A 113,161-nucleotide genomic window follows, 5' to 3' on the forward strand; every position below is an offset into this window, starting at 1 on the left:
CTACAAGGTCGTCTACGTACCCTTCGGCGACACCGGCTTCCCGGCGGCGAGCGCGAAGCCGGTCGATGTGCTCGGCGGGTTCCTGAACAAGGACGGCGACGCGCAGGGTCGCCCGGTCGGCGTCATCACCGACAAGACCGGCGGACTGCTAGTCGCAGACGACGTGGGCAACGCGATCTGGCGGGTCAGCGCTGGGGGCTGATCTTCGGAGGGCGGACCAAAACTCCGCCCTCTAATATTGTCGGGATTCAGCTCGTACGATTACCAACTTCTCGTCATGCCCGCGCAGGCGGGGATCCATAAACTCAAGGGTTGTCGATTAACTCGCGAACTTTGCCAGTATGGCTTCCCGCCTGCGCGGGAATGACGATCCCGGGGACCGGACAGCGGTTTACTGCCAATGCCTAACGCACCCGTTCAGCCCGCCAAAATCCCCCTAGCCTCGTCCAAGTCATCCTCGTCGACCATGACCCGAACCGGGATCAGCAACCAACTCCCTTCCATGATCGACATCCCGCCATCAAATGCGATCGCGGGGATGTCCTCGCTCTCCAGCCGCCCGACGATGATGTGAGCCTCGTTGCGCCCGTACCGCCCGAGTTCGACCAGGCTCATGCGCCGACGCGGTCCGGCAGGACGGTGCCGAGCCGCACCGGCAACCCGTCGATGCTCGCGACTGGCCCCGCCAATTCCTCGTTCCGTTCGGCGTCGGACTGCCTGGCGTGATATTTCGACAAGGTCTGGCGTTCACGGTCGAGCGTCATAAACGGCACGCCCCATCCGCAACTCGTCTGCACCTCGTCGACCGCGATCACGAAGATCTGCCGCGTGCCCGGCAACGGTGCAAACTGCGCGTAGAGGTCAGCCCAGCCATCGTCCTGCGGGAGCACCGCCCGGCCCTTGCCGTAAATGCGGAAGATCAGCGCTGGCTGGTCGAACGCGCAGAACATAATCGTGATGCGCCCGTCCGCGCCCAGATGCGCGTTCGTCTCGTTCCCCGACCCACCGACGTCGAGATACGCGACCGTCTTCGGATCGAGTACGCGAAAGCTGTCCATGCCCTTGGGACTGAGATTGATCCGCGCGTTTGCGGCAGCGGTAGCAACGAAGAATACCGGTTGCCGCATCACGAACGCGCGATGATCGTCGGTTAGCGCGGGGAAGAAGTCCATCGGTCGGCTCCGAATTGACGCGCTCAATGGACGCGCATACTCTGTGCGCATGAGACATGATCCTATCGCCACCGGCAAGCGCAAATCGGTGAACTTGTCGCTCGATACCGGTATCGTCGCAGCGGCACGCGAGGCCGGGATTAACCTTTCGCAGGTCAGCGAAATCGCGATCCGCGCGGCAGCAAAACGCGTCCAGGAAGAAAAATGGCGGGAGGAGCATCGCGACTGGATCACGGCAAACAATGCCTGGATCGAAGAGAATGGTCTGCCGCTCGATCGATATCGACTGGCCTGATGGCGCGATTCGACGTCTACCCCGCGCTCGAAGGGGGGTATTGGCTCGACTGCCAGTCCAATTTGCTGTCGGACCTCAACAGTCGTTTCATCGTACCGCTCAGGCTGTACGCCGATATGCCAGGGGGTGATCGACGGCTAAACCCGGTGTTCGCAATCCACGGCACCGAATACGTCATGCAAACGCATCTAGCAGCCGCGATCTCCGCAAAACTGCTGTCCGAACCAACCACGTCACTCATCGAGCATGAATACCACATCGGCAGCGCGATCGACATGCTGACGGGCAGCTACTGAAGCTAGGCCGCCGTCCCGCCGACCGTCAGCCCGTCCACAAGCAACGTCGGCTGGCCCACACCTGCCGGCACCGACTGCCCGCCCTTGCCGCAAATCCCGATACCCTCGTCGAGCGCGAAATCGTTGCCGATGCCGCGGACCTTGGTCAGCGAACTTGGGCCGTCGCCGATCAGCGTCGCGCCCTTGATCGGGGCGCCGAGCTTGCCGTCTTCGATCAGATACGCCTCGGTGCAGCTAAACACGAACTTGCCCGACACGATGTCGACCTGCCCGCCGCCAAACGCCTTGGCGAAGATGCCCTTCTTAACGCGCGACAAAAGCTCGGCGGGGTCGTCGTTGCCCGCCTTCATGAAGGTGTTCGTCATCCGCGGCATCGGTGCGTGCGCGTAGCTTTCGCGACGGCCGTTGCCGGTTGCCTCGACGCCCATCAGCCGTGCGTTGAGGCGGTCCTGCATATAGCCCTTGAGGATACCGTCCTCGATCAACACGGTTTCGCGCGTCGGCGTGCCCTCGTCGTCGATGGTCAGCGACCCGCGGCGATCCTGGAGCGAGCCGTCGTCGACCACCGTCACGCCCTCGGCCGCAACGCGCTCGCCGATGCGACCCGAGAAGGCCGAGGTGCCCTTGCGGTTGAAATCGCCCTCGAGCCCGTGGCCGATCGCCTCGTGCAGCAGGATACCGGGCCAGCCATTGCCGAGCAGCACGGTCATCTCGCCCGCGGGCGCAGCTATCGAGTCGAGGTTCACCAGCGCCTGCGATAATGCCTCGTCGATCGCGCGGTTGTACGTCGCGGGTTCGAACAGGTCGTTGTAGAGATAACGTCCTCCGATCCCGTAGCTGCCCGTCTCGCGACGCCCGTTCTGTTCGGCGACGATCGAAACGTTGAGTCGGACCAACGGCCGGACATCGGTCGCAACGAAGCCATCCGCGCGGACGATCTCGACCACCGACCATGTCCCGGAAAGGCTGACCGACACCTGCGCCACGCGAGGATCACGCGCCCGCGCTGCAGCGTCGATTGTTTGGCACAAATTCACCTTGTCGGCGAACGGCACGAGATCGAGCGGATCGGCGGCGGTGTAGCGGCGCTGGTTGGTGCCCTGCGGCGGGCCGGCCTTTGCGGCGACACCTGGTTCGATCAGCGCCATCGTCTCGGCGGCACGACGGATCGCGGCGGGGGTCATCTCGTTCGAATGCGCGAACGCGGTCATTTCGCCCGACACCGCGCGCAGGCCGAACCCCGAGCTGGTGTCGTAGGATGCGGTCTTCAGCCGACCGTCGTCGAACCCGAACGCCTCGGCCTTGCGATACTGGAGATACAGCTCGCCGTCATCGGCCTTGCCGAGCGCCTTGGCGGTCAGCGCCTGCGCCTGTTCGGGGTCCAGGGTATCGCGGTAGAGGAACGAACGGGGGTCTGCTGCTATCGTCATCCGATAGATATAAGAGGCTTAGCGCCCTGCGCCATCCCCGTGATCGCGCAAAGTCGACTGGTCCGCGCCATCGGCGGCGCCGCCGACAAGGATGAAGCGGCGGTCGCAATAGCCGCAATCGACGTATCCGGTCTCGTCGATCTGCAACCAGACGCGCGGATGGCCAAGCGCTGCGCCGCCGGGGATGTCGGTGGCGCCATCGCAGGCGACGCGGGCGTGGGTGACGCGGGTGGTTTCGAGCGGCGGATGCATGAGGGGGCGATAGCAAGCGCGCGCGACCCGGGCAATTGGTTCTTCGGCGGGGGCAAGAAGGAAGAATGGGTTCACGCGGAGGCGCGGAGACTCGGAGGTGTGGCATCCAGCCTGTTGGTCGGGAGACCTCATGATCTGTTCCGCAGGTAGGTGATCGAGCGGTTGCTACGCGACAAGCGCAGCACCTCCGCGTCTCCGCGCCTCCGCGTGAACAAATCTTCTTTGCAACGCCCGAAGGGGATGACCAGCCCCGCCGGCCCCGCTATGCCGCAGCCATGACCGAAGCCGCGATCGCCATCAAAAACCTCAGCAAGACCTACGCGCCCGTCGGCACCGCGCCGCCCAAGCGCGCGCTCGACGACGTGACGTTCGACGTCCCCCGCGGTCAGATCTTCGGGCTGCTGGGCCCCAACGGTGCGGGCAAGTCCACGCTGATCAACATCCTCGCCGGGCTGGTCAACAAGACCGACGGCAGCGCGGCGATCTGGGGGGTTCGACATCGACGAACATCCGCGCAACGCCAAGGCGTCGATCGGCATCGTCAACCAGGAGATCCTGTTCGACCCCTTCTTCTCGCCCTTCGAGACGCTGGAGATCCAGGCCGGACTCTACGGCGTCCCCAAGGCGAAGCGCCGCACGATGGAACTGCTCCGCGCGGTGCATCTGGAGGACAAGGCGCACGCCTACGCCCGCACGCTGTCGGGCGGCATGAAGCGTCGCCTGATGGTGGCGAAAGCGATGGTCCACTCGCCCCCTGTCCTTGTCCTCGACGAGCCGACCGCGGGCGTCGACATCGAACTCCGGCAACAACTCTGGACCTATGTCCGCAGCCTCAACCAGGCCGGCGTAACGGTGGTCCTTACCACGCATTACCTCGAGGAAGCCGAGGAACTCTGCGACCGGATCGCGATCATCAACAACGGTCGCCTGATCGCGAATGAACCCACGCGCGAACTGGTCGGCAAGGCGCAGGAGAAGATCGTCGCCGTCACCGTCGATCGCGACGTGACCGACATCCCCGCCAACGCCTGCTTCCAGAAGATCACGCTCAAGGGCAATCGCACCCTCGAAATCACCTACAAGAAGGACCGCGTGAACGCCGGCGAAGTCCTCGCCGCGATCCAAGGCAGCGGCTTCGGCATCGTCGACGTCTCGACCAAGGAGCCCGATCTCGAGGACGTCTTCCTCAGCCTGACTCGCGCCGCCAACGCATGACGAGCGACATCCTGATCGTCGGCTCGGGTGCCGCAGGTCTAACCGCGGCACTCAACCTTGCCGACCGCTTCAAGATCACGGTGTTAGCGAAGGGGCGCGCTCAACGAAGGCTCGACCGCCTGGGCGCAGGGCGGGATCGCCGCCGTGCTCGAACCCGGCGACACGTTCGAGAACCATGTCGAGGACACGATGGTCGCCGGCGCCGGCCTCAACGACCGCGCAATTGTCGAGATGGTCGTAGAGGGTGCCCCCGCCGCGATCGAACGCCTCACGCATCTCGGCGTGCCGTTCGAGACCGAGGGCAACGCGCTGCACCTGACGCGCGAGGGCGGCCACAGCCATCGCCGCATCGTCCACGTCGCCGACGCGACCGGCTGGGCGGTGCAGGAAGCGCTCCAGAAAGCCGCCGAAGCACATCCGAACATCACGCTGGTGCCCGATCAGATCGCGATCGACCTCGCCACAGGCCGTCACGAGGAACGCTATTCGGGCTCTGGCAACGTCTGGGGCGTCTACGCGGTCGATCGCAATACCGAGCGCGTCGCACTTTACACCGCGCGAGCGACGATCCTCGCAACTGGCGGCGCGGGCCGCACCTACCTGTTCTCGACCGCCCCCCGCGGCGCGACCGGCGACGGCATCGCGATGGCGTGGCGCGCGGGCGCGCGCGTCTCCAACATGGAGATGATGCAGTTCCACCCGACCTGCCTCTACAATCTGGAGGTCAAGAATTTCCTGATCACGGAAGCGGTCCGCGGCGAAGGCGGGCGGTTGATCAACCCGTCGACCGGCAAGCGCTTCATGACCTATTACGACCCCGCGCGGATGGAACTCGCCCCCCGCGATATCGTCGCGCGCGCGATCGATGCCGAGATCAAGCGTTATGGGCTCGACTACGTCCATCTCGACATCAGCCACATGCCCGCCGAGTTCATCCGCCATCACTTCCCCAACATCCACGAGAAGCTGCTCGGTCTCGGCATTGACATGACGACGCAGCCGATCCCGGTCGTCCCCGCGCAACATTACACGTGCGGCGGCATCGTAATCGATGAACACGGCAAGACCGATCTGCCCGGCCTGTATGCGGCAGGCGAGTGCACCGAGTCCGGCCTGCACGGCGCCAACCGCCTCGCGTCCAACTCACTGCTCGAATGCTTCGTGTTCGGCGAAGCGGCGGCGGACAGCATCGCAGCCGCGTGGGACTCACTGCCCCCCGCCCCCGCCAATCCGCCCCTGGGACGAAAGCCGCGTCACCGATTCCGACGAAGAGGTCGTGATCAAGCAGACCTGGACCGAGATCCGCCGCTTCATGTGGAATTACGTGGGCATCGTCCGCACCACCAAGCGACTCGAACGCGCCAAGCACCGCATCGAACTGCTCAACGACGAGGTCGCGGAATATTACCAGCATTTCCGCGTCACGCCTGATCTGATCGAGCTGCGCAACCTGCTTCAGACCGCCGAACTGATCGTGCGATCCGCGCTGCATCGGCACGAGAGCCGCGGGCTGCATTTCACGCTCGATTACCCCGAGACGCTGCGGGAGGCGGTCGATACGGTTCTCGTTCCATAGCATGATGGCGGCTCGGCGCATCGTCGGCGCGCTTCGTCGCAGCGACGTGCCGCCGCAGTTTCACGTGGCCGATCAACGGATAAGGATCGATGCTTCAGTTCAGGGCGTTCAATCCATCATGACATCGGCGAGTGCATTCCAGCGCCTTCTGGCGACCACGCTTTTGGCGCAGCGCTCGCCGGATGCGGATCGGCATCGCGGCCCACCCCGCCGGCGGTCACGCCCGTGCATCAGGAAGAGGGGTTCGTCTCGATCCCGGTGCCGCCGCCGCTGCCACGTACGCCGCGCCCCGCGCCCGCCGGTCTCGTCAACGCGATCTCCGAATTGCAGAGCGGCTTCCAGGGCAAGGCTGGCATCGCGGTGCGTGCGGTCGACGATGGCTGGACGGTCGAGGCCGGCGGGCGTCAGTTACTGCCGCAGCAATCGGTCAGCAAGCTTTGGGTCGCGATGACCGTGATGGACCTGCGCGACCAGGGCAAGCTGCGTCTCGACGAACCGATCGTCGTGCGGCCGCAGGATCTGACGCTGTTCCACCAGCCGATCGCGATGCTGGTGAAAGGCGACGGCTATCACACCACGATCAACGACCTGCTCACGCGCGCACTGACGCACAGCGACAATACCGCGAACGACCGGTTGCTTACGCGTGTCGGTGGACCGTCCGCGGTGCGGTCGATGATCGCGCGCAAACAACTCGGCGCGATCCGCTTCGGGCCGGGCGAGCGGCTGTTGCAGAGCGGCACGGCGGGGCTGGTCTGGCAGCCGTCCTACGCGGTCAATGGCGGTTTCATGACGGCACGCAACCGGCTGTCGCCCGCGGTGCGCGAGGCTGCACTGAACGCGTATGTGCGCAATCCGCCCGATGGCGCCGCGCCGATCGCGATCGCCGATGCGATTGCCCGGCTGGCTAAGGGCGACCTGTTGTCGGAGACCTCGACCAAGATCCTGCTCGACACGATGGGTCGCTCGGTCACCGGCCGCGCTCGCCTGCGCGCGGCGCTGCCCGGCGGCTGGGAGATCGCGCACAAGACCGGCACCGGCCAGGACCTCGGCCGCCGCAACGCCGGCTTCAACGACGTCGGCCTCCTCACCGCCCCCGATGGACGTCGGTATGGAATCGCAGTGATGATCGGCGACACTATCCGGCCGATGCCCGAACGCCAGAAACTGATCCAGGCGGCCGCGGCGGCGGTAGCGAACTACGCCGAGACAACGCGGCCGAGAGGCTGAGCTTCTGCTCCCCTCCCTGAAAGGGAGGGGTCGGGGGTGGGTCGGCCGGTTCGAGCCATCAACGTCTGGAAATGCGGAAGCCGACCCAGCCCATGCCCCTCCCTTCTAGGGAGGGGGAGCAGCAGGCGCTCTTAGTCGAACCCGTTCGTCAGGAACCGCTCCGCCACCGCGCAGTGCATCGCGATCCCGTGCGCCATCACGCGTTCGTCGATCGTCATCTTCGTGTTGTGCAGCGGCGGGTTTGTACGCGGATCGCTACCCTCGGGCGCGGCACCGATAAACGCCATCGCGCCGGGCAGCTTCTGGAGCACGTACGAGAAGTCCTCCGCGCCCATCATCGGCGGCATCACCTGATACGCGCCCTCGCCACCGATCGCGGTCGCACACGCCTTCATCAAATCGGTTGCGCGCTCGTCGTTGACCGTGACCGGATAGCCCTCCTCGATCGTCGGCGTACCAACCGCGCCGTGCGCGGCGGCGATACCCTCGACCATGCGGATGAACGCCGCACGCACCTGCTCGCGGGTGCGCTCCGACAGCGTCCGCATCGTGCCGAGCATCTCGACGGTCGACGGGATGACGTTGTGCGCGCTGCCGGCGTTGAGCTTTGTGATCGACAGCACCGCGGGGTCGGTGACCGCCACCTGACGAGCGAGATAAGTCTGGAGTGCGGTGACGATCTCGCAGGCGATCGGCAGCGGATCGAGGCAGTCGTGTGGCATCGCGGCGTGGCCGCCGCGGCCGGTGATCGTCGCACGCAGCGTGTCTGTCGACGCCATCAACGTGCCGGCGCGGCTGACGACATGGCCCATCGGCATGTTCGGCGAGATGTGCAGCGCGAAGCCCGCCTCGGGGAGCGGCGAGTCGAGCAAGCCGTCGGCGATCATGTGGCGCGCGCCGTGATGCCCCCTCCTCACCGGGCTGGAACATGAACACGACCGTACCGGGCAGTTCGTCGCGGCGCGCGCACAGCGCCTTCGCCGCGCCGACCAGCATCGCGGTATGCGAGATCGTGCCCGCAGGCATGCATCGCGCCGTCGATCTTGGAGGCGAACGGCAGGCCGGTTTCCTCCTGCATCGGCAACGCGTCCATGTCGCCGCGGAGCAGTACCGTCCGCCCGTTGCCGCCAGCGGCGCCACCACGGCCGCCGCGGAGGATCGCGACGAAGCCGGTGGTCGAGGTGCCTTCACGAAACTCGAGCGGGAGGCCGGCGAGCGCAGCCTTCACCTTATCCGAGGTACGCGGGCAGTGGAGGCCGACTTCGGGATCGGCGTGGATCGCCCGCCGGAGTGTGATCGCGTCGTCGAGACTGTCTTCACCTACGGCGGTCCAGTCGGTCGGGGCCCAGTCGGTGGTGGATTCGAAATCGAGGGACATCGGGAACTCCTGTTTAGCATTTGGGCCCCACCCCGGCGAAGGCCGGGGCCCAGTTGGGGAACAGCAGTAACGGCGGACGGCGCCCCGTTACATCGACCTTGCCAACTGGGCCCCGGCCTTCGCCGGGGTGGCGTTTGTGTGGGGCAGCCAGCCCCCGATCGCTGAGGCAGTCTATCCCCGGAAGAGGCCGCCTAAAACCCCGCGCAGTACCGTACCGACCAAGCCGCCGCTCGACGACGACCGGCGCGACTTCGTCCCGAACACCTGCTTGCCGATCTCGTTGGCCACCTGCCGACCGATCGACGAGCTCGCGGCCCCTCGTCGCCGAAGACGCCATCTTCGTCCAAGGCGAATTCGCCGCCTCGCGATCAGCTTCGCGCTGTTGGCGATCCGCTTCGCGCTGCTCGGCAACCCGAGCGCGCTCGGCCTCTTTCGCCGCCTTGGCATCGAGCTTCGCCTGCGTGGCCGCAGCCTTCTCCGCCTCGGTCGTCGCCTTCGCCTCGGCAGCAGCCGCTCTCGCCTCCTGGGTCTTCGCGGCCAGCAATTCCTCCGCCGACTCCCGATCGACCAGCGTGTCGTACTTCGCCCCGATCGCATCGGTCTCGATCATCACCTTCCGCTCGGCCGGCGTGATCGGCCCCACGCGCGAGGCGGCCGGCTTGATCAGCGTCCGCTCGACCGGGGTCGGTGCGCCATCCGCCTGGAGCAGCGACACCAGCGCCTCACCGACCTTCAGCTCGGTAATGATCGTCGCGACGTCGACGCCGGGGTTCGCCCGGAACGTCTCCGCCGCCGAGCGCACCGCAGCCTGATCGCGCGGGGTAAACGCGCGCAACGCGTGCTGGACACGGTTGCCGAGCTGTCCTGCGACGGTATCGGGAATGTCGATCGGGTTCTGCGTGATGAAGTACACGCCCACCCCCTTCGAGCGGATCAGCCGGACGACCTGTTCGATCTTCTCCAGCAGCGCCTTCGGGGCCTCGTCGAACAGCAGATGCGCCTCGTCGAAGAAGAAGCACAGCACCGGCTTGTCGGGATCGCCGATCTCGGGGAGATGCTCGAACAGCTCGCTCATCAGCCACAGCAGGAACGTCGCGTACAGCTTCGGCGAGGCCATCAGCTTGTCGGCGGCGAGGATGTTGACGATCCCCCGCCCCTTGTCGTCCACCCCGATGAAGTCGTTCATCTCAAGCGCGGGCTCGCCGAAGAAATTTTCCGCACCCTGCGTCCGCAACTGGAGCAGCGAGCGCTGGATCGCGCCGATCGACTGTTTCGAGACGTTGCCGTACGTCACCGTCAGCTCGTCCGCGCGGCCAGCGCATTCGCTCAGCATCGCCTGCAGATCGTCGAGGTCGATCAGCAGCAGCCCCCTCCTTGTCGGCGACATGGAAGGCGATCGTCAGCACGCCCTCCTGCACCTCGTTCAAGTCCATCAGCCGCGACAGCAGCAGCGGCCCCATCTCGCTGATCGTCGTGCGGATCGGATGGCCCTGCTCGCCAAACAGATCCCAGAACTGCACCGGGTTGTCGGCATAGGCCCAGCCATCGTCGCCGATCGCCTTCGCGCGCTCGGCAAAGGTGGCGTGCGTCTTCGCGGTCGGCGATCCGGCCATCGCTAGCCCCGACAGGTCGCCCTTCACGTCGGCGACGAAGCACGGCACGCCGTTCGCGGAGAAGCCCTCGATGATCCCCTGCAGCGTCACGGTCTTGCCGGTACCGGTCGCGCCCGCGATCAGGCCGTGACGGTTCGCGCGCTTCAGCTCTAGCGTCTGCGGTTTGCCGTCCACGCTCGCGCCGATGAAGATGTCGTCGCTCATGCTTGTCGTCCTCTGTATCCGGCGCCGACCCCTAACCCCGCCGGCCGCAAAGAAAAAGGACCGCCGCTCGGGGAGCGACGGTCCTTTCGTGTCGATCGTGTCGGTCGTAGATTACTTGATCTTGACCGGCAGGAACGTTGCGGGGCTACGGCCGCGCTTGACCTGCAACAGGACCTGCGGGCGACCGGCTGCCTTGGCGACGTTAACCGCGTTCTGGACGTCGACCGCGGTGCGAACGGGCGTGCCGTTGACCGAGATGATGACGTCGCCGCGCTTGAGCTTGCCATACGCATCGCTGGTCTGCGCGACCACGGCGATGACGACGCCCTGCGTGCTGGCCTCGACGCCGACCGCCTGCGCGATCGCCGGGGTCAGCGGCTGCACACCGATGCCGAGCGCAGCGCCCGCGGTCGGTGCAGCGGGAGTAGCCAGAATCGTCGCCGTCATCGCCGTCGTCGCTGCCGAAGCCCTGGGCATCACCGCCGACCACCGCCGCCAGCTTGTCCGCACTTGGACGCGGCACGACGACCACATTGGCGACTACCGGCTTGCCGTTGCGCAGGATGTCGAGGCGAGCCGTCGCACCCGGCTTCACGTTCGAGACGAGGTAGGACAGCGACTGGTCGACCGTCACGGCCTGACCGTTCACCTTGGTCACGACGTCGCCCGCGCGCACGCCGGCCTTCGCCGCCGGGCCGCCGGCCGTCACGTCGTTGATCAGCTCACCCTGGTTCTTGGCGATGCCGAGTGCCGCGGCGGTATCCTCGTTGATCGTACCGCCCGGCTGCAGCTGGACGCCGATATAGCCGCGCTCGATCGTGCCGCCCTTCATGAAGGTCGCGATGATCGGCTTGGCGACGGCCGCAGGGATTGCGAAGCCGATGCCGATATTGCCGCCCGACTGGCTGAAGATCTGCGAATTTACGCCGATCACGTTGCCGTTGAGATCGAACATCGGGCCACCCGAGTTGCCCTGGTTGATCGACGCGTCGGTCTGGATGAAGCGGTCGTACGCGCCGCCCTGACCCGTGACGCGGTTGATCGCCGAGACGATACCCGCCGTGACGGTGCCGCCGAGACCGAATGGTTCGCCGATCGCGACGACCCAGTCGCCGACGCGCGCGCCGTTCGAATCGCCGAACTTCACGAACGGCAGGTTGGCCGCATCGATCTTCAGCAGCGCGAGATCGGACTCCTGATCCTTGCCGATGACCTTGGCGACGTATTCCTTCTTGTCGCTGAGCGTCACGGTGATCGAATCGACCGTCGCGCCCTGCGCCCCCGGCGAGATCACGTGGTTATTCGTGACGACATAGCCGTCGGGCGAGATCAGGAAGCCCGAACCGAGCGAGGCGCCTTCACGCTTCACCGGCGCGCCACCCTGGCCGCCGCCGCCGCCCATGCCGCCGAACAGGTCGCCGAACGGCGTGCCCGCGAACGGATTGGCCTGCTGCTTCTGGACGATTGTCTGCTTGGTCGAGATGTTGACGACCGCGGGCTGGAGGCGCGCAACCATGTCGGCGAAGCTCATCGGCGCGCCAGGTTTCGGCGAGACCGCCTGGATCGCACCGGGTTCGTTCTGCGCGACCTGCGCGCCGCTCGGCTGAAGCGCGAGCGTCGCGGTCGCACCGCCGAGAAGAAGAGCACTGGTAATGGCGTAGGCGTAACGCACTAGATGTTGTCCTCTCGTTTCATCAATCGAAACAGGTACCCCGTAGGGACGCCGTCCTGAATGATGCTTGAATATCGTCTTGAATATGGCTCGGCGTTCAAAGGTTCCGCAGGCTCAACGCCCGCGGCCCTCGAATTCCCTCAGGTAACTGTTGTTCGGCGACAGAATGATCGAGGTCGATCCTTCCGGTGCCGGGCCACCGTCGGCACCGAACGTGTGCCGGTACGACTGCATCGCACGGTAGAAGTCGTAGAAATCAGCGTCCTTGCCAAAGCTCTCGGCATAGATCTTCGCGGAGTCCGCATCGGCCTGCGCACGAACAATCTGCGCCTGCTTCTGACCCTCGGCACGGATCGTGATCGCCTCCTGCTGGCGCGCGCTCGACATACGCTTAAGCGCGCTTTCGAGTGGCAGGCCGACGGGGAGGTTCGCCTGCTTGATACGGACATCGACGATCTCGACGCCGTATTGGCTGGCGACGCGCTGGAGCCCCTTCTGGATGTTGTCCATCAGCTCCGAACGCTCCGGGCTCAGCAACTCGACGAAGCGCCGCTTGCCAAGTTCGTTGCGCAGCGCCGAGCCGAGGATCGGGCGAAGCTGATCGGGAATGCGGTCCTCGCTGCCGACCGCATTGCGCATCTTGCGCGGATCGACGATCCGGTAGCGCGCATAGGCATCGACTTCGAGCCGCAACTGGTCGGTCGACAGCACCAGCGTGTTGTCCAGCTCCAGATCCTGCACGCGCTTGTCGATCCAGACGATCCGGTCGACGAACGGAATGCGCGCGATCAAGCCCGCACCGGTCTGGCCGAACGGCGTATTCGGCTGCCATGCGTTGACCGTGCGGATCGGCTGGCCGAAGCGCAGGATCACCGCCTGCTTGGTCTCGGGGACGATCGCGAACGTCGATGCGGCAAGGATCACGAGCAATAGCGCGATGATCCCGGCGACAATCGGGTTGCGGAAACTCACGGCGTTCACTGGGCAGCTCCAGGCTGGGGGGCAGCCGCTGCCGCGGCCGGCGCTGGTGTCGACTGAACAGCCTCGGGGTTCGGCAGGCGCTTGGCATTCGACAGCGGCAGATACGGCACCACCCCTCCCGGCGTCTCGACGATCGTCTTGTCGCTCTTGGCGAGTACTGCCTCCATCGTCTCGTAATACATGCGGCGACGCGTCACTTCCGGCGCAAGCTTATACTGCTCGTACACCTTGTCGAACGACGCAGCCTCGCCCTGCGCGCGCGCCACGACCTGCTGCGCGTAGGAGCGCGACTGGTTAAGGTTGGCGATCGCCTCCTGCTGCGCGGCGGTAACGGCGTTGAAGTCCTCGACGATCCGCGCAGGTGCAGCGGCTTGCTTGATCGCGACGCCCTGAATACGCACGCCCGACTTATAGTCGTTGAGGATCTGCTGCGTGAGTTCAGCGACGCGCTGCTCGATTACGGTACGACCCGTGCCGATCGCCTGGTCTAGCGTCGTCGTCGCAACCACCGCGCGCATCGCGCTCTCGGCAGCGGCACGGACGGTGTCGTTCGGCTCGGCAAGCTGGAACACGTAATCGCGGGGGGTCCGAGATATCCCAGCGGACCGAATACGCCAGATCGATGATGTTCTGGTCACCCGTCAGCGTCAGGTTCTCGCCGTCACCGACGGGGAAGTTGTCGGTGCGGATCTTCTGCACGTCGACCACCGTCACGTCGGCGATCGGCGCGGGCATCGTCAGGCGAACGCCCGGATCGAGCGTGCCGGCGTATTTACCGAAATAGGTGACGACGCCGCGTTGCTGGGGACCGATCTGGTGGACCGATGTGAACAGGATCCAGACGACCGCGATGATCGCGACGCCGATCGCCCAGAGTGCGCGGGCGTTGGCGCCCGAGGGCAGGCCGCCGAAGCCACCCGTGCCGCCACCGCCGCCGCCCGAGCCGCGCGCTTTACGCAGGAACTCGTCGAGCGCGGTCGGCTTGGCGGCAGGCTTGCGGCCACCTGGAGGTTGCGCCCAGGGATTGCGCGGGCCGCTGTTACCGTCGTCGCCCGAGCCGCCCCAGGGGCCTTTCGGTGTTTCGGTGGCGAGGATATCGGGGCGCCGGAACCAGCGCGAGAAGATCGTCATACCAACCTTTATAGGTGTGCGCTGGCGGAAAAACAGTGCCAAGCGGCCTTAGCGGTCCTATCTGGCGCGGATGATCGACATCGAAGGCGTAAAGGCGGCGGTTGCTGCGGTAGCGGGCAAGCGGGCGACCGTCCGGATGGAAGGGACGCGAGCGGGCATCATCATCGATGCGACCGGGCTCGACCCGCAGGCACGCGATGCGCTGGAGGCAACCGTACGGATGGCCGCGACGCAACCCGGTGTGTCTGAGGTGCGGATCGCGGTGACCGCGGAACGCTCGACCCGCCGGCTGATCGCGGTCGCCAGCGGCAAGGGTGGCGTCGGCAAATCCACGCTCGCTGCCAATCTCGCCATCGCGATGTCGCGTGCGGGGCGCCGCGTCGGGCTGGTCGACGCCGATATCTACGGCCCGTCGCAGCCACGCCTGATGAACGTCGAGGGCACGCGACCGACCGCGAAGGACAAGGTGCTCGACCCCGTCCCCACCCCGTACGGCGTACCGCTATTGTCGATGGGCCAGCTCGTCGAACCGGGCAAGGCGATCGCGTGGCGCGGGCCGATGGCGGCGGGCGCGCTCGGCCAGCTGGTCGAGGCGGACTGGGGTGTGACCGATACGCTGGTGCTCGATCTCCCCCGGCACCGGCGACGTCCAGCTGACGATGGTTCAGAAATACCGTCCCGCAGGCGCAGTGATCGTCTCGACCCCGCAGGATCTCGCGCTGATCGACGCCCGCCGCGCGATCGACCTGTTCGAAAAGGCCGGCATCCCGATCATCGGCCTCGTCGAGAACATGGCCGGCTATATCTGCCCGCATTGCGGCGAGGCGTCGGACCCGTTCGGCAATGGTGGGGCAGAGGCGGCGGCGCGCGAACTCGGCATCCCGTTCCTCGGCCGCGTCCCGCTGACGATCTCGATCCGCACCGCGTCCGATGCCGGCACGCCGCCCGCCTCGAACCCGGACGATATGATTTTCATGCCGATCGCGGCTCAGGTCGTCGCATGGCTGGGAAAACTGTGAAACCCGCAGGCCTGATCCACGTTGTGTGATTACCGGTCGTACCCGACGCGTAGAGTCGCGGTACGAGCGGACCAGGTTTCTTCTTGCAGGAGGCATCGATGCCGTTGACCGCCGATGCCGATATCAAGACGCTGCTCGAAAACGCGCGCACGATCGCCATGATCGGCGCCTCCGACCGCCCCGATCGCCCCTCCTACGGCGTGATGGCCAAGCTCCAGGCGCACGGCTATCGCGTGATCCCAGTCAACCCGCAGATCACCGGCGAGCACGTCCACGGCGAGTTCGTCTTCCGAGACCTGTCGCAACTCGGCGACCCGATCGACATCGTCGACATCTTCCGCAACTCGGCTGCTGCTGGCGAAGCGGTCGATCAGGCAATCGCAGCAGGTGCGAAGGCCGTCTGGATGCAGCTAGGCGTGGTCAACGAAGAGGCCGCGGCACGCGCCGAAGCCGCCGGCCTCCAAGTCGTGATGGACCGCTGCCCGGCGATCGACATTCCCCGGCTCGGGGTAGCCAAGATCGAGCAATGACGCTTGCCCTCCCCGACGATCGCGGCCAGTCTGCGTGTCTGTCCGGGAGGCGCCGATGCTCGCGATGCTGCTGTCGATACTGATCGAAGACCCGCTAATGGCAACCGCCAGGGCCCGCATGGCCGCCGAGCAACCCTGCATCCAGAGCGCCGACGAGACAGACATCACGGTCTGTGGACTGCGAACCGCCGACCGGTTCCGCGTTCCATTAGTGGTACATGACGCCGGCGACCCCAAGCACGAGAGCGTCCGCAACGAACGTACTCGCCTGCTCAACCGCACCTCGCCGCTCGCCGATCTCAGCCCGTTCCAGGTTGGCGGTGGGATGGCAGGCGTCACCATGACGGTCGGCAGCGAAGGCGGCATGTCGTTCCGCAAGCCCGCGCCATAAGGATCTGAGCATGTTCGCAATCATCCTGTCCGCGCTGCTCCAGGCGTCCGCCACTACCGCTGCGCCTGCGGCACCGCCGGTGCCGGAGCGCTTTTCGATCCTCGTCGACCCGTGCGCGACGCAGACGAAGGACGGAAACGAGGTCGTCGTCTGCGGCAAATCCGCGACGACCACCCCACGCCTGCCGATGCGCGACGATCGCGGCCCGTCCGACCACGCGGTTGCCTCCAACCCCAACCTCAGCGCCGTCCGCGCTCTGGAATTGTCGGATACACCGTGTGCGGCGCGACAGGGCGGATGCCAGGTTGGCTTCGGCCCGCCAATCGCCCCGATCGCGAAGGCCGCGGTAGGGTTGATCAAAAGCGCCCTCGCGAAGAAACCCGACAAACGCGGCCGCGTGCCGATCGATCTCGATGGACCCGTCGGCTCAGTGAACTAGGCGAATGAGTCGGTGGAGTAAGGTAGCTCGGCGCCTCACTTCAGCACGATCGCCCTCCCCTTGTTTCCCTGCGAGGGCGAGGACCCAGTCTGGCTTCCCGCCTTCGCGGGAGAACAAGGGGGAGGTAGCTTTGCTGTCCATCACCCCGGCGAAGGCCGGGGCCCAATTGGGGGACGTCGCTAACGAAGCACGCGTATCGGTACTGAGACCTCTCCAATTGGGCCCCGGCCTCCGCCGGGGTGGTGGTGTTCGAGGACTGGCGGACCCTCAATCCAGAATATGCATCCACATTGGCTGGCCCACGAGACTCTGCGACCCCCGTAGCTTCTCCAGCGCCTGCGCGATCGAGCGTTCCGGGCTCTCGTGCGTCACGATCGCGACGAGAACGCTGCCATCCGCAATCGCCCCGCGCTGGATCAAGCTCTCGATCGAGACACCCGCGTCCCGCATCGCCGCGGCGATCTCGGCCAGCACCCCGACCCGGTCCGCAACGGTGAAGCGCAGATACGCACGCCCCCGCCGCTCGCCGCTGTCCGCCTTGGGCGCTGCCGTAAGCGACACCACCGGCATCGCGAACGGCGGGCCGAACTCGCCGCGCGCGATGTCGATCAGGTCGGCGACCACCGCGCTCGCGGTCGGACCATCGCCCGCACCCGCACCCTGGAACAACAGGCGACCGACGAAGTTGCCCTCCGCCACGACCGCGTTCAGCGACCCGGTGACGTGCGCCAGCGGGTGATCGATCGGCACCAGATGCGGATGGACGCGCTGGAACAGTCCGTCCGCGCCCGCTTCCGCCAACCCGAGCAGCCGCACGCGATATCCCAAAGCCGCCGCCTCGGCGATGTCCGCACCCAACAGATGCCGGATACCGCTGATCGCAACGTCGTCGAACGCCGGCTGCGTCCCGAACGCGACCGCCGCCAGGATCGACAGCTTGTGCGCCGCATCGACGCCGTCGATGTCGAAGCTCGGATCGGATTCCGCAAACCCCAAGGCCTGCGCTTCTGCCAGCACCTCGGCAAAGTCGCGGCCTTCCGATTCCATCTTCGACAGGATGAAATTGCACGTACCGTTGAGGATCCCATAAACGCGGGCGATCTCGTTCGCCGCAGCACCTTCCCGCAACCCCTTGATGACCGGAATGCCGCCCGCGACCGCCGCCTCGAATTTCAGCGCGACGCCTGCCCCTTCGGCCGCCTGCGCGAGTTCGAGCCCGTGATGCGCGATCATCGCCTTGTTCGCGGTAACGAAACTCCGCCCCGCCCCCAGTGTGCTCCGCGCGAGCGTCAGCGCCGGTCCGTCGGATCCCCCGATCAGCTCGACCACGACATCCGCCCCCGGCTGTTTCGCCAGCGCGGTCGTATCGTCGACCCACGCAAACCGCGACAGATCGACGCCGCGATCCTTGCCCCGATCACGCGCGGAAACCGCAACGATCTCGATCTCGCGCCCGGCCCGCCGCGCAATCAACTCGCGGTTCGCATCCAGCAATCGGATAACACCGCTGCCAACGGTCCCCAGACCCGCAAGGGCCACGCGCAATGGTTCGCTCATTTTCGTCCTCCACTCGCGCGTCCGGTTACGTTTCGCGGACGTTTTGCGCAATCCTGATGACGCACGCGCCCGGCGCCCCTATCTGGACCTCATGTCCGGCCGCTTCGATCACCTCCCCAACCGTCGCACGATCATCGATCGCCGCGCCGTCGCCGAAACCATCGCCGCGTTGGAGGGCGTCGACCCGACCGCGCTCCGCCGCGACGCGACGACGCTGCTAAAGGCAGCGCTGGAGAAAGGCCGGGTAGAAGTCGAACGCCGTCTCGTCGAACACCCATCGCGCGGGTTGGAAGCATCGAGTGCGCAAGCATATTTGATCGACGCGCTGCTCCGCATCCTGTTCGATTTCACGACACAGCGGCTCTACCCCCTGCCCAACCCGACGATCGGCGAGCGCCTGACGGTGATCGCGGTCGGTGGGTATGGCCGCGCGGAAATGGCGCCGCATTCGGACGTCGATATCGGCTTCCTGACCCCCGGCAAGCAGACGCCCTGGGCCGAGCGAGTGATCAGAATCGATGCTCTACGCGCTGTGGGATCTCGGGCTGAAGCTCGGCCAATCCAGCCGCTCGCTCGACGAAATGGTCCGCCAGGCCAAGAGCGACGTCACCGTCCGCACCGCGCTGCTCGAGGCGCGCTACGTCTGCGGCGACACCGATCTGTACGAACAGGCCTCACACCGCTTCAAGACCGAGGTCCAGGCCGACACCGCACGCACCTTCATCGCGGACAAGCTCGCCGAACGCGATGCACGCCATCGCAAGATGGGCGATACGCGCTACGTCGTCGAACCCAACGTCAAGGAGGGCAAGGGCGGTCTGCGCGACCTCCACGCGCTCTTCTGGATCGGCAAATACATCTACGACGTCCAGCGCGCCGCCGAACTGGTCGAGGTCGGGCTGTTCACCAAGGCCGAATATCGCCTATTTCATCGCGCAGACAATTTCTTTCAGGCGGTGCGCTGCCACCTGCACAGCATCACCGGCCGCGCCGAAGATAGGCTGACGTTCGACCTGCAACGCGAGATCGCCGACCGGATGCGGTTCTCCGACCGACCCGGCAAATCGAAGGTCGAGCGCTTCATGCAATTCTATTTCCTGCAGGCCAAGACCGTCGGCACACTCAGCGGCGTCTTCCTCGCGCATCTCGACGAGAAGTTCGCGGCGCGGGGCCGGCGTTTCGGGTTGCCGACGATCCGACGCTCTCCACGCAAGCTCAACGGCTTCGTGCTCGATCGCGGGCGGCTCGCATTGCCCAGCGACGACTTTTTCCGGGCCGATCCCGAACGCCTGATCGAGATCTTCCAGCTCGCCGACAAGCACGGCGTAGAGATCCACCCGCTTGCCATGCGCGCCGCCGCGCGGGATGCCAAGCTGGTCGACGACGTCCGCAACAGCCCGACGGCGAACGCGCTGTTCCTCGACGTGCTGACCTCACCCCGCGATCCCGAACTGGTGCTGCGCTGGATGAACGAGGCTGGAGTGTTCGGCCGCTTCGTGCCCGATTTCGCGCGCGTCGTCGCGCAGATGCAGTTCGACATGTACCATCACTACACCGTCGACGAGCATACCATCCGCGCCATCGGTCTCCTCGCGCGGATCGAGAACGGCACGCTGAAGGAGGACCACCCACTCGCCAGTGCGATCTTCGAACAGATCGTGTCGCGGCGCGCGCTGTACGTTGCGGTCTTGCTTCACGACATCGCCAAGGGTCGCGGCGGCGACCATTCGATCCTCGGGGCGGAGGTGGCGCAGCGCCTGTGCCCGCGCTTCGGCCTGACGCCTGCCGAGACCGAAACCGTCGCCTGGCTGGTGCGCTGGCACCTTCTGATGTCCGCCACCGCGTTCAAGCGCGACCTCAGCGACTTCAAGACGATCCTCGATTTCTGCGACGTGGTGCAGAGCCCGGAGCGCCTCCGCCTACTGCTTACGCTGACGATCGTCGACATCCGCGCCGTCGGGCCGGGCGTGTGGAACGGCTGGAAACGCCAGTTGCTCGGGGACCTTTACGAATCGGCCGAGGAAGTCCTGCGGTTGGGTCATAAGCAAAAGGGTCGCGCCGAGCGGATTGCGGCTAAGCAGCAGCATCTGCGGGACGCGCTAGGATGGAGCGAGGAGACGTTCGCGACGCTCGTTCACCGGCTCCCCGAAGCCTATTGGATTGCCGAACCTGAAGACGTGCTGGCGCACAACGCCCGCTTCCTGGCGACCACGGGCGACGCGCAGCTCGCGATCGACGCACATGTCTATCCCGGGCGCGGGGCGACCTTGGTGACGATCTACGCTGCCGATCATCCCGGGTTGTTCTACCGCATCGCAGGCGCGATCCACGTCGCCGGCGGCAACATCATCGACGCGCGCATCCATACCACGCGCGACGGGATGGCCGTGGACAACTTCCTCGTGCAGGATCCGTTCGGGCGGCCGTTCGACGAGTCCGGGCAGCTTTCACGCCTCAAGACCGCAATCGAGGACGCGCTCGCCAACCGCGGCAAGCTTGCCGACCGCCTCGTCGCGAAGCCGCTGCCGCGCACGCGTGCGGAGGCATTCGATATCGTACCGAATGCGCTGGTCGACAACAAGGCGTCGAACCGGTTCACCGTGGTCGAGGTCAACGCGCGAGATCGGCCGGCGCTGCTCAACCAACTCGCCAATGCGCTGTTCCAGTCGAAGGTGACGATCCACTCCGCGCACGTCGCGACCTATGGCGAGCGGGCCGTGGATACCTTCTACGTCACCGACCTGACCGGCGATCGGATCACCCAGCCCGCGCGGTTGAGGACGCTGGAGCGGCGTCTACTGGCGGCGGCGGCAGGCGAAGAGATCGATCTAGCGGCTTAGCGCTACTGTGTTCTCCCGCGAAAGCGGGAGCCCAGGGTAACAGAGCGTAGCGCTTGGAAACCTGGACTCCTGCGTTCGCAGGAGAACAGCGCGTGTTCAGCAGGATTGCCCGAGCACAGACCCGCGCACGGAAAAGCCGGCCCGCAGCGAACTGCGGGCCGGCTTTCCATTCAATCACCCGATCAGAAGCGCGAGCGCAGGGTCAGGCCGTAAGTGCGTGGCTCGGCGAGGAATGCCGAGTAGAGCGCGTTGCCGGTGCCGCCATAGGCTGCGACGTTGGCCGAAGACCCGGCACCCTGGAACGGCGTGTTGAACGCGACCTGGATGTAGTTCTTGTTGAACACATTCTGTGCCCAGAACTCGAGTGCCCAAGCCTGGTCCTTGCCGCGCAGGCCAACGCGGGCATTCACCACGGCGAAGCCGTCCTGCTTCTTCTCCGGCGCCAGATCGGAACCGGTATTATAGTCCGACGACAGGCGGCTATCGACATAGATCAGACCCGACATGCCGTTCGAGCCGAGATCTGGCGTCCAAGCGAACGACGTCGTGACGACGTTCTTGGGAGCGTTCGACAACTGGCTGCCCGGCAGCAGGAAGAGTGCGCGGTCGAGCGGCTCGCCGGTGGTCGAGCTGCCGATCAGGTTCTTGCGGAAATGGGTATCCGCATAGGTATAGCCGGCCGTGAACGTGACCTGCTTGATCGGCGACATCGTCGCTTCCAGCTCGACGCCCTGCGAGATCACGCCCGGCTTCTTCGAACGGTTGGTCGGGCACCCTCCGGTCTGCGCACCGGTGACCGGATTGAACCCGTTGTCGCTATCGAGGCCCCCCAGGCTGTCCTTACACGCTTCGATGTTCTGCACGACGAAGATCGAGCCGTTGAAGGTGTTGAGCTGGAAGTCGGTGAACTCCTCGCGGAACGCGGCGACGTTGAACGTGAAGCCGCGCGTGTTGAATTTCGCCCCGAGCTCGTAATTGTTCACCTTCTCGGCGTTGAAGCGCAGGCCCGGTGCATCGGCATTGGTCCGCGGCGTCAGCACGCCGTTTACCCCGCCGAGATCCGAACGGTCGAGGTTGTAGCCGCCCGCCTTGTAGCCCTTGGCGAACGACGCGTAGGTCAGCAGCTTGGTGAACGGCTTCCACGACAGGACCGCCGTGCCGGTGAACTCGCCGTCGCCGAAGCTGTCGTTGAGGCTGAGCGCGTTCAACGCCGGGCTGGAGTTGCCGGTGCAGGTCAACGTCACGATGCCCTGCGCGAACGCCGTGGCGCCACTCTGCGACTGCGTGAGGGGGAGCGAGAGCCGCCTGCTGGATTGGGCAGACCGTGTTGTTGTTGTTGAACTTCGCGTTGAACTTCTTCGTTTCGTGCGTGTAGCGAAGACCGCCGGTCAGCGACAACGTGTCGGTCAGATGCAGGATGTTGTGTGTGAAGAACGCGTAGTTCTCGCTCTTCTGGCGGTAGATCGAGCCGGAGTCGCCGACGTTGTTGACCCCGCCACCGAGACCGACCCCACCGGTGAGGCGGTCGAGCGCCGACGTGATCAGGCCGCCAGCCGGGCCAAAGGCGCCGGCGATTGTCGCGCGTCCGGCCGCGCTCATGCAGCCTGGGTTGTTCTGGTTCTGCAGCACGGCGTTCGGGCTGACTGTGGCGACGAGGCGGCAGGCCGCGAACTGCCCGTATTGCGCGCCGAAGACGACGTTATCGACCAGCTTGAGCTTCTCGTTCGAGTAGAAGCCACCGACCAGCCAGTCGAGCTTGTCGTTGAACAGCGAACCCTGGAGGCGCGCTTCCTGCGTGAAAGTCTTGAACTGGCGGTAGGCATTGCCGTCCGCCGCGCGATGCGTGAGATCGATGTTGGTATAGTCGACATCGCCCGCGTTGCCCGACTTGTACTGGCGATACGCAGTGATCGACGTCAACGTCGCGCCACCAAGATCCCAGTCGGCCTGCAGCGAGCCGCCGTAATCCTTGGTCGTATTCCGGAAGGTCTGGCCGGGCGTGATCGCGACGTCGCGGCTGAACGGATCTGGCGTGTTGCCGGCCAGCGGGAACACTGCGCCCTGGCGACGCAGGATGTCGACGATGCGGTTCGTCGTGTTGTTCGTGACTGCGCCATCGGCGTTGACCGTGGCGAAGAACGGCGCGACGCCGGCTGCGTTCGGCGTGGGATCGGTCGTCTCGACCTGGTTGTAATAGACCGCGCCGCAGCAGCTTTCCTTGCGGTGCGAATAGTCGCCGATCAGGCGGAAGCTCAAGGTATCGGTCGGCTTGAACAGCAACTGGCCGCGGACGAAATAGCGATCGCGGTCGTTGACGCGGCTCTCGCTGCCGTTGGCTGCCGTGACGTTCTTGTAGAAGCCGTTGCGATTCACGTAGACGCCGTCGACCCGGAAGGCGAGCTTGTCGGCGATCAACGGGCCGGTGATGCCGCCTGCAAGCCGCTTCTGGTCGTAATTGCCGTAAGTCGCCTCGGCGTTGCCATGCCAGTCGAACTCCGGCGACCGTGTGATGATATTGATGAGACCTGCAGAAGCGTTGCGCCCGAACAATGTGCCCTGCGGTCCGCGAAGAACTTCAACCCGGTCGATCTCGCCTAGTTCGTTGAGGCCGACGCCAGTACGGCTGCGATAGACACCGTCGATGAACACCGCGACCGAGCTTTCGAGGCCGGGATTGTCGCCGACCGTACCGATTCCGCGAATACGCGCGGACGCGTTCGATTCGTTACCGGTCGAAGAGATCAGCAACGACGGCGCAAGCTGGTTGAGCGAGCGGATGTCGCTGCCGCCCGAATTCTGCAGTGCTTCCTGACCGACTGCCGAAACCGCGATTGGCACGTTCGACAGACGCTCGGAACGGCGCGTCGCAGTGATGACGATGTCGCTGGCGTTACCCTGAATCCCGGCGTTGGCACTTGCCGCCCGCGTGGTGTCGGCGTCCGTTGCAGCGTTGGTCTGGCCCGCAACCGATGCGTTGGCGGTACCCTGCGAGGGCGACGCCTGCGCTTCAACGGTGGACGTCGCCTGTTGCGCGAATGCCGGCGTGACGATGGCCGCAGTCGCGACGGCGGACAACAGATATGCGGTCATACGCATCGGCATTCTCTCCCTGACGTGTTCGAATGTTTTCGAACTTATGGTTTGGCCGTTAGGTAGAGATATTCCACCCTTCACGTCTAGCGATTTCCGCATACGGAAGTCTATTTTTGAACATTGTGTCTCCAAACCGCCACATAGTACAAACAGCAAACCCTAGTTTCAAATTGCAACTTGGTTGCCATGGGGCCGCGCGACCCGGGAGTGCTGGGTTCGGCTGGAAGACAGAAAATCGCGCTGCATTCTGAGCACCAGCCGTGGATACGAACCATCCGTCGGCTACTTGGAAAGGGAATTTGAGCAATTCCGGCCTATCGAACGAGGCTTCTCAGGTTGCGCGTCTGGCATACCGCCTCACCGGTAGGAGGGAGGCCCGCACGCCCCGTTAGAACCAATGCATACGGCCGCCGGAATCTCACATCAGCCGGAACTCCGGGGCTAGATGCAAGCAACCAGACGTCCAGTACCGACAAACAAAAAGGCTGGCCAGTCCTTCAGGACTGGCCAGCCTCAAATCTCGTGGTAGCGACCGAAGCCGCTACGCCACTTACTTCGGTGCGAGCACCATCAGCATCTGGCGGCCTTCCATGCGGGGATACGCCTCGATCTTGGCGATCTCCGCGACGTCGTCCTGAACGCGCTTCAACAGGTTCATGCCGAGCTGGCCGTGGCTGAGTTCGCGACCGCGAAAGCGCAGCGTGATCTTGACCTTGTCGCCTTCACCGATGAAGTCGTTCACCTTCTTCATCTTCGTGTCGTAGTCATGATCGTCGATGTTTGGGCGCATCTTGATCTCCTTGATCTCCTGCGTCTTCTGCGACTTGCGTGCGAGGTTCGCCTTCTTCTGCGCCTCGTACTTGAACTTGCCGACATCGAGGAACTTGGCGACGGGCGGATCCGCGTTAGGCGACACTTCGACCAGGTCGAGCCCATGCTCGGCTGCCTGCTCGATCGCTTCGCGCGTGTACATCACGCCCAGATTCTCGCCCTCGTGATCGATCACGCGGACCTTCTGGCTCTGGATGAATTCGTTGAATCGCGGGCCGTTCATTGCGGGCGTCTGCATCGGCCGGCGCATCGTGGGAGGACGTATGGGGTTTGCTCCTGAAGTTTCTGACAATATTTGGGCCGGCTTATAGCGCAGAAACCCGCGCTCGGAAAGCCGGCCCCGTTGGATCACATATCGGGTGCGCGAGCCTCGTCCGCAAGACGCGCGATCGCTTCGTCGAGCGTCAGGATGGTCTGCGCCTGGCTGCCGAGCGTGCGGAGTGCGACCTTGCCCTCCTCGGCCTCGCGCTTGCCGACGACCAGCAGGTTCGGCACCTTCGCCAGGCTGTGCTCGCGCACCTTGTAGTTGATCTTCTCGTTGCGCAGGTCCGTTTCGACGCGGATGCCCGCCGCCTTCAGCTTCGCCGCAACCTCAAGTGCATAGTCGTCCGCATCCGACACGATCGTCGCCACGACCGCCTGTACCGGCGCCAGCCAGAGCGGGAATCGGCCAGCATGATGCTCGATCAGGATGCCGATGAAGCGCTCGAACGTACCGAGGATCGCGCGGTGGAGCATGACCGGGCGGTGCCGCTCGCCGTCCGCGCCAACATACGACGCGTCGAGTCGCTCGGGCAGCACGCGGTCCGACTGGATCGTGCCGACCTGCCACGTCCGGCCGATCGCGTCGGTCAGGTGGAATTCGAGCTTCGGCGCATAGAACGCGCCCTCACCCGGCAGTTCCTCGAAGTTCGCCTTGATCGTGTCGCTCAGGCCCGACTGCATCACCGCCTCGCGCAGTTCCGCCTCGGCCTTATCCCACATCGAATCTTCGCCGAACCGCTTCTCGGGGCGCAGTGCGAGCTTCACCGCATAGTCTTCGAAGCCCAGGTCCTTGTAGACGCTGTTGAGCAGCTCGCAGAACTTGCGCACTTCCTCGACCAGCTGGTCTTCGCGGACGAAGATATGCGCGTCGTCCTGCGTGAACTGGCGGACGCGCATGATCCCGTGCAGCGCGCCGTGCGGCTCGTTGCGGTGGCAGCAGCCGAACTCGGCCATCCGGATCGGCAGGTCGCGGTAGGATTTGATCCCCTGCTTGAAGATCAGCACGTGAGCCGGGCAGTTCATCGGCTTGAGCGCCATCAGCTCGCCCTCGCCGGACAGGACTGCGCCCCTCATCCTCGCCGTTCGGGATCTCGTCGGGGACGACGAACATGTTCTCGCGGTACTTGCCCCAGTGGCCCGACTGCTCCCACTGCTTGGCGTCCATCAGCTGCGGGGTCTTGACCTCGGCATAGTCGGCAGCGTCGAGGCGACGGCGCATATACGCCTCCAGCTGGCGCCAGAGCACGAAGCCGTTGGGGTGCCAGAACACCGACCCCTGCGCCTCGGACTGGAGGTGGAACAGGTCCATCTCCGCGCCGATCTTGCGGTGATCGCGCTTGGCGGCTTCTTCGAGGCGGAAGAGATGCTGGTCGAGCTGCTTCTTGTTGAGCCAGCCGGTGCCGTAGATGCGTGACAGCATCGCGTTCTTCTGGTCGCCGCGCCAATACGCGCCCGACACGCGCGTCAGCTTGAACGCGGCCGGGTCGAGCTTCCCGGTCGACGCCATGTGGGGCCCGCGGCACATGTCGAGCCACTCGCCCTGGCGATAGATCGTCAGTTCCTCGCCCTCGGGGAGCTCGGCGGCCCATTCGGCCTTGAAGCTCTCGCCCTGCTGCGTCCAGCGATCGATCAACTGCTGGCGCGTCCAGACCTCGCGCAGGAACGGCTCATTCCGGGCGATGATCGCGCGCATCTCGGCTTCGATCGCAGGCAGGTCTTCCTCGGTGAAGGGGCGGTCCTTCGGCGCGAAGTCGTAATAGAAGCCGTCGTCGGTCGCGGGACCGAAAGTGATCTGCGTACCGGGGGAAGAGGTGCTGGACCGCTTCGGCCATAACGTGCGCGAGATCGTGACGGACGAGCTCCAGCGCATCCGCCTCATCGCGTGCGGTCACCAGCGCGAGTGCGGTGTCGCCCTCGAACGGCCGGTTGAGATCGCGCACCTGCCCGTCGATGCGCGCGGCGAGCGCCGCCTTGGCGAGGCCCGGCCCAATCGCAGCGGCGACATCCGCGGGGGTAGTCCCGGGCGCAACCTCGCGGACGGAACCGTCGGGCAGCGTGATTCGGAACATGGCGGACATGGAGGACTTTCTGGTGTTGGAAGAGGCGCGGCTTATGCAGTCGCACACCCTATATAGGCAAGCCGGCGTCGAACGTCACGCTACCCCGAACGGGACGACATGGTTTGCCTGCGTGTGGCCGACCTCGGCGCGGCCAAGATACGGCACGCCCATGTCGCGGCTCCACCGCACCATCATGTAATCGAGCGTCTCGCCCCAGGGCGGATCGTTCTCCTGCACCGCGGTCACGGCGCCGAGGCGCAGTCCGGCGATGCCCTTCAACTGCGTGGCGTTGGCGACTTTGAAGAGCATGCGGTCGATCGCGTACATCGGCTCCGACACCTCTTCGACGATTAGGACGTGGTCGGTCAGGTCGGGCAGCCACGGTGTGCCGATCAGCGAGGTCAGGATGCTGAGGTTGAATGCCGCTGACGGCCTCCCGTCGAGTCCCGGCTCAAGCCCTGCCCGATCGCCGCGTACCATCCAGCCTAGCGACCGCGCGACCGTCGCCTCGCCATCATGCCGGTTGACGTCGCTGACCATCGGGCCGTGCACCGGCCGCCCGATCCGCCGGGCGTAGAGCGCGCCGAGCAGGAATCCGACGTCGGAATAGCCGAGATACGTCTTGTGGCGCGCCGCGCGGCCGAGCTCGGGCATGACCATCGCCAGGATCCGGTTCGAGCCATAGCCACCGCGTAGGAACCAGATCGCATCGAACGCCGGATCGTTGGCATATTCGAGGAATGCGGCCGCCCTGCGGAAATCGGAACCGGCGAAGTGGCCGTCGGTCTCCAGGCACTGCGGGTGGAAGACGAGTTCGACCTCCGGGAACGCAGTGGCCGCGTAGGCGGTGATCTTAGCGATCGCCGCGGGATTGGTCCGGCTCGACGCGGCGAGGACACCGATGCGCATTGTTCGTGTTCCCGACCTTGCCCCGTTACCAAACCGCCCATATCGCGGGCCGATGGATATCAGCAAACCCTGTTTCTTCGTCGGCATCGGCGGCAGCGGCATGATGCCGCTCGCGATGATCCTCGCCGGCCGCGGCGCGACCGTTGCCGGCTCGGACCGAAACCTCGACCAGGGCCGCGTGCCTGCGAAGTTCGACGACCTCGCCGCCAAGGGCGTCGCGCTGTTCCCGCAGGATGGCAGCGGGATCGTATCGGCCGACCAGCTCGTCATCGCTTCCGCGGCGATCGAGTCGACCGTGCCGGACTTGATCGCCGCGGATGCGCTCGGCTGTACCCGCTCGACCCGTGCGGCGATGCTGGCGTCGCTGTTCAACGACAGCGGCCTGCCGATCGGGGTAGCGGGGACAAGCGGCAAGTCGACTGTAACTGGGATGATCGGCTGGATTCTGCATGCCGTGGGTCGCGATCCGACCGTCATGAACGGGGCGGTGATGAAGAACTTCGCCACCCCGGACGCCCCGTTCGCCAGCGCGCTGGTCGGCGAAGGCGAGGCGTTCGTCAGCGAGGTGGACGAGAGCGACGGATCGATCGCAGGCTATGCGCCGAAGATCGCGGTGCTGAACAATGTCAGTCTCGACCACAAGTCGTTGGAGGAACTGCGCGTGCTGTTCGGGGACTTCATCGCGAAGGCCGAGACGGCGGTGGTGAACGCGAACGATCCCGATGCGGCGGCACTGGCCTCGCGGCTGCCGCGCGGTCAGATCACCACCTTTGCGATCGATGCGTCGGCCGACCTGCGTGCCGAGAACCTCAAGCCGGAGCCGTTCGCGATCCGCTTCGACATCGTCTCACGCGGCGTGCGGACGCCGGTGAAGCTGGCCGTGCCTGGGCAGCATAACGTGTCGAATGCACTCGCGGCGATCGGGGCGGCGATGGCTGCGGACGTATCGTTGGCCGATGCGGTGAACGCGATTGCCGGGTTCACGGGCTTGCGTCGTCGCTTCGACCTCGTGGGAGAGGCTGGCGGGGTCGCGGTGATCGACGATTTCGGGCACAACCCGGACAAGATCGCCGCCACGCTCGATACGCTCCATGCGTTTCCGGGGCGGCTACTCCTGTTCTTCCAGCCGCATGGCTATGGGCCGTTGAAGGTCATGGGGCGCGAGCTGGTCGCTACGTTCGTCGAGCGGATGGCGGAGGACGACGTGCTAGTTCTGCCCGACCCCGCCTATTACGGCGGGACGGTCACGCGGGATGTCACCAGTGCGGACATCGTCGCGCACATCGTCGAGGGTGGTCGGGACGCACGGCACGTCGCCGACCGTGCCGAGGCCGCAGCGGCGCTGGTCGCGGAGGCGCGGCCGGGCGACCGGATCGTGGTGATGGGCGCGCGCGACGACACGCTGAGCGTGCTGGCGGCGGGAATGGTCGACGCCTTGGCCGCTACCTGATACAATACAAGACAGGAGACTGCCCATGTTCCGCCGCCTGTTCCTTGACCACCCCGCCACCGTCGGCGAGAGCTATGTCGAGCATTTCGGCGTCGCCGGGCGCTTCGGCATGACGATGATCAAGGGCGGCCTCGGCGCGCTGGTCCACGCCTTCGTACCGGCGCTGTGCAAGACCCGCGGGAGCGACACGGTCGCCGAACTCCACCGCCAGATGGTGCTAAAGCGCGGCGCGGTCGCCGCCGATCAGACGCAGATGAAGACGGTCGAATTCATCATCTGACGATGCTTCGGAAGCCCGCCGGTTTCCAAAGGTTAGGATAAAGTCACACCCAGGACGCGTTCGCGGCCGGGTTGAGGCCGCGTGCCCCTGCGCCAGCTGGGCGCTCCCCTACCAACAATTAGGCAAGCTCGTGTAAAGCGACATTGACTTGCTTATCATGGCATGACAAGTTTCCTTTACTGATTCGAAAGGACACTTGACCATGCATAAGAGTCCCGCTCTCCGCCGTTACAATTACACTGTGTTGGGCCTCAGCCTCGCTTACATGGGCGCGCTGTTTGGCATCGTTGCTCTGTTCAGGACCCGTCCGCCCCACGGGGCCCTCGCGTATGCCGCCGCCATCCTACCGGCGCTGCCACTGGTCGGAATTTTTCTGGCCTGGGGTCGCTATCTCACTGACGAGCCGGACGAATATATCCGAATGCTCACGATCCGACAGACGCTGATAGCGACTGGCTTCATGCTTTCGGCGACGACGATCTGGGGATTTCTAGAAAGCTTCGGCTTGGCTGTGCACATCCCCGCCTATGCGGCCGGTATCCTGTGGTTTGCCGGACTAATGCTGGGTGGTTGTGTCAATATCTTCGCGGTGAAGACCGGTCGCTCATGAAGAACCGCCTCAAGGTGTTGCGCGCCGAGCGGGACTGGAGCCAGGGCGACCTCGCCGACCGTCTCGACGTGTCGCGGCAGAGCGTCAACGCGATCGAGACGGGGCGCTATGATCCGTCGCTGCCGCTCGCGTTTAAGATCGCCGAACTGTTCGACCTCAGCATTGAAGACATTTTCACGAGCCCGTCGAAGGAGTCAGCGACATGATTTCACATCTCAAAACCCGTCTCGCCGCTACCGCCGTGACGCTGATGATCGTCCTGAATCCCGCCGCGAGCCACGCGCAGGCTGCGACCGCCGCCGCACCGAAGGTCGACGCCGTCGAGACGCAGATGCCGCACATCTCCGTGCAGACCATCGGCAAGGGCACGCCGGTGATCCTCGTTCCAGGGCTGTCGTCGCCGCGCGCGGTATGGGCGGGCGTCGTTCCTACCCTAGCAAAGTCGCACCGGGTGTATGTCGTGCAGGCCAACGGCTTCGGCGGCGACGATCCGCGCGCGAACCTGTCGCCTGGCATCCTCGATGGGATCGTCGCCGACCTGCACACGCTGATCGCCCAGTCGAAGCTCGGCAAGCCGGCCATCGTCGGGCATTCGATGGGTGGACTGGTCGCGCTGATGCTGGCCAAGGCGCATCCCGAGGACGTCGGCAAGCTGATGATCGTCGATTCGCTGCCGTATATCGGCGAGATATTCGCGCCTGGTGCGACGGTTGCGGCGCTCGAACCACAGGCCAAGGCGATGCGCGCCGGCATGGCGGCGGCGTACGGCAAGCCGGCGAACCCGGCGGCGAACGAGGCGCTTGCTGCGCGCATGGCACTGAAGCCCGCGTCGCGCGCGGCGGTTGCCGATTGGGCGGCCAACGCGGATGTGCGCGTCTCGGCGCAGGCGATGTACGAGGACCTGACGACCGACCTGCGTCCCGACATGGCGTCGATCGCAGCGCCGATTACGCTCGTCTATCCGTGGAACGCGGCGGGGCCGACCAAGCCCGTCGCCGATGCGCTCTATCGGAAGGCCTACGCGACGGCACCGCACGTGACCTTCGTCGATATCGGCGACGCGGCGCATTTCGTGATGCTGGATCAGCCTGCCGCGTTCCAGGCTGCACTCGACGCCTTTCTCCGTGACTGAGGGGCGGCTAAGGTGTCGGCATGACCGATACCGCCACCCCGCCTGCACCGACGCCGCCCGCCAAGGAGCGCCCCCTCGCCTCGCCTATCATCACACGCCCGCGGCCGAGGGCGTGACGGGACCGACGATCGTGTTCCTGTCGGGCTATGCGTCCGACATGATGGGGACCAAGGCCGTGACGCTGGAGGCGTGGGCGAAGTCCGAGGGGCGCGCGTTCCTGCGGTTCGACTATGGTGGCTGCGGGCAAAGCGAAGGCGCGTTCGAGGACCAGACCCTGGTCGACTGGCGCGACGACGTGCTGGCGATGATCGATGCGCTGGTGGAGGATTCGGCGATCCTCGTTGGATCGTCGATGGGCGGCTGGCTGATGCTGCTGGCGGCGAAGATGCGGCCCGATCTGGTCAAAGGTCTGGTCGGGATCGCGCCGGCACCCGACTTCACCGACTGGGGCTTCACCACCGACGAGAAGATGGCGCTGCTCAGCAACGGCCGGATCGAGCGCAAGAACCCCTATGGCCCCGAGCCGACCGTCTATACCCGCGCGTTCTGGTCGTCGGGCGAGGCCAACCGGCTGATGTTCGGCGAGATCGCGTTCGACGGTCCGGTACGGCTGGTCCAGGGGCAGCGCGATCCGGACGTGCCGTGGCACCGTACCGCGCGCCTTGCCGAGCTGTTGCGTTCAGCCGACGTGCAGACGTGGCTGGTCAAGGACGGCGACCACCGCCTGTCGCGTGACAGCGACATCTCCCTCATCATCCGGGCGGTCGAGGATGTGATCGCCGCCTTATGATCCTGATAGTGTTGCTTGCCGCTGCGCAGGCCGCCGCCCCCAGTCCAGCCGCCGCCCCTGCTGCCGGACCCGTCGATGTGCAAGGTGGTCGGTTCGCTCGCTGCGCCGCCCTTACGCAAAGCGACCCCGCCGCCGCACGCGCCGAAGCGGGTCGCTGGCGAATCAGCGGGGGACGGTATTTCGCGCGGCAATGCGCCGGGCTCGCCTTCGCCGCCGAAAAGAATTGGCCGTCGGCAGCAGCCGAATTCGAGGAAGCGGCGCGGGAGGCTCAGATCGCGAAGGACACGCGAGCAGCCAATTATTGGGCACAGGCTGGCAATGCATGGCTCGCCTCGGGGCAGCCCGCCAAGGCGCGTGTCGCGCTCGATTCCGCGCTTACCGCGGGATCGCTGACGGGACTGCCGCTGGGTGAAGCGCAACTGGATCATGCACGCGCGCTGGTCGCGGCGGGCGAGCTTGATGCGGCGCGGAGCGATCTCGATCTGGCGCTAACCACCGCCGGCGCCGACCCGCTTGCGTGGCTGTTGTCGGCGACGCTAGCCCGTCGGATGAGCAACATTCCGCGCGCCAAAGCAGATATCGCACAGGCGTTGAAGCGCTCGGCCGACGATGCGTCGGTTCAGCTGGAAGCGGGGAACATCGCGGCGTCGGCTGGCGACGAAGCGGCTGCACGGGAGGCATGGGGAACGGCTGCAAAATTGGCGCCGACGACCGATGTCGGACGCAACGCGGTTATGGCGCTCAAGCAGTTCGACGCTGCGAAATAATCTGGAATGCTAGGCCAGTCGTTCGCGACCGGCCCGGCATTCTGATCAGCGGCGGACCATCGTGCTGCGTGCGATCTTGCTCACCAGACCGGGCAACCCTGGATAGCTCGCCTTGTGATACGGCGAGACGGCATCGAGTTCGGCCGTGATGCGACGATGCGCCTCGCCCAGCGCATGATAGGGCAGTCCGGGCAACAGGTGGTGTAGCGCGTGGTAGCGCAGACCCACGGGTGCCCAGAGCGCGGGCAGCAACGCCGGCGGCGGGACGTTGACGGTATCAAGATACTGCGCGGTGACGGTCATCGGCTCGCCGTCATTCTCCCACAGATGCGCAACCAGCGTACGGACCTGGTTGAGGACCGCGAATGCAGAGGCGACCGCGAAGATCGTCACGAACGCGCGCAAAGGCAAGACACCGGTCACGGTGATCGCGATCAGCGTGATTGCCCACAGGCTCGCGGCCATCTCGAGCCGATCCCAATAAGCTTTTGCCTCGCCTTCGGGGGTCCGACGGCGGAACTGCGGATTGATCGCAAGGGCCGAATAGCGCTCGACGATCATCGTCCGCAGCTTCGGCGACAGCAGCGAGATCGGCGACAGGATCGCGAACCGGATCAGCAGCGCGATCGGTGCGAGCGCCGATACGACGATGAACAGCGGCAGCGTCCACGGCTTCATGAGCGCGAGCGGCAAATATTCGGGATCTTCGACCGTGCCGTAGCGGGTCTTGGCGTGATGGAGGTTGTGGACGCCCTCGTACATGAAGGACGGGGTCATCAGCGGCACGCCGACGAGCACGTTCCAGCCTAGCCGGAAGTTCGGGACGGAGGCATGCTTCATGTGGCTGACTTCGTGGATAAAGCTCAGCCCGCGATAGAGGCCCAGCATCGCCATTATGCCGGCGACGATCACCACCGGCGTCGACGTCAAGGTGGCCGCCACTGCCAGCGCGCCATAGCCGACAACCATCGATGCGATGAGGTCGGCCCAGTAGATCGCCGGGCGCGGCTTCACCAGATCGCGCGTCAGGTCTGCGGCTGCACGCAGCATCGCCTTGTCGTCGGCAACGCGCTCCATCCCTCCGACACGGGGCGAAACTGCGGGAATGGAAGCTGGAGCGGCCGTGCCGCGAGCGAGGCTGAGCGATGTGTCCATGGGCATATCCATTGCCCGAAGATAGTGGCGGTACCGTGGCATTTACAGGCCGCGCGGATGCCGCCGTGCCGGAGGAAACCCGATCACTCTGACAGGGTCTTGCGATGACGCAGGTGTCACTCGCCTTTATTCGCTTCGCTGGGTAGACACGCGCAACTGCGTATTCGGGAACACGACATGGCCAAGCTCATCATTCGACCGGTCGAGACCAAGAAGGACCGCAAGATCTTCATCGATCTGCCGTTCCGTCTCTATGCCGACGATCCCAATTGGGTGCCGCCTTTAAAATCGGAAGCGCTGGGACTGATCACGCCCGAGAAGAACGGCTGGTTCAGCCATGCCAAGGCGCAACTGTTCCTGGCCGAGGAAGACGGCCGCGTGGTCGGGCGCATCTCGGCGCATATCGATACGCTCGCGCTGACGATGCCCGCCGAGCAGGGGGTTCGGGCCCGGCGTCGGCCAATGGGGCTTGATGGAAGCGGAGCGGCAGGACGTGTTCCAGGCGCTGCTGGAGCGCGCCGAGACGTGGCTGCGCGAGCAGGGCATGACGCGGGCGCTCGGGCCGATCAGCATGTCGATCTGGGAGGAACCGGGCCTGCTGATCGACGGATACGACCATCCGCCGACGATCATGATGGGGCACGCCAAGCGCGAATATCGCGGCTGGATCGAATGGGCGCAGTACCGCCCGATCAAGCAGCTGATGACCTATGAGGTCGACGTCACGAAGCAGTTCCCGCCGATCGTCCAGCGGATCATCAAATCGGGTGAGAAGAACCCGCGGATCAGCGTCCGCAACGTCGACAAGACCAAGTTCGAGGAGGAGGCGGCGATCATCCTGTCGATCCTCAACGACGCGTGGCGCGACAATTGGGGCTTCGTGCCGCTGACCCCGCCGGAGATCAAGGATGTCGGCGTGAAGCTCAAGCCGATCGTCTTCAACGACCTGATCCGTATCGCCGAGCTGGACGGCAGGCCGGTCGCGTTCATGATCACGCTGCCGGACCTCAACGAGGCGATCAAGCCGCTCAACGGGAGCCTGTTGCCGTTCGGTTGGGCGAAGCTGTTGTGGTGGCTGCGCAAACCCAAGGTGCGGACGGTGCGCGTGCCGCTGATGGGGGTGGTGAAGGAACTGCAGGCGTCGCGGATGGCGAGCCAGCTGGCTTTCATGATGATCGAATATATCCGCCGCGCCTCGGTCGATAAATACGGTGCGCAGCGCGCGGAGATCGGCTGGATCCTGGATGACAACCAGGGGATGCGGTCGATCGCCGAGACGATCGAGAGCCGGGTGAACAAGGTGTACCAGGTGTACGAGCGGGTGCTTTAGGTAAGAGCGGGAAGCGTTCTCGGCCTGAGATAGCGTGTTCTCCCGCGAAGGCGGGGGCCCAGTCTGGGCTCCCGCCTTCGCGGGGGAACAAGGAGGCGAGGACGGCTCGGCATTGTCGCGCCGCCCCTACTCCCGCTCCCCCTTACCGAACGGCATTTTCAGCGTCACTGCGGCCCCCCTGCCCGCTTGCGCCGGGTAGCTGCGTTCGGATCGCGTGGACATTCCCCTTGCCGCCACCCGGCAGCCGGAACGACAGCGGGTCACCCCGCGGCGGCTGGACCGGCGCCGCTAGCGTCGCCAGCCTTTGGTCGGTCGAACGCGCACAGACGACGATCTCGCCATCGGGGTCGGTCTGGACCGGACACGGCATCGTCGGCCTAGCAGGCCGCTTGCGCAATTCAGGTGGAAGCGGCGGCCCGGCAACCGCTTGAAGCAGGAGCAGGCCGGCCAGCATCTAGAAGCGCCGGGATATGCCAGCATATAGCCGCGCATCCGGCGTATTGGCGTTCAACCCCGCCGCACCGAATAGGTCGAACTGCAGATTGTCGTTCGCCATCCATGCGAGCGACAGCGCCGCGACGGCCTGCGTCTCATGCTCCTGCGGATCGTCGTCGCGGAGCGCCTGCATCTCGCCGGTCAACGTGAACGCCTTGTCGAGCTTCACGGCCAGGCCGGCGGTCGAACTATAGGCGAGATGCCGGCCATTGCCGTCCTGATCGACCGCCGCATCGATTTCCGGCGTCAGGTCGAGCGAGACCGTGTCGGATATCTCGTAGGTCACGGGGACGAGGAACCCTGCGCCCCAATCACCGGCGCCGATCGACGAACGGCCAACCGGCAAAGTCACGAACGGCAGCACCGATACCGACAAGCCGGCGCCGTCGGGATTGTGGAGGTTCGCCTTCATCCCGAGCGACACGTCGCCGACACCGTTCACCGTATCGACGCGGGTCGAATCGCGCATCCGGTCGTGCCCGAATGGCGTCCAACCGATCCGCGCCTCCATCGAGTCGCTGACGCCGACGCGAACTAGCGTGTCGCCGAACAGGATGTTGTCCTCTCGCGAGCCCGGTTGGTCGTCGCGCGTCCAGTCGGCGATCGACGTCTCGACCGAGATCTTGCCGGGCGCCATCGTGCAGGCGGGCGTATCGATGCCAGGACGATCAGGGCAATATTCGCGGTCCTGCGCCATCGCCGCGCCGGACAGGCTCGCCAGGGCGATACCGATCAGTAGCCGTTTCATCGCAGGCGGACCCAGGTCGGCGCGTGGTCGCTGGCCTTTTCCCGCCCGCGATAGGCCTTGTCGACGCCGGCATCGATCATTCGGTCGGCGGCCTGCGGGCTGAGCAGGAGGTGGTCGATGCGGAACCCGGCGTCACGCTGCCATGCGCCCGCTTGGTAATCCCAGAACGTCCATACGCCACCCTTGGGGAATTGCGTGCGGAGCGCGTCGGTCCAGCCCTGTGCGACGAGCGCGCGGTAATGCTCGCGACTTTCGGGCTGCATAAGCGCGTCGTCCTGCATCGCGCGGACGGAGAAGGTATCGTCGTCGTTGGCGATGACGTTGTAGTCGCCGGCGAGGATGGCCGGCTTTTCCTCCGCATGCAGGACGCGCGCACGGGCGGCGAGGCGGTCCATCCAGCGGAGCTTGTAGTCGAATTTGGGGCCGGGCTGCGGGTTGCCGTTGGGGAGGTAGAGAGCGGCGACGATCAGGCCGTCGATCTCCGCCTCGATGTAGCGGCTGTGCTCGTCCCTCTGGTTCGCCTTCGAGACCGCGCTGGCGGACGACGGGCGTGCCGCTCTTCGCGAGGATCGCGACGCCGTTCCAGGCCTTCTGGCCGTGCCAGACTGCCCCGTATCCGGCGGCTTCGATGTCGGCGATCGGGAAGGTGTCGTCGCTCGACTTCAGTTCCTGTAGACAGACGATGTCGGGCTGGTCTTCGGTGAGATACTCGATCAGTCGCGGCAACCGCGCCTTGATGCCGTTGACGTTGTACGTGACGATTTTCATGGCAGTCTCAGACCGAGAAGCTGGAACCGCAGCCGCAACCCGACGCGGCGTTGGGGTTCTCGACCTTGAATGCGGCGCCGGCGAGCGACTCAACGTAATCGACCGCACAGCCACGGACGAGGTCGATGCTGACGCTGTCGACGACGAGCTTCACGCCGTCATGCTCGGCGATCACGTCATCGAACTCGACCGAATCGGCGAACCCGAACTTGTACTGGAACCCGGAACAGCCGCCGCCGTCGACCGAGAGACGCAGGATCGCCGGCTTCCCCTGCTTGACGGCGATCGCCGCGACGCGCGCCGCAGCGGAGGGGGTTAGGATGATGTCTTGAACCAGCGTTGCCATGAGCTGGAGATAGGGGGTTGCGCTATCCGCGGCAACCTTGGGGTTGATCAGTCCTGCGCGGCGGGGCCGCTCGTCGAAACCGGGATCGCGTTTACCGAGCGGTCCTGTGCGGCGAGCAGGTAATCCGCGGTGGTCAGGAACGGCACCGGGTTGACCGCGTGGCCATCGATGCGGACTTCATAGTGAAGATGCGAGCCGGTCGAGCGGCCGGTCGAGCCCATCAGTGCGATCAGCTGGCCGCGAACGACGCGGGCGTTATCGCCGACGAGGATCTTCGACAGATGGCCGTAGCGGGTCGCGATGCCCTTGCCGTGGCTGATCTCGACCATGTTGCCGTAGCCGCCCTGGCGACCGGCGTGCGCGATGATGCCGTCGGCGGTGGCGTAGATCGGCGTGCCGACCGGGCCGGGAATGTCGACGCCGGCATGCATCGCCGCGGTGCCGCGAAAAGGATCGGAGCGGATGCCGAAATTGCTGGTGAACGAAAGCGAGTGGACCGGCTGGACCGACGGGATCGCGATCACACCCTGCTGCGTCGCGTCGAGCTTCTTCCAGGTCTGGAACAGCGTGCGAAACTGCGCGTCGGCGCGGAGATCGGCGGTGGCTTCCTCGGTGTTCGCGGCGATCATCGGACCACCGGTTGCAGCAACGTGGTGCGCTACCTTGGAGGCGACGACCTGAGCCTGGGCAGTGGCACCGACCGTGGCCATCCCCATTACTGTTGCGGCGACCGCCAAACGGCGAAACGTGAACGACTTGGACACCATCGACACGGCCTTAACGCGCGTCACGATGGCTGCTGCGGTAAATTCGACCATTGGTCCCCGACACAAAAATGCAGGGCCGTTCGCTTCAAGGCGGACGGCTCCGAAACTCTGTCCTGACTCGCAGCCCCTCCGCGCACCAGACAGTCTGGGTTAGGCCGGATACCGCCGTTCCGGGCAATAGCCCCGCGCGGTCGGCGCGGCGGAGCGGCAGGTTGATGCGGCGAGTTGATGCAAATCGAGACGATTGCAAGGGAACAGGAAGCCGACGACGACATCGAACGTGAAATGTCGGCGAATCTCCGAACGTTACTGCGGGCTGTTCAGAGCGCCTTGGCGGCGGCCAGAACCGCTTCGGCATGCCCCGCTACGCGGACCTTGTGCCACGCCTTGGCCAGCGTGCCGTCGGCGCCGAACAGGAACGTCGCGCGCTCGATGCCCATGTACTTGCGACCGTACATCGCCTTCTCGACCCACACGCCGAAAGCCTCGCAGGCAACACCTTCGACATCGCTGGCAAGCCGAACCGCAAGCCCATGTTTTGCCGTGAATTTTGCGTGCGACGCTGCACTGTCTTTGGACACGCCGACGACAGTAACGCCCGCCTCTGCGAAAGCGTCGGAAAGTGCGGAGAAGTCCTTCGCCTCGGTGGTGCAACCGGCTGTGTCGTCCTTCGGGTAGAAATACACCACCAGCGCGGCGCCGAGGCTCGCGAGCGAAACCACCGCGTCGTCGATCGTCACCGACACGTCGGGGATCTTCGAACCTTCATCCATCCTGCTCTCCCGTCACCTGCGCCCAGAACCGGCGGACCTCCTGCCGCGTCGTTTCCAGCGTGGCAACCACCGCTGCCCAGTCCGCCACCCCAATCGCGCGCGCGATGAGGTCCTCCGTGGCATGCCCCGGCGGCGCGGCATCGGGCGCGACAAGCCGCAACGTCACGAGCAAACGCGTGAGGACGTCGTGCGCCGGTCGAAGTGACGGCGGGATCAGGCCTTGCCGGATCAGCGCGTCGATCGCGGTTCCCAGATTAGGATCGAAGCCGGCCCTGTTCACGAGCTGGACGACATGGGTCGCGAATTCGAGATCGACTAGGCCGCCGGGCAGCAGCTTGGCGTCGAGTGCCCCCTTGGGCGGTTTGTGCGCGGCCATGTCGCTGCGCATCGTCCGTGCGTCGGTGATCACGTCGCGCGCCGGTCGGTCGCCCTCGAGCACGCCGCGAACGATCGCCGCTACCGCATCCCCGAGCCTCGGTCGATCCGAACACCGGGCGAGCGCGGGTGAGCGCCATGTGCTCCCAGGTCCAGGCATCCTCGCGCTGGTAACGGGCGAAGCGGTCGAGCGTGACGACCAGTGGCCCCTGCCCGCCAGATGGCCGCAACCGGGTGTCGATCTGGTACAGCGGCCCGGCGGCGGTCGCGACCGACAGAGCGCCGGTCAGCCTCTGTGCGAGACGATTGTAATAGAGCGTTGCGCCGAGCGGCTTCGGGCCGTCGGACTCGGCGGCGAAATCGCCCGTAAACAGATAGATGAGATCGAGATCGGACGCGTGGGTCAGCATCGCGCCACCCATGCGACCTAGCGCCAGCACCACGAGTTCGCTGTCCGGCACGCGGCCATGGACCTTCGCGAATTCCTCGATCGTGGCGCAGGCGAGGACGCCGATCGCCGCCTCCGCGACGCGTGCATACCCTGCCGCGACATCGAGCGGATCGGACGCACCGGCGACAATCTGTGTCCCGAGCGCAGAATCGAAGCTCGCCGACGACGCGGCGGACATGGTCGAGCCTGGACTGATAGTCGCCGCCCGCCTCGCCCGCGCGCATGATCGCTTCGAGCATGGCGACGTCGCTGACTGGTTCGAACGCGGTCGCGTCGATCAGCCCGTCGAGCAGATCGGGACGGCGGCCGAGATCGTCCGCGAGCGTGGGCGCATGGCTCAGGATGGCAGCGAGCAATGTGGCCAGGCCCGGTCGCGCCTCCAACAAGCGGAAGATGTTGATCGCGCTCGGCAGGCGTTCGAGCAATGCGTCCAATCGGAGCAGCGCGGCCTGTGGGACAGGAGCAGCCGCCAGCGCGGGGACGAGCGTCGGCAACACCGCCTCCAGTGCCTCACGCGCGGCCGGACTGCGCAGCGCGGGATAGGCGCCGCCCCGCCACGCCTCGATCCGCCGACGTGCCGATTCGGGCTCGTCGAACCCCGCTGCGGCAAGATCGGCTTCCAGAGTCACCGCGTCATGCGAGAAGGCCGGCCGGACGGCATCGTCGAGCGCGTCGTAGATCCGGCCGGTCGCCGTGACGCGCGGTTCGAGCAACGCCAATAACGCACCCGAATCGTCCAGCCCGTGCAGTTTCGCCACGCGGTCGAGCGCATCGCCGGTCGGCAAGGCGTGCGTCTGGCGGTCGTCGATCATCTGGACGCGGTGCTCGATCGTTCGAAGCAGCGTGTAGCCGTCGATCAACGCAGTCGATTCATCTGTGCCGATCCAACCTGCCTCGGCCAGCCTGGTGAGGGCATCGCGGGTTGCGGGCGCGCGCAGGGCGGGATCGCGGCCGCCGTGGATCAGCTGGTGGATCTGCGCGAAGAACTCGGCCTCGCGGATGCCGCCACGGCCGCGCTTCAGGTCATAGCCGGGGCCGAACGCCTGACCTTGCGAATGATGATCGCGGATCCGCGCGGAGATGCCGCGGATTTCGCCGATCGCGCCAAAATCGAGCGCGCGACGCCACACGAACGGGCGGATAGCGTCGAGGAACCGCTGGCCGAGCGCGATGTCACCGGCGGCTGCGCGCGCCCGAATGAACGCGGCGCGCTCCCACGGCAGCGCCTGTGCTTCGTAATAGCCGATCGCCGCATCGACCGGCAGCGCGATCGGCGTGATCTCGGGCGATGGGCGCAGGCGAAGGTCGACGCGCAGGACATAGCCGTCGCCGTCGCGCGCCTGGAGCAGTTCGACGACGCGCTTGCCGATCCGGACCGCCGCCTCTTCAGGCTCCTCGCGCAGACGCCGGGGCAGCGTCGCCGGATCGAACAACAGGATCGGATCGATGTCCGACGAATAATTGAGTTCGCCACTCCCCTGCTTGCCGAGCGCGATGGCGACGAAGCCAAGCGGTTCGGCACCAGGGGTCCGCTCCTCAATCGCGGTGCGGATCGCGGTGTCGAGCGCATAGTCGGCAAAGCGGGTCAGCGCGCCGGTCACGGCGGTGAGATCGAGAACGCCGGCCAGGTCGCCGATCGCGACGTTGAGCGCCATCGCGCGCCGTTCGACGCGCAGGCGACGCGCGACCGGCATATCGGCCTCGGCGCTCGACAAGGAGAGGTCCAGCTTGCCAGCCGCCAGCGATCGCGCCAAGTCCGGCTCACGGTTGAGGACCATCGCCAGGAATGGGGACCAAAGTCTTGCGCGATCCAGCGCGGCGTTTATCGCCTGTTCAGGTGAGACTAAAGCCATACGACATCGCTATAATCCGCTGCCGACGCGTGTCACGATAAAGCAACGAAACCGCTATTGGCCCGTTATAGCGAACATGACTTACGCATTCCTCACGATCAGGCGCGAAGAGAACGGCCAGCAGGTCGTGCGCCGCCCCCGCGCGACCGACGTGATCGGTCACGCACTACGTGGCGCGTTCGACGACACGCACTCGGTACCCGACGATATGATGATGATGTTGCGCCGACTGGACGCGATGCCGCATCGCTTGAACTGAGCGATACGGCATTCGTCAGTTGGGTTCAGCGACCGCGGCTGAGTTCTTCGACATCGCCCATGATCGAATCAAGCGCCGTCTTGCTCGTATCTGTATCATGATCACGTCGCGATGGTAGCGAACCATCGGTGAGGATCGTTTCGAGGGCAACGCGTCCACGCGCCACGCGGCTTTTGATCGTACCGACTGCGACGCTGCAGATTTCAGCAGCCTCTTCGTACGCAAAGCCGCCAGCACCAACTAGGATCAGCGCTTCACGCTGCGGCTGAGGCAGATGCATCAACGCACGCTGCATGTCGCCGAGTTCGACATGGCGATCCTGGCTCGCAGGCGCGGCAAGAATGCGGTCGGCGACCAGATCGTCCCATTCGCCCTTGAAGCGTGCACGACGCATCTGGGACAAATACAGGTTTCGGAGGATGATGAACGTCCACGCGCGCATGTTCGTCCCAGCCTGGAACCGAAGACGCGCGGCCCAAGCCTTGAGCAGCGTTTCCTGCACGAGATCGTCGGCAAGATCGCGGCTACCCGACAACGAGCGACCGAACGCACGCAAATGCGGGATTACCTGAGCAAGCTGAACCTTGAACTCGGCATCCGACAAGGAGACATGCTCGACCGGCTCGACAACGTTCTCGATTTCGTCGTCCACGGGCGAAGCAGGCTGGGTCATGGTAATCCGATCAATCCCGATAAAACACTGCCGTACGCGGACGACAGACATAGGCACAGGTCGCGGGAAATACCAGCGACCTGCTCATAATCCGGCTCAGCGCAGGATTATAAAGCCAAAGATAACAATGACCAAGACGAGGGAGATCGCCAGGATGTACCGGGTCATGTGCGGCGTGGCGCCAGCCCGTGCATCCTCGGTATCGATATGAATTGGTTCGTTCGGATCAGCCATAATCACCAAACTCGCGAAAAACGTTTTGGGTCCGTAACCGTCTTGCGGTCACGAACCCGATACGCGCCGCCGCTTCAGGCAGTCGGGACGGTCGCCTGGTCGAAGAACAGGGCCTGGCTGATCGCGGCCTTCACGGTCGACCGCTGGAACGGCTTGGTGATCAGGAACGTCGGCTCGGGACGCTCGCCGGTCAGCAAACGCTCGGGGAACGCGGTGATGAAGATCACCGGAACCTCGAATTCAGCCAGGATATCCTTGACCGCGTCGATGCCCGAGCTGTCGTCGGCAAGCTGGATGTCCGCGAGGACGAGGCCGGGACGCGTTTCCATCGCCAGCGCGACGGCTTCGTCACGCGTGACCGCAACGCCGGTGACGTCGTGGCCAAGATCGCGGACGATCGTCTCGATATCCATCGCGATGATCGGTTCGTCCTCGATGATGAGAACCTTGGCGCGGGTCTGGTTTTCGATCTCGGACAACGCATCCGCGACCAGATCGTCGACTTCGCTGGTATCGACCTCGATCAGATACGCCGCGTCCTCCGGCGTGAAGCCTTCCATCGCGGTCAGCAGCAGCGCCTGACGCGAAAGCGGGGTCATCCGGGCGAGGCGAGCGCGGGCGACGGCTTCGTGACCTTCGGAATCGGTCGCAGTCTCGTCAGCGACTTCGTCGAAGTTCGCCGAGTTCCAGATCGCCTGGAACATCCGGTACAGGCCGAGACGGGGATCGACGTCGCGGGGGAATTCCTCAGGCGCGGCGACGATCGCCTCGAGCGTGGCGCGCACATATTTGTCGCCGTGCATCTGGCTGCCGGTCAGGGCCCGGCCGTAGCGCCGCAAAAATGGAAGGTGCGGTGCAAGTTGCTGTCCAAGAGACATGGGTAACGAATACTCCCTGATCCTACGCGGCCCCTCATGTGTCGGGTGGCTCGCGTCATTGCAATGGTGTCGGTCGAAAATGCCCCGTGTCCACGCCATCGCCGCCAAGTATCGGCCGCGATCGAGCGGAGATGCGTATTTTTCGCTCGGGTGTGGAACCATCCAGACGCTATTTGGTTTCACGAACATCTTTCGCGAGTATGTAGTCCGGTGCCCATGGGCGCAGTTTTGCTCGTCATCACATATTGGTTTGCGTCGTGCAGGGGGAAGTTTTGAGTTTGGGCCACGACACGGAGAAGACAGTGCCTGCAACGAAGCCCGCCAAGGTCCCTGATAAGGACCAACAAATGGGTTCGGCGCTGCGTTCGGTGTATCAGAAGACCGTGGACGAGACGATCCCGGACGACCTTCTCGAACTCCTCGGCAAGCTGGACTGACGGTGGGCCGCGAGCCCATAGCGACCGCTCCAGATACGACCTCCCCGGAGCCAGCGCCGCTAAATGATCGCCGTCTGCTGTCCGCGATGGGCAGTTTACCCACCGGCGCCAAACTTTTCCTGATCATCAGTGCGGCGCTCTTGCCGTTGGCCTTGATCGCGGTGTTTGCCACGTTGCAGACTACGCGACTGGCCGATGCAGAGGCGCGTGCTCGGTTGCGCGTGACGGCGGACGAAAGTGCGCGCGCCATCGCAATCGAACTCGTCGGCGACATGACCGCGCTTCGGGTTGCGGTGAACGCGCTCGGGACGGACCCTGCTGATGCACCGAGTTGCGCACGCGCCCAGGGCGTGTTCGCGCAGCAGTCGTCGGCCGGCACGCGCTTCATCATCACCGACCGTGCAGGCCATGTCCTGTGCGGCGTTCCGCTGCCCAACCCGGTGACCGTGCGGCAGGACAACATGCCGGTTGCGGCAGCGATCGTCCCCGACAATGGGCTGATCCCTCGCGATTTCCGGACCCAGCGGCGACACGTCCGCCCGCGCCTTCTTCCCACGCGCGTTCCTGGAGAAGATCGGACGTCCCTCGACTCGAGCGTCGGCATTCAGCAGCGCGATCGTACTCGACGAGGACGCGCTTCACCTCGAGACGATTGCCGACGAGCGCCCGCTTGATCGCATGGAAACGATGCGTACCGAACTCGGCGTCGCCGGGCTTGCCTTGCGGACCAGCATCCGCAGTGCGCCGGTGACGTCGTCGCTGATCGTGGCAATGCTGTTGCCGCTGCTGATGTGGATCGCCGCGGCGAGCATAGCGTGGTTCGTGGTCGACCGGCTTCTGATCCGCCCGCTCCGCCGTCTACGCGGTGCAGTGGCCGCCTTCACGCCCGGCGAGGAACTCGACTTCGGCACCGTCCACACTTTGCCTGCCCAGGAGATTCGCGAACTCGGCGAAACGTTCCAGTCGATCAGCCGGACCGTTGCGCTGCACGAGGCCGGCCTTGCCGAAGGACTGGTGCGCCAGACCAAGCTTACGCGCGAGGTGCACCACCGCGTGAAGAACAATCTTCAGGTCATCTCGAGCCTGATCAACTTTCATGCCCGCAGCGCACCCAGCCCTGACGCCACCGCAGCCTATTCGTCGATCCAGCGTCGCGTCGATGCGCTGGCCGTAGTTCACCGCAACCATTTTGCCGAGCTCGAGGAAAACCGTGGGCTGAACCTGCGGACGATGATCGGCGAACTTTCCGCCAATATTCGCGCGACCGCGTCGGATCGCTCGCACGGCTTGGGCATCACGCTCGATATCGATCCGTATCTGGTCAACCAGGACGTCGCGGTCGCGCTGGCGTTCCTGGTGACGGAGACGATCGAACTGGCGATGAGCTGCGATCCGGCGGCTCAGATCAGGATCGTGGTCAAGCCGGCCGACAAGCTTGCCGACAAACCGGACCGGGCGGTTGTCCGCGTCGTTTCGCGTGCGCTGGTCGAGAGCGATGCGTTCCGAGAGGCCCTGTCGCGCTATGGTCGCGTCATGGAAGGCCTGTCGCGCCAGTTGCGGTCGCCTCTGCACCACGATCCTCTCGTCGGCGCGTACGAGATCGCCTTCGCCATTACGGGGCGCGACTAGGCCTTTTCTGCAACGTCGGCTGATCCATATCAAACGCCGCATTTAATTGGATAGATTCGAAGAAAATCGGGAACCGACCATCGCCGTTGCCGTTCTACACTTCGGATAGCGACTTTATGCCCCCCGCTCTCGCTGTCCAGAACACAGGCCCGGTAGCACACCCTCCCCCCTGGTGATGCTGCCGGGCCTTTATTCCAGAAATAGTCTTTTCCTGCCGGGCGTTGGTTCCAGCGGCGGAACGAATGGCGCCCCCGAACATTCCCCCTCCCGTGGCATTTAAGCCCTTCTAGGAGGAAGTATCATGCGTAAGTTGGTTGGACTGGCGATTGTAGCCAGCGCTTTGATGGTGTCGGCATGCAACACGGTCGAGGGCGCAGGCAAGGACGTGGCTTCGGCGGGCAAGACCGTCGCGAAGACCGCGGACAACGCCAAGTAAGCCTTTGCGCTTATGATAATGAAACGGGGCCCGGTGCACATGCACCGGGCCCCGTTTTCATATCGGCACTGCTATTTGTCTAAGCGCCGTGGCTCGGGTCAGCTCTCGACGATGTCGGTGGACTCGCCCTCGACCGCCTTGGCCTTCGCCCGGCTGCGCTCGGTGAACCAGATCCCGATCAGCGCGAGTTCGTACAGGATCACCAGCGGGATCGCGAGCAGCAGCTGCGAGCCGATATCCGGCGGCGTCAGCACCGCTGCAATCGCGAACGCCGCGACGATCGCATAGCGCCGCGCGCCGATCAGTTGCTTGCGCGTGACGATCCCTGCCCGCTCCAGCAGCATCAGCAGGACCGGCAGCAGGAACGAGATACCGAAGCCGAACAGGAACTGCATCGTAAACGACAGGTAGTTGCCGATCGCAGGCAGCGCCTCGCGGTGGATCCCGCCGACCATCCCGTCGAAGCCGAGCAGGAAGTGCAGCGCCATCGGAATCGCAACGTAATAGGCCATCGCCGCGCCGGTAAGGAACAGGACGGGCGTCGCGAGGATGAACGGCAGCAGCGCGCCGCGTTCCTTCTTGTACAGGCCGGGCGCGACGAACTGCCACACCTGGTTCGCGATCACGGGGAATGACAGCATCATCGCGGCGAAGAACGCCACCTTGATCTGGACGAAGAACGCCTCGAAGATCTCGGTGTAGATGACCTTGTTCTGGCCGGCTGCGAGCAGCGGGTGAACCAGGAAGCCGAAGATGTTCTCGGCGAAATACATCGCCACCGCGAACGTCACGACCAGCGCGGCGATGCAATAGAGCAACCGCCGCCGCAGCTCGATCAGATGGTCGAGCAACGGCGCCCGGCTTTCGTCGATCTCGCTCATGTCTGGCTTTCGGCGTTATGGTGGGTAGTCACGACCGCCGCGTTCACGATGACGCCACCTCGGACTTACCGGTCTTGTCGTCAGGATGGGGCGCGGTCGCGGCCGGCGTATCCAGCGGCCCGTCGAACAGGTCCGGACCGCGATCCGCCAATGGCTTATGCTCCTGCTCGGCCGGTACCGGCGAAGCATGCTCCGAAGCAGCAGCCACCACGGGCTTCTCGACCATCACCGGCTCGTCGGTATGATCGACGGACCGATAATCGCGGCGGTGCTCCTCCGTCTCCGGCGAGTGCACCACCTGCGTGGTTTCGGCCGTCGAGTCCGTGCCCGTCTGCGGATGCTCGCGCATGATGCGTTCGTTTTCTGACGCCCAGCGCTTTTCCATCTCTTCGAGTTCTGCCTCGCGGACCATCGAATCGAAGCCCGAACGAAACTGCCGCGCGACGCCGCGCGCCTTGCCGACCCAATAGCCGACCACGCGCATCGCCTTGGGCAGGTCCTTCGGACCGATCACGACGAGCGCGACGAAAGCCACGAGCAGAAACTCGGAGGGCGCGATATCGAACATTCAGCCGCGCCTATCTAGGGTCGTCAACTCTGCCGGCTTCAGGCAGGACGGTCGTCACGGACGCGATTGCCGTCGCGATCGAACGCGGGATCGGCAGTCTTCTGCGCTTCGATCCGGGCCGATGGCTTGGCCGGCGTCTCGTCGTCGTTCTCGGACATGCCCTTCTTGAAATTCTTCACGCCCTTGGCGACGTCGCCCATCAGGTTCGAGAATCGGCCACCGCCGAGAAGGAGGATCGCGACGACCGCGAGAACGAGCAAGTGAATCGGGCTAAAACCGCCCATGGCAATTCTCCTGGAAACTGAACCCTATCTAAGCCTCATCCTGACGCTTTGCCAGCCACCTCGCCATCTTCCCGGTCGTCTTCGCCATCTTCGAGCCGATCGAACGCCAGATCGACCGGATCGAGCAGCCCCGCGGCACGCAGATCGTCGATTCCGGGCAAGTCGCGGCGGCTCTGGAGGCCAAAATGGACGAGGAACGCAGGGGACGTCGCAAACATCAGCGGGCGTCCCGGTACTTCGCGTCGTCCAGCCGGCTTCACCCAGCCCGCCTCCATCAGGACGTCGAGCGTCCCCTTCGAGATCTGCACCCCCGAATCGCCTCGATTTCCGCGCGGGTCACGGGCTCGTGGTAGGCGATGATCGCGAGCGTCTCGATTCCTGCGCGGCTAAGCTTGCGCGGTTCCTCGCGGTCGCGACGGAGCATGTGCGCCATGTCCGGCGCAGTCTGGAACTGCCAGCGCTCGCCGCGTCGAACGATGGCGATGCCACGACCGGCATAGTCGGTGGTCAGTTGGTCGAGCGCCGCTCGGACGTCACCGTTGCCGACATGCGCGCGAATCGCGTCGAGCGTCAGCGGGGTCTCGGCCGCGAACAGCACTGCCTCGACAGCGCGCGTGAAGTCGTCGGGCGGGGTCACGCGCGGGTTCTCAGATACAGCGGCGCGAAGGGCGACGCCTGGCGCAGTTCGATCCTGCCCTGCCGTGCGAGTTCGAGCGCCGCGACGAAGCTCGATGCCAGCGCCGACCGCCGGAGACGCTCGCCCGCGTCGGGGAGGAAGCTTTCGATCACGCTCCAGTCTATCCGTTCGCCGACCAGCATCGACACGCGCTCGAGCGCCGCCTCTAGCGTCATCACTTCGCGGTCGGCGACCACGTGCATCACCGGCCGCGTCCGCGCGGAAATGCGGCCGTACGCGGCGATCAGGTCGAAGATCTCGGCTTGCCACGCGGCCTTGCGCACCGTCCGTAGCCCCTCGGGCGCGCCGCGCAGGAACACGTCGCGCCCGGTGCGATCCCGCGCCATCAGCCGCGCACCGGCCTCACGCATCGCACTCAACCGTTCGAGCCTCAGTTGAAGCCGCAGCGCCAGTTCCTCCGGATCGGGCTCGGCGAGCGGATCGCGCGGCAGGAGCAACGCCGACTTCAGATAGGCGAGCCATGCCGCCATCACGAGATAGTCGGCGGCGAGTTCGAGCTTCAGCGCGCGCGCGGAATCGACGTACGCCAGATACTGCTCGACCAGTGCGAGGATCGAGATCTTCCGCAGATCGACCTTCTGCCCGCGCGCGAGCGACAGCAGCAGATCGAGCGGCCCCCTCCCATCCGTCGAGATCCAGGGTCAGTTGCGCGTCGTCCATCGCCGGACGCTACAGTGCACGCTGCCAAGCATCCACCCCACGTTTGACCCACGACCATATGAACCGTACACGCTTCGTATGGTCAGAATGAATGTGAGGCTTGAATGGGTATCGTGAAGATCGACGACGCGCTGCACGAGGACGCGCGGCGGGCGAGCCAGGTGCTGTGCCGGTCGATCAATGCGCAGGCGGAGTTCTGGATGAAGATCGGCATGCTCGCCGAGGCCAACCCGACGCTGTCGTTCAACGACATCGTCACTGCGCAACTCGCTGCCGCGTCGGTGCGCGTCGCCGACAAAACGGCAGCCTGAGATGGTGAAGACGCCGGCAGAACTGGCGCTGATGCGCGTATCGGGCGCTTTGCTGGCGTCGGTGTTCGAGATGCTCGACGAGCAGGAGCTGGCGGGGCTGTCGACGTTGCAGGTCAACGACATGGTCGACCGCTACATCACCGACGACCTCGCCGCCCGCCCCGCGAGCAAGGGGCAATATGGCTTCGAGTTTGTCCTGAACAGCTCGATCAACCACGTCGTCTGCCACGGCGTGCCGAACCCGCGCGATATCATCCGCGACGGCGACATCGTCAATCTGGACATCACGCTGGAGAAGAACGGCTTCATCGCCGATTCAAGCAAGACGTACATGGTGGGCACCGTTTCGCCCGCTGCAAAGCGCCTCGTGCGGGTCGCGCAGGAGGCGATGTGGCAGGGTATCCGACAGGTCCGGGCTGGCGCGCATCTCGGCGATATCGGCTTCACGATCGAGCGGCACGCGAAGAAGCACGGCTATGCGGTGGTGCGCGACTATTGCGGGCACGGCATCGGTCGCGAGATGCACGAGGAGCCGCAGGTGCTCAATTTCGGGCGCGCGGGGACCGGCATGACGCTGCGCGAGGGGATGGTGTTCACGATCGAGCCGATGATCAACCAGGGAACGCGCAAGGTGTCGACCGAGGATGATGGGTGGACCGTGGTGACCGACGACGGCAAGCTTTCGGCGCAGTTCGAGCATACGGTGGCGGTGACCAGCGGCGGGGTCGAGGTGCTGACGTTGCGGGGGGACGAGCGGGCTCGGGGGTGGGGTGATTTGGGGTGAGCGTGATTGAGGCGGTCGCAACCGTTCAAATCAATTCCGGTCGTGCTGAGTAGCGACTGAGTAGGCTCGCGAGAGCCGTATCGAAGGCGCGTATCGAAGCATGGGTTCCGCACGCCCACCTGTCCTTCCATACGTCGCTTCGACAAGCTCAGCAGCTACTCAGGACGAACGGATGGTGTGCTTTGCACAGAGCCCACCACCCCGGCGAAGGCCGGGGCCCAGTTGGGGGACGTCGATGATTGAGGACGGCGCTCCGTTACTGCGATCTTTCCAACTGGGCCCCGGCCTTCGCCGGGGTGGTGGATGATGGGCTAGCGTCAGGCCCGCGCCAACAGCGCGTCTCGCGTCGCGATCAGTTCCGCGAAGTCGCCCTTCGCCCCGCCAACCGACGCCATCGCCCGATCGAGCCTCGCGCGCGACGCTTCCGAAATCTCCCCAGCCGCCCTGCGATCTCGACCATCTCGTCCATCCGCGCCCAGCAATCGAGCACCAGATCGCATCCAGCCGCGATCGCGCCCACTGCCTTGTCGCCGGCGGTGCCGGACAGCGCCTTCATGTCGATGTCGTCGGTCATCAGCAGACCGTCGAAGCCGATCCGTCGACGGATGATCTCGTCGATCACGATCGGCGACAGCGTCGCGGGGCGGTCGGCGTCCCACGCGTCGAAGACGATGTGCGAGGTCATCCCCATCGGCGCCTGGTTGAGCGTGCGGAAGGGTTCGAGATCGACCTCGAGCTCGGCGTCGGTCGCGGTGACGGTCGGGAGGTGATGGTGCGTGTCGACCTTCGCGCGGCCGTGGCCGGGCATGTGCTTGACGACACCGACCACGCCGCCTTCCGCCAGCCCTTCGAGGCGTTGCGCGGCCGAGCGCCGCGACGCGCATGGGGTCGGAGCCGAACGTGCGTGAGGCCACGGCTTCGGTGGTATCGGGCTGCGACACGTCGAGCAGCGGGAGACAGTCGACGGTGATCCCGACCTCGCTGAGCATCACGCCAAGCGCCTGCGCATTCGCTCGCGCCGCCTGGATCGCGGTCATCGGCGCGCGTTCGTAGGCTGCATCGAACACCGGGCCAGCGGGGAATGCGGGCCATTCGGGTGGTCCCATCCGCGCGACGCGGCCGCCCTCCTGGTCGATCAGGATCGCCAGGTCCTGGCGTCCGGCCAGCGCGCGGAGCGAGTCCGTCAGCGCACGGACTTGGTGGCGATCGACGATGTTGCGCTTGAACAGGATGTAGCCGGCGGGCTCGCACTCGGCGAAGAACGCGTGTTCGGCGGGGGGTGAGGACGGGGCCGGACAGGCCGAAGATGACGGGCTTCATGCGTTCTTCCTAGCGAAACCGGCGTGCGCGATCATCCGTCAATAATCCTTCGACACGCGGACGTTGGCGCTCTGGCGGCCTAGCGTGGAGATGCTCGACAACAGCGACAGCCAGCGGGTGACCTGGAACTCGACCTGCGTGGCGGAATAGCCCTGCCCGTCGGTGACGATCTCCGCATACAGGCGCCGGGTGACGTATTTGCCCGCCGCGATCGAGGTGCCCTGCCCGGTCTGCGGATCGGCGGGGGAGGATGCGGAGGCGATCGAGTCCGGCGGCGCGGCGCACCGCGTTGATCGGGTTGAGGCCGCTGCCGCCGCCCTGCAACGCCGCGACTGCTGCTGCCAACTGAAGGGCTTCGGGCGCGGACAGATTGGTTATCGAGGTGCCGAACAACAACCGCGAGAGGAGTTCGTCCTCGGGTAGCGCGGGCGTGCTGGTGAAGCCGATCTCGGGTTTGAGCGCGTAGCCGGTGACGCGGATCGATGCGCTGAGGCCCGTCGAATCCGCGTTTGCCTCGATATCGAGTGCAGGGTTCGCGGGCACCTGGCCGTCGAAGCGGATCACGCCGCGCGCCAACTCGAACTGCCGCCCGGCAAACTCGTAGTCGCCGCGGATCAGCGTCGCGCGGCCGGTGATCGCCGGGTTCTCGGGCTGGCCGGCGATCTGGAGGTTGGCGGACCATTCACTGGTAAGACCGAGGCCGCTGACCATGACCTGGTTCGGCGCGCGGGCCTTGATCGCCAGCGTCCAGGGCTTGGTCGGGGTCGCGATTTCCTCGCCGCCGTCGGGCAGGTTGATCTCGCGGATGTTGAGCTGCGGCACCGCGCTGGCCGCGGTGGCCTGGCCGAGGCGATAGCGGCTCTTGTCGAGTATGACGTCGCCGGCGATCGTGCCGCCCGATCCGTTCGACTTGAACGTCAGCGGCCCGGAGACGGTCGCGCCGATATCGTCGCGGTTGATCATCACCGCCTTGTCGGCCTGCAATGCGAGGTCGAGGCCGATCCCGGCGACGGCGGCGAATTCGAACTGGCCGGTGCCGGTGACGCGGCCGCCCTTGCCCGCGTCCGCGCCGAACCGGTCGATCACGAGCCGCGAGCCGCCGAACCGGCCGGTCGCCTGGACGTTGGTGAGGACGGTGCCAGTGGTCGCACTTTCGATCCGTGCGCCGTTCGCCTGGACGACGCCGCGCAGGGTCGGGTTGGCGAGCGTGCCGACGACGTCCGCGCCGATCGCAACCGGGCCTGAGAGGTCGAACAGTTCGACCCCGGTGAGCCGCCAGAGCGTGTCGGCCGGGCCGCTGTAGCGGAGTTGTCCGAACAGGCGGGCGTTGCTGATCCGCGAGGCCAAGTCCCCCTGCCCCAGCGGCGCGAGTTGGGCCTGGGCGCGGCCGATCGTCTTGCCGGCGGACGCGATCACCGCGCGCAGGCCGAGCTTGTCGGGGAGAGCACCGCCGCGACGCCGACGTCGATCGGCCGCGACGAGAGGACGAGGCCGGCGCGGCTGAGGCCGCGGATCGTCACGTTCGCCTTGCCGGTCGGGGCCGCACCATTTGCGGTCGCGATCGTGAAGCTTCCCGAGGCGCTGCCACTGAGACCGAGCCCGGGATAAGCGATGTCGAGGATGGCGAGCGGCATGCGCGTCAGGCTGGCGTCGATCGCGGTGCTGGCGGCAGTGAAGCGGCCGCCGACCTGGGCCTCGCCGCCCGAGAAGCTGAGCTTGGTCGGTGCGAGGTGCCAGCCGTCTTCTGCCTGGGTGACGACCGCGGGGGGTGAGCAGCTTGAGCGGGCGGCCGTCGAGCGTACCTTGCGCGGCGATCGCGTAGCTGTTGGCGGTCACCTGCGTGACGCTCTGGATATCGAACGCGCGGCCGCGGGAGCCGGCGATCGATGCCTTGATCGTGCCGACGCCGCCGCGCAGCGATGCGGCCCCGTTGAACCGGGCGAGGCTGAACGTGCCGCGACGCAGGCCGAGGCCGGTTGCGCTGGCTTCGATCGAGGTGCCCGCGGGATCGAGCAACGTGACGAAATCGAGCTTGCCCTGGCGGAGCGCGATGCCGTCGAGCGTCGCGGCCTTTGCGGCGAGATGCCCTTCGATGCGCTGGATCTGGCCGACCGGGCGGAACAGGAGTTCGCCCGAGATGCCGCCGCCTGCGACGGCGAGCGCGCCGTTGAAGCCGCCATCGACGACCGCGACATTGCCGCTCGCCTTGGTGCCGGCGACATTCAGCGCGGCGATCGCGATCGTCGCGCCGGCGCCCGGCGGCAACAGGATCGCGCCGTTGGTGGTGAACGGCCCGAGCCCCGATCCGCCCGCCGCAGTGAACGCGAATCCCTGCGCCGTCGGATCGAGATGCGCGCGGACGTTCGACAGCCCGAGTGTCGCGTTGGGGCTGGCGAAGACGAGGTCGAGCGTCGGCTTCTCGATCTGGCCGTCGAGTTTCAGCGTCACCGGGCCATAGGTCTGCTGGCGCCCGCCGCCCTCGAAATGGAAGGTGCCGTCGCGGCTGCGATAGCCGTTGCCGGTCAGCCGGATCTGCGGTGCGGTCAGCACGAGGTTGGTGAAGTGCAGCACGCCGTCGGTGGTGCGTTCGAGGTTGGTGGTGATGCGGGGCAGCCCGCCTGCGAGGCTGCGGAAGAAGGCGTTGTCGAGCCGCACCATCTGCGCGCTGCCCTGCCCGATGACGCGCGTGCCGTGGCGGTTCGGGCCGGGGACCACGCGCAGCGTAGACTTCACGTCGACGATGCCGAGACCGGGGATCAGATAGCGGCCGAGCCCGCCGTTGATGCCGACCTCGAACTGGCCGTTGCGCAGGTCGACCGCGAGATTGATGCTGCCGGTGAGCTTGTCGGAGCGGAGCTTGAGCGCGTCGCCGGTCAGCAGCGTCGGCGTCACGCGGAGCAGACCGTCGACCGACAGGTTGCGCAAGATGCCGCCTGCGACTGTGCCGACGCCGGTAACGCGGGCAGCTGTGAAGCGGATCGGGACGGTGACGGGCGCGGCGGACAGCCTGCCCTTGCCGGCGGCGTGGGCGTTCTCGAACCCGGTCTGGTCGAACGCGAAGCGGCTGGCGTCGAGACGATAGTCGAACGCCGCGGTCGCGAACGGGCCGTCGAGGATCGCGCGAAGCTCGACCATGTTGCCGGTCATGTTGTCGAACAACGCGGGCGGGCGAAGCAGCCGCGCCTTGATCCGGACGTCACGATACGCGTTCGCACCGAGATCGACGATGCCGGTCGTGTCGATCGCCAGCGCGGGCGTTCGGAGCGAAAGCTCCCCGTCCAGCCGGCGGTTGGCGAACGCCGCACTGCCGTTGACGAGGATGCGCGGTGCCGTCAGCCGTTGCAGCCGCCCCCTTGAGCAGCGACGACGGCGCGAGCGTGCCCGACAGCGTGTAGCGCCCGGCGACCTGCGCGAGCGCGAGATCGACGACGCGCGTCGTGCCGACGATGCCGTTCGCGCGGCCGTTCCACTTCGCCCAGCTGCCGTCGCCGGTGACCGCGAGCGCGACCGGGCCCTTCGCCTTCACCATCCGAGCGAGCACGCCGCCTGCGGCGCCCTTCGCGGCTACGTCGAGGTCGAAGCGGTCGCGCGCCGGCTCGGCATCGATCCGGAGCTTCAGGTCGTCGCTGCCGGCGACGCGGGCCTTGAGGTCGACCAGTGCTCGGCCGGAGCGAATGTCCGCGCGGCCTTCGAGTGTCCCGATCCTTTCGGTCCCGAGCACGCGCTTGGCCAGCGCGAGGCGGCCGACCGAGAGCTTGCCGATATGGATGTCGAAATCGGGCAGGATCGGGCCACGGCTCTTCGACGGGCGTGTGCGCGGGGTGTGTGTCAGGATCGCGCGATCGACGATCAGCCGGCGGATTTCCAGCCGGTTCGAGAACCAGTCGAACGGCGACCAGTCGAGCGTGACGTTGGGCGCCTGGAATACCAGCCCCTCGAGATCGTACACGCGCAGATCGACCAGCCGCGTGTCGCCGTACAGCGAGCCGTCGATCCGCCCGACCGTGAAGCGCAGGCCATTGGCGGTCTTGATCGCCGCGATCCGGTCCGCGACGAAGCGGTGGCCGATGTCGGTGTCGACGATCAGCAACGCGGTACCGACAATCACGAGCAGCGCCATGACCGCGCTGACGATCCAGCGCCACCAGGCGATCCGGTGCTTTGGGCGGCGTTCCAGAAGAGTGACCTCTTCGGTCAAAACGCCTGCCCCAGCGAGACGTACACGGCGATGCGGCTGTCGCCGGGCTGCGGGTTGATCGGGGTGCCGACATCGAGGCGGATCGGGCCGAAGTTCGAATAATAGCGCACGCCGATGCCAGTGCCGTATTGCAGCCCGGTGAACTTCGGCAGCGGCGAGGTGTAGATATTGCCCGCGTCGAGGAACGGCACGATCCCGAAGCTGCCAAGGACGCGGACGCGCGCCTCGATCGAGAATTCGGTCAGGCTGCGGCCGCCGATCGGGTCGTTGTTGGGATCGCGCGGGCCGATCGACTGGTAGCCGTAACCGCGCACCGACGCGCCGCCGCCGGCGTAGAAGCGGCGTGACGGCGCGACCTGATCGCGCGGGGCGCCGACAATGGTGCCGAGTCGGGTGCGCGCGGCGAGCACGACCCGACTGCCGAACGGTTGATACACGCTGCCGTCGAACTGGGTGCGCGCATAGCCGAACACCGAGCCTTGCAGCGACACTTCCGGACTGATGCGGCCGCCTAGGCGGAAGCCCCTGGTCGGGTTGAGCAGATCATCCGATCCGTCGTAGTTGAGGCTCGTCGGCAGCGCGCCGATGAAGAAGGTGCGGCGGCGTGGTGCGCCGGTCGAGAGGATCACGTCCTGCTCGTCCGACGCGAGCAGTTCGGCGCCGACCGACCATGTCCAGGTCTTCTGGAAGAAAATGTTGGTCTGGCGCTCCAGCGTGCCGGCGAGCGAATAGGTCTTTGCGTCATACGCGTCGCGGTTGGTATGCGCGGCCGACGCCTGGAGCGTCAGCACCCGGTCGCGTGCCTTGAAGTTGTTGCGGCGGAAGACGATCGAGCCGAGCTGTTCCTGCGTCCCGAGCACGCCGCGTAGCGTGAGCGCGCCTTCGGGTGGGAACAGGTTGCGGTGCGTCCAGCTGAGTTCCGCACGCGCGCCTTCGCCGGTGCCGTAGCCGAGTTCGCCCGCAACGGTATGCGGCGGTGCGCGGTCGAGCTTTACGGCAATGTCGACGGTATCCGGCGTCGCGCCCTGCACCGGCTTCAAGTCGACCGCTGAGACAAGGCTAGTTTGGATCAGTGCACGGCGCAGGTCGTCGAGCTTGGCGGCATCGTACAGGTCGCCGGGCGAGAAGCGCGCGATCTCCGCGACATGGTCCGCGCCGAACACGCGGTTGCCGGGGAGTGCGACGACTTGCCCGAACTTGCGCGCGCCGCCGGGTTGAACGGACAGATCGAGCGTCGCGGTGCGCGTGGCGTGGTCGACGACGATCGCCGGATCGCCGACCTTGGCGAACGGGAAGCCCTCGCGGCCGATCTGGGTCGTCAGTTTGGCCTGCCCCGCGACGATCGCGTCGGAATTGACCGGATCTTCGGGCTTGATGCCGAACGCAGTCGTCAGCCCTGGCGCCTTGTCACCCGCGGCGGCGATGCCGTCGATCGTCACGCCCTTGAATGTGTAGAGCGTGCCGGGCGTGGCCGAGAGCACGACCATCGGCTTTGCACCCGGCTCGACGCGGGTGACAACGTTGGCGTCGTAATAGCCTTCCGCGCGGAGCAGGCTGTTGAGCAAATCGGCATCTTCGCGGGCGCGGCGATCGAGTTGCGCGGCGTTGGCGGCCTGGTGATCGTTCGCGTCGAGCGTCGAAAGTGCGGCGAACCGTTGGCGGAGCAGCGCGTCGTTGATCCCGTCTATGCCGTCGATCCGCCAGGCGTAGCGGCTCTCCGCGTTGGCATCGACCGCGGCGACCGTGGCGGCCGGGTCCATCGGCGACGTCGCGAGATCGGGCCAGGCGACGCCGATGTCGGGCAGCGGCGCGAGCGGCGAATTGGGGTCGAGCGACATCGGTGTGTCGGCGGTCGGGCTTGCTTGCGTTTGTGTCGGCACAGGCGCGGTTTGTGCTCCTGCGGCACGTATGCCCGCGCAAGGTAGGGCACCCGCTGTCGTCAGAACGAAAAAGGCGGCGGCCGGCCCGGCTCGCCCGACGCGGAACACCATGTCCGGCTCCTAGCCGGGCTTGTCGTTGCGGAACAGTATCTAACGCCGTATTTCCGCCACGTTTCGTCCGGGTGCGGGATCAGGTGTGGCGTTTGGGTGGCATCTGGCGGCGGCACGTGGCAGGACATGGCGATGGCCGATCCGACTTCTCGCGACACCCTGCCCCCCCAAGGATCCGAGCGCTGCGGGCGGGTTCCTCGTCGCGCTTGGCATGCTGGGCGGTGCGGGGGTGGGGTTTGCGATCGGGCAGGCTACGCCGGGGTTTCTGGTCGGGACTGGGATCGGCGTGCTGGCGGCGGTACTGGTTTGGTTGAAGGACCGGCGGTAGAGGGCGTTCGCCCTCCCATCTCCCGTTCGTCCCGAGTAGCCGTCGAGTAGCTCCATCGGAGCGTATCGAGATGGCGTATCGAAGGACAGGTTGGGACGCGGAACCCATGCTTCGATACGAGCCCTCGATACGCTCCTTGCGGAGCTACTCGGCCTCTACTCAGCACGAACGGGATGTGGCGTGGGGCCCCGTACCGTGCTGATTTAGCGACTACCTACCGCCTATCGACTACCGCGCCAGATCTGAAGCGGTGCGTTCGGGTTCAGTCCGCCCTGATGCACCGGGCAGCGGCGGTAGCGGAAGCGGCGATCCAGGCAGATCCAGACCTCGTCGAGCCAGCCCCTGCTTGGTGGCGGTGACGCGCATCATGTCTTCCTTCAGGCCGGGATTCACGCCTGCCATCGCCGCAGCGAACCGGCCCGCCGTCAGCGGTGCTCGCGACAACGCGTCCATGTCCGGATAGCGGAGCTTGCCGTACAGCCCGGCCGACTGGTTGAAATACTTGGCAGGACGGTATCCGGGCATGCAGGTGCCGTGCTTGGCCCACTCATGCTGGAGCAACTGCGCGGACGGCGTCGTGCAGAGATGCGCGCGGATCACCGGCGGCGGTACGAACTCGGCGTCATGACAATATTGTGGCCAGTCCTTGCCGACGCCGTCCGGCCAGAGCCCATGCAGCGTGAAGCCGAACCGGTTCCCCGCGCCGCACTGGAAGGTCGACCCGGTGCGATCGCCATTCTCACGGCAATATTGCGGCGCCCAGGTGATCGCGAGCGTGTAGCTGCCGATCGGGATATCCCGCTTCGGCTGGCTTTCCGACGGCAGGTCCGGGCGGACGCGCTCGACCGACGTGGGAGTCGAGCATTGATAAGCCTGCGCCTGCACGACGCTCGGCAGTGCGATCGCGACGGCGGCGAGGGTAAGCTTGGAGATCATGCGACGTTCCCTCTATCGGTATCCGTATCGAAATCGGCGTCGTCGTCCTGACCGAACCAGGCTTTGCTGCCGGGCCGGAAGAGGTGGACGGCGGCGGCGACGTAGAGTGCTTCTGCGATGAGTGAGAGGATCGATGCCGTGCCGACGATCGCGCTACCCGTCGCGAGCGTCGCAAGCGCCTGAACGGCGGCCCAGGTCGACAAGGCGGCGAGGATCACGACCACCCACTTCGCGACGACGCTCGGCGCGCGCGCGGTGAAGTACCAGAGCAGCACCGTCACCGCGATCCCGATCGCCTGGAACGTCGGCAAAATCCACGTCGCCTTGGCGAGTACCGGATAGGCGGTGACAATCGCCTCGCGCTGCGACCAGGTCATCGCCGCGACGATCGAATCCAGGATGAACGCCGCCCAATAGAGGCGCTCGTAGCGAACGATGGCAACCGGCCTGATCATGGTCCTACTCCCTGACCTGGCCAGCCGAAGGCCCGCGCCGGATCTGGCGGAGCTATTCGACGGTCGCGAAGTCCAGCCCTATATCTGCTGCGGGCGCCGACTGCGTCAAGCGGCCGACCGACACATAGGTCACGCCCGATTCGGCAATCGCGCGGATCGTGTCGAGATTGACACCGCCCGATGCTTCGGTGGGGACACGACCGGCGACGAGCGCCACCGCTTCGCGCAACATCGTCGGCGGCATGTTGTCGAGCAGCAGGTGCGTCGCGCCAGCTTCCAGCGCCGGCTCGATCTGGTCGATCCGGTCGACCTCGACGATGATCTGCGCGATCCCTGCGGCCTTTGCGCGACGAACCGCCTCGGCGACACCGCCCGCGACCGCGACGTGATTGTCCTTGATCATCGCCGCATCCCACAGACCCATGCGGTGGTTCTGAGCTCCACCCATCCGGGTCGCGTATTTCTCCAGCACGCGCAGGCCCGGGATCGTCTTGCGCGTGTCGAGCAGGATCGCGCCCGTGCCCTCGATCGCGTCGACATACGCGCGCGTCATCGTCGCGATTCCCGACAGATGCTGGACGGTGTTGAGCGCGGACCGCTCTGCCGTCAGCATCGCGCGCCCTGCCCCTTCGAGCCGCATGAGTTCCGTGCCGGCGGCCACCTGCTGCCCGTCGTGGACGAGGCGTTCGATCCGCACGCCCGGGTCCAGCGCACGGAAGAACGCTTCGGCGAGATCGAGCCCGGCTACGACGATCGGATCGCGGCTGTCCATGACCCCGGTGAATCGCGCGTTCGCGGGGATCACTGCGGTGGACGTTATGTCGCCAATCGTGCCGAGATCCTCGGCCAGCGTCGCCGCGACGAAGGCGTCGATATCGAACGACTCGGGCAATGCTGTCTTCACCTGGCGTCTCCGGATTGTTCGTCGAAAATATGCTCGGCGCGCGGTGCCAAAAAAAGAGACGGTCGGAACAGTGACTTCGCGGTTCATTCGACTCATCGAATTATTTTTCCGGTATAGGAACCATTCGAGACGTCGAGGGTTTGCCGATCACTACCGAGGATATTCTTATGCCCACCACCACGATGGCCGATACCGCACGCCTGCATGCCCTGCTGGACGAAGCTCTTACGCTGGCCGACACGCTGCAGCTGCCGCTGGCCGCTATCCATATCGACCAGGCGCTTGCCCAGTTGAGCGGTGCAGACGTCCCGGCGCTCTGAGCCCCCCTGATCTGAACGCTTCGTGATGTGACCGCGCCGGGCTGGAATAATCCAGCCCGAACGGCGGCCAATTGAAACGGGCCGTTACTTCGGCCCGAGATCACCCTTCCCCACGGTATTCGATGCCATCGACAGCATGCGGTCGAGGCTCTTCTTCGCCTGGAGCCGCAGCCCTTCCTCGATCTCGATCCGCGGCGACAGGTCGCGTAGCGCGACGTACAGTTTTTCGAGCGTGTTGAGCGCCATGTACGGACAGATATTGCAGTTGCAGTTGCCGTCCGCACCCGGCGCGCCGATGAAGCGCTTGTTCGGCAGCGCCTTTTCCATCTGGTGGATGATGTGCGGCTCGGTCGCAACGATCAGCGTGTCGCCGGGCATCGCGAGCGCGTAATCGAGAATGCCGCGCGTCGAGCCGACGTAATCCGCGTGATCGAGAATGATCGGCGGGCATTCGGGATGCGCGACGACGGGCGCACCAGGGTGCTGCGCCTTCAGCTTCATCAGCTCGGTCTCGCTGAACGCCTCGTGGACGATGCAGACGCCCGGCCAAAGCAGCATGTCGCGGCCGGTCTTCCGCGCGAGGTAACCGCCGAGATTGCGGTCAGGGCCGAAGATTATCTTCTGCTCGGGGGGGATCTGCGCAAGGATCGCATCTGCCGACGAGCTCGTGACGATGATGTCGGAGAGCGCCTTCACCTCGGTCGAGCAGTTGATGTACGTCAGCGCGATGTGATCGGGATGCTTCGCGCGGAACGCCGCGAACTGCTCGGGCGGGCAGCTGTCCTCCAGGCTGCACCCGGCATCCATGTCGGGCAGGATGACGATCTTGTCGGGCGACAGGATCTTGGCGGTCTCGGCCATGAACCGCACGCCGCAGAATGCGATCACGTCGGCATCGGTCGCGGCGGCCTTGCGCGACAGGTCGAGACTGTCGCCGACGAAATCGGCCAGATCCTGAAGTTCCGGCTTCTGATAATAATGCGCGAGGATGACCGCGTTCTTCTCCTTGCGGAGGCGCTCGATCTCGGCGCGTATGTCGATGCCGGCGAAGTTCTGCTTCAATTCCATGGTCGTATCCCGAGTTTAGCGCCCGTCTTCTAGCGACGATTCCCTAGCACGTCCTGCAGCGAGCGCGAGGTGTCCCAGCGCTCGGTATTCGCGGTCGGCTCGTCGGCAAAGCGCACTGCGACGGTCGCGTCGATTCCGGCAGCCCGCAGCGGCATCGCGAAACTGCGTTCGACCGCACGACGGGTGGCGTCGCGCGCGAGCTTGATCATCGCGGGTTCGCGCGCCTGGCGGATCAGTTCGATCTGGCCCGCACGGCGATTGGCGGCGTCGAGGCGCTTTTCGGCATCGGTGAACGTGGTCAGCACGCCGCCCGAACCATATTCGCGGACCGCGTTGAGATCGACCTGCGGGCCATCGGCTTCGACGGCGGGAAGGCGCACGGACAGCGTCTTCGAAGTGCCATCCCACGCGACATCCGACTGGGTCAGCTTGGCCATGTCGACTTCGTACCGGACCATGCCGGGCATGATTAGCGTCTTCTCGGTCGTGAAGCCGAGCTGCGACTGTTTCGAGGTGACGACCGCGACGTAGCGCGCGGCGAACGCCGACAGGCGGTTCTGCTCGCGCAGTCCTTCGAGGCTGGCGCTGGCGATCGTGGTCGGATCGGGCGTGAGGCGGTCGCTGACGTAGCGCTGCACGCCCCAGAGCACGAGCAGCCCAGCGAGGACGAGGATCAAGACGATTCCGACGGCCTTGGCCAGGAACGGGGCCACGCCGCTCTTGCGTACGGGTTCGGTCACGCTGTCGTTCGCCATGTCTCGCCTTCCTCGATAACCAGTCCGCGGGTTTGCAGGTCGTACAGATGCGCCAGCACCGATCGTGCCGCAGCGGGCACGAGCTGCGGGCCGAGACCGACATACATGCGCTCGACCATCGCCGGGATCGCCAACGCGCCCTTGCCAAGCAAGCGAAGGATCTGGCCCCTCGCGCTGCTTGCGGTGACCGAGCATGCCGCGGACGAGCCGCTGGGGCTTGTCGATCGCCTCGCCGTGGCCGGGATAATAGATGCGGTCGTCGCGCCCCATCAACTTTTCGAGGCTGGCCATGTACGCCGTCATATTGCCATCGGGCGGCGAGACGATCGTCGTCGACCAGCCCATGACGTGATCGCCGGAAAACAGCGCCTTCGTCTCCGGCAGCGCGAAGGCGAGGTTGTTCGAAGTGTGACCGGGCGTCGCGATCGCCTCCAGCGTCCAGCCATCACCGGTCACACTATCACCCTCGGAAAGAACGCGGTCGGGTGCGTACGCGGCATCGAATGACGCGTCTGCGCGCGCGCCCACGTCGGCAAGATCGAACGGCGCAGCGCCGACGATCGGGGCGCCGGTCAGCGACTGGAGCGGACGCGTGGCGGGGCTGTGGTCGCGGTGGTGATGCGTGACGACGATCGCCTCGACCGGGCGGCCATCGATCGCGCGCAGCAACGCATCCATGTGCGCGGGATCGTCGGGGCCTGGATCGATCACGGCAAGATCGGTCGTGCCAACGATATGCGTTTGCGTACCCGTATAGGTGTAGGGAGAGGCGTTGGGCGCGAGCACGCGAACGACGAGCGGCTCGAGCTGGATCGGGATACCGGTCGGATGCTCAGCCATGGATGCGAAATGGCGGCTCGACGCGGCGATGGCAAGACCTCGTTAGTCGCGGAGAGCTGTCGGAAACTCTTACAGGCCGACGTCGGGACAAACCTGAGTTAACTATCGAACGTCGCCAAAACTGCGAACGGCAGGTTCTGGCATGGGCCATGCAACTAGTGTGCCGTCACCGAACGCGTTCGCGTTCACAGGGTGGATCGACCGCTTTTCCTTCCGGTCTCGCGTCGATCCACCCACCCGGTGCCTTGGTCAGTTGGCCTTCTGCGTCTCGAACAACTGCGCCAGCTCGCCGCTCTCATACATTTCCATCATGATGTCGGAGCCGCCGACGAATTCGCCATCGACGTAAAGCTGCGGGATGGTCGGCCAGTCGGAATAGCTCTTGATGCCGTGGCGGATACCCTGGTCCTGCAACACGTCGACGCTCTCGAACTCAACCTCGAGATGGTTGAGGATCGCGATCGCGCGGCTGGAAAAGCCGCACTGCGGGAACAGCGGGCTGCCCTTCATGAACAGGACTACCGGGCTGGCTTTTACCAGGGCGTCGATGCGGGCGTTGGAATCGTCGGTCATGTCTTCGGTCCTCAGGAGATTGCGGTCGTAAGCTGTAGTGCGTGCAGGACGCCGCCCATCCGGCCGCCGAGCGCGGCGTAGACGGCCTGGTGCTGCTTCACCCGGCTCATCCCGGCAAAGCTGGCGGCGGTGACCTTGGCAGCATAGTGATCGCCGTCGCCCGCGAGATCGGTGATCTCGACCTGGGCATCGGGGATCGCGTCCTTGATCATCGCTTCGATATCGTTGGCAGCCATCGGCATATCAATGCGACTCCAGCAATTGGCGACGTGCCTCGATCATCTGCTGCGCCAGCGCGCGGCGGACGGTAGCCTCGTCATGGTCGAGCCCCGCGGCGGTCAGGTCGCCGACCAGTTTCCGCACGACGTCGTCGTCGCCGCCGCCTTCCATGTCGGCATGCACGAGCGCGGTCGCATAGGCGTCCGTCTCTTCAGGGGTCAGCTGCATTTCCTGCGCCGCCCATCCCCCGAGCAGGCGATTGCGACGGGCCGTTATCCGGAAGGCCATCTCTTCCTCGCGCGCGAAATTCGCCTCGCTGGCGCGTTCGCGGTCGTCGAAAGTGGTCATGTCGCGGGTCCCCGTTCAGTCTCGTCGTGGGCCCCGAGATAGGTCGCACAACGCCCCCGCGCAACAATCGACAGAAACGTACAAAAACTACTGGAACTATGGTCTGGTTGTAACGATATATACGTCGATCACGTGACACAGTGCACGGATAGGAGAGTGATATGACGACGCTATCCCAGCCGACATCCGTTTCCGTGGCCAAGACGCGCGCTACACCGCCGGTCGTGCACGGGCTTGCCTACGGAAGTTTCGCGTCGATAGCGATGTGGGGGGGCGATCGCCACCGTTGCGTAACGTGTTTTGAACCCCCTGTAGAGGCGGCTGTACTCAGCCGACCTCTACGACGAGTTTCCCTATAGCACCGCGAGCCGCCATCTTCGCGATGGCCTTGCCGCCGTCCTCGAACGCGAATGTTTCGGTTACACGCGGCGCGATCTTTCCGGCTTCCCATAAATCGAACAGCGTTTCGATGTGCGCCTGGTTCGCCTTCGGATCACGCGCCGCGAACGCGCCCCAGAATACGCCGCAGACGTCGCAGCTTTTGAGTAGCGTGAGGTTGAGCGGGAGTTTCGGGATGCCGGCGGGGAAGCCGACGACGAGATACTTGCCCTCCCAGGCGATCGATCGCAGCGCGGGCTCGGCATAGTCGCCACCGACCGGATCGTAGATCACGTGTGCGCCATCGCGACCGACCGCGGCCTTGAACTGCTCGGCGAGCGCCTTCGACTGGTCCTTGTCGAACGGCGCGCGGGCGTAGATCAACGTTTCGTCGGCACCGGCGGACTTGGCAGCGGCGGCCTTTTCCTCGGACGAGACCGCGGCGACGACCTTCGCGCCGAACGCCTTGCCGAGTTCGATCGCGGCAAGCCCTACCCCGCCGGCCGCGCCGAGCACGAGCAGCGTCTGGCCCGCCTTGATATGGCCGCGGTCGAGCAGCGCGTGGATCGTCGTGCCGTAGGTGAGGATCAGCGAGGCGCCCTCGGCGAAGCTGCGGCCTTCGGGGAGGCGGTAGAGCTTGGCGGGGTCGGCAATCACCTTTTCGCAAAGCCCGCCGTGACCGAGCATCGCGATGACGCGGTCGCCGACTGCCCAGCCCGTCACGCCTTCGCCGATCGAGGCGATCGTGCCGGCGATCTCGCCGCCCGGTGCGAACGGGCGCTGCGGCTTGAACTGGTATTTGTCCTCGATGATCAGGACGTCGGGGAAGTTGATCGCGCAGACCTTGACCGCGACGACGACCTGGCCGGGGCCGGCTACCAGATCGGGCAGCTCGACCATTTCCAGAGTTTCAGGTCCGCCGACTGCCTTCGACACCAATGCTCGCATACCCGCTCTCCACCGTCGTCCAGGGGCGATTCGATGCGACCGCCTCCTCGAATTTCGAAATCTGGGTATCCCTTGCCAGCGTCAGGCCGACTTCGTCCAGCCCTTCCATGAGACACTGGCGACGGAATGCGTCGAGTTCGAAGGTGAAGCGGTCCTGGAACGGGGTAGTGACGGTCATCGTCTCGAGATCGACGGTGACGATCTGGTCCTTGGCGACCTCGAGCAGGCGGTCGATCGCCTCCTGGGGCAGCACGACGGGGACGATGCCGTTCTTGAACGCGTTGCCCGAGAAAATGTCGGAGAAGCTCGGCGCGATTACCGCGGTGATACCCATGTCGGCGAGCGCCCAGGCGGCATGCTCGCGGCTGGAGCCGCAGCCGAAATTATCGCCGGCGATCAGGATCGGCGACCCGGCATAGCGCGGGTCGTTGAAGATGTTGCCGGGTTGCGCACGGACCGTCTCGAACGCGCCACGGCCGAGGCCGGTGCGCGTGATCGTCTTCAGCCAGTGCGCCGGGATGATGACGTCGGTGTCGATGTTCTTCGCGCCCCAGGGATAGGCGCGGCCCGAGACGGTCGTGACGGGAGTCATCGCTGTTCCGTGCGCTCCGGAACGACACGCGCCGATGCGACATAGGCCGCGACGCCGCTGAGCATTGCCCCAGCCGCCAGCAATACGAAAACCTTCTTCATGCTTTTTCCCCCATCAACTCTCTGACGTCGCTCAGCTTACCGGTCACCGCCGCCGCCGCCGCCATCGCGGGTGATACCAGATGCGTGCGCGCTCCGGGACCCTGTCTGCCGACGAAATTACGGTTCGAGGTGGAAGCGCAACGCTCCCCCGCAGGGACTTTGTCCGGGTTCATCGCGAGACACATCGAACACCCCGGTTCGCGCCATTCGAATCCGGCGGCGATGAAGATCCGGTCGAGCCCTTCGGCCTCGGCCTGGCGCTTGACGAGGCCCGGAGCCGGGGACGACGAGCGCGCGGACACCGGTGGCGACATGGCGACCGTCGGCGATCGCGGCGGCGGCGCGGAGATCCTCGATGCGGCTGTTGGTACAGCTGCCGATGAAGACGTGCTGGATCGTGACGTCGCGCATCGCCGTGCCGGCGGTGAGGCCCATGTAATCGAGCGATTTCTGTGCGGCGGCCTGCTTGGCGGGATCGGCGAAGCTCGACGGTTCGGGGACGAACCCGGTGATCGGGACGACGTCCTCGGGGCTGGTGCCCCAGGTGAGGCCGGGGGCGATATCGGCGGCGTCGAGCGTGACCGACTTGTCGTAACGCGCGCCGGGATCGGTTGCGAGGCTGCGCCACCAAGTGACGGCCTTGTCCCAGTTCTCGCCGGTCGGGGCCATCGGGCGGCCCTTCAGATAGGCGAAGGTGGTGTCGTCGGGCGCGATCAGGCCGGCGCGCGCGCCCGCCTCGATCGACATGTTGGCGATCGTCAGGCGGCCCTCGATCGACATGTTGCGGATCACGCAGCCGGTGAATTCGATGACGTGGCCGGTGCCGCCCGCAGCGCCGATCTTGCCGATGATCGCGAGGATGACGTCCTTCGGGGAGACGCCGAAACCGAGTTCGCCGTCGACGCGGACTTCCATCGTCTTGGCCTGCGACAACAGCAACGTCTGCGTGGCGAGGACGTGCTCGACCTCGCTGGTGCCGATCCCGAACGCCAAAGCGCCGAGTGCGCCGTGCGCCGACGTATGGCTGTCGCCACAAACCAGCGTGGTGCCGGGGAGCGTAAAGCCCTGCTCGGGGCCGACGACGTGGACGATGCCCTGCTCGGCGGCGGTCGCGTCGATATAGTCGATGCCGAACTCGGTGGTGTTGCGGCGGAGCGCGTGGAGTTGCTGCGCGCTTTCGGGATCGGCGATCGGCAGAACGCGGCCGGCGGCATCTTTGCGCGCGGTGGTCGGGAGGTTGTGATCGGGGACGGCGAGCGTCAGATCGGGGCGACGTACCTTGCGACCTGCCACGCGGAGGCCTTCGAAGGCTTGCGGGCTGGTGACTTCGTGGACGAGGTGGCGGTCGATATAGATCAGGCAGGTGCCGTCGTCGCGGCGTTCGACGACGTGCGCCGCCCAGATCTTTTCGTACAGCGTTTGGGGAGTGGCCATGATGGAGCGCGCGTTAACAGAAAAGGCGTGCTGCGCCAAGGTTGTATGTAATTTTCGGTCGTTGGAAGGAGGCGGGGTCACGCTCAGAGGAAGTTTGTTCTCCCGCGAAGGCGGGAGCCCAGCCTGGGTCCCCGCCTTCGCGGGGAAACAAGGAGGGATCGCCCCCTGCCCCGTCATCCTGACGAAAGTCAGGATCCAGAGTTACGGAGGGCGGCGCTTGGTATCCTGGGTCCTGACTTTCGTCAGGATGACGGGAGGGGAGGCATCGCCTTGTTCAGGAACGCGACGCTATCGGCCAGTACCGGCGCTTTCCCGCGGAAGGGTTTCGATAGCGCCATCGCGACGTTCTCGTGGCTCAAACCCGGATAATCGATGTGCGTCACCGGCGCCCCGAGCGCCTTCAGGCGCGCGGTGAGGTTGATCGCGTTGTGCGGCTTGACCTGCGTGTCGTCGCCGGCGGTGATCAGCAGCATCGGCGGGGCGTCCGGCCGCGCGAAGTGGATCGGCTGGGTCATCACCGGGTCGGCGGCGCCCCTGCATCGCGTCGATCGCGCGCTTGGCGGTGAAGGGGTAGAAATCATACGGACCGCACAGCCCGACCGCGGCCCTGATGATGTGCGGGTCGACGCCTTCCGCCTTCAGCCAGCGCTCGTCGAGCGTGAGCATCGCGACGGTGTAGGCGCCCGCGGAATGGCCGGCGACGGCGATCCGGTTCGGGTCGCCGCCAGCCTCGGCGATGTGGTCGCGGGTCCATTTCACCGCTTCGGCGCCGTCCTGGAGGAAGGCGGGAAAGCGGACGTCCGGCACTTTGCGGTAGTCGGGCATGACGACGACGTAACCCGCCTTCGCATAGGCGCGGGCGGCGAACGCATAGTCGCCGCGCGAGCCGTGGACCCAGCCGCCGCCATACCAGAAGATCAGGACTGGCAGCCCGGTCTTGGCGCCGCCGGACGGGCGCCAGACGTCGAGCTTCTGCCCGTGCGTGCCGAACGGAACGCCTTCGCGGATGCGTGCCGTACCGCGACCGCCGCCCATCACGCCATCGAGAACGCTGAGCGTGCCGGGGCCTGCGGTGAACGCGGTGCCTGCGATCAGGATCACGATCAGCGCTACGACGATCGCGGCGCGGCGCATTAGCGGCGGAAATCCGCGGTGATCGACCCGCAGGTGAGGAGGTCGGCCTCGTGGCTTTCCTCGCGCCATGTCTCGGCGAGCGCGGTCGCTTCCCATTCGCGCATCGCCGGGTGGGCGATGATCCGCTCGACCCAGGCGAGACCTGCCGCACCGACGTCGATTCCGTAGGTTCGGACTCGGAACGCGACCGGCGCATAGAACGCATCGACCGCGGTGAAGTCGACACCAGCGAGCCATGGCCCACCGAACCGGTCGAGTCCCTCGCTCCAGAGTTCGGCGATCCGCGCGACATCGCGGTCGAGCGCATCGCTGCCGGGGGCGGCGTCGACTCGGACGCCGACGTTCATCGTCCGCTCGTTACGGAGCGCGGAGAACCCGCCATGCATTTCCGCCGTCGCGCAGATCGCCCACGCGCGTGCCTCGGCATCGACCGGCCAGACAGCGTCGTGGCGTTCCGCAAGGTAGAGGACGATGCCGAGCGAATCCCACACGGTTCGCTCGCCGTCGATCAGCACCGGCACCTGCCCGGTCGGTGAGAAGGCGCGGAACGCTTCGTAATTCACCGGCTCCAGGAACGGCTCGATCCGGTCCTCGAAGTCGATGCCGAGCCCCTTCATCAGGACCCAGGGGCGCAGCGACCAGCTCGAGTAATTGCGGTTCGCGGTGACGAGGGTGTAACCCATCAGACGGTGTAGCGCGCGGTGGTCTTCGCGGCGATCTCGTCCGCGGTGACGCCCGGCGCCATCTCGACCAGCTTGAACGGGCTGTCGTGATCGGGGCGCTGGAACACGGCGAGGTCGGTGACGATCATGTCGACGACGTTCTTGCCGGTCAGCGGCAGCGTGCAGGACGGGATGAACTTCGGCGTGCCGTCCTTGGCGGTGTGGTCCATCACGACGATGATCTGCTTGACGCCCGCGACGAGGTCCATCGCGCCGCCCATGCCCTTGATCATCTTGCCGGGGATCATCCAGTTGGCGATGTCGCCGCCTTCGCTGACCTCCATCGCGCCGAGCACCGTGAGGTCGATATGGCCGCCGCGGATCATCGCGAAGCTGTCCGACGAGCTGAAATAGACCGACGAAGGGAGTTCGCTGATCGTCTGCTTGCCGGCGTTGATCAGGTCGGCGTCCTCCTCGCCCGCGTACGGGAACGGGCCGATCCCGAGCATGCCGTTCTCAGACTGGAGCGTGACGGTCATCCCCTCGGGGATGTTGTTCGCGACGAGCGTCGGGATACCGATGCCGAGGTTGACGTAATAGCCGTCCTTCAGTTCCTGCGCCGCGCGCGCGGCCATCTGGTTACGATCCCAGGGCATCAGTGCATTCCTTCCTGGATGGTGGTGATGGTCGTGAATTGTTCGCGGAGTTCGGTACCGACGCCGTCGACGATCGCCTGCAACGCGGCATCCTCGTCGAGGCCCCAGGTGCCCGCATAGGCGCGCGCGGCGTGGCGGATCGTGTCGGCGAGAAGGTAGCCGAACACGGTCGGATCCTCAAGGATGCCCGCGTCGATCAGCACGTTGCTGCCGGCGCCGTTGGTGATCCAGATGCGCGCGACCTCGACCGATTCGCCGGTGAGTTGCGCGCCCTTGTCGAGCGCGATCGCGTTGGGATGGTCGGCCATTAGCGTACGCCTCCAGTCGGGGCCCAGCGGACTGCTGGCGGGAATACCTCGTCACGGTTGCCTTTCAGCGCGGTGCCGTAGACGGGGTTGGGCAGGACGAACCACCCTGCCCCCCACCTGGCCGCGATCGCGGGCGACTGGACCGCGGCGCGTCGTGTGGCTGGAGTAAGGCCTACGTTGAACAGGTCGCTGAAGTCGCCGAGCTGGTCGCCGCCCATCGCGACGACGCAGTATTTCGCGGCGATCATCGCGCGGCGGCCGTCCTTCTTCGAACCCATCGCGTCGTCGCCGGCGAGGAAGAGTGTTTCGCCGTGGCGCGCAGGGCCGAGGCCGGCGGCTTCGATCGTGGCTTGCGTCTCGACGGCGTTGGCGGCGGAGCGGTTGGTGTTGAAGATCACGGTGACGCCCATCGCGCGGAGTTGCGTAAGCGCATTCAGCGCGCCGGGGACGGGGGCGACCTGCTTGACGCCGGTGCGCTCCCAGTCCTGCCAGCGGGGATCGGACCAAGGCTGGCCGGAGGACGCGTCGTATTCGAAGCCGAGGTTGAGAAGGACGGTCTCGTCGACGTCGAACACCGCGGCTTTCGGCTTGGTACCGCAGGACGTCCAGGCGGGGGCGGCGAGCGTGGCACCTTGGGCGAGGATGACTGAGGTTGGGGTGCGCTGCGCGCGGACATAGCCGACGAGCGCGTTCCAGGCCTGGATGCTGACCGCGGCGGCTTCGCCCGAGGCGTAGAGATATTGCATGCCGGCGGGGACGCCGTCGACCGTGACGGGTGCGGAGACAGTCGACGTGGCGGCGATCGAGGTCGGCGCGGACACGCTGACGCAGCCTTGAAGCGCCAGTGCCCCTGCGAACGCAGGGGTCCACGATACCATCCGCAGCGCGCGCGACCCTGGGCTCCTGCGTGCGCAGGAGAACCGAGGGTGGTTCACGCGGAGACCCGCTCGCGGACGGTGCGGAACTCGATCTGCTTGTCGTAAGGCGCGCCGACGATCATCCGCTTCAAGTAGATGCCCGGCAGGTGGATCGTGTCGGGATCGAGGCTGCCGACGGGGACGATCTCCTCGACCTCGGCGACGCAGATCTTCCCCGCGGTCGCCATCGGCTGGTTGAAGTTGCGCGCGGTCTTGCGGAAGATGAGGTTGCCACTCTCGTCGGCCTTCCAGCCCTTGATGATGCTCAGATCGGCGCGGATGCCGCGTTCGAGGATGTATTCCTGGCCGTCGAAGACCTTCGTCTCCTTGCCCTCGGCGACCTGCGTGCCGACGCCGGTCTTGGTGTAAAAGCCGGGGATGCCCGCCCCCCTGCCCGGCAGCGTTCGGCGAGCGTCCCCTGCGGGCAGAACTCGACCTCGAGTTCGCCGCTGAGATATTGCCGCTCGAATTCCTTGTTCTCGCCGACATAGGACGAGATCATCTTCTTCACCTGGCGAGAGCGGAGCAGTTTGCCCAAGCCCTGCCCGTCGATCCCGGCATTGTTGCTGGCGATCGTCAGGTCCTTCACGCCCGACGCCTCGATCGCGTCGATCAGCCGCTCGGGGATGCCGCACAGCCCGAACCCGCCCGCACAGATCGTCATGCCGTCGAACAGCACGCCTTCGAGTGCCGTCGCCGCATCGGTGTAGCGCTTGTTCGCCATGCATTCTCCTATGGTCTTTGGCCTCGCATACGGCGGCGATGCTCGGTCGGCAACTTCGACTAGATCGACATCTTACGATCCGCCCCCCGCCAGGGGGAGGTGGCGCCGAAGGTGACGGAGGGGGAGGATACGGAACAGAGGTTTCGCGTGCCTCCCCCTCCGTCTGGCAAGCGCCAGCCACCTCCCCCTGGCGGGGGAGGATACAGTAGCTTCAGTACGCCAGCTTCAACCCCGGCCGCTTCCACCGCGTCTTCACCAGCCGGCCGCTGCCTGAGCAGGTGATGTACGCATCCATGCCGTCCGTGCCGCCCCAGCAGATGTTCGTCGTGAACACGTCGTCGGTCGCGACGAATTCGACCAGCTCCCCGGCGGGCGAGATCACACTGATCCCGCATTCGCCGATCGTCGCGACGCAGATGTTGCCGCATGCCTCGACGCCGAGCGAGTCGAAGAACTTGTAGTCGGCGGGGCGATAGAGCGGCGTGCCCGAGGCGCTGGCGACCTTGCCGGGCGCGACGATGTCGAACGCCATCAGGCGGCAGGTGAACGTCTCCGCCGCGTAGAGCTGCGTGCCGTCCGGCGAGAGGCCGATACCGTTGGGATTTTCGCTCGGGAAGATGACTTCTTCCAAATGGCTGCCGTCGGCTTTCGCGTAGAAGATGCCGGTGATGTCGCGGGCGCGGTCGCGCGATTTGCCGTGGTCGGTGAACCAGAAGCCGCCGTGCGAATCGAAGACGATGTCGTTGGGGCCGCGCAGCGAGCAGCCGAAATCGCCGTCCTTGTAGAGGATCTCGACCGCGCCGGTGGCGATATCGATCCGTTCGATCCGGCCGCCCGAATAGTCGTCGGGCTGGCCGTGCGGGGTGAGGAAGCCGTTCGCCTCGCGCCACGCGAAGCCGCCATTGTTGCAGCAATAAAGCTTGCCGTCCGGGCCGACCGCGAGGCCGTTGGGGCCGCCGCCGGGTTCTGCAACCGTGGACTTGGTACCGTCGGGAGCGATGCGGGCGATGCGACCGGCTTCGATCTCGACGAGGATGACGCTGCCGTCGGGCATCACGACGGGACCTTCGGGAAAGCGCAAGCCACTGGCGATGGTGGTGAAGTCGGTCATGATCCTCTCCGGGCGAGTCGGGTTGGTCCCGGCTTCGATGCCAGCGTAACCGCGTCTCGACTTCGCGCGCAACGGACGGCAGGATGCAGCGATGATCACACCACGCACCGGCGGCCGCATCCTGGTCGACCAACTCGTCGCACAGCGCTGCGACCGAATATTTACCGTGCCGGGGGAGAGCTTCCTCGCCGTGCTCGACGCGTTGCACGATACGCCGGCGATCGACCTCGTGGTGTGTCGGCAGGAGGGCGGTGTCGGGTTCATGGCGTGCGCGGACGGGACGCTGACGCATCGGCCGGGAGTGGCGTTCGTGACGCGCGGGCCGGGTGCGGCCAACGCGTCGATCGGCGTCCATGTGGCGATGCAGGATTCGCAGCCGATGATCCTGTTCGTGGGCGATATCGACCGCGGCACGCGCGACCGCGAGGCGTTCCAGGAGATCGATTTTCAGGCGATGTTTGCGCCCATCGCGAAATGGGCGGCGCGGATCGACGATGCGCGGCGGATCCCGGAATATGTCGCGCGCGCCTATGCGACCGCGATGTCGGGGCGGCCTGGGCCGGTGGTGCTCGCGCTGCCCGAGGACATGCTGCTCGATGTGGTAGATGCCGTCGATCGGCCGCGGGTAGAGCGGGTGGCGCAAGGCTGCGACGTCGACACGATGGACTTGCTTGCCGATCTGCTGACGACGGCGGAGCGGCCGGTGGCGATCGTCGGGGGTGCGGGCTGGGATGTAGCGGCGTCGGGGGCGTTCTCGACCTGGGCGGATCGTAACGGCATCCCGGTGGCGGCGGCGTTTCGGCGGCAGGATGCTGTTCCGAACGACTGCCCGGTTTGGGCCGGGAATTTGGGGTATGGGCCCAATCCGAAGCTGGTCGAGCGGGTGAAGGCAGCGGATCTGCTGCTGGTTGTCGGGCCGCGGCTGGGGGAGGCGACGACCGATGGTTATGCGCTCATCACGCCCGATCATCCGGGGCAGCGGCTGATCCACGTCCATCCCGATCCCGACGAGTTGCATCGGGCGTACCGCGCCGATGTCGCGGTATGTGCGGGGATGGAAGAGTTTGCCGAGGCTCTGCTGGTGGTCGACCTGCCGCCGCGGACTGCTGGACAGGAGGCGCATGCGGAGTGGCTCGACTGGTCGACGCCGGCGCCGCGCGATCTGGGGATGGACCTGGGACCTTGCGTGGCGGCGATGCGCGAGCGGCTGCCGGCGGATGCGATCATCTGCAACGGCGCAGGAAATTACTCGGGCTGGTGGCATCGGTATTGGGCCTATGCCGGGCCGGGGACTCAGCTTGCCCCGACTGCCGGAGCTATGGGGTACGGGGTCCCGGCCGCGGTCGCGGCGTCGTTGCGGCATCCGGAGCGGACTGTGGTCGCGCTCGCGGGGGACGGGTGTTTCCTGATGAACGGCCAAGAACTGGCAACCGCGGTCGCGCACGGCGCGGACATGCTGGTGCTGGTCGTGGATAATGGCGGGTATGGGACGATCCGCATGCATCAGGAGCGCGAGTATCCCGGGCGGGTTTCGGGGACGGCGCTGCGGAACCCGGACTTTGCCGCGCTGGGGCGGGCTTATGGGTGTTGGGCAGAAACCGTCGAGCGGACTGAGGATTTTGCGGGGGCGCTGGATCGGGCGATGTCGCGGGGCGGGGTGCGGATGTTGCACTTAGTGACGGATATCGAGGCGATTACCGCTGGGACTACGCTGGCGAAGGTGCGTGGGGGCTGAGCCTCGTTTCACGCCGGCGCTTAGTAACCGAAGGAAGAACCACCCCGGCGGAGGCCGGGGTCCAGTTGGGCGACGGTAGTAACGAAGGACAGCGCTCCGTTATTGCCACCTTTCCAACTGGGCCCCGGCCTTCGCCGGGGTGGTGCTTATTTTTAGCGGATGACTTCATCAGAGCGGCCGCCGTTGCCCCCGCGGAGGCGGGGGTCCATGAGTCAGGGCAGCTAGCGGTACTTAGCTGTTCCCCCGCGTGCGCGAGGGAACATTGCTTGGAGTTGGGTGCGACGTCGGCGAGTTTTAGACCCCCCGCCGCCTCCAGCTTTGCGCGCACCGCCGCAACTGCTTCCGCAGCCTTGTTGCCATCAGGCCCACCGCCCTGCGCCATGTCGGGACGGCCGCCACCGCCCTGCCCGCCTAGCGTCGAGACCGCGATCTTGAGCAGGTCGACGGCGTTGTGGCTGGCGACCAAGTCCGCTGTCACACCGACCGCGACCGAAGCGCGACCATCGTTGATCGCTACCATCACCGCGATGCCGGAACCCAGGCGCTGCTTGGCTTCGTCGACCGCGCCGCGCAGGCCCTTCGCCTCGAAGTCGTTAAGCACCTGCCCGATGAACGCGACGCCGCCGACCTGTTCCGGCCCAGCCGCTTCGCCCGATCCACCACCGCCGAGCGCGAGCGCCTTCTTCGCGTCGGCGAGTTCGCGTTCGAGGCGGCGGCGGTCTTCGAGCAGCGATGCGACGCGCGCCGGGACCTCGTCGGGGGGTCGATTTCAGCACTGCCGCCGTCTCGCGCAGGCGGTCGTCACGGCTGGTCAAGTACGCGCGCGCCGCTTCGCCCGTGAGCGCTTCGACACGGCGGATGCCGCTCGAGACCGCACCTTCGCCGACGACCTTGAACAAGCCGATGTCGCCGAGCGCGTTGACGTGCGTGCCGCCGCACAATTCGATCGAGTAGGTGCCATCCTCGGTCGAGCCCATCGACACGACTCGGACTTCGTCGCCGTATTTCTCACCGAACAGCGCCATCGCGCCCATCGCGATCGCGTCGTCGGGGGTCATCAGCAGCGTCGTCACCGCGCCGTTGCCGCGGACCTGCGCGTTCACGTCGGCCTCGACCTGCGCGATGTCGGCGGGGGGTCATCGCGACCGGCTGCGAGAAGTCGAAGCGCAGGCGGTCGGGCGCGACGAGGCTGCCCTTCTGCGCGACGTGCGTGCCAAGACGCTCGCGGAGGGCCTCGTGGAGGAGATGCGTCGCGGAGTGGTTGGCACGGATCTGTGCGCGGCGCGCGACGTCGATCCGGAGCTTGACCGGATCGCCGACCTTGATCTCGCCGGACTCGACGATCGCGTGATGCACGAACACGCGGCCGAGCTGCTTCGACGTCTCGGTGACGTTCGCGTGCAGGCCGGTGTCGTTCGAGATGTGACCGGCATCGCCGACCTGTCCGCCGCTCTCGCCATAGAACGGCGTCTGGTTGACGACGATCGCGATGGCGTCGCCGGTGGTCGCGTGGTCGACGCGCGCGCCGTCCTTGACCAGTGCGACGACTTCGCCCCTCGCCTGTATCCGATGCGTAGCCGAGAAATTCGGTGCCGCCGGTCTGCTCGACGATGTCGAACCAGATGTCGTCCGAAGCCTTCGCGCCCGATCCCTTCCAGGCGGCGCGGGCGGCGCGCTTCTGCTCGGCCATCGCGGTGTCGAAGCCTTCGCGGTCGACCGCGATGTTGCGTTCGCGCAGCGCGTCCTCGGTCAGGTCGTACGGGAAGCCGTAGGTGTCGTAGAGCTTGAACGCGACGTCGCCCGCCAGCGTGCCGTCTGTCATCCCGGTGGTCGCCTCGTCGAGCAGCTTCAGCCCCTTGTCGAGCGTCTGGCGGAAGCGCGTTTCCTCCTGCTGCAACGTTGCCTCGATCAGCGGGCGTGCGCGAGAAAGTTCGGGATAGGCGGCGCCCATCTCGGTGACGAGCGCGGGGACGAGCCGGTGCATCAACGGCTGCTTGGCACCGAGGATGTGCGCATGGCGCATCGCGCGGCGCATGATTCGGGCGCAGGACGTAGCCGCGGCCCTCGCTCGCGGGCAGCACGCCGTCGGCGATCAGGAAACCGGCGGTGCGCAGGTGATCGGCGATCACGCGGTGGCTGGCGGTGTTGGCGCCGTCTGTCGCGGTGTGCGTCAGCGCGCCCGACGCCGCGATCAGCGCCTTGAACGTGTCGGTGTCGTAATTGTCAGTGACGCCCTGCATGACCGCAGCGATGCGCTCGAGCCCCATGCCGGTGTCGATCGAGGGCTTGGGCAGGTTGCCGACGATCTCGGCGTTCTCCTGCTCGTATTGCATGAACACGAGGTTCCAGATCTCGACGAAACGATCGCCATCTTCGTCGGGGCTGCCGGGAGGGCCGCCGAAGATGTGATCGCCGTGGTCGTAGAAGATCTCGGAGCACGGCCCGCACGGCCCGTTGTCGCCCATCGACCAGAAATTATCCTTGGTCGGGATGCGGATGATGCGGTGATCGGGGAGGCCGGCAACCTTCTCCCAGAGATCGAACGCCTCGTCGTCGGTGTGGTAGACGGTGGCGGTCAGTTTATCGGGCGACAGGCCCCATTCGCGGGTGAGCAACGTCCAGGCGTGAACGATCGCCTGTTCCTTGAAATAGTCGCCGAACGAGAAATTGCCGAGCATTTCGAAGAAGGTGTGGTGGCGCGCGGTGTAGCCGACATTGTCGAGATCGTTGTGCTTGCCACCGGCGCGAACGCATTTCTGCGACGATGTCGCGGTGGTGTAGGGGCGCGATTCGAGGCCGGTGAAGACGTTCTTGAACGGCACCATCCCGGCGTTGACGAACATCAGCGTCGGGTCGTTCTGCGGCACGAGCGGTGCGGAGGGCACGATCTGGTGCCCCTGCGATCCGAAATAGTCGAGGAAGCCGCGGCGGATGTCGTTCGTCGATGTCATGCCGGGGACTTAGGCGAGCGGGGCGGTTCGCTCAAGTGGAGGTGTGTAAGGGCCATGCAGTAGAGAGGGTGTCGGCGGACGCCGGCGCTGCACGCATCCGACTGAAACGAAGAGAGCTTGTTTCCCCGCGAAGGTGGGGATCCAGACTGGGCTCCCGCCTTCGCGGGAGAACAAGAAAGCGCTGCAATTCAACAAGAGCAACACCACCCCGGCGAAGGCCGGGGCCCAGTTGGGGAACGTGGCTAACGAAGGACTGCGCTCGATTATTACCACCTTTCCAACTGGGCCCCGGCCTTCGCCGGGGTGGTGGCGCTATCGTGAAGGTCCCCTACCCCAACGGCGCATCGATCGACTTAGGCGGCTCGCTGAACCATTTAGGGGCCCGCATCGGTCATGTGGAAGCAATCCTCGATCCGCACGCCGAACCTCCCGGGAATGTAGATCCCCGGCTCGTCGGAGAAGCACATCCCCGCCGCCAGCTTCGTTGTCTCGCCGTGGACGAGGTTGACGGGTTCATGGCCGTCCATGCCGATGCCGTGGCCGGTGCGGTGCGACAGGCCGGGGAGCTTGTACCCCGGCCCATAGCCAAGCGTCTCGTAATGCCGACGGACCGCGTCGTCGACGCTGCCGGCGGGTGCACCGATCTTCGCGGCGGCGAATGCGATCTGTTGGCCGCGGGCGACCTGGTCCCACGTCTTGCGTTGGTCGACAGTTGCCGCGCCGTGCACCCAGGTGCGCGAGATGTCGGACTGATAGCCCTGCACCGCACAGCCGCAGTCCATCAGCACGACCTGGTCGTCGGCGACGCGGTGAATTTCGCGGCTGCCGTGCGGATAGGCAGACGCCTCGCCGATCAGTGCGAGTGCGAACTCGGGCGCGCCGCCGAGTTTCTTCGTCGCGGCGTTCATCAGCGCGCCGATCTCGGTGCCGGTCATGCCCTTCTCGACGCGCGGCTTGGTCCAGCGATAGGCGGCGAGCGTGACCTCGGTCGCGGTCTGCATCAGCGCGATCTCGGCGGGGGGTCTTGATCATCCGGCAGGCGCGGACGACCGGGTCGGCGGATACGATCTTTGCTTCCGGCAACACGAGCTGAAGGCCTGCATAGGCGAAATAGCGTACCTCCGCCTCAAGCCCGATTGGCCGCGCGGCGAGCTTGCGGTCGCGAAGGAAGCCGGCGGCCACGACGAGCGGGTTCTCGTCCTCCTGCCAGACGCGCACCTCGGCGGGGACGGCGAGCGTCTCGCGCACCGACGGCTCCTCGAAGAACGGCGTGACGATGCACGGTTCGCCCTCGACCGGGAGGATCGCCAGCGTCAGCCGCTCGCTCGTGTGCCAGCGGACGCCGGTGAAGTAGATCATCGACGATCCCGGCTCGATCAGCACTGCGCCGATGCCCGCCGCCTTCATCAGCGATTGCGCGCGGACCAGCCGCGCGGCGCGTTCGGTGGCGTCGATCGGCCGGGTCGTGCCGGTGATGTCGGACAGCGCCGACAGGTCCGGCTCGGCGGCGCGGAGGATCGCACTGGTCGACAGCAACGGCGCCGCGATGGCGAGGCTCAGCAGGTCGCGACGCGAGGGGCTGAAGGCGGGCTTGTGGCGTGCGGTCGACATCGTCGGACGATAGGGTCCTTGACCCGGGCGCCGCAATCCCCTTCCCTGTTCGCACTTCTCGGGAGCGATTAATGGCCAAGCGGCTAACCTATTACATCTTGTTCGGCCTCGTCGCGGGTATGGTCGTCGGCTGGATCCTGAACGCGTCGATCGACAATGGCACGGCCGAGTCCGCCGAACGGCTGAAGGACATCGCCGGCTATTTCTCGATCGTGACGACGCTGTTCCTCCGGCTGATCAAGATGATCATCGCGCCGCTGGTGTTCTCGACGCTGGTCGTGGGCATCGCGCATATGGGCGATACCGGTGCGCTTGGGCGGGTCGGGTTGCGCAGCCTCGGCTGGTTCATCTGCGCGAGCCTATTGTCGCTTACTCTGGGCCTGATCCTCGTCAACGTGTTGCAGCCGGGCGTCGGCCTCGCGCTCGCGATCCCGCCGGCGACCGCGTCGAGCGGCGTCGACCGCGCTACGTTCGATCTCGCCAAGTTCATCACGCATATCGTCCCCGATTCGATGATCGCGGCGATGGCGGGCAACGAGATCCTCCAGATCGTCGTGTTCTCGGTGTTCGTCGGCGTCGCGATCACCGCGGTCGGCGAGAAGGCCGCGCCGCTGGTCAAGGCGATCGAGGCACTTGTTGCGGTGATGCTGCAGATCACCAACTACGTGATGCGGTTCGCGCCGTTCGCGGTGTTCGCCGCCGTGACCGCGACGCTCGCCGAGCGGGGGCCGACCATCCTTGGTCAGCTCGGCTATTTCATGTTGAGCTTCTATATCGGCCTTGCGCTGCTGTGGGCGATGCTGATCGGGATCGCGTTCCTGCTGATCGGTCCGCGGACGCGGTTGCTGGTGCGCTATATTCGCGATCCGTTGATCCTCGCCTTCTCCGCGGCATCGTCCGAGGCGGCATATCCGCGGACGCTGGAGGCGCTCGACCGGTTCGGCGTGCCCCCCGCGGATCGCCAGCTTCGTGCTGCCGCTGGGCTATTCGTTCAATCTCGACGGGTCGATGATGTACATGACGTTCGCGTCGCTGTTCATCGCGCAGGCGTACGGCATCCACATGCCGATCGGGCAGCAGATCGCGATGCTGCTGGTGCTGATGGTGACGTCGAAGGGCATCGCGGGCGTGCCGCGCGCATCGCTGGTGGTGATCGCGGGGACGCTGTCGATGTTCAAGATCCCGGAGGCGGGGATCCTGTTGATTCTGGCAGTGGATCATTTCCTCGACATGGGGCGCTCGGCGACGAACGTGATCGGGAATGCGGTGGCGGCGACCGTGGTCGCGAAATGGGAGGGCGGGCTCGACGAGCGGGAGCCTGCCGATCGGGATTTCCCGCATGCGCCGACCGGGCATGGGCCGAAGGTGGATGTGGACAGCTACGAGAAGATTGGGCCGGGACAGGTTTAGGATCGACGCTTGCACCGAGCGTCGCACCACTGTTCCGTCATCCCAGCGAACGCTGGGATCCAGAGCCACGAGCGCCGGTGTCTGTGGCTCTGGATCCTGGGTCGAGCCCAGGATGACGGAGGGGTTCAGGTACCTTCAGACCCTATCGCGGCGGGTCAGGCGTAAGCGTAGGGGCCGCCTTTTTTTAGCCCTGCTTGATACGCGGGGCGTGCGTGGACCTTTGCCAGCCAAGCGATCGTCGCGGGACGGGACTCGTTGAGACCGCCGCGGCTGCGCGCGGCTTCCAAAGGAAAGCTCATCATGATGTCGGCGGCGGTCATCTCGGCGCCGGCGAACCAGGGGCGCTGCGACAGTTCGGATTCGACATAGTCGAGGTGGACGTCGATCATCGGCTGGATCTTCTTGGTCGCCGCCTTGCCCAGGATCGGGATGCGCGCGAGGACGAGCTTCAGGAGCAGCGGCGGCATCATCGAGCCTTCCGCATAGTGGAGCCAGAAGCGGTAACGCAGCGCGTCTGCGCGGTTGGCGGGGGCGCCGAGCTTGTCGTCCGCCTTGTCGACGAGATATTCGACGATCGCGCCGGTCTCGGCCACCACCTGGCCGTCATCCTCGATCACCGGCGACTTGCCGAGCGGGTGGACCTTCTTGAGTTCGGGCGGGGCGAGCATCGTTGCCTTGTTCCGCTCGTAGCGCTTGATCTCGTAGGGAAGGCCGAGTTCCTCGAGCATCCACAGGATCCGCTGCGATCGCGAGTTTTCGAGGTGGTGGACGATGATCATGCTGAACCCCCTGTTTTTTATTCGGACGATTTGCGCGCGGTCCAGATCCAGGCGGCCGCGTGGAATTCCACCGTGTCGCCGCTTCGGTACCGGTCGCAGACCTGAGTGAGACGCGCGATGTGGCGCTCGCGTTCCTCGGGGGCGGCGTCGCGGATGGCGGAGGCGGCTGGGCCGATGCGGCTGAAATAGTCGACGGCGTCGGCTACGGGGTCGGCGCCCCTCCCCTGCCCGGTAGGCGAATTCGACACGCTCGGGTGACGCGACATGCCAGCCGGATTTTTCGAGGATGCTCGCGACGTAGGTCGGGTCGGCGAAAGCGAAGGGCCCGGGTGCGGTGGTGGCTGGAGGTGTCTGCATTGCCGCCGGTCGCGGTGATGATTTCGGTGGCCCAGCGGTTGGCGGCACGGTCGGCGAAGCAGGAGAAGACGAGCGTTGCGTCTGGGGCGGCGGCTTCGGCCAAAGTGGTGAAAGCGGCGACGGGGTCTGCGAAGAACATTACGCCGTGGCGGGAGACGTAGAGGTCGATTGGGGCGTGGTTCGGGGCGGCGGCGGTGATGTCTGCGCACTCGAAGCGGGCGTTGAATGCGGTTTTGGCGCGGTGTTTGGCGATCTCGATCAGGTTTGGTGAGAGATCGATGCCGGTTACGGTCGCGTTGGGCAGAGCTTGCGCGGTGGCTAGCGTGGTGGCGCCAGCGCCGCAGCCAATGTCGATGATCTTTCGGGTTTGGGGGGTGGCGGCGGACAGAATCGCGGCGTTTAGATACGGGGTTAGGTTGGTGAAGCTGCGGTCGGTTCGGTGCCATTCCTCGGCCCAGACATCGCCTATTCTGCCGGTCCAGTCGTAGGCGGTGGTCAATCGCTGATCCGTTTCATGCTCGGGCGGGGGGGACGATTAGACGGTCTATAGGGTCTTATATAATCGGTACATTGGGTCCGAAGTGCACAAAGTGCACAAAGTGCACAAAGTGCAGACGCTGGCGCAGCATTTGTGAAGCGGTGTTTTGCGGTCCGATGTAGGCGAGCATACTGACATCAGTAGCGTTGTTTTCCTGCGAAGACGGGGATTCAGACTGGGCTCCCGCCTTCGCGGGGAGAAAATGCGGCGCGCGGGCTCGTTTAAGAATTTGGAGTCATTGCCCTAAAGAGCTTGGTTGAGCGCGGGATTTATTTGCAGGGTCGTGCCAACTGGGCCCCGGCCTTCGCCGGGGTGGTGCTGAGGATGGGTTAGCGGGGTGCCATTTCGCCACTCGCTGAACTGTGGGCCGCGCGCATCCTTGGCAGCTTGAGCCGTAAGCCATGAAGCGTGCCGCCACCGCGTGCCCTCACCCTCCCATTGCGAAGGCAATGGGTCCCTCCCTCTCCCCTGAGGGAGAGGGAAAGTAGGGTTACGCGTCGTCGCCTTCTTCGGGGCCGGCCATCATTTCTTCGGCGACCTTGTCGGTGCGCGCGCGGATCTGCTTTTCGAGGCGGTCGGCGGTTTCGGGGTTGTCCTTGAGGAACGTCTTCGAGTTCTCGCGACCCTGACCGAGGCGGACGCTGTCATAGCTGAACCACGCGCCCGACTTCTCGACGAGGCCCGCCTTCACGCCGAGATCGAGGATCTCGCCGAGCTTGGAGACGCCCTGCCCGTACATGATGTCGAACTCGACCTGCTTGAACGGCGGGGCGACCTTGTTCTTGACGACCTTAACGCGGGTCTGGTTGCCCGTGACCTCTTCACCGGCCTTGATCGCGCCGATGCGGCGGATGTCGAGGCGGACCGAGGCGTAGAACTTCAGCGCGTTGCCGCCGGTCGTCGTCTCGGGGTTGCCGTACATGACGCCGATCTTCATGCGGAGCTGGTTGATGAAGATCACCATGCAGCGCGAGCGGCTGATCGAGCCGGTCAGTTTCCGCAGCGACTGCGACATCAGGCGGGCCTGGAGGCCGACATGGCTGTCGCCCATCTCGCCTTCGATTTCAGCACGCGGCACTAGCGCTGCGACCGAATCAACGACGAGCACGTCGATCGCGTTCGAACGGACCAGCGTGTCGACGATCTCGAGTGCCTGCTCGCCGGTGTCGGGCTGCGACACAATCAGCTCGTCGATGTTGACGCCAAGCTTCTTGGCATAGACCGGGTCGAGCGCGTGCTCGGCATCGACGAACGCCGCGGTGCCGCCGCCCTTCTGCGCTTCGGCGATCACGTGGAGCGCGAGCGTGGTCTTGCCCGAGCTTTCCGGACCGTAGATCTCGATCACGCGGCCGCGCGGCAGGCCGCCGACGCCGAGTGCGATGTCGAGCCCGAGCGAGCCGGTCGAGATGACCTCGACCTGCATGGTTTCCTTTGAGCCCAGGCGCATCGCCGAGCCCTTGCCGAAGGCGCGGTCGATCTGCGCGAGCGCGGCGTCGAGCGCCTTCTGCCGGTCGTTGGTTGCGGTTGCCATGCCGGTGTCGATCACTTTCAGATTAGCGGCCATCGAATATGCTCCCATCGCTAAAGCAAGCGCGCGTGCCATTCAACGCGTCAAACAGCATGTATTCTCTTTGTTCTTTTTGGAACAAGTGGGGAACGATAGGTTTGTTGGGGAAATTTGCGGCGGTGGGGTCGTGCAGGGCCCGTTGGGTAAGGGGACGGCGTCAGTCTGGCATCCGCCGGTCTGCATGCTCGAAGCTTCAGGCCCACGGAGTCGTGAGTTCATTGAGTTGCAGGCGTTGGAAGACGTTCGATGCGGACACGATTCGGACAAGTGCACCCTCCCCGCCGGGGCCGGGGTCCAAGTGGAGAGGTTGGCGTGACGGCGTGCGTCTGTCGTCAGGAGCGTTTCCCAACTGGGCCCCGGCCTTCGCCGGGGAGGTGCTCTGGTTGGGGGGGTATAATGCCGGACATGTTCGGGATGACCGACGAGGGGCGGGATCCGCGGTGTGGGCGTTTAGGTCGAGATCTAGGTCGAGATCGGTTCGGGTTGTTTGGACGCGGGGTTTGGACAGCCAACGGATCGCGATTCTGAAGGATGTCTGGGACGGGCGGTTTCGTTTGCGGCTCTGGATCCTGACTTTCGTCAGGATGACGGGCGGTGGCGGCGAGGCGGCGGCCAGCTTCGAAGGTGCCGCCGCCTATCGATCGATCAGGCGAGCTTCGTTGCGAGGGTCCACCAGCCTTTGGCTTGCGCGGCGGCGGTGGCGGTGTCTCTGGCTTCGGGGGTTTCGAACAGGGCGAAGCAGGTAGCGCCGGAGCCGGACATTCTGGACAGGAGGACGCCTTGGGCTGCGTCCAAGAGCGCGCGGACTTCGGCGATTACGGCGGCAAGCGCCAGTGCGGGGGGTTCTAGGTCGTTGCGGCCTCCGAGGGCGCGGTCGAGGAGATTGCCTTCGGGAATCGGGCCTCGATCGTGGCCGTCCCAGGTCTTGAAGACGGCTGCGGTGGAGACCGCGACGCCTGGGTTCACGAGCAGGAGCGGGGTGCCGGACAGGCCTTCGAGATTGGTGAGGGTGTCGCCCTTGCCGGTGCCGAGCGTGGTGCGGTTGGCGAGGCAGGCGGGGACGTCGGCGCCGAGCTTTGCGGCGATTTCGTGGAGGCGGGGGTCGGTTGGGGCTATGCCGTGGAGCCGGGCCAGCGCGCGGAGCGTGGCGGCGGCGTCGGCCGAGCCTCCGCCTATGCCCGAGGCGATGGGGAGGTGCTTTTCTAGGGTTATGGAGTGGTAGGCCTCGGGGGGCGAACGCGGTGGTGAAGGCGTCTGCTGCGGCGGTTACCAAGTTGCCATGCCAGGGGGGCGGCGCTTGGAGTGGTGCTGGACGAGCGGGGTGCTTCGTCATTGTTCACCCCCAATTGGGCCCCGGCCTTCGCCGGGGTGGTGTTCGAGGTCGGGGTAATGCTCTGGACGGGGAGGAGTGCTGCGGCGAAGGGGCCGGTTATGGTGAAGCTGTTGGTTTGGGCGGGTTCCACCGTGACCAGGTCGCCGTCGGTGGCGAAGGCGAAGAGGGTTTCGAGGTCGTGGTAGCCGTCGGGGCGGCGGCGGCGGACGTGGAGGGCCAGGTTGATCTTGGCGGGGGCGGGTTCGGTGATGGCGGGCATTGTCGGTCTCGGGGTTTGGCGGCGAAGGGTTCCAGCGCAGCTTAGCGTAATACGCGTGATGTCTGCGGGTTTAAGCGCGTCGTCCTGACGAAAGTCAGGATCCAGGGTAACGAATGGTGCCGTGCTTGGCTCTGGATCGTGACTTTTGTCAGGATGACGGCGGACCTGAGATGCCGTGCACCTCGCCAGTTGGGGGCGTTGTCGCGATCGCTTCCGCGGCTCGTCCGCCACTCAGAATTAATTGTGATCTCGCGAAGCGGCCCCTTCGCCGTGGCTCGCCTTGTCCTCACCCCTTCCCACACTTGCGTGGCCCTTCCCTCCCCGGCGGAAAAGGGATTTTAGCGGCTGGCTTTGGGTGGGAGGCCGTTGGCGATCTTGGCGGTTATGCGCGCCGTGTCTCCGGGTTCGGCGGTCAGGAGCGCGGCGCGCCAGGCGTAGCGCGCTTCGTAGTTTCGGCCGACGCTCCAATAGGAGTCGCCGAGGTGGTCGGCGATCTCGGCGTTGGTGGGTTCGGCCTGTGCGGCGGTTTCGAGCAGGGGGAGGCGCTCGGGCGGTGTCGCCGGAGAGGTGATAGGCCCAGCCGAGCGAGTCGGTGATCGACGCGTTGGTGGGATCGATCCGGCTGGCGCGTTCGAGCAGTTTGATCGAGGCGGGGATGTCGTCGCCGTGTTCGACTTGCGCGAAGCCGAGATAGTTGAGTGCGAGTGGTTGCGCGGGGCCGCGGGCGACGGCTTTTTCCAGTGCATCGCGCGCTTCGGGCCAGCGACCGGCCTGGTCGAGCGCGCCGCCATATTGCAGCCAATTGCCCCAGCTGCCACCCTTCGCGCCGTCGGCGGCGATGATACGTTGGTACCAGGTCGCCGCTTCGGCGGGGTTGCCGGTGGTCAGCAGCAGGTCGGCGTAGCGTTGCCAGTCGGCGGGCTCCGAACCCTTCTGGTCGACGCGGTTTTTGGCGGCGGCGAGCGCTTCGCCGTTGCGGTCGGCGGTGGCGAGGATGTCGATGCGTTCGGCGGCGGCGGCCGGTGCGGAAGGGCTCTCGGCGTCGACGCCGTCGAGCACGACGAGCGCGCGGTCGACCAGCTTGTTGCGGGCGAGCGCATCGGCGAGGAGGACGCGCGCCGCGTCGTAACTCGGGTCGGCGCGCAGGGCTGCCTGGGTCAGTGCGATCGAGAGTGGCGAGGGTTCGCCTGCGCTGAGGTCGCTGGCGAGGCGGGCGAGCAGGCGCGAGACGCCGATCGACAGCGTTTGCCTGCGCGGTGCCGCGGCGATCAGCGCACGCGTTTCGGTGGCGAAGCGGTTGGCGACGGGGTCTTTTGCTGCGGTCGCTAGCGATGGTTCGGGGTCGCGGCCCTCGGCATGTGCGACCCACGCGTAGAGCGAGGGCGCGAGAACCACGAGGGGGCCGCTCGACAACGTGACGATCGCTGCGCTTGCGGCCTTCGCATCGTTGCGGCGGGCGGCATCGGCGAGCGGGATCAGCGCGGCGTCGGCGGGGGCTACGCCGGCCTTGTTCAGCACCGCGGCGGCGCGGGTGGCGAGCGGCACGTCGCCGGCCTCCAGCGCCTCGCGATAGGCGCGGATCGCGACGACGGGATCGTCGGGCGATGCCGCCAGCACCTTGGCGTAGCTGGCCGCTGCGAGGTCCGGCTGGCCGGCGGCGTCGGCGACGCGGGCCTTCAGATAGGCCGAGAGATCAGCCGGCGCAGCCGTGGCAGGCGCCGCCACGGCAAGACCTAGGGCTAAAAACAGACACTTACATGTTGGGATAATTGGGGCCTCCGCCGCCCTCGGGTACGACCCAGTTGATATTCTGGGTGGGGTCCTTGATGTCGCAGGTCTTGCAGTGGACGCAGTTCTGCGCGTTGATGACGAACTTCGGATCGGCCGTGTCTTCGCCGACGACTTCGTAAACGCCGGCCGGGCAATAGCGTTGCGCGGGCTCGTCGTACATCGGCAGGTTGTAGGCGATCGGCACGCTCGCGTCCTTGAGCGTCAGGTGGACCGGCTGGTCCTCCTCGTGGTTGGTGTTCGAGACGAACACCGACGAGAGGCGATCGAACGTCAGGACGCCGTCGGGCTTCGGATAGACGATCGGCTTGACGAGATCCTTGCGCCACAGGCTCTCATTGTCGGGGTGATGGTGCATCGTGAAAGGCACCTTGATGCCGAGATGCTCCGCCCACATCGTCACGCCGGCGAGGCCCGAGCCGACGAGGTCGCCGAACTTCTTGACCAGCGGCACGACGTTGCGGACGACCGACAGCTCCTTCTTGACCCACGACTTCTCGAACGCCTCGGGATAGGCGGCGAGCTCGTCATGGCCGCGCTGCGAGACGATCGCCTCGACCGCGGCCTCGGCGGCCATCATGCCGGACTTCATCGCGGTATGCGTACCCTTGATCCGCGGCACGTTGAGGAAGCCGGCACTGTCGCCGATGAGGGCGGCACCGGGCATCACGAGCTTGGGGATCGACTGCAAACCGCCGTCGCTGATCGCGCGCGCGCCGTAGCTGACGCGCTTGGCGCCCTTCAGCAGCGCGGCGATCTCGGGATGCGTCTTCCAGCGCTGCATCTCGCTGAACGGCGAGAGATACGGGTTGGTGTAGTTCAGCCACGTGACGAAGCCGATCGAGACCTGGCCGTTCGCCTGATGATAGATCCAGCCGCCACCGTTCGAGCCGTCGGTTTCGGACAACGGCCAACCCTGCGTGTGGATGACGCGGCCGGGGACGTGGAGTTCGGGATCGATGTCCCACAGCTCCTTGATGCCGAGGCCGTACACCTGCGGATCACTGTCCTTGTCGAGTGCGAACGTCCGGATCAGTTCCTTGGTAAGGTGACCGCGGCACCCTTCCGAAAAGAAGGTGTATTTGGCGTGGAGTTCAAGGCCAGGGGTGTAGTCGCCCTTGTGCGTGCCGTCGCGCGCGACGCCCATGTCGCCGGTGGCGACGCCCTTTACCGAGCCGTCCTCGTTGAACAGGATTTCCGCCGCGGCGAACCCCGGGAAGATCTCGACGCCGAGTTCCTCCGCCTTGCCCGCGAGCCAGCGGCAGAGATTGCCGAGCGACCCGGTGTACGTACCCTTGTTGTGCATGAACGAGGGCGTGACGAAGTGCGGCATCTCGCTCTTCTTCGTCTTGGTCAGGATCCAGTGATGGTTCTCGGTCACCGGCACTTCGGCGAGCGGGCAGCCGTCCTCGCGCCAGTTCGGCAGCAGTTCGTCAAGGCTCTTGGGATCGATGACCGCGCCGGACAGGATATGCGCGCCGACCTCGGAGCCCTTTTCGAGCACGCAGACGCTGATCTCGGCGTCCTTCGCGGCGGCCAGCTGTTTCAGGCGGATCGCTGCCGAGAGACCGGCCGGGCCAGCGCCAACGATCACCACGTCGTACGGCATCGATTCACGTGTCGTCATCATCGTCTCCCGGGGGATGTCCCCTCTTGCCTTCAGCATTGCGCCCCACCCTTCGTTCGGGCTTGGGCGGGCACCATCTTGTCCAATATGGCGATTGCGCGAGTTGACCGCCACGTCAACCGTGCAGCATAGGTTACCGCGTGGGGGGCGGACCAAACCATCGACTGGCGAAATACAGCGGCGAGCGCGCTCGACTGGTGGCATGAGGCTGGCGTCGACACGCTGGTCGACGACGTCCCGCGCGACTGGTTCGCGACGCCCGAACCGCTTGTCGTACCCGCCGCTGCGCCTGCTGCACCAGTCGTCGCACCGTTTGCAATGCCCCATTTGCTGGCCGATTTCCTGGCCTGGCGGAGCAGCGCGGAGGTTCCCGAGGCGGAGTGGAGCGGAGTTTCCCTCGCTGCCGTAGGTCCGGCTGACGCTACGGTCATGGTGCTTGTCGATTGCCCCGACCGCGATGATGGCGATGCTGGCGCGTTGCTGAGTGGCGCATCGGGACGGCTGCTCGACAAGATGCTCGCGGCGATCGGTCTGACGCGCGACGAAGTGCATCTCGCGGCGGTCTGCGCAAAGCGGCCGACAGCGGGGCGGATCCAGAGCGAGGTCGAGGCTCGGCTGTCGGAAATCGCCAAGCATCACATTGGGTTGGTTGCGCCCAAGCGGTTGCTGCTGCTGGGCAATGCGGCGAGCCGTGCGATCCTCGGGACGGAATTACAGGCGGCACGCGGGCGTTTACACGGATTTAACCATAAGACCGGAGAACCGGGGTCCGGTTCGGCGTCTGGCAAAGCTTCCGACGAGACCGGCGTGGTCGCGAGCTTTCACCCCCGGTTTCTGATCGAGAAGCCCGCGGCCAAGGCCGAGGCCTGGAAGGATTTGCAGATGCTGATGCGCGGACTGACGTCGCAAGAGGGTGTGAGATGATTCGGACTCTAGCTATCGTTCTGGGGCTCAGCGCCCTCCCCCTTCCCAGCACTCGCGGCGACCGTTGCCGGCGAGCCCGCTGGCGACGCGCGGCTCGGCACGACGCAGTTGATCGGCGCACCGACGATCGAGCAGATCCCCGACCAGCTCGATGCGAGCCAGCGCGAGGCCTACAGGACCGTGTTCGCGGCGATCCGCGACGGCAAGTGGACCGACGCACAGATCGGGCTCGACACGATGAAGCCCGGTCCGCTGCACGCGATCGCGCGCGCCGAGATGTATACGGCAAAGGGCTCGCCCCGCGTCGAGATGGAGCCGCTGGTCGCGCTGCTCAACGAAGCGCCCGAACTCCCCGAAGCCGCACAGATCTCGCGCCTTGCGATGACACGGGGCGCGGTCGACCTGCCCCCCCCCCACGGCACAGCGGCTTATCTGGCAGGACGGCGCGCCGCGTCGCGTCCGTGCGAAAAGCCTGCAGGGCGACATGATCGCCGCCGACCTTGCGCTGAAGATGCAGCCTTACGTCAAGGCGGACATGGGTCGCGAAGCGCAGTCGCTGCTGGACAGCACGCCCGGCCTCACCCCAGAGGCGCTGACCGAATGGCAGCAGAAGATCGCGTGGATCTATTTCCTCCAGGGCGACGACGTGAACGCGCGCGTGATGGCGGCAAAGGCACAGGACGGCGTCGGCGACTGGGCGGTCCAGGGCCGCTGGGTCGGCGCTCTTTCGGCATGGCGGCAGAACGACTGCGCGAATGCCGAGACCGGGTTCGAGGGTGTTGCGGCACGGGCCGGCGATGTCGATCTCCGCGCGGCGGCTTTGTACTGGGCGTCGCGTGCGGACATGGTGTGCTCGCGCCCCGACAAGATAGAGGGTCGACTGAAGGCTGCGGCCCAGTTCGGCGAGAGCTTCTACGGCCAGCTTGCGCGCCAGCAGCTTGCGATGAAGGACAAGGGCACGTCCGTCGGCGGGCTCGTGGCCAGCGACTGGAAGGTCGTCGGCAAGCGTCCTAACGTCCGCGTCGCCGCCGCCCTAGTTGAAGTCGGCGAGACCGACCTGGCCGATACCGTGATCCGCCAGCAGGCGAAGATCGGGGATCCGCGCGAGTTCGCCAACCTGGTCCGCGTGGCGGAAGCGCTGAGCTTGCCTGCGACGACCGTGTGGCTTGCGCACAACTGCCCGCAGGGGGTCACGTCGACCGCCGAGGCACGCTATCCGACGCCGAACTGGACGCCGGACAGCGGCTGGCACATCGACAAGGCGCTGGTCTATGCGCACACGCTCGAGGAATCGCGGTTCCGCAACACGATCAAGAGCCCGGCCGGCGCGTATGGCCTCATGCAGATCATGCCCGCCGCCGCGACCGACTTCGCGCGTGAGCGTGGCACCTCGATCGACGTGAAAGCGCTGACCAAGCCCAGCACCAACATGGATGTCGGCCAGCGCCATCTCGAGCGGCTGCGCGACATGGCAGGCGTCACCGGCGGGCTGCTGCCCAAGGTGATCGCGGCGTATAACGCAGGCCCGCGCCCGGTCGGCGACTGGAACGCGATCGTCCACGATAACGGCGATCCGCTGATGTATATCGAGAGCATCCCGTATTGGGAGACGCGCGGCTACGTCACCACCGTGCTGCGCAACTACTGGATGTACGAGGCGCAGGGCGGCAAGAAGGCGTCGACCAGCCGCAACGCGCTGGCGCAGGGCATGTGGCCGCGCTTCCCCGGTCTGCCGGGTGCAACCGCGGTGCGGATGGCGGCCAAGCCGTACACGCAGTACCGGGCCAGCACGGCGCCGTTGAATGCCACCGTCGCGGTGAATGCCAGCGTCGGTCCGCAGTCTACCACCGTCACGCGTGCGGACTGAGCTTCATGCCGATCGATGAAAGCCGGATTTTCCTGCCGGTGCGGATTGCCGTGCTGACGGTGTCGGATACGCGTGGGCTTGCCGAAGATCGCTCTGGCGATACGCTGGTCGCGCGGCTGACCGAGGCGGGTCACGTTCTCGCCGACCGCCGGATCGAGAAGGACGATGTCGAGACGATAGTTTCGCGCCTGCACGCGTGGATCGGTGACCCTGAGGTCGACTGCATCATCACCACAGGCGGCACCGGCGTTACAGGCCGCGACGTTACCCCGGAGGCTGTGGAACAGGTCGCGGAGAAGATGATCCCGGGCTTCGGCGAACTCTTCCGCATGCTGAGCTATCAGACGATCGGCACCTCGACCGTCCAGTCGCGCGCGTGCGCCTGCGTGTCGCACGGCACCTACATATTCGCGCTGCCCGGCTCGACCGGCGCGGTGAAGGACGGCTGGGACGGCATCCTTCGCGACCAGCTCGACAGCCGTCACCGCCCCTGCAACTTCGTCGAACTGATGCCGCGGCTGCTGGAGCGCTGAACCTTTTGTTTGAGGGGCTCTGGTAACTCCCCCTGCCTTCCCGTCCCCGGCTAGCTGCTGCGCCCCCTGCCTGGCGTGCGAAAGAGCGACGAGTACCAAATACCGCCCTTCCCAATCTGCTGCAATTTTTGCCAAGTTGTGGCGCATCCCACCAGTCAGGACGGACAGGAACTGCGTCAGGAACTGGCGAAAATATCTTGCTGACTGAACACCTTCACCGCTGTGTACTGCTGTATTACCCAACTGGCACGGTCGATGCAGTAGTCGAGATACCGCCCAGCCGGGCGCGTCTCACCTACTGAAGGACGCTACCATGACCTCGATGATCCTGAAGAGCCTGGCCCTCGCTACCGTACTCGTCGCCAGCGCGCCCGCCGTTGCAGCACCTGCCCGCCCGCAGCAGACGGTCCTCAAATACGATGCGAAGACCCACCAATATTGCCTGACCGAACCCGCTGCGACCGGAAGCCTGATCGGACGAAAAACCTGCCAGACCGCCGCGCAATGGTCAGAAGCCGGATTGAAATTGCCGAAGTCGATCGAGCTTGCACAGAAGTGACCGGCGTTGCGCGGCTCGCCGGGTGGCGGGCCGCGTCGCGGCGTATGCACGACCAGACGGTCAGCCCTTGGCGGCGTGGATCAGGTCGACGAGCTGTTTGTTGATCGAAGCCCCGTGCAGATGGAGATGCACCGCGTCATACCCCTCGCGCCGCAGTCGTTGGCGCAAGTCGTTGACCGAGTTGCACGCACCCGATCTTGCTAACTCGAAGGCGCGCTCCACCGTTGTGATCTGTTCCGTCATTTCTCTGCCCTAGGCGCTCTGCCGCACCTCTGCGAGCGATCATTCGCACCGGTGCAAACAGATCGAAAACGAATGTTTCACCACCGAATTAACCGTCTGGTAGGCACGTCGAATCCATGAACCCGGCGTGGGATCGGCTGGGGGCCGGTCCAAAGGGGACATCGTCGAATGTACAAGTTCATGCTTATCGCGGCACTCGCCGCAACGCCGGTGGCGCCTGCGTTCGCACAGTCCGACACCGGGCGGGATTTCGGTCGCGATGCCGGACCGGGCTACGGCGCAACCGACGGCGTCAGCGGCTTCCGTGCCGAGCCGCGCATCGGGTACGACCGCGTGATCACCGAATTGAACGTCGAGACCGCGGACGACTCGGCGAGCGTACGCGAGGGCAAGAGCGGCGTCACTTATGGTGGCGAACTCGGCTACGACATGGTCGTGAACACCGACATGATGCTAGGCGTCTATGGCGGCATCGAGGGATCGAGCGTCGAGCAGTGCTTCCCTGGCAACGGGACGGAAACGTGCCTTACCCCCGGCCGCAACCTGACGGCAGGCGTACGCGGCGGCTTCCTGCTGAACCCCAACACGGTGTTGTACATCAAGGGCGGCTATTCGAACGGCCAGATCCGCATCGGCTATTCGGACCGTGACTTTCCCCAGGATAATTTCCGCGTGTCGGACAATCTGAGCGGTTTCCATGCCGGTGCAGGCGTGCAGACCGCGTTCGGACGCAATTTCTACGGCAAGCTCGAATATGTCTACACCGACTATAACGGCTACGAGATCACCGACGGCACCGACAAGGCGAGCCTGGATTTCAGCCGGCATCAGGTAGTTGCAGGGCTCGGCGTTCGCTTCTGATTGTTCTTGCTATGTTCTCGGACGGCGCTTAGTTTCGGTGCATGAAACAGGCCCGTCCGGTTCGTGGTGCGACGCTAAATAGCGAGAGCCAGCGGTTCAACCTGCCGCAAACCGAGGCGGATGGCGACTGGCTCGACATGCGCGAGGGGATCGACGGAGTGGCGCCGAAACTGCGCACGACGGTGACGGTCGAGACGCCGCGGACGATCATCAGCCGCAACGCGTCGCCCGACGTACCGTTCGACCGTTCGATTAACCCGTACCGCGGGTGCGAGCACGGCTGCATCTATTGCTTCGCGCGACCGAGCCATGCGTTTCATGACCTGTCGCCGGGACTGGATTTCGAGAGCAAACTGTTCGCGAAACCATCCGCGGCAGCGCTGTTGCGGGCCGAGCTCGGCAAGCCGGGATACGCCTGCGCGCCGATGGCGCTGGGGACGAACACCGATCCCTATCAACCGATCGAGAACGACTGGCGGATCACGCGCGGCATTATCGAGGTGCTCGCCGAGACCGATCATCCGCTGACGATCACGACCAAGTCGGACCGTGTGGTGCGCGATATCGACCTGCTGGCACCGATGGCGGCGAAGGGGCTGGCGGCGGTGGCGATGTCGATCACGTCGCTCGATCCGAAGGTGGCGTTGACCGTCGAACCGCGTGCACCGCATCCGGAGCGGCGGCTGGCGGCAGTTCGCAAACTCGCCGATGCGGGGGTGCCGGTCTACGTTTCGATCGCGCCGGTCATCCCGGCAATCACCGATCACGAGATCGAGCATCTGATCGCGCGGGCGGCGGAAGCCGGGGCGACGCGGGCGTTCTTCATCCCGGTCAGGCTGCCGCACGAGGTGGCACCGCTGTTCCGAGCTTGGCTCGACGAGCATTTTCCGGATCGCGCGGGGAAGGTGATGGCGACGATTGCGTCGCTGCGCGGGGGAAAGGATAACGATCCGAACTTCTTCACGCGGATGCAAGGGCAAGGGCCTTGGGCGGACCTGCTTGGGACGCGGTTCCGGATTGCGTGCGCAAAGCACGGGTTGAACCGGGAACGCGTTGCTTTGCGGAGCGACTTGTTCCGCGCGCCGCGAGGGCCGCAGGGAGAGTTGTTTTGAGCGGAGGCTTGGCGGGTGGCGCGGTGGATGGCTCGGCGGGCGATCCCCGCGCTATCCCCCACGCGGGTCAGACCTGCCGTTCTGCTCCCCTCCCTGGAAGGGGGGGGTGGGGGTGGGTCAGCTTCCGCGCGTCCGAACCGTCATGGCTCAATTGGGCCAACCCACCCCGGCCCCCTCCCTTCAAGGGAGGGGGAAGTCTTGGCGCTCGCTCGGTCGAGTTCTAGTACGCCACGAACCCGGCAGCTCGTCAGACCAACTTAGCGCTCATCGTCCTCATGCAGCGCCCTCGGGTTGCCAGAGTTCGATCGGGTTGCCTTCCGGATCGTGGATGCGGGCGAAACGGCCGAAGCCGGGCATGTCCCACTCGGGATTGGTGATCACCGCAATCCCGGCCGCGCGGAGCGTCGCGATCAGGCCGTCGAGGTCGTCGACGCGCAGGTTGAGCATCCACGGGCGATCTGTGGGGAAATAATCGGCGTCGACGGCAAACGGCGCGAAGACGCTGGGACCTGCCTGCGTCTCCCACGATCCATACGGCACCGATCCGACGCCGAGGTGCTCGACATACCAAGCGCGTATCGCCTCCGGGTCCTTTGCCCGGAAGAAGAAGCCGCCGATCCCGGTCACGCCCATAGCCGCCCCCTAATGTCGCCCCGCCAAAGCCGCGGTGATGATAGCAGACGGAGCATGGCGACACAGCCTACAGACCGGTCCGTTTCGGTTGCTCTAGGGCATCGGGTATCCAGGCTACTCCCGGCACAGCGCCGGTAAGCAGCCGTGGACGTGACGCCGGTCCCAGCTTGTCAGGGCCTAGTAGGCGCGGCCGATCAGGATGCGTTCCACCGCGGGTTCGCCGGTGAAGATGCAAGCGCCGTCGTCGCAGCCCGTCTGCCCCATCGGCGCGTTGCGGATCGTGAGCTTGAGCGCCTTCAACCGCTCCACCACCTTGTCGAGCGCCGCCCCCGTCGGCTTCGACCAGCGGACATCGACCCAGCCGGGGTTCTTCACGCCGTCGGCAAAATGCGCCTCGACTGCGGCGAAGTCGTTGGCGGGGACGATGTTACCCTTCACGCGGTTCATCGACTCGACGTGGAGCGTCGCCTGCACTTCGGCCAGCATCCCCGAGACGTCGCCGACGAACGCGTCGCGCGGCGTGGCGATGCTGTCGAGCTTACCGTCCCTCGCGGTACAGGCGGTCGCGGCGGATCACGGTGACGTTGCCGCCGGCCATGTCGCGGCCGCCGACCTCGATCACGATCGGGGCGCCCTTCTTGACCCAGCCCCAGCGCTTGGTCGCGGCCTTGGCGGGCTTCAGGTCGAGCAGCGCGCGGACCGGTTCGCCGAGCGCGGACTGCTTGGCGAGCTCGGCCTGAAGCGACTTGCAGTATTCGACGATCGCGGCGTCCTCGGGAACGTCCCGCAGCATCGGCACGATCACGACCTGCCACGGGGCGATCATCGGCGGCACGCGCAGCCCGTCATCGTCGCCGTGGACCATGATGACCGCGCCGATCATCCGCGTCGACACGCCCCAGCTCGTGGTGTTGCACAGCTCGAACTCGCCGCCCGCGTTCTGGAAGCGGATGTTCTGCGCCGACGCGAAGTTGGTGCCGAGGAAGTGCGAGGTGCCGGCTTGCAGCGCCTTGCCGTCCTGCATCATCGCCTCGATCGAATAGGTCGCGACAGCGCCGGGGAAGCGCTCGTTCTCGGGCTTCTCGCCGGCGATGACGTGGACGCCGAGGCATTCCTCCGCGAAATCGCGATAGACTTCGAGCATCTTGAGCGTCTCGTCGCGCGCTTCGTCAGCGGTGGCGTGCGCGGTGTGGCCTTCCTGCCAGAGGAACTCGCTGGTGCGCAGGAACATGCGGGTACGCATTTCCCAGCGGACGACGTTGGCCCATTGGTTGATCAACACGGGCAGGTCGCGCCACGACTGGACCCAGCGCGCGAAGGCGGCGCCGATGACCATTTCGGAAGTCGGGCGGACGACGAGCGGCTCCTCGAGCTTGGCGTCGGGATCGGGGATCAGGCGGCCGTAACCGTCGGCCTTGAGGCGGTGGTGCGTGACCACGGCCATTTCCTTGGCGAAGCCGTCGACATGCTCGGCCTCCTTCTCGAAGTAGGAGAGCGGGATGAAGAGCGGGAAATAGCAGTTCTCGTGACCGGTCGCCTTGATCCGGTCGTCGAGCAGGCGCTGGATGCGCTCCCAGATGCCATAGCCCCAGGGGCGGATGACCATGCAGCCGCGGACGCCGGATTCCTCGGCGAGATCGGCCTCGGAGATGACGGCCTGGTACCAGGCGGAGAAATCCGCCTCGCGGGTGACGGGGAGTGCGCGCTTTATCATGGGGTGCGGATAGCGGGTACGCGGGTGTTCGTCACGTGTGAGTTGCGGGGTGGCGACGCGGCGGTGGTTTGCGTAGGGGTCGCGCATGCCCACCGACCGCATCCTTCCCGCCATCGGCATGCGGTTGCTGTCGGTCGTGATCTTCGCGCTGATGAACACCGCGATCAAGCTTGCCGAGCGGCACGGCGCGAGCGTGTCAGAGATCCTGTTCTTTCGTCAGTTCGGAGCGTGCCTGCTGGTGTCGGGCGTAATCCTAGCCGGACCCGGCCTGCCGTCGGTCGCTACAAAGCGGCTGCCCGCGCACATCGTCCGCGCGATCGTCGGGCTTTCGGCGATGGCATTTACCTTCAACGGGATCGTCGCGTTGCCGCTCGCGGAGGCGACGACGATCGGGTTCACGGTGCCGGTGTTCGCGACGATCCTGGGGGCGCTGGTGTTGCGCGAGCCTACCGGGTGGCATCGCTGGGCGGCGGTAGCCGCGGGGTTTGCGGGCGTGTTGATCGTCGCGCAACCGGGCGGGGATCACTTTCCGTTATGGGGTGCGGGGTGTGCGCTGGCGGGGGCGTTCGGGACGGCGAGCGTGTCGATCCTGTTGCGGCAGATCGGCAAGACCGAGAGCGCGCTGACGACGGTATTCTGGTTCTCGGCACTGTCGTTGATCCCGCTGTCGGTGTTCTACACGCAGGCGGCACAGTCGCATGATATGGTCGCGTGGGTGTGTCTGGCGAGCATCGGGATCTTTGGCGGGCTGGCGCAGATCGCGATGACGACGTCGTTGCGGCTCGGGCCGGTGTCGGTCGTGGTGCCGATGGATTATTCGAGCCTGTTGTGGGCGACGTTGCTGGGGTGGCTGGTGTTCGACACGCTGCCGGCGGAGGCGACGTGGGTCGGGGCACCTGTTATCGTGGCGAGCGGGTTGTATATCGTTTGGCGGGAGCATGTCCGGCGGCGGGAAGAGACCGAGCAGGCGATTGCTTGAGGCCACCTCTTAATCCTCCCCCGCCAAGGGGAGGTGGCGCCGAAGGTGACGGAGGGGGAGGACGCGACACCATCGGTTCTCCTTCCCTCCCCCCCTCCGTCTGGCAAGCGCCAGCCACCTCCCCTGGCGGGGGAGGATCGTGCGGTAGCGGCGGGTTAGCGGACGCGTGCCGTTTCGAGCATCCGCTTGGCGCGGAGGTACATTTCGATGCGTTGGGTGGTGAACAAGCCTAGCGCGAGCGCGACCAGCATGTCGGTGATGGCGAAGGCGTCGAGGTGGAGGGCGTGGCCGTCGCCGATCATGGCGCGGGCGCCGGTGCGGACTGCGACGATCGCGACGATGAACAGGACCGCTGCCGGGGAGGACGTCGTGTTGAGTGCATGGCTGTCGGGGTCGATCGTGATCCGCATGAGCTTGCCGCGTTGCCAGCCGAGCGCTGCGCCCATGACCAGGGCCAGCGCGCAGAACAGCCACGCAAGGCCGTGCGGCGGGTACATCACGAACATATAGAGCGTGACGGCGGCATACAGCGCGGGGAAGATCCAGAGGCGTTCGAGCTTTAAAGGTTTCACCACGCTCATGCGGCGCCAGCGGATCGCGAAGACTATGCCGATGACGACCGCGGTGATCGCGTAACTGATCCAGCCTTGTGATTCGTGCGCCTGCATTGCGTCCCCCACGCCATCACCTTCAATTGGTGTAGCATGGCAGCAATACAGCCGAGGTAAAGAGGCGGCGACACATTTGAACTGCCCCCGGCGGAGGCCGGGGCCCAATTGGAGAGGTGGCAATAACGACACACCGCCGTCCCTCAGTAGCGTCGCCCAATTGGACCCCGGCCTTCGCCGGGGTGGTAGTATTCTTCGGGTGGAAGCGTCACACCCCGAAGATCACCTGCTTCCCTTACTCCGCCGCCTGCGCCAGCGGAGCGGGGTCCTTCCAGACCAAAACCGGTTTCCGTGCCGCGAGCGTCTCGTCGAGGCGCGCGCGGGGGGCGAAGTGCGGGGCGGTCTTGAGACTGGGGTCGCCGGCTTTCGCGCGTTCGGCGACCGAGCGGAGCGCGGCGATGAACTGGTCGAGCGCCGCCTTCGATTCGGTCTCGGTCGGTTCGACCAGCATCGCGCCGTGGACGACGAGCGGGAAATACATCGTCATCGGGTGGAAGCCCTCGTCGATCAGGCCCTTGGCGATGTCGATCGTCGAGAAACCCGCGGCGAGCCCGGAATCCGAGAACAACGCCTCGTGCATGCACGGACCCGAGGGGCCGAACGGTGCGTCGAGCGTGTCGTCGAGGCTGCGCAGGATGTAGTTCGCGTTGAGCACCGCGTCCTCGGACACCTGGCGCAGGCCGTCCGCGCCGTGGCTCAGGATGTAGGTCAGTGCGCGCGTGAACATGCCCATCTGGCCGTGGAACGCGACCATGCGGCCGAAGCTGCCGGCATGGTGCTCGCCTGCGGTTTCCTCCTCGACCAGGACGAACTGGTCGTCCTGGTTCTCGACGAACGGGAGCGGTGCGGTGGGGGGTCAAAGCTTCCGAGAACACGACCGGACCGGAACCCGGACCGCCGCCGCCGTGGGGTGTCGAGAAGGTCTTGTGTAGGTTGATGTGCATCGCATCGATGCCGAGATCGCCCGGCCGTACGCGGCCGACGATCGCGTTGAAGTTCGCGCCGTCGCAATAGACGAAGCCGCCCGCCGCGTGCACCGCGTCGGAGATCTCGCGCATGTCGCGCCTCGAACAGGCCGCACGTGTTGGGGTTGGTGATCATCACGCCGGCGACGTCGGGGCCTAGCCGGGCCTTCAGCGCGGCGGTGTCGACGCGGCCTTCGGTGGTGGCGGGGATGTCCTCGACGCTATAGCCGGCGAACGCGGCAGTGGCGGGGTTGGTACCGTGTGCGCTCTCGGGGACGAGGATGATCTTCCGCGCGCCTTCGCCCTTGGCTTCGAGTGCGGCGCGGATCGCGAGGATGCCGCAGAGCTCGCCGTGTGCGCCGGCCTTGGGGCTCATCGCGACCGAGGTCATGCCGGTGAGCGTGACGAGCCAATGCGCGAGCTGGTGGATGACTTCCAATGCGCCCTGCACCGTGTCGACCGGCTGGAGCGGATGGACATCGGAGAAACCGGGAAGCCGCGCCATCTTCTCGTTGAGGCGCGGGTTGTGCTTCATGGTGCAACTGCCGAGCGGGAAGAAGCCGAGGTCGATGCCGTAGTTCTGGCGTGAGAGGCGGGTGTAGTGACGGACAGTTTCCGGTTCGGAGAGACCGGGGAGGCCGATCGGCGCGGTGCGCGACAGGTTCCCCAAGCGGCTTAGCCCCTCTCCCCTCCGGTGAGAGGGGTTGGGTGAGGGGTCGTACCGGGCGCAGCATTGCTGGGCTGCCCCTCACCCCGGCCCCTCTCCCCGGCGGGGGAGAGGGAGCAGCGAAATCTACGCCGGTGGTGTGCGTATCGCCGATCTCGAAGATCAGCGCTTCTTCCAGCATCAGGGCCTTGTTGCCGGTTACTGATGCTGGGACGTTACCCGTGTTCTGTTCGGGCGAGGTCGGGCGCCAGCCGCTCTGGTTGATGCTCATGCCAGTATCTCCTGGAGTGCGGACGCAAGCGTTTCGACGTCCTCCGCGGTGGTCGTTTCCGTCACGGCAACGACGAGGCCGTTCGCGAGGGCGTCCTGGCCGGGGTACAAGCGCCCGAGCGATACGCCGGCGAGAATGCCACGATCTGCCAGCGTGCGGACGACGGGGCGGGCTTCGGTCGGAAGCTTCAGCGTGAACTCGTTGAAAAAGCTGTCGTTGACCAGTTCCACGCCGGGGATCTGCGACAGGCGCTCGGCGGCCAATACCGCGCCTGCGTGGTTCACCTCGGCCAATTCGCGCAGGCCGGCTTCGCCGAGCAGCGTCATGTGGATCGAGAAGGCCAGCGCACACAGGCCCGAGTTGGTGCAGATGTTCGACGTCGCCTTTTCGCGGCGGATGTGCTGCTCGCGGGTCGACAGCGTGAGGACGAAACCGCGGCGGCCGTCCGCGTCGACGGTCTCGCCGCAAAGGCGGCCGGGCATCTGGCGGACGTATTTGTCCTTGCAGCCGAACAGGCCGACATAAGGTCCGCCGAACTGGAGGCCGACGCCGAGCGACTGGCCTTCGCCGACGACGATGTCCGCATCCATCTCGCCGGGCGACGTGATCGCGCCCAAGGCGACCGGCTCGGTGACGACCGCGATCAGCAGCGCCTTCTTCGCATGGCACGCATCCGCGAGCGGGCGCAGGTCCGCGATGCGGCCGAGGATGTCGGGGTACTGGACGACGACGCACGACGTATCGTCGTCGATCTTCGCGATCAGCTGGTCGAGGTCCATGTCGGCGACCAGTTCGGGTGCCGTCGTGTCGAGCACGTCGCCGGTGAACTTGGCCATCGTGTTCGCGACCGAGACGTAATGCGGGTGGAGACCCGACGACAGGATCGCCTTGCCCCGCTTGGTGATGCGACGCGCCATCACGATCGCTTCCCAGCACGCGGTCGAGCCGTCGTACATCGAGGCGTTGGCGACGTCGGTGCCGAGCAGCCGCGCGACCTGCGTCTGGAACTCGAACAGCATCTGCAGCGTGCCCTGCGCGATTTCGGGCTGGTACGGCGTGTAGGCGGTGAGGAACTCGCCGCGCTGGATCAGGTGATCGACCGACGCGGGAACGTGATGCTTGTACGCGCCGCAGCCGAGGAAGAACGGTGCTTCGCCGGCGGTGAGGTTCTTCTTGGCGAGTGCCGACATGTGGCGTTCGACCGCCATTTCGGAGGCGTGCATCGGCAGGTCGCGGACCGGGCCGTCGAGGCGCGCGACTTCGGGGACGTCGACGAAGAGGTCGTCGATGGTCGAGGCGCCGATGACGGCGAGCATTTCCGCGCGGTCGGGCTGGGTCAGGGAAGGTAGCGCATTCTAGTCTCCTCCCCTCCCGTTCACGGGAGGGGTCGGGGGAGGGAATGAGACGGGGAACGACTGTACCAGCCCCCCCCCCCGACCCCTCCCGCAGGCGGGAGGGGAGCAGTGACTTAAAGCCCTTCGACGAACGTCGCGTAGGCGGCTTCATCCATCAAGCTGTCGAGTTCGCTCGGGTCGCTGAGCGTCAGCTTGAAGAACCAGCCCGCGGCTTCGGCGTCAGAGTTCACCAAGCTGGAATCGTCGGTCAAAGCGGCGTTGCCCTCCGTGACGGTGCCCGAGACCGGCGAGTACACGTCCGACGCGGCCTTGACCGACTCGACGACCGCGGCTTCGTCGCCCTTGCTCAGCGTCTTGCCGGCTTCGGGGACATCGACGAACACGACGTCGCCGAGCTGGCTCTGCGCGTATTCCGAGATGCCGACGGTGCCGACGTCACCGTCGACATCGACCCATTCATGATCCTGCGTGAAGTAACGGCTCATATCACTTGGCTCCTGCGCGGACGTAGCGGTGGGGAATGAAGGGCATCACGGTGACGGTGGCGGTGTGGACCTTGCCGCGTTGCGCGATTTCGATGCGGGTGCCGGGGGCGGCGAGCGCGAGCGGCACATAGGCCATCGCGATCGGCTTCCCGAGGGTGGGTGCGAAGCCACCGCTGGTGAGGCGGCCGATCGTCGCACCGGTGTTGTCGATCACTTCGGCGCCTTCACGCGCGGGCTGGCGGCCCTCGACGATCAGGCCGACGCGCTTGGTGGCGGGGCCGTGCTCGCGCTGGGTGAGGATACGCTCGGCACCGGGGAAGTCGGCGGCCTCGCGGCGACGCTTCGACAGCGCGAAACCGAGGTCGGCCATGACCGGCGTGATCTCGGGATCGAGGTCGTGGCCGTAGAGCGGCAGGCCGGCTTCGAGACGCAGCGAGTCGCGTGCGCCGAGGCCGATCGGCTTGATCTCGGGGAGCGCGAGCAGCGCGTCGGCGAACGCGACCGCGTGTTCGGCGGGGAGAGAGATCTCGACGCCGTCCTCGCCGGTGTAGCCCGAGCGACTGATCCAGAGCGGCACGTCGTTCCAGTGGAACGCGCCGGCGGTCATGAATACGAGGCCGTCGATACCAGGGACGATCCGCGCGACCGCCTCGACCGCCTTCGGCCCCTGCACCGCGAGCAGCGCCTGGTCTTCGAGAATGTTGATCGTGACGTCGTCGGGCAGGTGCTCAATCAGATAGCTGATGTCGTCATACTTGGTCGCGCCGTTGACGACGACGTAGAAGCTGCCGCTTGCGGTCGGCGACGGGTGGAGCGGGTCGTACGCCTCGGGCTCGACGTCCTGCGCCGAGAACGGCGACGGCTGGTCGTCGGAGAGGCGCGTGGCCATCAGGTCGTCGAGGATACCGCCGTCCTGTGCGAGCAGCAGCGAATAGCGCATCTTGCCCTCGCCGAGCCCGGCGATGTCGCCCGGCAGGACGGTTTCGAGCGCGTGCGCGACGCCTTCGCCGGAGAAGACGAGCTGGCCCATGTGGCTGACGTCGAACAGGCCCGCCGAGTCGCGCGTCCAGGCGTGCTCGGCCATGATGCCTTCATACTGGATCGGCATCTCGTAGCCGGCGAACTCGACCATCCGCGCGCCGTGCGCCCGGTGCCATGCGTCGAGCGGCAATGGCAGGATCTCGGGCTCGACGTAATCGTCGGCCTGGTCGATGATGCTGGCGTAATCGCGCAGTTCTGGGTCGCTCATGGTCGTCTCCGTCGAAGGGGCGCGCGGCACCAATGGGTGCAACGATCCGAACCCCCCTCTGTCACGGGACCTGAGAGCTTTCGCGCCGGATATGTCCAGCGCTTACCCCTTCGGTGGCCCTCGACTCACGTCAGGACGCTTTCCAGAGTGTCGATCAGCCTCGCGCGGTCTCTGGTGCCTGAGAGATTCCGGGGTGGTTGCTCCTTCGGCGGTTCCATCAGCCCTGAAAGGACCGGAAACGCTCTCCCGCGCGGTGCCATGCCGGTTGCCCGACATCGACGCCGCGAGTTGTGACGCGGCGCACAATCTTAGTCAATCGAGGGTTGCGCGCGGCGGAAAGAAATTGGCGTTCGCCGCCTACCAGACGCACCACCCCGGCGAAGGCCGGGGCCCAATTGGAAAGGTCGCTGTAACGGAGGACCGCGCCTCGGTTACCCCCTCCCCCCAATTGGGCCCCGGCCTTCGCCGGGGTGGTGTTATGGGGGTGGGGAACAGATTATTCGACCGTCACCGACTTCGCGAGGTTACGCGGCTGGTCGACGTCCGTGCCCTTCAGCACCGCGACGTGATACGCCAGCAACTGTACCGGCACCGCATAGACCAAAGGCGCGATCAGCGGGTGGACCTTGGGCATGGTGATCGTCGCCATGCAGCCTTCGCCGGCCGCCTGGATGCCGTCGTAGTCCGAGATCAGCACGACCTTGCCGCCGCGCGCCATGACTTCCTGCATGTTGCTGACGGTCTTGTCGAACAGCGGGCCCGACGGCGCGATGACGATGACGGGCACGTGCTCGTCGATCAGCGCGATCGGACCGTGCTTCATCTCGCCGGCGGCATAGCCCTCGGCGTGGATGTAGCTGATTTCCTTCAACTTCAGCGCGCCCTCGAGCGCCAGTGGGTAATCGGTCCCACGCCCGAGGTACAGCACGTCGCGCGCGCCAGCGATCTTGTGCGCCATCGCCTCGATCGCCTCGTCATACGCCAGCGCGCCGTTGAGCGCAGCAGGCGCCTCGGCGAGGTGGCGGACGATTTCACGTTCTTGGTCTTTGGTCAGCAGACCCTTGGCATGCGCCAGATTGGCCGCGAGTGCCGCAAGAACCGCGAGCTGGCAGGTGAACGCCTTGGTCGACGCCACGCCGATTTCAGGCCCCGCATGAGTCGGCAACAGCAGGTCGGCCTCGCGCGCCATCGTGCTGGTCGGCACGTTGACGACGACCGCGATCTTCTGGCCTTCGGCCTTGGCGTGGCGCAGCGCCGCGAGCGTGTCCGCGGTCTCGCCCGACTGAGAGATAAAGAGAGCAAGGCCGCCCTCTTCCATCACCGGTTCGCGGTAGCGGAACTCGGACGCGACATCGAGGTCGACGGGGACGCGCGCAAACTGTTCGAACCAATATTTGGCGACCATACCGGCGTAAAAGCTCGTCCCGCACGCGACGATCGTCACGCGTTTGATGCTCGATAGATCGAACTCGGGGATCGGCAGCGTGATCTCGCCTTCCATCCGCTTCAGATACGAGCGCAGCGTCTGAGCCACGACGATCGGCTGCTCGTAAATCTCCTTGAGCATGTAATGCTTGTGGTTGCCCTTCGAGATCACGTCGCCGGTAATGCCCGAGATCGTGATCGCGCGTTCGACAGGCGCGTTGTCGCGGTCATAGACCTGCGCGCCGTCGCGGGTCAGGACGACCCAGTCGCCCTCGTCGAGGTAGGCGATACGCTGCGTCAACGGGGCGAGCGCTAGTGCGTCGGAGCCGAGATACATTTCGCCCTCGCCGTGGCCGACGACCAGCGGCGAACCTAGCCGCGCGCCGATCAGGAGATCGGGATGCTGGCGGAACAGGATGGCGAGCGCGAACGCACCGTGAAGGCGCGGCAGGATCTCGCGGACCGCCGACACGGGGTCCATCCCCGCCTCGACTTTTTCGCTCACCAGATGCGCGACGACTTCGGTGTCGGTCTCGCTGGTGAACACGCGGCCGCGCGCGATCAGTTCGTCGCGCAGCGGCTTGAAGTTCTCGATGATGCCGTTGTGGACAACCGCGACCTCGCCGGTGGCATGGGGGTGCGCGTTGTTGGTCGTCGGGCCGCCATGGGTCGCCCAACGCGTATGCGCGATACCGGTCTTGCCGGGCAGCGGATGCGCGGCGAGTTCGTTCGCCAGATTGACCAGCTTGCCCGACGCCCGCCGCCGCTCGATCGCGCCGTCATTGTCGGTCGCGATGCCGGCCGAATCATAGCCGCGATATTCGAGCCGCTTCAGGCCATCCAGGAGACGACCGGCAACATCTTCGCCGCTCAGGATTCCAACGATACCACACATTTACATCATACTCCGTGGAACGGGTCTTACTTGCCGCTTGCTTGGGCGGCCTTACGCGCGATCATGCCGTCGCGAAAGCGCCTGGCCCAGCCGGGCCTCGCGATTTGCGGCGGGCGGACCAGTGCCAGCGCATCGGCCTCGACGTCCTGAGTCACGACCGATCCCGCGGCGACGATGGCACCTGCGCCGATCGTGACAGGCGCGACCAGTGCGGAGTTCGAACCGATGAACGCGCCCTCGCCGATCACGGTGCGGTATTTGAAGTAACCGTCGTAGTTGCAGGTGATCGTCCCCGCGCCAATATTCGCGCCCGCGCCGATGTCCGCGTCGCCGATATAGGTGAGGTGGCTGACTTTCGCCCCTTCGCCGATGATCGCCTTTTTTATCTCGACGAAATTGCCGACCTTGGCATCCGCATGCAGATCCGCGCCGGGACGGAGGCGGGCGAACGGACCGACGTTCGCTCCCTTGCCGACCGAGGCGCCCTCGACGTGGCTGAACGCGTGGATCGTCGCGCCATCAGCGATGCGCGCGCCGGGGCCGAACACGACGTTGGGCTCGATCACGACGTCGCGGCCGAGGACCGTGTCGTGCGAGAACCAGACCGTGTCGGGCGCGATCAACGTGACGCCGTCGGCCATCACCTGCGCGCGTCGCGTTGCCTGCCATGCCCCTTCAACGCTGGCGAGTTCACCGCGACTGTTGACGCCGGCGACTTCGTCCGCGCCGGTTTCGATGACCGCGGACGATCGGCCGGCGGCTGCGGCAAGCTCGACGATGTCGGTAAGGTAATATTCGCCCGCCGCATTGTCGTTGCCGAGCCGGTTGAGCAACGCGAACAGATCGGTCGATCGTACCGCCATCAGCCCGGAATTGCACAGCGTCACGGCGCGTTCCGCCTCCGACGCGTCCTTATACTCGACGATCCGGTCCATCCGGCCCGCGGCATTAGCGATCACGCGACCATAGGCCCCGGGATTTTCAGGGCGAAAGCCGAGCACGACGACGGCGGGCGTGTCGTCGGCGTGCAACCGGTCGATCATCCGCTGCATCGTCGTGGCGGTGACGAGCGGAACGTCGCCGTAGAGGGATCAGGACGTCGCCCTCGAACCCGGCCAGCGCGTCGCGGGCCTGCGCGACCGCGTGGCCGGTGCCGAGTTGCTCCGCCTGGAGCGCAGTGGCGATCCCAAGCGGCGCCACCGCCGCCTCGACCTGTTCACGCCCCGCCCCCGTCACGACGACGGTCTTCGCCGGCTGCAACGCCGCCGCGCTTGCGACGAGATGCAGCAGCATCGGTCGGCCGGCGATCGGGTGAAGCACCTTGTGAAGATCAGATTTCATCCGCGTACCCTTGCCGGCAGCGAGGATCACGACTGCGATGGGGTGGGCTGGAATCGGTTGGTCGATGGAATGCGTCGTCATGGAAGGATCGCTGCCACGAAAGCCTTGCCAATTCCATAGTCTCGCTGGCAGGCCCGCACCCAATGACGCATTTTTTATTCGATATCGTCGGGTTCGACCTCGACGGCACGTTGCTGGACACGAGCGGCGACCTAGCCGCCGCGGTCAACCACGCGCTTGCTTCGGTCGATCGCCCACCGCTTACCGTCGCGCAGGTCAAGCCGATGATCGGCGGCGGCGCCCGGCACATGCTCAAGCAGGGCCTGACCGCGACCGGCGGTTATGACGAGCCGATGCTCGATGCGCTGCACGCCGCGCTGCTCGCCTATTACGAGGCGAATATCTGCGTGCTGACAAAGCCGTATCCGGGGGTGATCGACGCGCTCGACGCGCTGGCGGCGAAGGGCGTGACGCTCGGGATCGTCACCAACAAGATCGAACGGTTCGCGCGGACCGTGCTGGGCGAGCTCGGGCTGACCGATCGTTTTGCGTGCATCCTCGGCGGCGATACGATGGCAGAGTCGAAGCCATCGCCAATGCCGATCCACGAGATGGTGAAAATGTGTGGCGGAGGACGTGCCGCGTTCGTCGGCGATTCGATCTTTGATATCCAAGCCGGGCAAGCGGCGGGGTTGCCGACGATCGCGTGCAGCTTCGGCTTCCTGATGCAGCCCGTAGCAGAGCTTGGCGCCGACGCGGTGATCGACGGTTTCGACGAACTCGTCCCGACGCTCGAAAGGCTCCGCGCATGAACCGGACGACGCTCACGCGCATCGCGCTGGTCATGGCGATCGTGTTCGCAGTGACGATGGCGCTGCTGCCGAAGCCGCCGCACATGCCGATCGACCAGTTCGGGGACAAGTTCGGGCATATGCTCGCCTTCGCGACGATGGCGCTGCTGGCGGCGCTGTCGTTTCCGACCGCGCGGCTGTTCCGGATCGGCGAGCGGCTATCGTTCCTCGGTGCGATGATCGAGGTCCTGCAGGCGATCCCGTCGCTCCACCGCGATTGCGACATCTACGACTGGATCGCCGATACGTTTGCGATCACGGTCGTGTTGCTGATCGTCTGGGCCGTCCGGCGCAAACGTGGAGCACGTCTGAACTAAGCCTTGCGCCACTTCGTCCAGAGGTGGCGGGCAAGCATCACTGGCGGCATGCGCAACCAGTGCGATCGGACGTAGAAGGCGAGCCGCGTGATCGGTCGGGTCGGCCTGCCCCAGCCGTCTCGCGCGGTGATGCGGCGAATGTAGAGACGATCGGCCCCGCGCCCGGTCCCTTCGGCGAAAAGCGCATCGACGAGGCGCAAGCACCGGGCCACTTGGCGGGATAGGCCGTGACGTTTCGCCTCCATATCGAGCCCGTCGGTGCCGAACTCCCCGACCAGACAGCGGATGTCCCACAGGTTGCGGAGTCCACCGGCGAGATCTCCATCGGCGAACAAATGCGCTGCGGCATGAACCAACATGCCGTTGGGGGAAAGCGTACGCAGGCCGTTCTCCAGTGTGAAACTCCCGGCAATCAGCGCCGCCGCATCCGGCGTGATCCGCGCAGTAAGCGGCAGGATCGTGTGGTGAACGTCGATCATCCGGTCGCGGTCGCGGTGGATCAGCGGCGGGAGCTCATGCATCCAGCGGCGATAATAGACATCGTCATACGGGTCGGGCTTCACCCATTCCCATCCAGCCGCGAGCAGCGCCGCCTCGGCCGCATCGAGCGATGCACGCGGCACAAGAATGTCCAGATCGCCGATCGACCGCCCCTGCCCCGCCGACAATCCCGCCGCGACGAACGCGGTGCCCTTCAGCAGAATGACGGGGCAATCGACCGCGGCCAGCGCACGCCGCGCCAACTCCGCCTCCCATAGCGCGGCACGGCGGCCGTGTTCGGCGGTGGCGCGGGCGTCGGCCAGGATGGCCTTCACGCTATCCGGCATCGGCAGGCCGTCGAGACGCATCGCCAGCGTACCGATCAACTGCTCCGCTCGCGCCATCGTCAGCAGTGCGGTCCAGCCGTCCCAATCGAGCCCGACGATGCTGGCCGGATCGGCGAGCGCGCGAGCAAGGATGTGGGCATCGTTCACAGGGCGGACCATAGCGCCTCGACCTGCTCGATCGCGCTTGCCCCGTCCGGATAATCGATCGCGACCGAAGGGACGTCGGCGATCAGGCACGTCAAAGCGCGAAAGCCGGCCTCGCCCAGCGCGACGTAATTCGTCGAGGCCTGTGTCATTCGCACGAACGCCTCGGCCGGCGGCACCGGTCGCGTCTCCGGCTCGAAACCGTAGCGCGGGAAGACAAGCAGTGCCGGCAAAGCGGGCATGTCCATCGCCGCGATCGCACGCGCGTCGGGGACCATGTGGCGGATGTCGCCTTTCGGCGTCGCCGGCATCAACGGCCCCATCCGCGCATCCGGCCACGCCGATTCGGCCGCAGCGATCGCTTCGTTCTTGAGACTGATCAATCGCGGGAACGCGTGGATTAGCCCGGTCGCAGGATCGAGCAACGCGAACTCGTCCCCCATGAACCGCCAACCCTTCGCCGCGAGCAACGTCGCCAGCGTTGACTTCCCCGCGCCCGAAATGCCGGTCATCAACAGCGCGCGACCATCGCGCTCGACTGCGGACGCATGGAGCAGCAGATAGCGGCGGGCGCCCAGCGCCATCTGCAGATTCATCGCCATCTCGGCTGCGAGCAATCCTTGGCGGAGCGGCAAAGGTGCAGCTTCAGGGAGCATGTAGTCGCCACCGATCTCGACGGACGGGCGGATTAACCGTCGCCACGGACGCCGCGCAAACAGGCGCACGGTGAAGTCCGGCACGCCGTCGTGCGGCTTAGGGTAATCGCGGTACAAGCTTCGGAGTTCGGCGATAGGCGCGCGCCAGTCGGAGCCGATGCGGAAACCGACCGGCCCGATGCGGACGGAAAAAGCGTGCCTCATGCCCGCTCGATCAGTCCGGCTTCGACGAGTTCTTCAAGCCGTGCCGCCAAAGCCTCACGCGTACCGTCGTCGAGATCATAGTCCCGTCCAAGCCGCTCCAGGAGGACGTCCAGCGACGATGCTCCTTCGCCTAACACCGCCAGAATCTGCGGCGCGGGTTCGGTCAGTAAGTGCGTGATCCCCGACGCGCGATGATAGACCGCGGTGAATTCATCGAGCGGCGCGATCAGCAGGCCCCCCGTCGGGCGGGCCCCGAAAGATCGTTTCCGACACGGCTTCAGCCGCGCGGCATCTGCAACGATGCGAAGCAGGTGAAGCCGCCCTGGCCGCGCTGCAACCGGCGGATATATTTGACGTACGCGCGGCTGCGGTCCGAATCGGTGCCGGGCAGCGTGCTGCCGCTCGCCATCGCGCGCTTGACCTCTTCGCCCTTGAACGCGCGCGTCGAGGGTGGGAATGCGCCCTTGGTACGCGCCGGTACGACGCCGCCGTTCGCATCAATATAGCTGCCGGCGCGGCCCGGATCGGGCACCGGAATCTCGCAGTTCAACACCGAACCCGCGGTCTGCGCGAGCGCCGGGCGAATCGACACCACCATGCCTGCGGTCACCGCTCCGAGCGCCAGCACGCGGCGACGCGATGGAACGCCGGTGTCGGTCTCCGCGGTTGCGACCGGATCTTGGTTGAGTTCGATGTCGTCCATGATGCCCCTGCTAGACCACAGCCCTTTCATAATCCTGAAGCGCTGACAACATCGCCGTATCGACGCTTGGGAGAGCGTGCCGGAGTAGGACGACTTCGCACGCCGTTCGATTCCGCGGTCGGGAAGTCGGCGGCGCCAACAGACGATACCGGTTTGCACCGTGCCGCTGTATGGCGCTGCGCATGGACGTCGATTCCGTCCCAGGAGACCGCAATGCTTTCCGGATTTGGCCTGCGTACGTTTTGGGCGATCGTCGTGGTCGTGATCGCCGCCGTGGCGGTGTTCGCGCTTACGCATGACGTGCAGGGCGCGATCGTCGCGCTGGTCGGTGGGATCGCC

At 65.8% G+C, this 113,161-nt stretch carries 87 protein-coding genes, 31 pseudogenes and 2 riboswitches (2 of these 120 only partly in view); of the genes and pseudogenes, 40 read left to right on the forward strand and 78 right to left on the reverse strand.

Annotation, left to right across the window (positions count from 1 at the left end; genetic code table 11):
- A protein-coding gene (locus tag NHF48_RS08245) for a PQQ-dependent sugar dehydrogenase (protein ID WP_253070811.1) crosses the window boundary here: on the forward strand, positions 1-202 show its end. The gene continues 1,127 nt to the left of window position 1, outside the view; the window shows 202 of its 1,329 coding nt (coding positions 1,128-1,329); the start codon falls outside the window, past its left edge; the stop codon is at positions 200-202.
- 215 nt (positions 203-417) lie between these two features.
- Here the strand turns inward: NHF48_RS08245 and NHF48_RS08250 are convergent, their stop codons facing one another.
- Together NHF48_RS08250 and NHF48_RS08255 are read right to left on the reverse strand one after the other, a co-directional pair.
- The gene (locus NHF48_RS08250) at positions 418-615 is read right to left on the reverse strand and encodes a putative signal transducing protein (RefSeq protein WP_253070812.1); all 198 of its coding nucleotides are present in this window, start codon (positions 613-615) and stop codon (positions 418-420) included.
- Entirely contained in the window at positions 612-1,172 is a 561-nt protein-coding gene (locus NHF48_RS08255) for a pyridoxamine 5'-phosphate oxidase family protein (RefSeq protein WP_253070813.1), read from the reverse strand. Before NHF48_RS08255 ends, NHF48_RS08250 begins: the two co-directional genes overlap by 4 nt.
- Before the next feature lie 49 nt (positions 1,173-1,221).
- Between NHF48_RS08255 and NHF48_RS08260 the strand changes: the two genes are divergently transcribed.
- Both NHF48_RS08260 and NHF48_RS08265 read left to right on the forward strand, forming a co-directional pair.
- The gene (locus NHF48_RS08260; RefSeq protein ID WP_263816820.1) at positions 1,222-1,467 is read left to right on the forward strand and encodes a type II toxin-antitoxin system CcdA family antitoxin; all 246 of its coding nucleotides are present in this window, start codon (positions 1,222-1,224) and stop codon (positions 1,465-1,467) included.
- Positions 1,467-1,763, forward strand: a complete 297-nt coding sequence (locus tag NHF48_RS08265) for a CcdB family protein (RefSeq protein ID WP_253070814.1) — start codon at positions 1,467-1,469, stop codon at positions 1,761-1,763. The genes NHF48_RS08260 and NHF48_RS08265 overlap by 1 nt, the downstream gene beginning before the upstream one ends.
- A 2-nt stretch (positions 1,764-1,765) precedes the next feature.
- On the opposite strand, the gene tldD is transcribed toward NHF48_RS08265, so the two are convergent.
- Both tldD and NHF48_RS08275 read right to left on the reverse strand, forming a co-directional pair.
- Entirely contained in the window at positions 1,766-3,193 is a 1,428-nt protein-coding gene (gene tldD / locus NHF48_RS08270) for a metalloprotease TldD (RefSeq protein ID WP_120299871.1), read from the reverse strand.
- A gap of 18 nt (positions 3,194-3,211) precedes the next feature.
- Positions 3,212-3,445: a zinc-finger domain-containing protein gene (locus NHF48_RS08275; protein WP_031393477.1), complete on the reverse strand. Its 234-nt coding sequence runs from the start codon at positions 3,443-3,445 to the stop codon at positions 3,212-3,214.
- 275 nt (positions 3,446-3,720) lie between these two features.
- Between NHF48_RS08275 and NHF48_RS08280 the strand changes: the two are divergent.
- The 3 genes and pseudogenes from NHF48_RS08280 (at position 3,721) to NHF48_RS08290 (ending at position 7,466) form a co-directional block, all read left to right on the forward strand.
- Positions 3,721-4,660, forward strand: a pseudogene (locus NHF48_RS08280) (ABC transporter ATP-binding protein).
- Positions 4,657-6,236 (forward strand): annotated as a pseudogene (nadB, locus tag NHF48_RS08285) (L-aspartate oxidase). The pseudogenes NHF48_RS08280 and nadB overlap by 4 nt, the downstream one beginning before the upstream one ends.
- A 225-nt stretch (positions 6,237-6,461) precedes the next feature.
- The gene (locus tag NHF48_RS08290) at positions 6,462-7,466 is read left to right on the forward strand and encodes a serine hydrolase (protein ID WP_253070815.1); all 1,005 of its coding nucleotides are present in this window, start codon (positions 6,462-6,464) and stop codon (positions 7,464-7,466) included.
- A gap of 131 nt (positions 7,467-7,597) precedes the next feature.
- On the opposite strand, the pseudogene NHF48_RS24870 reads toward NHF48_RS08290, so the two are convergent.
- The 6 genes and pseudogenes from NHF48_RS24870 to hflK form a co-directional block, all read right to left on the reverse strand.
- Positions 7,598-8,492: pseudogene (locus NHF48_RS24870) on the reverse strand (M20 metallopeptidase family protein).
- A complete protein-coding gene (locus NHF48_RS24880; RefSeq protein WP_446741132.1) occupies positions 8,380-8,844 on the reverse strand; it encodes a M20/M25/M40 family metallo-hydrolase in 465 nt (154 codons plus the stop codon). The pseudogene NHF48_RS24870 and the gene NHF48_RS24880 overlap by 113 nt, the downstream one beginning before the upstream one ends.
- Before the next feature lie 171 nt (positions 8,845-9,015).
- Positions 9,016-10,661, reverse strand: a pseudogene (locus NHF48_RS08300) (helicase HerA-like domain-containing protein).
- Positions 10,662-10,772: 111 nt separating this feature from the next.
- Positions 10,773-12,333 (reverse strand): annotated as a pseudogene (locus tag NHF48_RS08305) (Do family serine endopeptidase).
- 114 nt (positions 12,334-12,447) lie between these two features.
- Positions 12,448-13,314 carry a protease modulator HflC gene (gene hflC, locus NHF48_RS08310; protein ID WP_235518904.1) on the reverse strand — a complete coding sequence of 289 codons (867 nt, stop codon included), beginning with the start codon at positions 13,312-13,314 and terminating at the stop codon, positions 12,448-12,450.
- Positions 13,311-14,445: pseudogene (gene hflK, locus NHF48_RS08315) on the reverse strand (protease modulator HflK). The gene hflC and the pseudogene hflK overlap by 4 nt, the downstream one beginning before the upstream one ends.
- A gap of 70 nt (positions 14,446-14,515) precedes the next feature.
- On the opposite strand from hflK, the pseudogene NHF48_RS08320 reads away from it, so the two are divergent.
- The 4 genes and pseudogenes from NHF48_RS08320 to NHF48_RS08335 all read left to right on the forward strand — a co-directional run bounded on the left by NHF48_RS08320 (position 14,516) and on the right by NHF48_RS08335 (position 16,824).
- Positions 14,516-15,464 (forward strand): annotated as a pseudogene (locus NHF48_RS08320) (Mrp/NBP35 family ATP-binding protein).
- Positions 15,465-15,562: 98 nt separating this feature from the next.
- On the forward strand, positions 15,563-15,994 hold the full coding sequence (locus tag NHF48_RS08325; protein ID WP_253070816.1) for a CoA-binding protein: 432 nt from the start codon (positions 15,563-15,565) through the stop codon (positions 15,992-15,994).
- Positions 15,995-16,049: 55 nt separating this feature from the next.
- Positions 16,050-16,385 (forward strand): hypothetical protein, encoded by a 336-nt coding sequence (locus NHF48_RS08330; RefSeq protein ID WP_253070817.1) that lies wholly within the window; start codon positions 16,050-16,052, stop codon positions 16,383-16,385.
- Between the two features lie 10 nt (positions 16,386-16,395).
- Complete coding sequence (locus NHF48_RS08335; RefSeq protein ID WP_253070818.1) at positions 16,396-16,824, forward strand: hypothetical protein; 429 nt, start codon at positions 16,396-16,398, stop codon at positions 16,822-16,824.
- A 267-nt stretch (positions 16,825-17,091) separates the two neighbouring features.
- Here NHF48_RS08335 and NHF48_RS08340 read toward each other — a convergent pair whose 3' ends face one another.
- Positions 17,092-18,381, reverse strand: coding sequence for a homoserine dehydrogenase (locus NHF48_RS08340; RefSeq protein ID WP_253070819.1), 1,290 nt, complete (start codon positions 18,379-18,381; stop codon positions 17,092-17,094).
- Between the two features lie 91 nt (positions 18,382-18,472).
- On the opposite strand from NHF48_RS08340, the pseudogene NHF48_RS08345 reads away from it, so the two are divergent.
- Positions 18,473-21,221, forward strand: a pseudogene (locus NHF48_RS08345) ([protein-PII] uridylyltransferase).
- A gap of 182 nt (positions 21,222-21,403) precedes the next feature.
- On the opposite strand, the pseudogene NHF48_RS08350 reads toward NHF48_RS08345, so the two are convergent.
- The 4 genes and pseudogenes from NHF48_RS08350 to NHF48_RS08365 all read right to left on the reverse strand — a co-directional run bounded on the left by NHF48_RS08350 (position 21,404) and on the right by NHF48_RS08365 (position 28,378).
- Positions 21,404-24,317: pseudogene (locus tag NHF48_RS08350) on the reverse strand (TonB-dependent receptor).
- Between the two features lie 547 nt (positions 24,318-24,864).
- Positions 24,865-25,395, reverse strand: coding sequence for a translation initiation factor IF-3 (gene infC / locus NHF48_RS08355; protein ID WP_031396176.1), 531 nt, complete (start codon positions 25,393-25,395; stop codon positions 24,865-24,867).
- A gap of 98 nt (positions 25,396-25,493) precedes the next feature.
- Positions 25,494-27,487, reverse strand: a pseudogene (gene thrS / locus NHF48_RS08360) (threonine--tRNA ligase).
- A 75-nt stretch (positions 27,488-27,562) separates the two neighbouring features.
- On the reverse strand, positions 27,563-28,378 hold the full coding sequence (locus NHF48_RS08365) for an LD-carboxypeptidase (RefSeq protein WP_253070820.1): 816 nt from the start codon (positions 28,376-28,378) through the stop codon (positions 27,563-27,565).
- A 52-nt stretch (positions 28,379-28,430) separates the two neighbouring features.
- Here NHF48_RS08365 and NHF48_RS08370 point away from each other — a divergent pair, with 52 nt between their 5' ends.
- The 7 genes from NHF48_RS08370 (at position 28,431) to NHF48_RS08400 (ending at position 33,407) form a co-directional block, all read left to right on the forward strand.
- The gene (locus NHF48_RS08370; RefSeq protein ID WP_253070821.1) at positions 28,431-29,828 is read left to right on the forward strand and encodes a glutamate ligase domain-containing protein; all 1,398 of its coding nucleotides are present in this window, start codon (positions 28,431-28,433) and stop codon (positions 29,826-29,828) included.
- A 25-nt stretch (positions 29,829-29,853) separates the two neighbouring features.
- On the forward strand, positions 29,854-30,108 hold the full coding sequence (locus NHF48_RS08375) for a DUF6356 family protein (RefSeq protein ID WP_107962750.1): 255 nt from the start codon (positions 29,854-29,856) through the stop codon (positions 30,106-30,108).
- A gap of 265 nt (positions 30,109-30,373) precedes the next feature.
- Positions 30,374-30,718, forward strand: coding sequence for a hypothetical protein (locus NHF48_RS08380; RefSeq protein ID WP_253070822.1), 345 nt, complete (start codon positions 30,374-30,376; stop codon positions 30,716-30,718).
- Complete coding sequence (locus NHF48_RS08385) at positions 30,715-30,924, forward strand: helix-turn-helix transcriptional regulator (RefSeq protein ID WP_253070823.1); 210 nt, start codon at positions 30,715-30,717, stop codon at positions 30,922-30,924. The genes NHF48_RS08380 and NHF48_RS08385 overlap by 4 nt, the downstream gene beginning before the upstream one ends.
- Complete coding sequence (locus NHF48_RS08390; RefSeq protein WP_253070824.1) at positions 30,921-31,850, forward strand: alpha/beta fold hydrolase; 930 nt, start codon at positions 30,921-30,923, stop codon at positions 31,848-31,850. The genes NHF48_RS08385 and NHF48_RS08390 overlap by 4 nt, the downstream gene beginning before the upstream one ends.
- Before the next feature lie 112 nt (positions 31,851-31,962).
- Positions 31,963-32,640 carry an alpha/beta hydrolase family protein gene (locus tag NHF48_RS08395; protein ID WP_253070825.1) on the forward strand — a complete coding sequence of 226 codons (678 nt, stop codon included), beginning with the start codon at positions 31,963-31,965 and terminating at the stop codon, positions 32,638-32,640.
- Positions 32,637-33,407, forward strand: coding sequence for a hypothetical protein (locus NHF48_RS08400; RefSeq protein ID WP_253070826.1), 771 nt, complete (start codon positions 32,637-32,639; stop codon positions 33,405-33,407). Before NHF48_RS08395 ends, NHF48_RS08400 begins: the two co-directional genes overlap by 4 nt.
- A 45-nt stretch (positions 33,408-33,452) precedes the next feature.
- Here NHF48_RS08400 and NHF48_RS08405 read toward each other — a convergent pair whose 3' ends face one another.
- On the reverse strand, positions 33,453-34,562 hold the full coding sequence (locus tag NHF48_RS08405; RefSeq protein WP_253070827.1) for a fatty acid desaturase family protein: 1,110 nt from the start codon (positions 34,560-34,562) through the stop codon (positions 33,453-33,455).
- Positions 34,563-34,739: 177 nt separating this feature from the next.
- Here NHF48_RS08405 and NHF48_RS08410 point away from each other — a divergent pair.
- Positions 34,740-35,892, forward strand: a pseudogene (locus tag NHF48_RS08410) (N-acetyltransferase).
- A gap of 142 nt (positions 35,893-36,034) precedes the next feature.
- Here NHF48_RS08410 and NHF48_RS08415 read toward each other — a convergent pair.
- The 7 genes and pseudogenes from NHF48_RS08415 to NHF48_RS08445 all read right to left on the reverse strand — a co-directional run bounded on the left by NHF48_RS08415 (position 36,035) and on the right by NHF48_RS08445 (position 42,468).
- Positions 36,035-36,346, reverse strand: coding sequence for a hypothetical protein (locus NHF48_RS08415; RefSeq protein WP_253070828.1), 312 nt, complete (start codon positions 36,344-36,346; stop codon positions 36,035-36,037).
- Positions 36,347-37,135 carry a transporter gene (locus NHF48_RS08420; protein WP_253070829.1) on the reverse strand — a complete coding sequence of 263 codons (789 nt, stop codon included), beginning with the start codon at positions 37,133-37,135 and terminating at the stop codon, positions 36,347-36,349.
- Positions 37,132-37,903, reverse strand: a pseudogene (xth, locus tag NHF48_RS08425) (exodeoxyribonuclease III). The gene NHF48_RS08420 and the pseudogene xth overlap by 4 nt, the downstream one beginning before the upstream one ends.
- A gap of 7 nt (positions 37,904-37,910) precedes the next feature.
- A complete protein-coding gene (gene erpA / locus NHF48_RS08430) occupies positions 37,911-38,249 on the reverse strand; it encodes an iron-sulfur cluster insertion protein ErpA (RefSeq protein ID WP_253070830.1) in 339 nt (112 codons plus the stop codon).
- A 47-nt stretch (positions 38,250-38,296) separates the two neighbouring features.
- A pseudogene (locus tag NHF48_RS08435) lies at positions 38,297-38,893 on the reverse strand (M23 family metallopeptidase); the annotation flags it as partial.
- A 443-nt stretch (positions 38,894-39,336) separates the two neighbouring features.
- Positions 39,337-39,789 carry a peroxiredoxin gene (locus tag NHF48_RS08440; protein ID WP_253070832.1) on the reverse strand — a complete coding sequence of 151 codons (453 nt, stop codon included), beginning with the start codon at positions 39,787-39,789 and terminating at the stop codon, positions 39,337-39,339.
- Positions 39,782-42,468 (reverse strand): annotated as a pseudogene (locus NHF48_RS08445) (bifunctional [glutamine synthetase] adenylyltransferase/[glutamine synthetase]-adenylyl-L-tyrosine phosphorylase). The gene NHF48_RS08440 and the pseudogene NHF48_RS08445 overlap by 8 nt, the downstream one beginning before the upstream one ends.
- A 76-nt stretch (positions 42,469-42,544) precedes the next feature.
- Between NHF48_RS08445 and NHF48_RS08450 the strand changes: the two are divergent.
- Positions 42,545-42,727, forward strand: a complete 183-nt coding sequence (locus NHF48_RS08450; RefSeq protein WP_056057498.1) for a hypothetical protein — start codon at positions 42,545-42,547, stop codon at positions 42,725-42,727.
- A 25-nt stretch (positions 42,728-42,752) separates the two neighbouring features.
- Here the strand turns inward: NHF48_RS08450 and NHF48_RS08455 are convergent, their stop codons facing one another.
- Together NHF48_RS08455 and NHF48_RS08460 are read right to left on the reverse strand one after the other, a co-directional pair.
- Positions 42,753-43,400 carry a sigma-70 family RNA polymerase sigma factor gene (locus NHF48_RS08455; RefSeq protein WP_253070833.1) on the reverse strand — a complete coding sequence of 216 codons (648 nt, stop codon included), beginning with the start codon at positions 43,398-43,400 and terminating at the stop codon, positions 42,753-42,755.
- A 308-nt stretch (positions 43,401-43,708) separates the two neighbouring features.
- On the reverse strand, positions 43,709-44,512 hold the full coding sequence (locus NHF48_RS08460; RefSeq protein WP_253070834.1) for a response regulator: 804 nt from the start codon (positions 44,510-44,512) through the stop codon (positions 43,709-43,711).
- 347 nt (positions 44,513-44,859) lie between these two features.
- On the opposite strand from NHF48_RS08460, the gene NHF48_RS08465 reads away from it, so the two are divergent.
- The 4 genes from NHF48_RS08465 (at position 44,860) to NHF48_RS08475 (ending at position 47,014) form a co-directional block, all read left to right on the forward strand.
- Positions 44,860-44,949 (forward strand): NepR family anti-sigma factor, encoded by a 90-nt coding sequence (locus NHF48_RS08465; protein WP_162236688.1) that lies wholly within the window; start codon positions 44,860-44,862, stop codon positions 44,947-44,949.
- An 86-nt stretch (positions 44,950-45,035) separates the two neighbouring features.
- Complete coding sequence (locus NHF48_RS24885) at positions 45,036-45,623, forward strand: hypothetical protein (protein ID WP_342454607.1); 588 nt, start codon at positions 45,036-45,038, stop codon at positions 45,621-45,623.
- A gap of 4 nt (positions 45,624-45,627) precedes the next feature.
- Positions 45,628-46,578, forward strand: a complete 951-nt coding sequence (locus NHF48_RS24890) for a sensor histidine kinase (RefSeq protein WP_342454608.1) — start codon at positions 45,628-45,630, stop codon at positions 46,576-46,578.
- Between the two features lie 301 nt (positions 46,579-46,879).
- The gene (locus NHF48_RS08475; protein ID WP_056055798.1) at positions 46,880-47,014 is read left to right on the forward strand and encodes an entericidin A/B family lipoprotein; all 135 of its coding nucleotides are present in this window, start codon (positions 46,880-46,882) and stop codon (positions 47,012-47,014) included.
- 98 nt (positions 47,015-47,112) lie between these two features.
- On the opposite strand, the gene tatC is transcribed toward NHF48_RS08475, so the two are convergent.
- The 5 genes and pseudogenes from tatC to NHF48_RS08500 all read right to left on the reverse strand — a co-directional run bounded on the left by tatC (position 47,113) and on the right by NHF48_RS08500 (position 50,104).
- Positions 47,113-47,895 (reverse strand): twin-arginine translocase subunit TatC, encoded by a 783-nt coding sequence (tatC, locus tag NHF48_RS08480; RefSeq protein ID WP_107953731.1) that lies wholly within the window; start codon positions 47,893-47,895, stop codon positions 47,113-47,115.
- Between the two features lie 43 nt (positions 47,896-47,938).
- Positions 47,939-48,463 carry a Sec-independent protein translocase protein TatB gene (tatB, locus tag NHF48_RS08485; protein ID WP_253070835.1) on the reverse strand — a complete coding sequence of 175 codons (525 nt, stop codon included), beginning with the start codon at positions 48,461-48,463 and terminating at the stop codon, positions 47,939-47,941.
- Positions 48,464-48,501: 38 nt separating this feature from the next.
- Positions 48,502-48,747 (reverse strand): Sec-independent protein translocase subunit TatA, encoded by a 246-nt coding sequence (locus NHF48_RS08490; protein ID WP_056055794.1) that lies wholly within the window; start codon positions 48,745-48,747, stop codon positions 48,502-48,504.
- 35 nt (positions 48,748-48,782) lie between these two features.
- Positions 48,783-49,384: pseudogene (gene scpB / locus NHF48_RS08495) on the reverse strand (SMC-Scp complex subunit ScpB).
- Positions 49,381-50,104, reverse strand: a pseudogene (locus tag NHF48_RS08500) (segregation and condensation protein A). Before NHF48_RS08500 ends, scpB begins: the two co-directional pseudogenes overlap by 4 nt.
- Positions 50,105-50,208: 104 nt before the next feature.
- Here NHF48_RS08500 and NHF48_RS08505 point away from each other — a divergent pair.
- Together NHF48_RS08505 and map are read left to right on the forward strand one after the other, a co-directional pair.
- On the forward strand, positions 50,209-50,415 hold the full coding sequence (locus NHF48_RS08505) for a ParD-like family protein (protein ID WP_056055789.1): 207 nt from the start codon (positions 50,209-50,211) through the stop codon (positions 50,413-50,415).
- Position 50,416: 1 nt separating this feature from the next.
- Complete coding sequence (gene map / locus NHF48_RS08510) at positions 50,417-51,199, forward strand: type I methionyl aminopeptidase (protein ID WP_253070836.1); 783 nt, start codon at positions 50,417-50,419, stop codon at positions 51,197-51,199.
- A gap of 317 nt (positions 51,200-51,516) precedes the next feature.
- On the opposite strand, the pseudogene NHF48_RS08515 reads toward map, so the two are convergent.
- The 3 genes and pseudogenes from NHF48_RS08515 to NHF48_RS08525 form a co-directional block, all read right to left on the reverse strand.
- A pseudogene (locus tag NHF48_RS08515) lies at positions 51,517-52,519 on the reverse strand (glycoside hydrolase family 3 N-terminal domain-containing protein).
- Between the two features lie 38 nt (positions 52,520-52,557).
- Positions 52,558-56,639, reverse strand: a pseudogene (locus NHF48_RS08520) (translocation/assembly module TamB domain-containing protein).
- A 74-nt stretch (positions 56,640-56,713) separates the two neighbouring features.
- Positions 56,714-58,708 carry an autotransporter assembly complex protein TamA gene (locus tag NHF48_RS08525; protein ID WP_446741133.1) on the reverse strand — a complete coding sequence of 665 codons (1,995 nt, stop codon included), beginning with the start codon at positions 58,706-58,708 and terminating at the stop codon, positions 56,714-56,716.
- 85 nt (positions 58,709-58,793) lie between these two features.
- Here NHF48_RS08525 and NHF48_RS08530 point away from each other — a divergent pair, with 85 nt between their 5' ends.
- On the forward strand, positions 58,794-59,036 hold the full coding sequence (locus NHF48_RS08530) for a hypothetical protein (protein WP_253070838.1): 243 nt from the start codon (positions 58,794-58,796) through the stop codon (positions 59,034-59,036).
- 221 nt (positions 59,037-59,257) lie between these two features.
- On the opposite strand, the pseudogene NHF48_RS08535 reads toward NHF48_RS08530, so the two are convergent.
- From NHF48_RS08535 to nadC, 3 genes and pseudogenes are all read right to left on the reverse strand, one after another.
- Positions 59,258-59,972 (reverse strand): annotated as a pseudogene (locus NHF48_RS08535) (ribonuclease T2 family protein).
- Positions 59,969-60,427, reverse strand: a complete 459-nt coding sequence (locus NHF48_RS08540) for a hypothetical protein (protein WP_253070839.1) — start codon at positions 60,425-60,427, stop codon at positions 59,969-59,971. The pseudogene NHF48_RS08535 and the gene NHF48_RS08540 overlap by 4 nt, the downstream one beginning before the upstream one ends.
- A 52-nt stretch (positions 60,428-60,479) precedes the next feature.
- A complete protein-coding gene (gene nadC / locus NHF48_RS08545) occupies positions 60,480-61,331 on the reverse strand; it encodes a carboxylating nicotinate-nucleotide diphosphorylase (RefSeq protein WP_253070840.1) in 852 nt (283 codons plus the stop codon).
- Between the two features lie 167 nt (positions 61,332-61,498).
- Here nadC and NHF48_RS08550 point away from each other — a divergent pair, with 167 nt between their 5' ends.
- Entirely contained in the window at positions 61,499-61,651 is a 153-nt protein-coding gene (locus NHF48_RS08550; protein WP_167397683.1) for a hypothetical protein, read from the forward strand.
- Between the two features lie 84 nt (positions 61,652-61,735).
- On the opposite strand, the gene nadA is transcribed toward NHF48_RS08550, so the two are convergent.
- The 17 genes and pseudogenes from nadA to NHF48_RS08635 form a co-directional block, all read right to left on the reverse strand.
- Complete coding sequence (nadA, locus tag NHF48_RS08555) at positions 61,736-62,719, reverse strand: quinolinate synthase NadA (RefSeq protein WP_253070841.1); 984 nt, start codon at positions 62,717-62,719, stop codon at positions 61,736-61,738.
- Positions 62,720-62,748: 29 nt separating this feature from the next.
- Entirely contained in the window at positions 62,749-63,474 is a 726-nt protein-coding gene (locus tag NHF48_RS08560) for a DUF4230 domain-containing protein (RefSeq protein ID WP_253070842.1), read from the reverse strand.
- Positions 63,456-64,314 (reverse strand): annotated as a pseudogene (locus NHF48_RS08565) (MBL fold metallo-hydrolase). The gene NHF48_RS08560 and the pseudogene NHF48_RS08565 overlap by 19 nt, the downstream one beginning before the upstream one ends.
- Before the next feature lie 249 nt (positions 64,315-64,563).
- Positions 64,564-64,887 (reverse strand): Grx4 family monothiol glutaredoxin, encoded by a 324-nt coding sequence (gene grxD / locus NHF48_RS08570; protein WP_253070843.1) that lies wholly within the window; start codon positions 64,885-64,887, stop codon positions 64,564-64,566.
- An 11-nt stretch (positions 64,888-64,898) separates the two neighbouring features.
- A complete protein-coding gene (locus NHF48_RS08575; RefSeq protein WP_056489106.1) occupies positions 64,899-65,129 on the reverse strand; it encodes a BolA/IbaG family iron-sulfur metabolism protein in 231 nt (76 codons plus the stop codon).
- A gap of 1 nt (position 65,130) precedes the next feature.
- Positions 65,131-65,454, reverse strand: coding sequence for a DUF1476 domain-containing protein (locus NHF48_RS08580; RefSeq protein WP_056489104.1), 324 nt, complete (start codon positions 65,452-65,454; stop codon positions 65,131-65,133).
- Between the two features lie 327 nt (positions 65,455-65,781).
- Positions 65,782-66,780: an NADPH:quinone oxidoreductase family protein gene (locus tag NHF48_RS08585; RefSeq protein WP_253070844.1), complete on the reverse strand. Its 999-nt coding sequence runs from the start codon at positions 66,778-66,780 to the stop codon at positions 65,782-65,784.
- Positions 66,743-67,372, reverse strand: a complete 630-nt coding sequence (gene leuD, locus NHF48_RS08590) for a 3-isopropylmalate dehydratase small subunit (protein ID WP_253070845.1) — start codon at positions 67,370-67,372, stop codon at positions 66,743-66,745. Before leuD ends, NHF48_RS08585 begins: the two co-directional genes overlap by 38 nt.
- Positions 67,373-67,469: 97 nt before the next feature.
- A pseudogene (gene leuC, locus NHF48_RS08595) lies at positions 67,470-68,907 on the reverse strand (3-isopropylmalate dehydratase large subunit).
- A gap of 242 nt (positions 68,908-69,149) precedes the next feature.
- Positions 69,150-69,488, reverse strand: a complete 339-nt coding sequence (locus NHF48_RS08600) for an alpha/beta hydrolase (RefSeq protein ID WP_342454732.1) — start codon at positions 69,486-69,488, stop codon at positions 69,150-69,152.
- A 28-nt stretch (positions 69,489-69,516) separates the two neighbouring features.
- Positions 69,517-70,137: pseudogene (locus NHF48_RS24900) on the reverse strand (alpha/beta hydrolase); the annotation flags it as partial.
- Complete coding sequence (locus NHF48_RS08610) at positions 70,041-70,724, reverse strand: glutathione S-transferase family protein (RefSeq protein WP_253070847.1); 684 nt, start codon at positions 70,722-70,724, stop codon at positions 70,041-70,043. The pseudogene NHF48_RS24900 and the gene NHF48_RS08610, both read right to left, overlap by 97 nt.
- Positions 70,724-71,359, reverse strand: coding sequence for a 3-oxoacid CoA-transferase subunit B (locus NHF48_RS08615; RefSeq protein WP_253070848.1), 636 nt, complete (start codon positions 71,357-71,359; stop codon positions 70,724-70,726). Before NHF48_RS08615 ends, NHF48_RS08610 begins: the two co-directional genes overlap by 1 nt.
- Positions 71,359-71,667, reverse strand: a complete 309-nt coding sequence (locus NHF48_RS08620) for a DUF5076 domain-containing protein (RefSeq protein WP_107953696.1) — start codon at positions 71,665-71,667, stop codon at positions 71,359-71,361. Before NHF48_RS08620 ends, NHF48_RS08615 begins: the two co-directional genes overlap by 1 nt.
- Positions 71,667-72,545 (reverse strand): 5'-nucleotidase, lipoprotein e(P4) family, encoded by an 879-nt coding sequence (locus NHF48_RS08625; protein WP_446741134.1) that lies wholly within the window; start codon positions 72,543-72,545, stop codon positions 71,667-71,669. The genes NHF48_RS08620 and NHF48_RS08625 overlap by 1 nt, the downstream gene beginning before the upstream one ends.
- Positions 72,546-72,598: 53 nt before the next feature.
- Positions 72,599-73,308: pseudogene (locus NHF48_RS08630) on the reverse strand (CoA transferase subunit A).
- A 211-nt stretch (positions 73,309-73,519) separates the two neighbouring features.
- Entirely contained in the window at positions 73,520-74,419 is a 900-nt protein-coding gene (locus NHF48_RS08635; protein WP_253070849.1) for an SMP-30/gluconolactonase/LRE family protein, read from the reverse strand.
- A gap of 91 nt (positions 74,420-74,510) precedes the next feature.
- Here NHF48_RS08635 and NHF48_RS08640 point away from each other — a divergent pair, with 91 nt between their 5' ends.
- Complete coding sequence (locus NHF48_RS08640; protein ID WP_253070850.1) at positions 74,511-76,154, forward strand: thiamine pyrophosphate-binding protein; 1,644 nt, start codon at positions 74,511-74,513, stop codon at positions 76,152-76,154.
- A 313-nt stretch (positions 76,155-76,467) separates the two neighbouring features.
- Here NHF48_RS08640 and alaS read toward each other — a convergent pair.
- Positions 76,468-79,105: pseudogene (gene alaS, locus NHF48_RS08645) on the reverse strand (alanine--tRNA ligase); the annotation flags it as partial.
- A 328-nt stretch (positions 79,106-79,433) separates the two neighbouring features.
- A pseudogene (locus tag NHF48_RS08650) lies at positions 79,434-80,716 on the reverse strand (M24 family metallopeptidase).
- A 71-nt stretch (positions 80,717-80,787) separates the two neighbouring features.
- Here NHF48_RS08650 and NHF48_RS08655 point away from each other — a divergent pair.
- A pseudogene (locus NHF48_RS08655) lies at positions 80,788-82,126 on the forward strand (dicarboxylate/amino acid:cation symporter).
- A gap of 155 nt (positions 82,127-82,281) precedes the next feature.
- Here NHF48_RS08655 and NHF48_RS08660 read toward each other — a convergent pair.
- From NHF48_RS08660 to NHF48_RS08700, 8 genes and pseudogenes are all read right to left on the reverse strand, one after another.
- A complete protein-coding gene (locus NHF48_RS08660; protein ID WP_253070851.1) occupies positions 82,282-82,905 on the reverse strand; it encodes a glutathione S-transferase family protein in 624 nt (207 codons plus the stop codon).
- A 17-nt stretch (positions 82,906-82,922) separates the two neighbouring features.
- Positions 82,923-83,153 carry a hypothetical protein gene (locus NHF48_RS08665; protein WP_253070852.1) on the reverse strand — a complete coding sequence of 77 codons (231 nt, stop codon included), beginning with the start codon at positions 83,151-83,153 and terminating at the stop codon, positions 82,923-82,925.
- A complete protein-coding gene (locus NHF48_RS08670) occupies positions 83,108-83,761 on the reverse strand; it encodes a class I SAM-dependent methyltransferase (RefSeq protein ID WP_253070853.1) in 654 nt (217 codons plus the stop codon). Before NHF48_RS08670 ends, NHF48_RS08665 begins: the two co-directional genes overlap by 46 nt.
- A gap of 529 nt (positions 83,762-84,290) precedes the next feature.
- Positions 84,291-85,364 (reverse strand): recombinase RecA, encoded by a 1,074-nt coding sequence (gene recA, locus NHF48_RS08675; protein ID WP_056047175.1) that lies wholly within the window; start codon positions 85,362-85,364, stop codon positions 84,291-84,293.
- Between the two features lie 648 nt (positions 85,365-86,012).
- A pseudogene (locus tag NHF48_RS25885) lies at positions 86,013-86,959 on the reverse strand (4-(cytidine 5'-diphospho)-2-C-methyl-D-erythritol kinase).
- Positions 86,960-87,196: 237 nt separating this feature from the next.
- Positions 87,197-88,684, reverse strand: coding sequence for a tetratricopeptide repeat protein (locus NHF48_RS08690; RefSeq protein ID WP_253070854.1), 1,488 nt, complete (start codon positions 88,682-88,684; stop codon positions 87,197-87,199).
- 28 nt (positions 88,685-88,712) lie between these two features.
- Positions 88,713-90,374: an electron transfer flavoprotein-ubiquinone oxidoreductase gene (locus tag NHF48_RS08695; protein ID WP_253070855.1), complete on the reverse strand. Its 1,662-nt coding sequence runs from the start codon at positions 90,372-90,374 to the stop codon at positions 88,713-88,715.
- A 32-nt stretch (positions 90,375-90,406) separates the two neighbouring features.
- The gene (locus NHF48_RS08700) at positions 90,407-90,805 is read right to left on the reverse strand and encodes a hypothetical protein (protein WP_253070856.1); all 399 of its coding nucleotides are present in this window, start codon (positions 90,803-90,805) and stop codon (positions 90,407-90,409) included.
- On the opposite strand from NHF48_RS08700, the gene NHF48_RS08705 reads away from it, so the two are divergent.
- The gene (locus NHF48_RS08705; protein ID WP_253070857.1) at positions 90,804-91,298 is read left to right on the forward strand and encodes a uracil-DNA glycosylase family protein; all 495 of its coding nucleotides are present in this window, start codon (positions 90,804-90,806) and stop codon (positions 91,296-91,298) included. The two genes, NHF48_RS08700 and NHF48_RS08705, sit on opposite strands and share 2 nt — an antisense overlap.
- 27 nt (positions 91,299-91,325) lie before the next feature.
- On the opposite strand, the gene NHF48_RS24905 is transcribed toward NHF48_RS08705, so the two are convergent.
- Complete coding sequence (locus tag NHF48_RS24905; RefSeq protein ID WP_342454611.1) at positions 91,326-91,556, reverse strand: hypothetical protein; 231 nt, start codon at positions 91,554-91,556, stop codon at positions 91,326-91,328.
- A gap of 226 nt (positions 91,557-91,782) precedes the next feature.
- Here NHF48_RS24905 and NHF48_RS08710 point away from each other — a divergent pair, with 226 nt between their 5' ends.
- From NHF48_RS08710 to NHF48_RS08720, 3 genes are all read left to right on the forward strand, one after another.
- On the forward strand, positions 91,783-93,165 hold the full coding sequence (locus NHF48_RS08710; protein WP_342454612.1) for a lytic transglycosylase domain-containing protein: 1,383 nt from the start codon (positions 91,783-91,785) through the stop codon (positions 93,163-93,165).
- Between the two features lie 5 nt (positions 93,166-93,170).
- The gene (gene moaB / locus NHF48_RS08715; protein ID WP_056047163.1) at positions 93,171-93,698 is read left to right on the forward strand and encodes a molybdenum cofactor biosynthesis protein B; all 528 of its coding nucleotides are present in this window, start codon (positions 93,171-93,173) and stop codon (positions 93,696-93,698) included.
- A 313-nt stretch (positions 93,699-94,011) separates the two neighbouring features.
- Positions 94,012-94,257: a hypothetical protein gene (locus NHF48_RS08720; RefSeq protein WP_253070858.1), complete on the forward strand. Its 246-nt coding sequence runs from the start codon at positions 94,012-94,014 to the stop codon at positions 94,255-94,257.
- 60 nt (positions 94,258-94,317) lie between these two features.
- Here NHF48_RS08720 and NHF48_RS08725 read toward each other — a convergent pair whose 3' ends face one another.
- Complete coding sequence (locus NHF48_RS08725; RefSeq protein ID WP_056057360.1) at positions 94,318-94,500, reverse strand: hypothetical protein; 183 nt, start codon at positions 94,498-94,500, stop codon at positions 94,318-94,320.
- Positions 94,501-94,668: 168 nt separating this feature from the next.
- Between NHF48_RS08725 and NHF48_RS08730 the strand changes: the two genes are divergently transcribed.
- Positions 94,669-95,361, forward strand: coding sequence for an outer membrane protein (locus tag NHF48_RS08730; protein WP_253070859.1), 693 nt, complete (start codon positions 94,669-94,671; stop codon positions 95,359-95,361).
- A 41-nt stretch (positions 95,362-95,402) separates the two neighbouring features.
- Positions 95,403-96,473: a PA0069 family radical SAM protein gene (locus NHF48_RS08735; protein ID WP_253070860.1), complete on the forward strand. Its 1,071-nt coding sequence runs from the start codon at positions 95,403-95,405 to the stop codon at positions 96,471-96,473.
- Between the two features lie 273 nt (positions 96,474-96,746).
- On the opposite strand, the gene NHF48_RS08740 is transcribed toward NHF48_RS08735, so the two are convergent.
- Both NHF48_RS08740 and NHF48_RS08745 read right to left on the reverse strand, forming a co-directional pair.
- On the reverse strand, positions 96,747-97,106 hold the full coding sequence (locus NHF48_RS08740) for a VOC family protein (RefSeq protein ID WP_056057352.1): 360 nt from the start codon (positions 97,104-97,106) through the stop codon (positions 96,747-96,749).
- Between the two features lie 177 nt (positions 97,107-97,283).
- Positions 97,284-98,820, reverse strand: a pseudogene (locus NHF48_RS08745) (aminoacyl--tRNA ligase-related protein).
- Between the two features lie 85 nt (positions 98,821-98,905).
- Between NHF48_RS08745 and NHF48_RS08750 the strand changes: the two are divergent.
- Positions 98,906-99,799: a DMT family transporter gene (locus NHF48_RS08750; protein WP_253070861.1), complete on the forward strand. Its 894-nt coding sequence runs from the start codon at positions 98,906-98,908 to the stop codon at positions 99,797-99,799.
- A gap of 155 nt (positions 99,800-99,954) precedes the next feature.
- Here the strand turns inward: NHF48_RS08750 and NHF48_RS08755 are convergent, their stop codons facing one another.
- The 7 genes and pseudogenes from NHF48_RS08755 to glmU all read right to left on the reverse strand — a co-directional run bounded on the left by NHF48_RS08755 (position 99,955) and on the right by glmU (position 109,201).
- Positions 99,955-100,479 carry a CcdC protein domain-containing protein gene (locus NHF48_RS08755; protein ID WP_253070862.1) on the reverse strand — a complete coding sequence of 175 codons (525 nt, stop codon included), beginning with the start codon at positions 100,477-100,479 and terminating at the stop codon, positions 99,955-99,957.
- Between the two features lie 223 nt (positions 100,480-100,702).
- Positions 100,703-102,370, reverse strand: a pseudogene (gene gcvPB / locus NHF48_RS08760) (aminomethyl-transferring glycine dehydrogenase subunit GcvPB).
- A pseudogene (gene gcvPA, locus NHF48_RS08765) lies at positions 102,367-103,724 on the reverse strand (aminomethyl-transferring glycine dehydrogenase subunit GcvPA). The pseudogenes gcvPB and gcvPA overlap by 4 nt, the downstream one beginning before the upstream one ends.
- Positions 103,725-103,838: 114 nt before the next feature.
- Positions 103,839-104,210, reverse strand: a complete 372-nt coding sequence (gcvH, locus tag NHF48_RS08770) for a glycine cleavage system protein GcvH (RefSeq protein WP_056057335.1) — start codon at positions 104,208-104,210, stop codon at positions 103,839-103,841.
- 1 nt (position 104,211) lies between these two features.
- Positions 104,212-105,459: a glycine cleavage system aminomethyltransferase GcvT gene (gene gcvT, locus NHF48_RS08775; RefSeq protein ID WP_253070864.1), complete on the reverse strand. Its 1,248-nt coding sequence runs from the start codon at positions 105,457-105,459 to the stop codon at positions 104,212-104,214.
- Between the two features lie 48 nt (positions 105,460-105,507).
- Positions 105,508-105,614: riboswitch (glycine riboswitch) on the reverse strand.
- Positions 105,615-105,718: riboswitch (glycine riboswitch) on the reverse strand.
- 237 nt (positions 105,719-105,955) lie between these two features.
- Positions 105,956-107,779 (reverse strand): glutamine--fructose-6-phosphate transaminase (isomerizing), encoded by a 1,824-nt coding sequence (gene glmS, locus NHF48_RS08780; protein WP_253070865.1) that lies wholly within the window; start codon positions 107,777-107,779, stop codon positions 105,956-105,958.
- Positions 107,780-107,805: 26 nt separating this feature from the next.
- Positions 107,806-109,201: pseudogene (gene glmU, locus NHF48_RS08785) on the reverse strand (bifunctional UDP-N-acetylglucosamine diphosphorylase/glucosamine-1-phosphate N-acetyltransferase GlmU).
- Between the two features lie 62 nt (positions 109,202-109,263).
- Here glmU and NHF48_RS08790 point away from each other — a divergent pair.
- Complete coding sequence (locus NHF48_RS08790) at positions 109,264-109,932, forward strand: HAD-IA family hydrolase (RefSeq protein WP_253070866.1); 669 nt, start codon at positions 109,264-109,266, stop codon at positions 109,930-109,932.
- On the forward strand, positions 109,929-110,288 hold the full coding sequence (locus NHF48_RS08795) for a hypothetical protein (RefSeq protein WP_253070867.1): 360 nt from the start codon (positions 109,929-109,931) through the stop codon (positions 110,286-110,288). Before NHF48_RS08790 ends, NHF48_RS08795 begins: the two co-directional genes overlap by 4 nt.
- Here NHF48_RS08795 and NHF48_RS08800 read toward each other — a convergent pair.
- Genes NHF48_RS08800 through NHF48_RS08815 form a run of 4 tightly spaced genes read right to left on the reverse strand, consistent with a single transcriptional unit; the run spans position 110,285 to position 112,822 of the window.
- Positions 110,285-111,274 (reverse strand): nucleotidyltransferase family protein, encoded by a 990-nt coding sequence (locus NHF48_RS08800; RefSeq protein ID WP_253070868.1) that lies wholly within the window; start codon positions 111,272-111,274, stop codon positions 110,285-110,287. The genes NHF48_RS08795 and NHF48_RS08800 overlap by 4 nt on opposite strands.
- The gene (locus NHF48_RS08805; protein ID WP_253070869.1) at positions 111,259-112,119 is read right to left on the reverse strand and encodes an HprK-related kinase A; all 861 of its coding nucleotides are present in this window, start codon (positions 112,117-112,119) and stop codon (positions 111,259-111,261) included. The genes NHF48_RS08800 and NHF48_RS08805 overlap by 16 nt, the downstream gene beginning before the upstream one ends.
- Positions 112,116-112,469: an HPr-rel-A system PqqD family peptide chaperone gene (locus NHF48_RS24910; RefSeq protein ID WP_342454733.1), complete on the reverse strand. Its 354-nt coding sequence runs from the start codon at positions 112,467-112,469 to the stop codon at positions 112,116-112,118. Before NHF48_RS24910 ends, NHF48_RS08805 begins: the two co-directional genes overlap by 4 nt.
- Entirely contained in the window at positions 112,397-112,822 is a 426-nt protein-coding gene (locus tag NHF48_RS08815) for a hypothetical protein (RefSeq protein ID WP_253070870.1), read from the reverse strand. The genes NHF48_RS24910 and NHF48_RS08815 overlap by 73 nt, the downstream gene beginning before the upstream one ends.
- Before the next feature lie 213 nt (positions 112,823-113,035).
- On the opposite strand from NHF48_RS08815, the gene NHF48_RS08820 reads away from it, so the two are divergent.
- Positions 113,036-113,161 carry the start of an ATP-binding protein gene (locus tag NHF48_RS08820; RefSeq protein ID WP_253070871.1) on the forward strand. It continues 1,101 nt past the right edge of the window, so the window shows 126 of its 1,227 coding nt (coding positions 1-126); the start codon lies at positions 113,036-113,038; its stop codon lies off the right edge, out of view.

The sequence above is a fragment of the Sphingomonas sp. H160509 genome, assembly GCF_024124765.2.
Classification (GTDB): Bacteria; Pseudomonadota; Alphaproteobacteria; order Sphingomonadales; family Sphingomonadaceae; genus Sphingomonas.

What these genes read in the sequence shown, in the direction of transcription:
- NHF48_RS08465 (WP_162236688.1), top strand. Translation starts at nt 44,860, where the DNA reads ATGGGTTCGGCGCTGCGTTCGGTGTATCAGAAGACCGTGGACGAGACG.
- NHF48_RS08325 (WP_253070816.1), top strand. Translation starts at nt 15,563, where the DNA reads ATGCCGTTGACCGCCGATGCCGATATCAAGACGCTGCTCGAAAACGCG.
- NHF48_RS08365 (WP_253070820.1), bottom strand. Translation starts at nt 28,378, where the DNA reads ATGCGCATCGGTGTCCTCGCCGCGTCGAGCCGGACCAATCCCGCGGCG.
- NHF48_RS24885 (WP_342454607.1), top strand. Translation starts at nt 45,036, where the DNA reads ATGGGCAGTTTACCCACCGGCGCCAAACTTTTCCTGATCATCAGTGCG.
- NHF48_RS08615 (WP_253070848.1), bottom strand. Translation starts at nt 71,359, where the DNA reads ATGCCCTGGGATCGTAACCAGATGGCCGCGCGCGCGGCGCAGGAACTG.
- NHF48_RS08740 (WP_056057352.1), bottom strand. Translation starts at nt 97,106, where the DNA reads ATGGGCGTGACCGGGATCGGCGGCTTCTTCTTCCGGGCAAAGGACCCG.
- NHF48_RS08795 (WP_253070867.1), top strand. Translation starts at nt 109,929, where the DNA reads ATGAACCGGACGACGCTCACGCGCATCGCGCTGGTCATGGCGATCGTG.
- NHF48_RS08505 (WP_056055789.1), top strand. Translation starts at nt 50,209, where the DNA reads ATGGGTATCGTGAAGATCGACGACGCGCTGCACGAGGACGCGCGGCGG.
- NHF48_RS08805 (WP_253070869.1), bottom strand. Translation starts at nt 112,119, where the DNA reads ATGAGGCACGCTTTTTCCGTCCGCATCGGGCCGGTCGGTTTCCGCATC.
- NHF48_RS08335 (WP_253070818.1), top strand. Translation starts at nt 16,396, where the DNA reads ATGTTCGCAATCATCCTGTCCGCGCTGCTCCAGGCGTCCGCCACTACC.
- NHF48_RS08635 (WP_253070849.1), bottom strand. Translation starts at nt 74,419, where the DNA reads ATGACCGACTTCACCACCATCGCCAGTGGCTTGCGCTTTCCCGAAGGT.
- NHF48_RS08560 (WP_253070842.1), bottom strand. Translation starts at nt 63,474, where the DNA reads ATGGCGAACGACAGCGTGACCGAACCCGTACGCAAGAGCGGCGTGGCC.
- tldD (WP_120299871.1), bottom strand. Translation starts at nt 3,193, where the DNA reads ATGACGATAGCAGCAGACCCCCGTTCGTTCCTCTACCGCGATACCCTG.
- NHF48_RS08585 (WP_253070844.1), bottom strand. Translation starts at nt 66,780, where the DNA reads ATGCGAGCATTGGTGTCGAAGGCAGTCGGCGGACCTGAAACTCTGGAA.
- NHF48_RS08600 (WP_342454732.1), bottom strand. Translation starts at nt 69,488, where the DNA reads ATGATTTCTACCCCTTCACCGCCAAGCGCGCGATCGACGCGATGCAGG.
- moaB (WP_056047163.1), top strand. Translation starts at nt 93,171, where the DNA reads ATGCCGATCGATGAAAGCCGGATTTTCCTGCCGGTGCGGATTGCCGTG.
- NHF48_RS08705 (WP_253070857.1), top strand. Translation starts at nt 90,804, where the DNA reads ATGGTGCTTGTCGATTGCCCCGACCGCGATGATGGCGATGCTGGCGCG.
- glmS (WP_253070865.1), bottom strand. Translation starts at nt 107,779, where the DNA reads ATGTGTGGTATCGTTGGAATCCTGAGCGGCGAAGATGTTGCCGGTCGT.
- NHF48_RS08460 (WP_253070834.1), bottom strand. Translation starts at nt 44,512, where the DNA reads ATGTCTCTTGGACAGCAACTTGCACCGCACCTTCCATTTTTGCGGCGC.
- recA (WP_056047175.1), bottom strand. Translation starts at nt 85,364, where the DNA reads ATGGCCGCTAATCTGAAAGTGATCGACACCGGCATGGCAACCGCAACC.
- tatB (WP_253070835.1), bottom strand. Translation starts at nt 48,463, where the DNA reads ATGTTCGATATCGCGCCCTCCGAGTTTCTGCTCGTGGCTTTCGTCGCG.
- NHF48_RS08660 (WP_253070851.1), bottom strand. Translation starts at nt 82,905, where the DNA reads ATGATCATCGTCCACCACCTCGAAAACTCGCGATCGCAGCGGATCCTG.
- nadA (WP_253070841.1), bottom strand. Translation starts at nt 62,719, where the DNA reads ATGGAATTGAAGCAGAACTTCGCCGGCATCGACATACGCGCCGAGATC.
- NHF48_RS08800 (WP_253070868.1), bottom strand. Translation starts at nt 111,274, where the DNA reads ATGGTCCGCCCTGTGAACGATGCCCACATCCTTGCTCGCGCGCTCGCC.
- NHF48_RS08415 (WP_253070828.1), bottom strand. Translation starts at nt 36,346, where the DNA reads ATGCTGGCCGGCCTGCTCCTGCTTCAAGCGGTTGCCGGGCCGCCGCTT.
- NHF48_RS08375 (WP_107962750.1), top strand. Translation starts at nt 29,854, where the DNA reads ATGTTCCGCCGCCTGTTCCTTGACCACCCCGCCACCGTCGGCGAGAGC.
- NHF48_RS08420 (WP_253070829.1), bottom strand. Translation starts at nt 37,135, where the DNA reads ATGAAACGGCTACTGATCGGTATCGCCCTGGCGAGCCTGTCCGGCGCG.
- NHF48_RS08490 (WP_056055794.1), bottom strand. Translation starts at nt 48,747, where the DNA reads ATGGGCGGTTTTAGCCCGATTCACTTGCTCGTTCTCGCGGTCGTCGCG.
- NHF48_RS08450 (WP_056057498.1), top strand. Translation starts at nt 42,545, where the DNA reads ATGACTTACGCATTCCTCACGATCAGGCGCGAAGAGAACGGCCAGCAG.
- NHF48_RS08700 (WP_253070856.1), bottom strand. Translation starts at nt 90,805, where the DNA reads ATGACCGTAGCGTCAGCCGGACCTACGGCAGCGAGGGAAACTCCGCTC.
- gcvT (WP_253070864.1), bottom strand. Translation starts at nt 105,459, where the DNA reads ATGAGCGACCCAGAACTGCGCGATTACGCCAGCATCATCGACCAGGCC.
- NHF48_RS08250 (WP_253070812.1), bottom strand. Translation starts at nt 615, where the DNA reads ATGAGCCTGGTCGAACTCGGGCGGTACGGGCGCAACGAGGCTCACATC.
- NHF48_RS08265 (WP_253070814.1), top strand. Translation starts at nt 1,467, where the DNA reads ATGGCGCGATTCGACGTCTACCCCGCGCTCGAAGGGGGGTATTGGCTC.
- NHF48_RS08540 (WP_253070839.1), bottom strand. Translation starts at nt 60,427, where the DNA reads ATGATCAGGCCGGTTGCCATCGTTCGCTACGAGCGCCTCTATTGGGCG.
- NHF48_RS08440 (WP_253070832.1), bottom strand. Translation starts at nt 39,789, where the DNA reads ATGGATGAAGGTTCGAAGATCCCCGACGTGTCGGTGACGATCGACGAC.
- NHF48_RS08380 (WP_253070822.1), top strand. Translation starts at nt 30,374, where the DNA reads ATGGGCGCGCTGTTTGGCATCGTTGCTCTGTTCAGGACCCGTCCGCCC.
- map (WP_253070836.1), top strand. Translation starts at nt 50,417, where the DNA reads ATGGTGAAGACGCCGGCAGAACTGGCGCTGATGCGCGTATCGGGCGCT.
- NHF48_RS08330 (WP_253070817.1), top strand. Translation starts at nt 16,050, where the DNA reads ATGCTCGCGATGCTGCTGTCGATACTGATCGAAGACCCGCTAATGGCA.
- NHF48_RS08750 (WP_253070861.1), top strand. Translation starts at nt 98,906, where the DNA reads ATGCCCACCGACCGCATCCTTCCCGCCATCGGCATGCGGTTGCTGTCG.
- NHF48_RS08390 (WP_253070824.1), top strand. Translation starts at nt 30,921, where the DNA reads ATGATTTCACATCTCAAAACCCGTCTCGCCGCTACCGCCGTGACGCTG.
- NHF48_RS08525 (WP_446741133.1), bottom strand. Translation starts at nt 58,708, where the DNA reads ATGGTGTTCCGCGTCGGGCGAGCCGGGCCGGCCGCCGCCTTTTTCGTT.
- leuD (WP_253070845.1), bottom strand. Translation starts at nt 67,372, where the DNA reads ATGACTCCCGTCACGACCGTCTCGGGCCGCGCCTATCCCTGGGGCGCG.
- NHF48_RS08625 (WP_446741134.1), bottom strand. Translation starts at nt 72,545, where the DNA reads ATGGTATCGTGGACCCCTGCGTTCGCAGGGGCACTGGCGCTTCAAGGC.
- NHF48_RS08370 (WP_253070821.1), top strand. Translation starts at nt 28,431, where the DNA reads ATGGATATCAGCAAACCCTGTTTCTTCGTCGGCATCGGCGGCAGCGGC.
- grxD (WP_253070843.1), bottom strand. Translation starts at nt 64,887, where the DNA reads ATGACCGACGATTCCAACGCCCGCATCGACGCCCTGGTAAAAGCCAGC.
- NHF48_RS08720 (WP_253070858.1), top strand. Translation starts at nt 94,012, where the DNA reads ATGACCTCGATGATCCTGAAGAGCCTGGCCCTCGCTACCGTACTCGTC.
- NHF48_RS08610 (WP_253070847.1), bottom strand. Translation starts at nt 70,724, where the DNA reads ATGGGTTACACCCTCGTCACCGCGAACCGCAATTACTCGAGCTGGTCG.
- NHF48_RS08730 (WP_253070859.1), top strand. Translation starts at nt 94,669, where the DNA reads ATGTACAAGTTCATGCTTATCGCGGCACTCGCCGCAACGCCGGTGGCG.
- erpA (WP_253070830.1), bottom strand. Translation starts at nt 38,249, where the DNA reads ATGGCAACGCTGGTTCAAGACATCATCCTAACCCCCTCCGCTGCGGCG.
- NHF48_RS08405 (WP_253070827.1), bottom strand. Translation starts at nt 34,562, where the DNA reads ATGGACACATCGCTCAGCCTCGCTCGCGGCACGGCCGCTCCAGCTTCC.
- NHF48_RS24880 (WP_446741132.1), bottom strand. Translation starts at nt 8,844, where the DNA reads ATGTCCCTCGATTTCGAATCCACCACCGACTGGGCCCCGACCGACTGG.
- NHF48_RS08725 (WP_056057360.1), bottom strand. Translation starts at nt 94,500, where the DNA reads ATGACGGAACAGATCACAACGGTGGAGCGCGCCTTCGAGTTAGCAAGA.
- NHF48_RS08475 (WP_056055798.1), top strand. Translation starts at nt 46,880, where the DNA reads ATGCGTAAGTTGGTTGGACTGGCGATTGTAGCCAGCGCTTTGATGGTG.
- NHF48_RS08735 (WP_253070860.1), top strand. Translation starts at nt 95,403, where the DNA reads ATGAAACAGGCCCGTCCGGTTCGTGGTGCGACGCTAAATAGCGAGAGC.
- gcvH (WP_056057335.1), bottom strand. Translation starts at nt 104,210, where the DNA reads ATGAGCCGTTACTTCACGCAGGATCATGAATGGGTCGATGTCGACGGT.
- NHF48_RS08275 (WP_031393477.1), bottom strand. Translation starts at nt 3,445, where the DNA reads ATGCATCCGCCGCTCGAAACCACCCGCGTCACCCACGCCCGCGTCGCC.
- NHF48_RS08550 (WP_167397683.1), top strand. Translation starts at nt 61,499, where the DNA reads ATGCCCACCACCACGATGGCCGATACCGCACGCCTGCATGCCCTGCTG.
- NHF48_RS24890 (WP_342454608.1), top strand. Translation starts at nt 45,628, where the DNA reads ATGGAAACGATGCGTACCGAACTCGGCGTCGCCGGGCTTGCCTTGCGG.
- NHF48_RS08695 (WP_253070855.1), bottom strand. Translation starts at nt 90,374, where the DNA reads ATGACGACACGTGAATCGATGCCGTACGACGTGGTGATCGTTGGCGCT.
- NHF48_RS08385 (WP_253070823.1), top strand. Translation starts at nt 30,715, where the DNA reads ATGAAGAACCGCCTCAAGGTGTTGCGCGCCGAGCGGGACTGGAGCCAG.
- tatC (WP_107953731.1), bottom strand. Translation starts at nt 47,895, where the DNA reads ATGAGCGAGATCGACGAAAGCCGGGCGCCGTTGCTCGACCATCTGATC.
- NHF48_RS08620 (WP_107953696.1), bottom strand. Translation starts at nt 71,667, where the DNA reads ATGGCCGACCATCCCAACGCGATCGCGCTCGACAAGGGCGCGCAACTC.
- NHF48_RS08575 (WP_056489106.1), bottom strand. Translation starts at nt 65,129, where the DNA reads ATGCCGATGGCTGCCAACGATATCGAAGCGATGATCAAGGACGCGATC.
- NHF48_RS08340 (WP_253070819.1), bottom strand. Translation starts at nt 18,381, where the DNA reads ATGAGCGAACCATTGCGCGTGGCCCTTGCGGGTCTGGGGACCGTTGGC.
- NHF48_RS08255 (WP_253070813.1), bottom strand. Translation starts at nt 1,172, where the DNA reads ATGGACTTCTTCCCCGCGCTAACCGACGATCATCGCGCGTTCGTGATG.
- NHF48_RS08400 (WP_253070826.1), top strand. Translation starts at nt 32,637, where the DNA reads ATGATCCTGATAGTGTTGCTTGCCGCTGCGCAGGCCGCCGCCCCCAGT.
- NHF48_RS08580 (WP_056489104.1), bottom strand. Translation starts at nt 65,454, where the DNA reads ATGACCACTTTCGACGACCGCGAACGCGCCAGCGAGGCGAATTTCGCG.
- NHF48_RS08815 (WP_253070870.1), bottom strand. Translation starts at nt 112,822, where the DNA reads ATGGACGACATCGAACTCAACCAAGATCCGGTCGCAACCGCGGAGACC.
- NHF48_RS08640 (WP_253070850.1), top strand. Translation starts at nt 74,511, where the DNA reads ATGATCACACCACGCACCGGCGGCCGCATCCTGGTCGACCAACTCGTC.
- NHF48_RS08455 (WP_253070833.1), bottom strand. Translation starts at nt 43,400, where the DNA reads ATGACCCAGCCTGCTTCGCCCGTGGACGACGAAATCGAGAACGTTGTC.
- NHF48_RS08260 (WP_263816820.1), top strand. Translation starts at nt 1,222, where the DNA reads ATGAGACATGATCCTATCGCCACCGGCAAGCGCAAATCGGTGAACTTG.
- NHF48_RS08710 (WP_342454612.1), top strand. Translation starts at nt 91,783, where the DNA reads ATGATCGCCGCCGACCTTGCGCTGAAGATGCAGCCTTACGTCAAGGCG.
- infC (WP_031396176.1), bottom strand. Translation starts at nt 25,395, where the DNA reads ATGCGCCGGCCGATGCAGACGCCCGCAATGAACGGCCCGCGATTCAAC.
- NHF48_RS08790 (WP_253070866.1), top strand. Translation starts at nt 109,264, where the DNA reads ATGACGCATTTTTTATTCGATATCGTCGGGTTCGACCTCGACGGCACG.